This is a genomic window from Aureimonas ureilytica DSM 18598 = NBRC 106430, assembly GCF_000382705.1.
Lineage (GTDB): Bacteria > Pseudomonadota > Alphaproteobacteria > Rhizobiales > Rhizobiaceae > Aureimonas > Aureimonas ureilytica.
The window spans coordinates 225777-339380 of sequence record NZ_ARQE01000001.1; the positions used below are offsets into that span (position 1 = coordinate 225777).

Below are 113604 nucleotides of genomic sequence, written 5' to 3' on the forward strand. Positions count from 1 at the left end.
TGACCATGGAGAGAAGCGCGGTGTAGGAATTGGCGGTCGCGCGCGGGCGCACCTGTGCGCCGACGCGCGCCATCTGGGCATCGAGAATGCGCCGGTTCTGCATGTCGCGGGTCAGGAGGCAGAGCGGCACGGCGGCCGCTTCCGTCCAGGACACGGAGCTGCGGTCCTTGAACGGCCCGTCGGCGGGCGTGGCGAGGAGGTAGCGCTCCTCGTAGAAGGTCCAGCTGATGACCCCCGAAAGCGGCTCGTTCTCTAGATAGGTGATGCCGCCGTCGATATCGTGCGCATGGAGCGCGCGCTCGATCTCGCGCGAGGTCATGGAGAGGATCACCGGCTGCAATTCGGGATGGTCGAGCGCCAGAACCGGCGGCAGGACGCCGGCGGCCGGCATGGCGGCGGGGATGACGCCGAGCCGCAGCCGCCCGGTCAAGGCGAGGCCGGGGCGCCCGGCGGCGTTCAGAAGCCCGTCCCAGTCGTGCAGCACCTGCTGCGCCCAGGGCAGCGCCCCCTCGCCTTCCGCCGTCAGCCCGACGAAGCGCCGGTCGCGGCGCACGAGCTCGACGCCGAGCGAGGTTTCGAGCGAGGCGATGCCGGCCGACAGCGTCGGCTGCGACACGCCGCAGCTTTCGGCGGCGCGCCGGAAATGGCCGACCCGCGCCAGCGTCACGAAATACTGGAGATGGCGAATCTGCATCGGGGCTCCGCTTGGCGCATGGAGCCGAGGCTAGAGCCTGGGACGCCCCGGCGACAAGCGCCGCAACCTCGCAGGGCGCATTCGACGCGTCATGCCGCAAGCTGCGGCGAGCCGGCGGGTTTCGATCGGCTCGACCAGAACGGCGCCGACCTGCTCCTCGCGCATCGGCCTGGCCTAGAAATGGCCCTCGATCGGCGGGCAGCCGATGCCCTGGAGGAAACCGGGCGTCGGGCTCGGCCAGCGGGCGAGGAAGATTTCGACTTCGAAAACCGCCGCTCGCAAGGCCCGCTCGATCGAGCCCGTTTCCTCAGGACGCCCGGACGAGTCGAGCCGGACGGCTCCAACTCTCCGGAAAACGACCTGCCGCTCGGGGATTGGGTGAAAAACGTCAAAGTCCATATTGGGTTAGGTTCAGTAAAATGGCCGTAAGCTTAATGTAAATTAAAGCTGTACGCCTAAGAATTTGGCCAACCGCAATCTCGTCGCCCCATAAGGTGCGGCTCCACCGGAGTGGGTTCATGCGCCTCAGCGTCAAGCTGAAATTGGGAGCAAGTTTCGGAGCAATCCTGATCCTGACGGGAGCGGCCGGCTATTTCGGCGTGTCGTCGTTGTCGCGCACCAACGAGATGTTCCGCGATTTCGCCGAAGGTCCGTTCCGTCAGGTCGACGAAAGCGGCGACATCAAGAATGCGCTGAACGTGGTCCGACGCGATATCCTGGCCTCCGTCGAGTCCAACGATCCCGAAACGCTGCGCAAGCTCGCCTCCGAATACGAGCGGAACTGGCAGTCCATCCAGACCAATCTCGCCGAGATCATGAGCGGCATGACGACCGAAGAACGGCAGTCCTTCGCCGATCTGGAGCCGATGCTCGCCGAACTGAGAACCGTGTCGGACGCGACCCTGGCAGCCGGGCAGCAAGCCAATGTCGCGGCGACCGAAAATGGCATCAGGACGACGGAGGAGCCGGTTGCCGCGCTGGTGACGGCGCTGAGGGCGCTGCAGGACGGCTTGAAGACGACGCGGCTCGACACGCTCGCGGCGCGCGAGGCGATCCAGCGCGTCATGACCTCGATCCTCGACGCGCGCCTGCAGATGGCGCGCGCGCTGGCCCTGTCCGACGATGCCGTGATCGCCAAGGCCAGCGACCGGCTGACTGCGCTCGATGCCGAGATTCGCGGCGATCTCACGTCGCTGGGAACGAGCCTGCCCCTGCTCGCCCCCCAGATCGGCGCGCTCCAGACCGCCTGGGGCCAGACCTTCCAGCAGATGCGCGCGGCGGCCGATATCGGCGTCGCCAACTGGATGGCGCGGGCGCATGTCCTCATCGAAACCCAGCAGCGCCCGAAGGCCGAGGCTGCCGCCCAGCGTTTCGAGGCCCTCGGCAACGAGGCCGCGCGATCGGCCGCAACCTATCTTTCGAACTCGTCGCAGGCCTTCGAGACGACGCGCCTGACGCTGATCGCGCTGGTCAGCGGCGCCGTGGTGCTTGGCGGCTGCGCAGCGGCCTGGATCGCGCTTTCCATCGCGCGCCGGCTGAACGTCGCCGTGCGGCTCGCCAACGCGATCGGCGAGGGCGACCTGACGCAACGCGTGCGGGCCGGACAATCGGACGAGATCGACGACCTTCTGGGCGCGATGAACGCCATGAGCGACAAGCTGTCGGACTATGCTCAGGTCGTCACCGCCTCCTCCGGCAAGGTCGCGGCCGGATCGACCCAATCGGCCGCGACGGCCGAGCGGCTTTCGGCGGGTTCGAGCGAGCAGGCGGCGGCGTCCGAGCAGGCCTCGGCGGCGATCGAAGAAATGAGCGCCAATGTGCGCCAGAATGCCGACAATGCCACGACCACCGAAAAGATCGCCGTGCAGGCCGCCGCGAGCGCGGAAAAGTCCGGCACCGCCGTCACGGCCTCCGTCGAGGCCATGCGCACCATCGCGGAGAAAATCCGCATCGTTCAGGAAATCGCGCGCCAGACCGATCTTCTGGCGCTGAACGCCGCGATCGAAGCCGCGCGCGCCGGCCAGCACGGCAAGGGTTTCGCCGTCGTGGCCTCGGAAGTGCGCAAGCTCGCCGAGCGCAGCCAGGCGGCGGCGAGCGAGATCGGCACCTTGTCCACGCAGTCGCTTCTCACCTCGGAAGAAGCCGGCCAGATGCTGAACGCGCTTCTGCCCGACATTCAGAAGACGGCCGAACTCGTCTCGGAAATCTCGGCCGCCTGCCGCGAGCAGTCGATCGGGATCGAGCAGATCAACCAGGCGATCGGCCAGCTCGATCAGGTGACGCAGTCCAATGCCGGCGCGGCCGGCGAGATGGCCGCGACGGCGGACGAGCTTTCGGCCGAGGTGCGCCGCCTTCAGGACGGCACGCGCTTCTTCCGAACCGGCGCCGCGACCCCGGCGGTGGTACCCGTGCCCGCCCCCAAGGCCGCCGCGCCGAAGGCGGCGGCCGCCGAAGACGTGCGCGCCCTTCAGGCCAAGGCGCAGAGCTTCCAGCCCGCGCCCCGCCCCGCGCGGGACAGCGCCACGCCGGAGAAGGCGCCCGTCCGGGGTCTCGATCTCGACCTCGACGCCGACTTCGAGAAGATGAGCGCCTGAGGCGTCCGACACCGCAGCAATGATCGGGGCCATGCCGAAAGCATGGCCCTTTTTCGTGGAGGGCTGGCCGGTCGAGCCCGCTGCCCTCGCAACGACATCCGGCGCGCGGTCGCGCTCGGCGGAAAGGGAGGCGCGCGGCTTCGGCGGACCGTCCCGAGCGGGCCGAGCGAGGGACAGGAGCGGAATGCGTGCAACCCTCCCCCTCCCCTGTCGTCCCGACGCTTCGAGCCCTCGCGATCCTTTCGATAAACCCGCTCCATCGCCCCTCTCGGCCACGGGTCCGCCGACGCGGCGCCAGCGCCGAGCGCGAGGGAAAGGCAACGCGTGCCGGGCCATGCTCCGGCCATGCCGCGAAGGATCGCGCGCTTCGCTTCGAGCCCAGGTCGAGCGGCACCCGGCAAAGGGTCGGCGAGGGTTTTTCGTCGCGTTCGAGGTGTCAAACGCAACCGACGCCGACAAAGCATCGGCAACGATGATCACGGCGAGAGGGCCCGTCGAGCCGTCTCCGGCGGGCGGTTCGGACGGTCATCAATGCCCGCGAAGAGCGGTTCTCAGCCGCCGTTCGGATATTGGCCGAGCGCCTGGCGCACGGCTTCGAGGCCGCGCGCGCCCTCGCGGTTGCCGGTGCGCGAGACGGCGGAGAACACGCGCTCGGCATCGCCGAAGCGGCGCAGTTCCAGATAGGCGTAGCCGCGCAGCACCATGAGATCGAGCCGCTCGGGCGCAAGGCGCGCGCGCTCGTCCAGCGCCTGGAGCGTTTCCACCGGACGGCGCGCTTCATAGGCACTGGTCGCCCGCGCGCTCAGAATGGCGACGTCGAGTTCAGTGCGGCGGCGGGCCGGCTGCGGCGCGCGGCTGGCCGCCACGGCGGCACGGTCGGACACGCCGATGCGCAGATAGGCGAGGCTTTCGCCATAGGCGGCGTCCTGGCGCGTCTGGCCTTCGCCGCGCCGGGCGGCGCTTTCGAAATAGGCCGCCGCTTCCAGCGAGCGGTCGAGATCGAGAAGACACCAGCCCTGCGCCATCGCCGCGTCGGGCGCGAGCGTTCCGGGGTCGCGGCCCGTCTGGGCGCAGCGACCGGCACGGCCTCGCGCGGCAGGGGCGGCTGAGGCGACCGGCGCGGCGGATGCGACGGTCGCGGCTGGCTCGGCGGCGCGGCGAACCGGCGCGCGCACGCGCTGGACGGGCTCGGCCTCGACAGGCGCGACCATCGCCATCGCCGGCGCGGCCTCGCTCGGCGCCATGGTCTGCACCGGCAAGGGCGCGGCGAGCGAGGGCGCGGCGGCATAGGCGGTGGCGGCAGGTGCGGGCGACGAGGCAACCGAAGGCGCCACCATCATCGGCGCCGTGCCCATGGGCATCATGTTGGAGGGCGTGCCCATCTGCATCGTGCCGGGGGGCATCGGACTCGGAGCCGCCGTGCCGGCGGGCGTAGCCATGCCCGCGACCATCGGCGCGGTGCCGGCGACCAGCGCGGGCGGCGGGCCGCCGCTGCGCTCGCGCGCGGCCTGGGCGGCGGCGACCTCGGCCTGATCCGGGCGACCGATCGCGGCGATGCGCGGCGAGCGCCCGCCCCACTGGCGCTGAAGCGCGGCGAGCCCGGCGCGGTCGCCGACGCGCTGGCGCACGAGGGCGAGCCCATAGGCCGATTGTTCGTCCGAAGGCTTCCAGCCGAGCGCCGTTTCGAACCATTGCGCGGCGGTCGGAAACTGGTTCAGCGCATAGGCGTACCAGCCGAGCTGCTGCGCGCTCGCCGCATCGCGCGCCGCGCCGACCGCCGGCACGATGCGGGCGAGAACGGCGGGGTCCACCGGCTGGCCGCTGAGCGAAGCCAAGAGATTGGCGGCGGCGGCGAGATACACGGCCCGCGCCCCGTCGGACTTGTCCCGCCAGGGGGCCATCGCCTCCTCGGCCTCGCCGTAGCGGCCGAGCGGGATCAGCGACAGGGCGTAGCCCTGCGAAATGCTCTGCGAGTCTTCCTTGGCGCGGGCGCGCCCGAAGAGATCGAGCGCATCGGCCAGATCGCCCCGGCGGAGCGAATACCAGCCCAGAAGCTCCAGATCGGAGGGCTTGCCGTTCGGCCCGGCGAGCGCGCGCATCGTCTCGAGGTCCGAGGGCAGGACGGTGACGCCGGCATCGTTGGCGGCGGCGGCGAAGCTGCGGCGGGCGAGATCGTCGCGCACGGCCTGGAACTCGCCGACGCCCTGCGGGGTCTTGCGCTCGGTCGCCAGAAGCGGGTCGAGATCGGCGCGCGGCAGGAACTGGCTCGCCATCTGGATCGTGGCGAGGCGCTCGCCCGTGTTGTCGCAATTGGTCAGAATATAGAGATAGGCGTCGCGCCCGCGCTCCGGCCGGTCGGTGCCGACGAAGGCGCGCGCGAGGCGCCAGAGCACGTCGACGTCGGAGCAGGTCAGAAGGCTCGGATTGTCCGTGGCGAGACGCACCACCGTGTCGAATTGCTGAAGGTTCGACGCGTTGACGAGGCGCGCGCGGGATTCGGCGAGGTCGAGGCGTGTCAGAAGATCCTGCGGCGGCTGCCAGCCCGCTTCGCTTTCCTGCCGCGCGGCGATCGCCTCGCGCGCTTCGGCATAGCGCCCTTCGGAATAGAGCTTCCAGATGCGGTCGAGCTCGGGGTCGCCCACCGGCTGCACGTCGAGCGGATTCTCCGGCGGGCGCCAGTTCGGGTAGAGGGCGCGAAGGCGCGCGATCTCGGCCTCCACGCGGCGCATGTCGCCCTGCTGGGCGAAATAGCGCAGCGCCGTCAGGTCGATCTCGGGCTGCGCGGCGGCGTCGGCGCTGGCGGCCGAGGCGGAGGCCGCCGGCGCGCTGCCTTGCGTGCGCGGCGCGGGGGCGGCACCGGAGGATGTCGAAGCCGGCGAAGACGCGCCCGACGCACCCGTCGCCCCGGGAGCCTGCGCCGTCAGAAACGGGACGGGAGCGGGTTTCGGCGGAGCGGGCGCGGACGGGCCGGGAAGGCTAGGCGCCATGTCCGCCACGCGCTGGGGCTCGCGCGCGATTTTGTGCGGGCCGTGGGCGACGGGCTGCGAGGCCGCCGGCGCATGGGCGGCGAACAAAGCCGGCCAGTTCGGCGGGAAGCCGCTCTGCGACCCCTGGATGAGCAGGGCAAAGCTGGCCGCGGCGCCCAGAGCCGCCGTGGTCTTCAACGCAAACATTCCGGTCGCTGTTCGGTGAGAAACGCCATAACCAGAAGATGCAGCGTGGATGGATAATAAAGTGTTGACGCATAGGCGCGCAGCGGTTCGGGAACGGGCGTCCGGTCGAGCACGCATTGGACCGCCGCCGGCAGAATCCGGTAGCCGGGGTCGGTCAGGCTCGCCACCGTCGCGCCGGTCTTGAGGTCCACCAGCCGCACCGCGCCGTCCGGCCCGGTCATGCCGGTGACGAAAGGCCGCAGCAGTCCCTCGCCGGTTTCCCCGGCGCGCAGGAGATAAAGCGGAATGCGCAGGGCGTTGTAGCCGAATTCCGGCGCGAAGCCGTCCGCCGGCTTCGGGCGGCGGGCCACCGACAGCCATTCCGGCGGCAGGCTGCCGCCCTCCAGAACCGTGGCGAGAAGCGCGCGGCCGCCCGCATCGAGGCCCGACCAGTCGTAGGACGGGGCGAGGCGCGCCAGAACCGGCAGCGCCTCGTAGACCCAGTAGGACAGATTGACCACCGGGCCGTCCGGCCGGTCCTCGCGCCCATAGCCCGCCGCGCCCGGCCGCAGGAGAACCTGCCCCTCGCTTTCGAACAGGAGCCGGCTGCCGATCGCCTCGGCGATCGTGCGAGCGGCCTGCGTCAGATCGTCCCGGCCCCAGGCCTCGCCGGCCCGGCCGAGCGCATAGGCGATCAGGATGTCGCCATCCGAGGCGTCGTTGAGATCGGTGACATGGGGCGTCTCGCCGGGCGACCAGCGCCAGGCGGCGAGCCCGTCGTCGCGCAGGAGAAGCTCGGTGCGCGTGAAACTCCAGATCCGGTCGAAATTGGCGGGATCGTCGGCGAGCACCGCCAGAAGCAGGCCATAGCCCTGCCCCTCGCTGTGGCTGATGCCGCCATTGCCGGTGTCGATGATGCGCCCCGAGGCGTCGAGAAAGCTGGCGCGGTAGCTCTCCCAGGCGGCGGGCGGCACGAGCGGCGCGGCGGCGCCGGCGCTCGCGAAAGGCAGCGTGGCGGCGAGAACGAGACCCGGCAGGACATGCGTCAGCGCCATCACTTCTGCCCCAGCGAGCGAACGAAGACCGTCGTGGACAGGCCGAGCAAGAGGGCCACGAGCACGATCAGGGTGGCATAGGCGAGGACGTTTTCCGACAACCAATTGGCCACGATCAGGCGCAGGTTGGCGAGCGAGAAGGGCTGCGAGGGCAGGAAGCTCGCTTCGCCCACGCGCTCCACCACGAAGCGCCCGGTGCTGCCGTCGACCGTGGTGGCATGGCCGGCGAGCTGCACCCAGTTCGCCTCGCCGGCGATGTCGGCGACGCCGCGCCGCAGCGCCTCGGTGGTCGGCGCGGAGACCACGGTCCAGACATAGCCGGGGGTCGGGGATTCGCCCTGCCCGATAAGAAGCGTCGCGTCCGGGCCGGGCGCGAGCGGCTCGGTGCTGCCGGGCAGGAAGCGCAGCCCGTCCTGCTCGATGTCGAAGGTCGAGCGCATCCAGTCGCCGATCGGCTGGAGAACCGAGCGCCAGCCACTGTCCTCGCCGAACTGCTCGCGCCAGCGCTCCAGCGAGAGCGTCGCGGGCTGGTCGGGCGCGGGGGCCTGACCGCCCCAGAGCGCGGCGCTCGCGGGGTCGATATTGGCCTTGGCGAGAACGGCGGGCGGCAGTTGGCGCGGCGTGCCGATGAAGATCGCGTTGCCGTTTCTGGGCTGGCCCTGCACGCTGCCGAGATCGATCGGAAAGGGCCGGCCGGCGGCGAAGGTCAGGCGCGACAGGAAGGTCGCGGCCGTATCCAGCTCGGCGATGCGGTCGTCCCCCAGAACCAGCGTCACCGGCTCCTCGGCGCGGTTATAGGGAAAGCCGACGCCCTGCATGGCGGCGAGATCGGGCACGCGGGCAATGCGCGCATAGGTCGGAATCTCGATCCGCGACGTGTCGAACAGGGCAAAGCGCACCGGCCCCCCCGCCGTCGCGCCCGGGGCGCAGACCTCGTCGGCCTCGGTCTGGAGATTGGCCTCGATCGCGATCGTGTTGGCGCCGGGGCGCAGGTGCCGCATCGTGACCTTCAGCGGGAAGGCGTCGAGAATGCCCCGGCCCCCGCCGCCGATCGGCAGCGTGGTGGCGATGTTGCCGTTGACATAGACATTGATCTCGCTGCCCGGCCGGATGTCCGCGCTATAGGCCGCGTCGAGGCGCAAGAGCGCCTCGCCATAGGCTTCGGCGAAGAAGTCGCCGGGAACCGCCACGGCGAATTCGGTGCGGAAGCGCCGGCCGGAAAATTCCTGCGAGGGCACGCCGAGATCGCGGAACGTGACCGTTCCGCCCTCGCGCACCAGCGGCGCGTCGGGCGTGCGCAGCGCGGGGTTGGCGATCGCTGGGCGCGGCGTCAGATCGCTGCCGCCCGCAAAGGCCACGATGCGCTCGGCCCCGGCCATGACGTCCTGCCAGTTGGGCCCGGTGACGACGAGGCGCGGGCGCCCCTCCGGCCCGGGCAGGAAGGCGAGCGTCGTGCCCGCCCCGGCGGAGGCCGGCAGGTCGGGCACGAGCGGCGCAAGCGCGGCGGCCGGTCCGAAGGCGACGTCCAGAACGCCCGGCTCGGCGGGGGGCGCGGTCCCTTGCACGATCTCGACGCGCTGGTTCGGCATGGCCGTCAGGAGCGACAGGCCCTGCGTCAGGCGCAGAAGCGGCTCGGCGGCGTCCGGCGCGTCGCCGTCGGGCGCGAGCACACGAAGCCGCGTCTGCCCGCTCGCGTCGAGCCCCGTGGCGCGCAGGTCGTCGAGCCGGCGCGGGCCGAAGGCGGCGGGCGTGCCGGAAAATTCGAGGACGCTGCGGGCCGAATCGATCTCGGTCCACAGGTCGAAGGTGGAGCGGATCGTGCAGTCCGTGCGGTGGCGCAGGTCGCTTTCCACGGTGATCGTGTTGAGACCCGGCCGCAGGAGCCCCTCGGGCACGCGCACGGCGAGTTCGCGCACCGTGGAGGGCGAGGCGACGGGCTCCTCGATCAGCCTCGTGTCGTTGATGAAAACGCGCAGATGCGAGGCTTCGGGCGCGACGAAAATGGCGTTCTGATAGGCGATCCGCAGCGTCGCCGGCGCGTTCGCCTCCTCGCGCGTGAGCGGGATCGACCAGCGCCGCCGGTCGATCTCGCCCGACAGGGACAGTTCCGGCCCGGCGATCAGATGGCGCTTCCAATTGCCGGCATCCGTGGCGGCGGGCCGGGCCGACGCGCCGGAAGGCGCGCGCTGGGACGCGCTTGGGGGGGCGCTCTGGGGCGCGGCAGTGGCGGCAGCGGGCGCGGCGGGGGATGGCGTGGCCGCTGGCGGAGCGGCGAGCGCGGGCGTCTGGCGCACCGCCGGCGCGGGCTGGGGCGATGGGGCGGCCCCGGCCTGGAAGGGCGGCGGTGGCGCGGTGCGAGCGGCGGGCGCGGCGGAAGGCGCGGCAGAGGGCGTGGGCGAGGCCGCGCTCGGGGCTTCGGCCGGTGCCGGGTTCGCGGAGGACGGCGGCGCGCCGGCATCAAGCCGGCTGGCCGGCGGGTTCCCTGCCGGTGCGGTGATGGCGGGCGCGCTCGCGGGGGGCGCGCTCGAAGGGGCCCCGGTCGAAGGGGACGCCGTGCCGCGCTCCGGGCTCATGTCGAAGGGCGCGGGCTGCTGCGCAGAAGCAGCGGACACGAGCGCGACCGTGCTCAGCGAAGCCAGAAGCGCGAGCGCGCGAGGAAGCGCGCGCAGGGACGGACGGACGGTCATCAATGCGCCTCCTTCGCCGGGCGGCCGGGTTCGGGCCGCCGCCCTGTTCCCCGGACGAGATAACCAAGGCCCCGGAACGTCTGGTAGAAGCAGACCGCGAAGAACCAGAGCGAGCCCATGAACAGGCCGGGATTGCGGCGGCGGCGGCGCTGGAAGAGCTGCCACTGGCCGGAATCGGCGAAGATGAGGTCGGCGACCAGCCGGTGGTGATGGGCGCCCTGCGTGACGAAGGCGCAACCGAGCACGGTGGCGTCGCCCTCGCGCCGGATGCCCTTCACCTTGATCGGGATCGTGTCGCCACCAAGTTCCCGGTCCACCTTCAGGCGCAGCGTCGCCATCGCGTCGCGCCCGAGCCCGGCGGGCGGCGCGCCCGCGATGCGGATCGCCGCGCCGGACACCGACACGTCCTCGATGCCGCCCGCGACCACCGCCTCGCCGAAGGCGACCTCGCAGCGGCGCTTGAGCGAAATGCGCTGCGACAGGCTCGGCGTGCCGCGCTCCGACACGACGCCGAGCGCGCAGCCGGCGATCAGGAGGTTGAGGACGTTCCAGGCGCCGACCACCAGCGTCAGGTCGGCGCGATAGGGCTCGTTGACGACGCGCCAGGCGGTGACGCCGACGCCCACCAGAAGCACCGCGAAGATGACGTAGAAGGGAAAGCCGATCTCCGACACGCGACTCGCGACGATCGACTCGTCCTTGGCGGTGACGTTGAAGGTCGGCTTGCGCGGATGAAGAATGGTCGAGACCACCGCCGGCAGGAGATGGACGCTCTGGACGTATTCGTAGAGCTCGGAAATCCAGGGCCAGCGGAACGAGCCGTACATGTAGTTCTGCATCATCAGGTTCACGGCCATGTAGGTGAGCGTGTAGGCCACGAACTCGCCCGAGGACGCCGTGAAGATCTGCAGGTCGAGGAAGAGGTAGAAGAGCGGCGCGATGAGGAACATCAGGCGCGGAAACGGAAACAGCCAGAACAGCGTCGAGGACATGTAGCAAAGGCGCTGCGGAAACGAGAGGCCGCGCTTCAGGAGCGGGAAGCGGAAGAACAGGATCTGCATCATGCCCTGCGCCCAGCGCGAGCGCTGCCCGATGAAGGAGGCGAAGGTGGCGGGCTGGAGCCCCGCGATCAACGGCTTGTCGACATAAAGGCTGTTCCAGCCTCGGCTGTGCAGCTCCACCGCCGTCTCGCAATCCTCGGTGATGGAAATCCCGGAGAAGCCGCCCGTCTCGTTCAGCGCCTCGCGCCGCAGCAGCGCCGCCGAGCCGCAGAAGAAGGCGGCGTTCCACTTGTCGAGCCCGCGCTGGATGATGCCGTAGAACATCTCGTTCTCGGAGGGCATCTTGGCGAAGGTCTGGAGATTGCGCTCCAGCGGATCGGGGTTGAGGAAGAAATGCGGCGTCTGCACCAGGAACAGGCGCGGGTCGTCCTCGAAATAGCCGACCGTTTCCACGAGGAAGTCGCGCGCCGGGGCGTGGTCGGCGTCGAACACGGCGATCAGCTCGCCGGTGGAATGGGCCATGCCGTTGTTGAGATTGCCGGCCTTGGCCTGAAGGTTGCGCGCGCGGGTGAGATAGCGCGCGCCGAGTTCCTCGCAGAGCCGGTTCAGCTCGTGGAAGCGCTGCTCGGCGGCCTGCGCGCTCGCCACGTCGTCGGACTGGCGCTTCTGGTCCGTGCCGCCGTCGTCCAGCAGCCAGACCGTGAAGCGGTCGCGCGGATAGTTCAGCGACAGCGCGGCGGCGATCGTGTTGGCGAGGAGCTTGGGCGGCTCGTTGTAGGTGGGAATGAAGATGTCGACATGCGGCGGCTCGCGCCCCGCATCCAGCCCGCGCGTCGGCCGCGAGGGCACGGGCTGCGCCACCACGAAGAGGCTGAGCGCCAGCATGAAGACGCTGTACATCTCGGCGATGTAGAGAAGAATGCCGGGAATGAAGTTCTCGAGCTGGTTCACCGGCGGCAGCGTCGAAGTGGTGCGCCAGTAGACGTAGCGCAGGACGATGGACGTGCCGAGCGCCAGGGCCACGAGACGCCAGACGCCGCCGAGATCCAGAACCTTCAGCACCACCATGACGCCGAGCACGAAAAGAACGGCGAAGAGTTGGGCCTGGAGGCTGACCGGCAGGGTGATCACCACGATCGCCAGCGCGGCGGTGACGATCCAGATCAGCGTCATTCCAAGTCTGAGCATTGCACGCAACCCGTCTCTTTCAGGAGACGTGGTTGGCGCGGCACGCCCTCCCGGAGGTCAGGCTGTGCAGCGGGCCCTCGTCTCGGACCGACCGGACGCGAGAGCATCGCGCACGATCGTAAGGATAGAACACGTTTCTCAAGTCTGTTTCACGTGAAACACTACCCAGGGTTAACGCCTCAGCAGCCGGACGTCGACATCAAGCGCCCATCCGCGCAGACGGCGGGCGGTGCGACAGGAGGACGCGTGGCGGCCGGGAGGGTTCCGGCGACGGGAGCCGTGAGTGCCCCGGCAGCGGTGGCAGCGGGAATTCCGGGTGATGCGGCCGACGCGGGCGCGGCTGCGGGCAGGCCGGCGGACGCGGGGAAAGCCGAGGCGGCGGCGGGCGGCGGCGGCACGAGTGGCCCGACCGGGGCGGGAAGCGGCTGGATGACCTGCGGCGGCGGCGCGGCGACCCGCTCGACGCGCGGCGCGGCCGGGCGGGCGCGACGCGGCCGGGGCGGCGCGGCAACCGGCTCCGGCGGGGCGGGCGGCGTGTAGCCGATCGGCGGGCCGGCCGGGGCGACGGGATAGATCGGCGCGCCGGTCTCGCCGAGCGACGCGTCCGGTCCCGGCGGCGCGCCATAGGGCACCCAGGAGAAGTGGTTCAGGAAGGCGTTGATCCCCAGCCCGTACATGACCGACAGGAGCTGCGCTTCGCTGGCGCCCGCCTCGCACAGGCGCAGGCGCAGATTGATGATGCCGCGCGGGCGCAGGATCAGCGTGGCGTCGTCCGTCCCGCTCATGCGCTGCCAGGCGTAGAGGCAGGCCGTCGCGCCGCTGCGCCCGGTGGCGTAGCCGAACGGCCCGTAGCGGTTCTGAACGTAGAGCGGCGAGCGCACCATCGCGACGCCGGGAAATTCCTGCCGCAATTCGCGGCCGATCTCGGTGCGAGCGAGCGAGCGCTCCGACAGGGCGGTGCGGCCGGAGGTGGACTCGTCCACCGGCCCGATGAACTGCACGCGCATCATGTTGGAGGAGGACACGAAGCCGCCGCCCGACAGGACGATCTCCTGCTCGACGCCGTTGTTGTAGCGCCGCTCCAGGACGCCGAGGATGGACGGGCCGCCCGCGCCGGGCATCACGAAGGCCTCGCGCGGGGACACGTCGCGCACCGCCGAGAAGCGGTCGATCTCGCCGCGCGTGGCGCAGCCCGCCAGAAGCGCGAGAGCCAGACCCGCACCGATCCGCGCCGTCGTCGCGCGGCGCGACTTGCGATGCGCCCGTCCGGTGGCGGCTTTGCCCTGGCGCGCCTTCATCTCCAGCACTTGTGCATCCCATCTTCGCAAGGAGCGCGGAATGCGCCGTCCCCCAATCGGGGGAGACGCTAGAAGCCGAGGCTTTCGCGAAACTCATGCGAAGTTACGATCAGCAGGACAGATTGACGCAGGATTTGCACAAGATCGCCTCGGGCTCTTCGGGCCGCCGGATCGCGGCGCCTGCCCTGCCCCGTCGCTCCCCACGTCCCCCCACGTCCGTCAGGCCGCGGGATCGAGACGCTGCTCCTGCTCGACGCTGCGGGCATGGAACGCCCGTTCCATCCGCTCGTCGAACAGGCACAGCCGATTGCGGCCCTGGGCCTTCGCTTCGTAGAGCGCCATGTCGGCCTGATGGCAGAGCGTGGCGAGCGTGGTGCCGTGATCGCGCAGGACGGCGACGCCGACGCTGCTGCCGATGCGGGCGATGCCGCCCTTCACCTCGAAAGGCCGCGACAGGAGCTTCACGATCCGCCCCGCGAGGTCCATCTGGTCGCGCTCGTCCAGCCCGTCGCACAGGACGGCGAACTCGTCGCCGCCGATGCGCGCGAACAGGATGCATTCGGTCTCGAGCGCTTCCAGACGGCGCGCCACCTTGAACAGAACCTCGTCGCCGGCCTGATGGCCGAACGTGTCGTTGACGTTCTTGAACAGGTCGAGATCGAACAAAAGCACGCCCAACCGGCCGACCTGCGCCGTTTGCAGCCGGTGCGCGGCCAGCGTTTCGAAGCGGCACCGGTTCGCCAGCTTGGTCAGGCGGTCGGTCTCGGCCTGGACGCGGAACTGTTCCAGAAGCAGCCGGCGCTCGCTGGTCTGCTCGGCCAGAACCGAGACGGCGGAAAACAAGGTGCGCATCTCGCTGATCGCTTCGGGGGCCTCCGTCTGGTTCTGGATGGTCTGGTTGGCGGCGAGCGAGACGATCATGTCGCGCGCGCTGAGAAGCGGCGTCAGGATCTTGCGACGCACCGAGTTCAGGAGCCAGAAGACCATCGCCAGAAACAGGGCGGCGGCGATGCAGGTCAGGACAACCTGCTGGAAGGCGGCACGGCTTTGGGCCCGGAACTCGTCGACCATGCCGGTGAGGTAAAGCGTGCGCAGGTCCTCCAACGGCTTCAAGGTCGGCACGTAGGTCGCGGTGAGGTCGCTCACGGAGAGCGTATAGTCCCCGCCCGCGCGGCCCTGTTCCACGAGCCGCTTCAGGAGACCGAGCCCCTGCGCGAAGAAGCGACCTCGAACGTCCTCGGAGATCGACCGGAACACCGGCCCCTCGTTGAGCAGGCTCTGCGATTCCAGAAGCCGCTGGAGTTCCCACAGGCGCCCTTCCGCCACATGGAAGCGCTCGATCACCTCAGGGGTCAGCGGCTGCCGGCGCGCGATGGAGGGAACGATGACAGAGGCGATGCGGCCGCCGAACTCGCGCAGGTCGCTCACGCTCTGCGCGGTCAGCGCGGCGCCGCCGATTTGCGAATCCAACCGGCCCAGCATCCGCGCGCTGCTGTTGATCAGCGGCTGGTAACGGTCCACCACCGCGATCATGCCATCCACGGCGTTGCGCACATTGCCTTGCGAGCGCTGCGCGTTGGGAAGCGCGGCGATCCGATCCACTTCGGCGCGCGCCTCGGCCAGATCGTTCTGCGTCGCACGGACGGAAGCGGACAGAATGTCGAAGAAGCGCGCCTCGCCCCAGCTCCGGTCGAGGTCGTACAGGGCGGCGAGCGACCGGTCCGTCCGCTCGCGAAAGGTCTGGAGACGCTCCAGCGCCGCGCCGTCCGATCCGGGTTCGATCGACATCAGGAGGTTGGACGGGCCGCGCTCGGAGGACAGGTTGTTGGCCGCCGTCAGGAGAAGCCCATAGGCCTCCATCCCCCGCAGATTGCGCTCGGCCGCCCGGTAATGCGACACGAGCGGCCAGATGCTCATCGCCACCGCGAGCAGAAGGCTCACGGCAAAGCCGGTGAAGGCGGCCTGCAGCCACCTCTTCAACGAAACCACCCTGGGGGAGGCATCCAGCGGCATCAGACCTTCCCGGCGCTTTGGAAGCTCCTGACTATACGTCAAGGTTGAAGATTGTCTGACCGGATGCCCGAGCCTGAAGACGATCGCCCGGCTCGCTTCTCGCCTCTAAAAGTAACCGACCATGACGATCATAGAGACTGCCGTTCCTGTCGTTTGCGGGTTCGAGCTGGCCCGCGCGGCGGGCGGGGGGCCTTGCCGGCGACGGGCACAGCGCGGGCGTCGCGGCCCTTCCGCCCGCGCGCGCTTGAAATGCGCCCTCCGCGCCGCCATCTCGCGCGGCGAACCCCACAAGGAGGCTCTTGGAACGCGACCATGACAGTTGAAACCGCTGCGCCCGAAACCCGCGCCTTCGAGGCCGATGTCGCCAAGCTCCTGCACCTGATGGTGCACTCGGTCTATTCCGACAAGGACGTCTTCTTTCGCGAGCTGATCTCCAACGCGGCGGATGCCTGCGAGAAGCTGCGTTTCGAGGCCCTGAGCGATGCGTCGCTGATCTCGGGCGAGACGCCGTTCCAGATCACGGTCACGCTCGACCCGGACGCCAGGCAGCTGTCGATCGAGGACAACGGCATCGGCATGAGCGAGGCGGACCTGACCGACGCGCTCGGCACGATCGCGCGCTCGGGCACCAAGGCCTTCATGGAGCGTGTCGCCGGCTCGAAGGAGGCGGAAGGCAGCCATTTCATCGGCCAGTTCGGCGTCGGCTTCTATTCCGCCTTCATGGTGGCGGACGAGGTGGAGGTCGTGACGCGGCGCGCCGGCGCCGATCAGGCGTGGCGCTGGCGCTCGGACGGGCTCGGCACCTACACGATCCAGCCGGTGGAGCTCGGCGAGGCGCCCGCGCGCGGCACCCGCGTCACGCTGCACCTCAAGGAGGACGCCGCGAGCTACGCGGAGGCCTACACGGCCGAATCCACGATCAAGTCGCAGTCCGGCCATGTGCCGGTGCCCATCTGGCTGAAGGAGAAGCCCGATGCCGAGCCGCGCCAGATCGCGGACGGCGCGGCGCTCTGGATGCGCCCGAAATCCGAACTGAAGCCGGAGGACTATACCGACTTCTACCGCTCCTTCGCCGGCCAGTACGACGAACCCGCGCTGACGCTGCATTACCGCGCCGAAGGGCTGCACGAATATTCCGTGCTCGCCTTCGTGCCGGAATCGAAACCCTTCGACCTCTTCGACCCCGACCGCGCCGGGCGCATGAAGCTTTATGTGCGCCGCGTCTTCATCACCGACGAGGCCGAAATCCTGCCGCGCTACCTGCGCTTCGTGCGCGGCCTCGTGGATTCGGCCGACCTGCCGCTCAACGTCTCGCGCGAGATGATCCAGGAAAGCCCGGCGCTCGCGGCGATCAAGAAGGGCGTCACCAACCGCGTCCTGTCCGAGCTGGAAAAGCTCGCCGACAAGGAGCCCGAGCGCTACCTGAAGATCTGGGACGTGTTCGGCCCGGTGCTGAAGGAAGGTCTCTACGAGGATTACGGCCGCCGCGCCGCCCTCCTTTCGCTCGCCCGCTTCAAGACGACGGGCTCGGGCGGCGAATGGCGCTCGCTGAAGGATTACGTCGCCAATCTCAAGGAGGGCCAGGACGCGATCTACTACGCCGTCGGCACCGATCTCGACCGGCTCGCCGCCTCGCCGCAGCTGGAAGGGTTCCGCGCGCGCGGCATCGACGTTCTGCTTCTGCCCGATCATGTCGACAGTTTCTGGGTCACGGGCGGCATCGAGCACGAGGGCAAGCCCTTCCGCTCGGTGACGCAGGGTCTCGCCGATCTCGGCAAGATCAAGCTCCAGGAGGGCGAAAGCGAGACGGCGGATGTTTCCGGCGAGGTCGGCGACTTCATCGCCTTCGCCAAGGGCGTGCTCGGCGACAGCGTGTCGGACGTGCGCGCCTCCGAGCGCCTGCGCGAAAGCGCGGTCTGCCTCGTCGCGCCCGACAACGGCATGGATCGGCAGCTGGAGCGGCTTCTGGCGAGCGCGGGCCGCGCGCCCACCCCGACGAAGCCCGTCTTGGAGATCAACCCGCGCCACGAGCTGGTGGAGCGGCTGAGCCGGCTCGGGGAGGCGGACACGAGCCTTCGCGAGGACGCCGCGCATCTCCTGTTCGACGAGGCGCGCATCGCGGACGGCGAAGCGCCGCTCGACCCGCGCGGCTTCTCGGCGCGCCTTGCCCGCGTCCTGACCCGCGCCGTGGGCTGACGCGCCGCCTCCCGGCTTGCGACGACCAGACCCGCGCGGCGCGTTGGACGCGCCGCGCGGGTCTCGGCTGCCCGTCGCGCTTTTGCACCAGTCTGTGGACCGATCCCGCGATTGGGGCCGAAAGGCGCTTTTCGTAAGGAGATAATATGACTAAAGGAATCATATTATCTCCTTACGGTCGAGTTCCCCGATGCGCCTTCGCCTTGCCCCCCGCCCTCAGCGCTCGCGCCTGGTCGCGACGCTCTCCGGCTCGGCCGCCCTTCTCGCCCTTCTGCCGCTCGGCCAGGCGCTGGCGCAGGACACGGTGGTTCTCGACACGGTGACGGTCGAGGGCAGCGGCGGTGGCGGCCGGACGGGGCCGGGCGGCGTCAACGAGCAGCAGGGTTTCGTCGCGACGCGCAGCGCCGGCGCGACCAAGACCAACACGCCCCTCATCGAAACGCCGCAGTCGATCTCGGTCGTCACCAGCGACCAGATCGAGGAGCAGGAGCTGCGCTCCATCCGCGCCACGACGCGCTACACGGCGGGCGTGACGCCCGAGATCACCGGCGGATCGGACACGCGCTTCGGCGGCTTCAACATTCGCGGCTTCGACGCCACGGCCAATGCGAGCTTCATCGACGGGCTGCGCCTGCCCTCCACCTCGGTGATCAATTTCCTCGGCCTCGATCCCTATGGCGCCGAGCGCATCGAGATCCTGAAAGGCCCCTCCTCCGTTCTCTACGGGCAGAACGGGCCGGGCGGGCTCGTCAACTACGTCACCAAGAAGCCGACCGAGACGCAGCTGCGTCAGGTCGAGGTGCTCGGCGGCTCCTTCGGCCTTCTGGAAGGGCGCTTCGACCTGTCCGGCCCGATCGCGGACGGCAGCCCCTGGAGCTACCGCCTGACATCAGTCGCGCGCACATCGGAGAACCAGGTCGACACGGTGGACGACGACCGGCTCTTCATCGCCCCCGTCCTGCAATGGCAGCCGGACGCCGACACGACGCTGACGCTTCTTGGCAACTACCAGCGCGACCGCGCCGGCTGGGGCCTGCAGTTCATGCCCTATTCCGGCACGGTGGTGGACAATCTCGGCCGTCGCATTCCGCGCAGCCGCTTTCTCGGCGAGCCGGCCTTCGACTATTACGACACGGACATGGGCTCGGTCGGCTGGCAGTTCGACACCAAGCTGAACGACGATCTGACCTTCCGCCAGAACGCGCGCTATTCGCGGCTGACGCATTCTGAAGCCAGCGTCTATGGCGGCGGCTATCAGGACGAGGTGGCCGGCATCCTCAACCGCAATGCCGGATCGGGCGATGTCGCACTCGACACGGCCTCGGTCGACAACCAGCTTCAGGCCGAGTTCGACACGGGGCCGCTCCAGCACACGCTGCTCGGCGGCGTCGACTATCGCTACACCGGCTATGACGATCTGATCGACATCTACAGCGCAGGCCCGCTCAATGTCTTCGCGCCGGTCTATGGCGGCCCGGTCGATTTCCTCTACACCTATACCGACCGCCACGTGCGGCAGGATCAGACGGGCCTCTATATCCAGGACCAGATCAAGCTCGACCGACTGTCCCTCACCCTGTCGGGCCGGCAGGACTTCGCGCGCACGCAGTCCGACAACCGGCTGGCCGATCAGCAGGTCTCGAAGGATTCCAACGCCTTCACCGGCCGCGTCGGGGCGATCTACAATTTCGACAGCGGCGTCGCGCCCTTCCTTTCCTATTCGGAATCCTTCCTGCCGCCGCTCGACACGGATGTGAACGGCAATCTGTTCGAGCCCGAGACGGGGCGCCAGTGGGAAGGCGGCGTGAAGTATCAGCCGCCGGGCTGGAACGCCTTCCTGACGGCCAGCGTGTTCGAGATCGTGCGCGACAACGCCATCCGCTTCGACGCGGTGGGCGGCACGTTCCAGGCGCGCCAGACCGGGCAGATCACCTCGCGCGGCGTCGAACTGGAGGGCACGGCGAGCCTCACCGACAGTCTCGACCTGCGCCTCGCCTATACCTATCTCGACGTCGAGATCACCAGCGACCCGGACGGCGGCAACAAGGGCCGGATGCCGACCACCATTCCGCACAACACGGTGGCGGCCTGGGCCGACTACACGATCCGCGACGGGGGCATGTTCGACGGGCTCGGCGCGGGGCTCGGCATCCGCTATGTCGGCTCCAGCTTCGGCGACGACGCCAACACGTTCAAGGTGCCGGGCGCGACCGTGGTGGACGCGGCGCTCAGCTACGAGCGCGACCAGTTCAAGCTCTCGGTCAACGCCAGCAACCTCTTCGACAAGGACTATGTGGCGTCCTGCGGCAATCGCGACTTCTTCTGCTTCCGCGGCGAGGGGCGGCGCGTGACGGGCAAGCTCAGCGTCAACTGGTAGGGCCTAGCTCGCCCCATCTTGCGCGACGGCACACCGGAGACTTGTGGTCGGTGGTCAGCCATCGTTCGGGAAACGCAACGATCGGACTGCAAAATTGTTAGGAGATCATGAGGTTAGGGATTCAGAAGGAGCCTCGGAACTCATGTCACGAACTGTTCGCATCGTTCACCGTCCGCCCACCGTCTGGGAACGCAACCAGGACCAGGGTGGCATTCGACACCATCAAGTCGCGGCCTATCGCGAAGTAACGCGTGTCTTCGTGCATTCTCGCCGATCGGACGCAGCCCTGCCGAGCGCGGCCGTCGCATCGAAGGCCCTCGAAGCCAATGCCGCCGAACAAGGGGCCTGCGTCACGGCCTGACGGGCATAGACCCCTGTCATGCGAAAGGGCCGGTCCACTCGCGGCGGACCGGCCCTTTCGCATGTCTGAGGATGGGCCGCGCTCCGAGGACGCGGCCTTATAATCTCAGTCGAGCTGACGCACCGCGCCCTTGGCGGCGCTGGTGGTCATCGAGGCATAGGCCTTCAGCGCGGTCGTGACCTTGCGCTTGCGGATTTCGGCGGGCTTCCAGGCGTCGCGGCCCTTGGCCTCCATCTCGGCGCGGCGGCGCGCGAGTTCCGCGTCGTTCACCGCGAGATGGATCGAGCGGTTCGGAATGTCGATCTCGATCCGGTCGCCTTCCTCGGCCAGCGCGATCAAGCCGCCTTCCGCCGCTTCCGGCGAGACGTGGCCGATCGACAGGCCCGAGGAGCCGCCCGAGAAGCGCCCGTCGGTGACGAGGGCGCAGGCCTTTCCGAGGCCCTTCGACTTCAGATAGCTCGTCGGATAGAGCATTTCCTGCATGCCCGGCCCGCCGCGCGGTCCCTCGTAGCGGATCAGGACGACGTCGCCCGGCTCGATCTGGCCGGACAGGATCGCCTTCACCGACGCGTCCTGGCTCTCGAAGACGCGGGCGCGGCCGGTGAACTTGAGGATCGATTCATCGACGCCCGCCGTCTTCACGATGCAGCCGTCCTCGGCGAGATTGCCGTAGAGAACAGCCAAGCCGCCGTCGCGCGAGAAGGCGTGTTCGAGATTGCGGATGACGCCGGCGTCGCGGTCGTCGTCCACATTGTCGAAGCGGCGATCCTGGCTGAAGGCGACCTGCGTCGGCACGCCGCCCGGCGCGGCGCGGAAGAAGTCGCGAACCGTCTGGCTTTCGGTGCGCTTGATGTCCCAGCGCTCCAGCGCGGCGCCGAGATTCTCGGCATGGACCGAGCCGACCGAGGTGTCGAGAAGGCCGGCGCGGTCGAGTTCGCCGAGAATGCCCATGATGCCGCCGGCGCGATGCACGTCCTCCATATGGACATTGGCGATCGAGGGCGCGACCTTGCAGAGCACGGGAACGCGGCGCGACAGGCGGTCGATATCGGCCATGGTGAAATCCACCTCGGCCTCGTGCGCGGCGGCCAGGAGATGCAGCACCGTGTTGGTGGAGCCGCCCATGGCGATGTCGAGCGTCATGGCGTTCTCGAAGGCCGCGAAGCTCGCGATGGAGCGCGGCAGGACGCCCGCGTCCTCCTGCTCGTAATAGCGGCGCGCCAGATCGACGATCAGGTGGCCGGCCTCCACGAAGAGGCGCTTGCGCTCGGCATGGGTCGCGAGCGTCGAGCCGTTGCCGGGCAGCGACAGGCCGAGGGCCTCGGTCAGGCAGTTCATCGAGTTGGCGGTGAACATGCCCGAACACGAGCCGCAGGTCGGGCAGGCCGAACGCTCGATCGTCTTGACGTCCTCGTCCGAGATGCGGTCGTCGGCGGCCGCGATCATCGCGTCCACGAGGTCGAGCTTCTTTTCGGTCTGGTCCGGCCAGATCACCTTGCCCGCTTCCATCGGACCGCCCGAGACGAAGACGGCGGGGATGTTGAGGCGCATGGCGGCCATCAGCATGCCCGGCGTGATCTTGTCGCAGTTGGAGATGCAGACCATGGCGTCGGCGCAGTGCGCGTTGACCATGTACTCGACCGAGTCGGCGATCAGCTCGCGCGAGGGCAGCGAGTAGAGCATGCCGTCATGGCCCATCGCGATGCCGTCGTCGACGGCGATCGTGTTGAACTCCTTGGCGACGCCCCCGGCCGCCTCGATCTCGCGGGCGACGAGCTGGCCGAGGTCCTTCAGATGCACATGGCCCGGCACGAACTGCGTGAAGGAATTGACCACGGCGATGATCGGCTTGCCGAAGTCGGAATCCTTCATTCCCGTGGCGCGCCAGAGGCCGCGGGCCCCGGCCATGTTGCGGCCATGGGTGGTCGTGCGGGAACGATATGCGGGCATGAAAACCTCCTGTGCCCGAGTGGGCGTACCCGCCATTACACCTATTTCCGAATCATTCCAACCACCTGCCGACGGGAGTTTTCGCAAAGCCCATCGCGCGGCAGGCCGGACCCTTTGACCGGGTTTCCAGACGGACCCTTCAGTCCGGCGCCGGCAGGGCGGGCACGAAACGCGGCCGATTGGCCGAAAGATAGGCGAATGTCTGGTCCGTCACCCCGAGATAGGAAAACAGGGGGCGCGACGTCAGCGAGGTCTCCACGAGGAGGATCGAATCCCCGTCCCCGACGACGGGGAGTTTCGCCGCCAGAGGGGCGAGGTCGGTCAGCGGAATCTGGGGCGCCTGCGCGCGGGACCAGTCGATCACCATCTTGTCCTTGACCTTCTTCACGCTGGTGACGCGAAACAGGACGTCGGCGGGCGCATGCCGCGTGATGGCCAGAAACAGGGCGTGGCTGGCCTTGAGATCGGGCTTTGTGGTGCTGCGCGACAGCACGTCCGAGACCGTGTAGGTGGCGCGCTCGGCGGTGCGCGAGTCGCGCACCAGGGTGAACACGGTGGTGCCGCCCAGAAGCAGGAGGAGCAGGATCGGCGCGATCAGCGCGAACTCGATTCCCGACGTGCCCCGGTGCTCGGCCGCGAAACGGCGGGTCGCGCGCCCGAGCGCGTTCTCCCGCGCCCTCGCCCGCCCGATCCGCCAGGTCCGCCAGGTCCGCCCTCTCACGAGCGTGGCTCGTTCATGAAGGCCGAGGCGGACACGAGGCTGTAGCCGCCTTTCGAATCCTTGTTCATCTGCAGGCCGAGGCCCATGAAGGGGGCCAGCGGATCGCTGACGAGACAGGCGCGCACATACATGATCTGCCCTTCGTCGCCGGTGGAGAAGCTGACGACCGGCTGGATCGCGGCGCCCCGGTCGACGCAGGTGGCGCCGGTGGTCGGAAAATCGGCGGCCGACTTCACCGGCGTCATCTCGATCAGGAGCGCCGCTTCGCAGTCGGGCACGATCAGCATCCGACCGCACACCGCCTTCTTCATCTCGACTTGCGACTTCGGCGCGTCCTTGGCCGTGCGCACGGCGCGCACGGCGATGTCGAGCGAGCGGTCCAGCAGCATGGCCTTGGTCATCATCCAGCCCGCCTCCAGGATCGAGAAGGACAAAGCCAGGAGGAGCGGCGCGACGATGGCGAATTCCAGCGCCGTCGCGCCGGAGCGGTCCGTGCGCAGAGACCGTTCATGCCTTCGAGCGCTCCTCGCGGCGTCCACCCGGCTCATTCGGTGATCCGGATCTTCTGCATCGTGGCGGCGATGGACTTGAACGCCTGGCCCATGTCGAGCCCGTCCACCTTGTAGGCATAGGCCGGCTTGGAGGCGCAGCGCGCGATCGTGGCGGCTGTGTCGTCCGACACTTTGAAGGCGATCGTGAAGATCGTGATGCCCTCGGATTTCGCGTAGCTGCAGACCTGCTCGTAGTGGCTCTTGGCCTGCCCTTCGGAATAGGCCGGCGCGGGAGAGGTCACGTACATGCCCCAACCGCTGATATTGTCGCCGGTGACGACATAGGACTCCCTCTTGTTGGGGAATTTCGGCAGAATCTCACTATAGGCCTTGTCGGTCGGGCGCGGCTGGAAGCCGATCTGCCCGTCGGTCATCAGGACGATGAACTTCAGCGTGTCCTTGTCGTCGAAGGCGACGGGCCGGGCGCGGAAGCTCGCGGGGATGGACACGTCCGCCTTGTTGGCCACAGCCGAGAGGATCGGCCGCATGGATGGATTGAGCAGGAGCTCGGCCCATTTCATGCCGTAGGCGGTGCCCGTGCCGTCATAGGGATAGAGCGCGTCCACACCCGCCTTCAGCTTGGCGATGTCATTGGTCATGTAGGTGATGGGCGCGCCGTCCGCGCACCACCAGGGCTTCTTGGCGGAAGCGTTGATATTGTAATAGCTGAAATGCGGGGTCTGCTCCCGGTCCACGAAGCTCGGCAAGCCGGCGGCGAAATCCTGGGGCAGAAGGTCGAAGCAGTAGGAATAGTCGTGCCGCTTGGGATAGGGCAGCGGGCGCCGTGTGTATTCCTGACTGACGACGTGTTCGAACAGGCTCTTGCCGACATTCACCTGCCCCGCGAAGGGCACGATGCTGATCGAGGTCGTGTCCTTGGTGTCCTTGGTCAGAACCGTGTCGAGAAAGTCCTTCGCCGCCGGGCGAAGCTGCCCGATGCCGCCATTGTCCTGCATGGAGCCCGAGATATCGAGCACCATGGAAATCTCGAAGCTCCGGCGCTGGTCCTCGGCGGTGGACTTGGCCTTGAGGTCGAGATTGCTCGAGCCGATCAGCCCGAGAAACACGGTGCTGTAGGGAAGGCTCGCCGTGGCCGTCACCTTGCGCGAGTTGAGCGTGCGCGTTTCCTGAACGTCCAGCGTCACCTTCTCGCCATTGGGAATGGTCTTCAGGTAGCTCTTGACGACGGCGGTGGCGTCCTCCGTCTGCTTCATGGCGGCGGCCGCGAGAACGCCCCGGTCCAGCGCGTCCTGCAAGGCGATCCGGCCGTGCTCGTAGAGGCCGAGATCGACCGCGCCGCCCACGGTCAGAAGCATGGGAACGATGAGGGCGGCCGTCATGATCGGCACGCTGCCACTCCTTTCGGACCGCAAACGCGCGCGCGCAGGCCGCAGGATCATCGTTTTCTCTCCCGAATGAACGGGACATTCGTACCATTGCCGGCCTTAACGAATGCAGAACCGCAGCATCCCTTCTTTGGGACTGATGAACAAATGGCAAACGCCACATGGGCAAACTGTGCACACCGATCACGCTGGCGTGAAAGTCATCCGCGTGTCATGGACCCCGCCTATGCGCCGGGGCAAACTCGAATGGTGCGCCGCCCTTACGGCGCACGGCCTGTTGGGAGTCTGTCGATGCTGCGTTTCTGGGGCCTTGCGGCCAGCCTGTCCGTCCTCGCCCTCGCGCTGCCCGCCGGCGCGGCGGAGAAGATCACGCTCTACACGAGCCAGCCCAACGAGGACGCGCAGGCGACCGTCGACGCCTTCAAGGCCAAGCATCCGGACGTCGAGGTCGAGTGGGTCCGCGAGGGCACGACCAAGATCATGGCCAAGCTCCAGGCCGAGTTCACCGCCGGCAGCCCGCAGCCCGACGTGCTTCTGATCGCCGACAGCGTGACCATGGAAGGCCTGAAGCGCGACGACCGGCTCATGCCCTTCCCCGAAGCCAAGACCGAGGGCTTCGATAAGGCGCTGATCGACAAGGACCACACCTATTTCTCGACCAAGCTCATCACCACGGGTCTGGTGGGCAACACGCAGGCCGGCGAAGCGCCGCGCGCCTGGAAGGATCTCCTGAAGCCCGACATGGCGGCGCGCACCACCATGCCGAGCCCGCTCACCTCGGGCGCGGCGCTGGTGCATGTGGCGACGCTCGCGCAGAACCCGGATTTCGGCTGGGCCTATTGGGACGCGCTCGCCAAGGGCGGCATGACGGCGACCGGCGGCAACGGCGCGGTGATGAAGTCCGTCGCCGGCGGCGAGAAGGCCTATGGCATGGTGGTGGACTATCTGCCGATCCGCGAAGCGGCCAAGGGCTCGCCGGTCGGCTTCCAGTTCCCGACGGAGGGCGTGTCCGCCGTCACCGAGCCGGTCGCGATCCTGAAGACCGCCAAGAACCCGGAGGGCGCCAAGCTCTTCGTCGATTTCCTCCTGAGCGAAGACGGGCAGAGGCTCGCGGCCAGCCAAGGCTACCTGCCGGCGCGCGACGGCGTCGCCGGCCCCGCCGGCTTCCCCAAGCGCGAAGACATCAAGCTCCTGCCCTTCGACGCGGCCAAGGCGCTGGCCGACGAGACGGAGAACAAGAAGCGCTTCTCCGAGCTCTTCGGCGGTTGATCGGCACGACGTGAAGCTGGCCGGTTCCGAACGCCTGACCGTCGCGGCGCTGGCCGCGCTGGTCGCCCTTTTCTGCGTCCTGCCCGTCGCGCGGCTGGCCTTCGAGGCCGTGCTGCCCGGCGGGCGCCTCGACCCCAGGCTCGCGCTCGGCGTCCTGCAGGCGCGCTCCACCTGGGTCGCGACGCTCCACACGCTGGAAAGCGCGGCGGTGGGCACGCTGATCGCGGTGGCGCTCGGCCTCGTTCTGGCCCTTCTCGTCGGCCTCACCGACATTCGCGGCAAGACGGCGCTGGTGTTCTTCGCGCTTCTGCCGGCGATGATCCCGCCGCAGGTGACGGCGCTCGCCTGGGCGCAGCTCTTCGGCCCCTCCAGCCCGCTCCTGCGCACGCTCGGCCTCGCCCCGCCGATCGGCACGCCCAATCCGCTCTACAGCGCCGGCGGCATCATGCTGCTGCTCGGCGTCCAGCACGCCCCGCTCGTGTTCCTGTCGGTGCGCGCGGGCCTGCGCGCCCTGCCGCGCGATCTCGTGGAAGCGGCGCGCGCCTGCGGGGCGAGCCGGCGCCGCGTGCTTCTCACCGTCATCCTGCCGGTCATGACGCCGCCGCTGGTGGCCGGCGCGGCGATCGCCTTCGTGTCGGCGGTCGGCAATTTCGGCATTCCCGCGCTTCTCGGCATTCCCGCCGGCTACACCGTCCTGCCGACGCTCATCTACCAGCGCCTCGCCGGCTTCGGCCCGGCGATCATCGGCGAAACGGCGGTGCTGTCGATTCTCGTCGGCCTCGTCGCCTTTGCCGGCTTCGCGGTCCAGGGGCTCGCGCTGCGGGGGCGCGATTATCGCCTGAGCGGCACCGGCGCGCCGCTCGAGCCCTTCGCGCTCGGCCGCTGGCGTCCCCTCGCCGAGGCCCTGGTGGTGGGTCTCATGCTGGTGATCGTCGCGGCCCCCCTTCTCGGCCTCCTCGCGACCTCGCTCGTGCCGGCCTATGGCGTGCCGCTCGGCCCCGGCACGGCGACCCTCGGCAATTATGCGGAGGTCCTGTTCCGGCAGGACGTGACGGTGCGCGCCTTCCGCAACTCGGCCGCCCTGTCGCTCGGGGCGGCGCTGGTTCTGGCGCTCATCGCCGTGCCGCTCGGCATGCTTCTCGTCTGGCGGGGAAGCCGGCTCCTGCGCGCGCTGTCGGCGGCGGCCGACATTCCCTATGCGCTGCCCGGCATCGTGCTCGGCATCGCCTCCATTCTCCTGTTCCTGAAGCCGCTGCCCCTTTTCGGCTTCAGCCTCTACAACACGATCTGGATCATCTTCTTCGCCTATCTCGCGCGCTTCCTGGTTCTGGAACTGCGCCCGATCGTGGCGGGCCTGCGCCAGCTCGACCCGGCGCTGGACGAGGCCGCGCGCATGACGGGCGCGGGCTTCCTTTTTCGCCTGCGCACCGTGATCCTGCCGCTCGTCTCGCCCATGGCGGCCGCCGGCGCGATCCTCGTCTTCATGACCGCCTTCAACGAGCTGACGGTCTCGGCGCTTCTCTGGTCGGCGGGCAACGAGACGCTCGGCGTCGCCGTGTTCAATCTGGACGATTCCGGCAACGCGCCGCTCGCCTCCGCGCTCGCCAGCGTGACGGTGGTGGTGATTCTGGCCCTGATGGCGCTCGGCTCGGCCCTCGCCCCGCTTCTGCCGCGCGGCGCCCTGCCCTGGACGAAATAACCCGCGCTCAGGCCGGCACGGGCTCGCAGGCTGTCGCCGCCACGGCCGCGCCGTCCGGCAGGAGCCAGCCATCGCGCAGGGCGACCCGCACGGTTTCGCCCTCCGCGCGCCTGTGTGGCGCGTTGAGCGCAAGGCGCGTGCCGGGCGCGGCCAGAGGCTCCACGACGAGCCGCACATGCGAGCCCTTGAAGGTCGAGGACAGGACGCGCGCCGCAAAGCCCTCGGGACCGTCGATTTCCAGATCCTCCGCCCGCAGGCAGACCCGCCCCATCCGGCCCGCGAGCGGACGCGCCCCGGCCGCGCAGCGGATGTCGGCCTGCGTGCCGAACAGGCGCACGCGCGCATGGCCATCGCCCGGAGCGAGGAGGATCTCGGCATCCGCGATCGCGCCATGGCCGACGAAGCGGGCGACCGCCTCGCTCGCGGGCTCGGCATAAAGGGTCGCCGGCGCGCTCGCCTGGAGAATGCGCCCACGCTCCATCACCGCGATCCGGTCGGCCAGCGCCATGGCCTCGCCCTGGTCGTGCGTGACATAGACGAGCGTCGCGCCCGTGCGCTTGTGGAAGGCGCGGAAGGTTTCCTCCATGGAGGCGCGCAAATGCACGTCGAGATTGGCGAGCGGCTCGTCCAGGAGCACGATGCCGGGCTCCATGGCGAGGCAGCGGGCGAGCGCGACGCGCTGGCGCTGGCCGCCCGACAGATCGGCCGGACGCCGCGCCTCGAAACCCGAAAGGTCCACCGCCGCCAGCGCTTCGGCCACCTTCTGCGCCTGGCTCGCGCCGCGCACGCCCTTCACCCGCAGGGGATAGCCGACATTCTCGCCAACGGTCATATGCGGCCAGAGCGCGTAGGACTGGAAGACGATCGCGACGTTGCGCGCCTCGGGCTGCACGAAGCAGCCCGGCCCGGCGATCAGCCTGTCGTCGAAGCGAAGCCGCCCGGCGCTCGGCGTCTCGAAACCGGCGATCAGGCGCAGAAGCGTCGTCTTGCCGCAACCGGACGGGCCGAGCAGGGCCAGGAACTCGCCCGCCCTGATCTCCAGCGACACGTCGTCCAGCGCCGCCGGCCCCCGGTCGAAGCGCCGCGTCAGTCCTTCGAGATGGATGGATACGGCCATGACCTGTTCCGAACGCGTGTGAAGACTGTTTGACATGAGGGGCAGCGGCTGGCCGGCCGGACGGTTTTCAGCCGTCCCGTCCCGCCGGATGCCGAGCCGGTAGCTTCGAGGAGAATGAGAGAAGCGCGGCCGGCCCGGCCGAGTGGTCGAAGAGCCCCTTGGGTTTTCGTCGATTTTCCAGGGGCCTGACATGACGCGATGACATCCCGATGACAAGCGCTGCGACGGCTTTCCGCCCCTCCCTCAAACGTGAAGGGAAAACAGCTCGGGGCCGCACAAAAAGCTTGTGCACGTCGGAACATTCGATCGGGTCGCGCGCTTCTGCTCCCGAATGATGTGTCGATCGGATGACGAGACACACGAAAGATTGGAGCCCACGATGAAGACCCTTGCCATCACCCTCTCCGCCTTCGCTCTCATGGGCGGCGTCGCCGTGGCGCAGACCCTCCCCGCCCCGACGTCGGGCACCAAGGAGTCCATGAGCACCGTTCCGGTTCCGGGCAACACTTCGGGCATCGACAGCACGATGCCGGCCGATGCCGCCTCCACCGTGACGACCACGATGGACGCGCCGGTCGTGACCGACCAGACGAGCACCAGCTCCGTCCCGGTTCCGGGCAATGACTCGGGCATCGACAGCACCATGCCGGCCGACGCCGCCTCGCGCGTGATTGTGCCGACCGATGCGGTTCCCGCCGACACGCAGGCCGGCCGCTCCTCGGTTCCGGTCCCGGGCAACACGTCGGGCATCGACTCGACCGCGCCGGTCCGCTGAACCGACAGGCGTTCCAGCCAAGCTGAAAGAGGGGGTGCATCCGTCAGGATGCGCCCTTTTTTTGCGCGGGATGCGCAAGCGCCTCCCGGCGAGGAGGCGGGTTTGCAGGCAGACCGGACGAGGGTTGGCCCGTCGCCCCGGCTCGTTTCACTCGCAGTCCATGACGCCCAGGCGCGGCCTCCGGCCGTCAAGATTTCCCCCTTGCGCCTCAAGCTGGAGCCGGCGCGCTCCCGGCTCCAGCGCGCCGCGGCTTCCCGGGTGTCGGTCCGACGCACCTTCGGCACGACACGAAAGAAGGGGCGCCCTTCGGGCGCCCCTTCTTTCAAACCAGAAAGCGGATGCCGCCCGGACGGCGCCTCGGCTCAGGCGGCGCGGGCCAGCGGGCCTGAGCCGCTCCGGCCGGTCTCGCTCGCGCGGTCCGTCCCCGACGCCGCTTGGCGGCTGTTCGCGTATTCGACCGCGAGCGCTTGCAGGGCCTTGATGTCCTGATTGGCGTCGATCGCTCGCGAGATGATCTCGGCCTCGTTCCGCTCCAGATGGAAGGTCGCCATGCGTTCGCTGACCCGCTCGGCTTCGGCCGCGAGCTGTTCGGCGGTGGCCGTCATCTCGCCGGCCGCGCTGGCATTGGCCTGCGTGACCTGATCGAGCTGCTGGATCGCCTGGTTGATCTGCTCGACGCCGATCGACTGCTCGCGGCAGGCAGCCGAGATTTCGGACACGAGTTCCGCCGTCTTGCGGATGTCGGGCACCAGACGCTCCAGACGCGAGCCCGCATCCTCGGCGACGCCGAGCGTGCGCACCGAGAGATCGCCGATCTCGCTCGCCGCCGTCTGGCAGCGCTCGGCGAGCTTGCGCACTTCGGAGGCGACGACGGCAAAGCCCTTGCCATGGCTTCCGGCGCGGGCGGCTTCGATGGCGGCGTTCAGGGCGAGGAGGTCGGTCTGGCGGGCGATTTCCTGTACCACCGCAATCTTCTCGGCGATTGCGCGCATCGCCTTGGTCGACTGCGCCACGGCCTCGCCCGTCGTGCCCGCATGGTCGGCGGCCTGAGCCGCGATTTTCTCGGTCGTGGACGCGTTGTCGGCGTTCTGTCGGATATTGGCCGACATCTCCTCGATGGCGGCGGAGGCCTGCTCGGACGCGGCGGCCTGCTCGGTCGAGCCCGACGACAGGCGCTCGGCGGTGGAAGCCGAGAGCGCCGAGCCGGAGGCGACACGGGCGGAGGCGGTTTGAACCGCGAAGACCGTGCCGGCCAGACGAAGCCGGGTCTGGCACAGGCGGGTCAGAAGGTCGCCGAGTTCGTCGCGGCGCGAATGAACGATGCGATGCGACAGGTCGCCGAGCGCGATGCGATCGACATTCTCCTCGATCTGCCGCAGGCCCCGCACCAGGGACAGAGCCATCCAGAAGGCCAGCCCGGCGCCGAGCGCGACGGCAAGGCCGATCGCCGCCACGAGCCAGAGACGCGTGGTGCCATAAGCGGCATGGGCTTCGGTGAGGAGAGCATCCATCCGCCGGTCGGCCCGCTCGGTCAGCTGGTCGATGCGCTCGCTCGCCTGGCGCGCGAGCGGCAATTGGCGTGCGGCGACAAACGTCAGAAAGGCGTCCCGTATTTCGTCCTCGACCCCCGGCGCCGCGCCGACAGCCCGGTCCATGACAGTCAAGGCCTCGTCGGAGACCGCCTTCAGTGCCGCGATCTGATCCGGAAAGTCGGCGATCTCGCGGCGTCCCTCCTCGCTCATCACGGCCTGCCGATAGGTGGCGAGCGCCGCGTCGGCGTCCTCCCAGGTCCTCGCATAGTCCGTGCGCAAGGAGGCGAGATCGGACGCTGGGACGGTCGCGGCGGTCCGCAGGAGGCGGCGGACCCGTTCCAGATCCAGCGTCAGCTTGCCGAGGCTTCGGGTCTGCATGAGGGAGCGAGCCGAGAACTGCTCGAACCGGGCGACGCTGGACGAGAGCGCGAAGAGCCCAACGGCGCCGACACCGATGGTGACGAGAAGAACGAGTCCGAAACTGAAGGCAAGGCGTGTTTTTAGGGATAGGCGCATACGGCAGCGATCCGACAATGTGCGAGAAATCATCTAGCCGTACACATAGTTCGAATATCGGGCATTGCGTCTAGGGCCGAAGGTTCCAGGCTCGAAAGTTACCGAACTTGGTGTCCACGCTGTGAATCCTTTCCCCGAATTCGCGCCTTTTCTTTCACTCTTCTTTCACCCATTCCCGGACTGCTTGCGCTTTCGGAAAATCGACCCGCCTGGGTTGAGAAGAGAACTGCGGAGCGGAGACGACGAGCCCGATCGGATTCGAATCGGCTTTGGCGACGGGATGCGTCACGTGCCCCCGGCGCGCTGCGCGAGGGAGCCCAACATGCCCTCGGACGCGCGCCCCCCGGAGCCCGCGCGCGCCCGAGGGCTTGGGCGGTGCCGGCTGAGCGGACAAACCGAACCGGCATCCAGACCGGGAACGCGCACCGCCGGAGACGCCGGCTTTCCGAAGGCGACCGATCGAACGCTCGCCGACCGAAAGTCCCGTTGAGTCCTGCAACAGTTCTGGCGGCCGATAACCCGCCGCCGGGGCGTCAGCCGCTCGAGCTCACGCGCAAGGGATCGCCGGGCGTTCTTGCCGGGAGGATGCAGATCGAAATGGATCCGGGGAGAAGAACCGCCAAACGCGGCGGAAACCCACGCTTTGGCGCGGGTTGTGTCAGATGCGATTTTGAGGGGATGGTGGAGCCAATCGGGATCGAACCGACGACCTCTTGAATGCCATTCAAGCGCTCTCCCAGCTGAGCTATGGCCCCAGTGCCACCGAAGTGGCAACCTCGTCAGGGCCGTTGGGCCGGCCCCGCATCTGGTGTGAGCGCTTTCTAGGAGAAGGCCCTTCGGAACGCAAGCGAAAAAGCGGGCGGACCGACATGAAAATGAAATCCGCTTGCCAACCTCCTGTCATGAAAGGGTTTTCGAGGAATTCGCGCCCTGCCGGACGGGCGATGGCCGGCCGGAAACTCGCCCGTGCGGCCCGCTCTTGGCCGCGCAAGGCGGACGAATCATCGAATCGTCGCCTTGGCGAAGCGTGCCTTCGTCCTAGCGAAACGCGGCTTCGCCCTGGCGAAACGCGCTTTCGCCACGACTCACCCGAAAAAGCGCGCATGAAAAAAGGGAGAAGACCGATCCGGTCTCCTCCCTTCACATCATGGGCCTTCGCTGGACCGGCGGCGGGTCGTCCGCAGCCGGCGGGGCGGATGCCTCAGGCGTCGTCCTCGTCGTCGCGACCGCCGCCGATAATGTCGGTCATGTCGTCGTCTTCGTCCTCGTCGTCGGCAAGGAACGTGTCGTCGTCATCGGAATCGTCGTCCACCACGTCGTCGTCTTCGTCGCCGTCGACATTGGGCAGGTCGTTCTTGACCGGACCGCTCGTCGTATCATCCTCTTCGACGTCGTTGATCGACACGGTCTCCTCGTCGGTCTCGGCGACCTCCGTGACCTCGACCTCCTCCGTCTCGTCCTCTTCCACGACGCGCGAGGCGCGCGTTGCCTTCACGGTCTCGAAGAAGGACAGCGGATAGGACTTGCCCGTGTAGGGCGAGACGATCGGGTCCTTGTTCAGGTCGTAGAACTTGCGGCCCGTTTCCGGGTCGACGCGTTTCGTGCCGAGTTCAGATTTCGCCATGGGTTCGCCTTTCGAAAGGGAGCGGATGCCTGCATGGAGCAGGCGCCGACCGGGCCGGTTGATCCAGATATCGCCGCAAAGCCGGCCGGTCGAGGGGCGGGAAAAAGCGGATGGTCCCTTACGGCGTCCCCGGAGCCTTGTCAAAGCGCATCTGCCCCGCCCCGCCAAGGCTTGAGGCGCGCGGGCCGGCCTTTGCCCCGCCATCGAAACCGCCGGGCCGCCCTATGCGGTCTTTTCAGCTGCGCGGCTCCAGTGATACGCGAACGGCGAACCGAAAGCCGAACGAGGGGCGCCACGCCCCGGCCGTGCGAGAAGGATCACGCCGCCATGACGGGCCAAGCCGCCGCATCCCGCCCCCTCCGGAGCCGTCGCACGGGGGCGCTCGCCGGCCGCGTGCGCGTGCCCGGCGACAAGTCGATCTCGCACCGCGCCTTTCTGTTCGGGGGTCTCGCCTCGGGCCGCACCCGCGTCACCGGCCTCCTGGAGGGCGAGGACGTCCTCGCCACCGGCCGCGCCATGCGCCAGATGGGCGCGCGGATCGAGCGCGAGGGCGAGACCTGGATCGTGGACGGCGTCGGCAACGGCGCGCTCCTGGAGCCCGAAGGCGTTCTCGACTTCGGCAATGCCGGCACCGGCGCGCGCCTCGCCATGGGCCTCGTCGGCGTCTACGACTTCACCGCGACGTTCATCGGCGACGCCTCGCTGTCGCGCCGGCCGATGGGCCGCGTGCTCGAACCCTTGCGCGAGATGGGCGTGCAGGTGCTCGCCCGCTCCAAGGACCGCCTGCCGCTGTCGATCCGGGGGCCGCGCGTCGCAGCCCCCATCGAATACCGCGTACCCATGGCCTCGGCGCAGGTGAAGTCCGCCGTGCTTCTGGCCGGCCTCAACACGCCGGGCACGACCACTTTGATCGAGCCGATCCCGACGCGCGACCACACCGAGCGGATGCTGCAGGGCTTCGGCGCCAGGCTCGAAGTGGAGACCGACAGGGCGGGCGGGCGCACCATCCGCCTTCAGGGCCAAGGCGAACTGACGGGCGTTGCGGATTTCGTGGTGCCGGGCGATCCGTCCTCGGCGGCCTTCCTCGTGGTGGCCGCGCTCGTCGTGCCGGGCTCGGACGTCGTGATCGAGAACGCGCTGATGAACCCGACCCGCACCGGCCTCATCGAGACGCTGCGCGAGATGGGCGGCGCGATCGAGGCGGTCAACCCGCGCCTTTCGGGCGGCGAGGAGGTGGCCGATCTCCATGTGAAGCACTCGGCGCTGCGCGGCGTCGCGGTTCCGCCCGAGCGCGCGCCCTCGATGATCGACGAATATCCGGTTCTGGCCGTCGCCGCCGCCTTCGCGGAGGGCGACACGCTGATGCAGGGGCTGGAGGAGCTGCGCGTCAAGGAATCCGACCGCCTCGCCGCCGTCGCCGCCGGCCTTGCCGCCAACGGCGTCGCGCATGAGGAAGGCGAGGACTGGCTGCGCGTTTCCGGCCGCCCCGACGGCTCCGGGATCGGCGGCGGCACGGTCGAGACCCATCTCGACCACCGCATCGCCATGAGCTTCCTCGTCATGGGCCTCGCCTCGGAAAAGCCGGTGGCGGTGGACGACGCCCGGATGATCGCGACGAGCTTCCCGGATTTCGAGGCGCTGGTGGCCCGGCTCGGCGGCGCGCTGGACGCGGCGGCCCGTTGAGCGCTCCGGCCCGATGAGCCCGACGGATGCGGCCGCGCTCGCCGGCTTTCTCCTGGTCTTCGCGCCGCTCGCCTTCCTCTACGGGCGGCGGGTGGCGGCCCGTGTTCAGGCGCGGGCGCGCCGCGACGGTCGCTCCGCCCTGGCTCTCCTGGCGCCCAAGCTGGTTCTGCCGGCCTTCGTCGCCGCCGCGCTCCTCGTCCGCTTTTCCGGCACGGGTTGGGAAGGCTGGATGCAGGCAACAGCGAGCGGCACGCTCAGCGCCGCGCTCGCGGCCTTCTGGTTCGCCGGCTCGCTCTTCGGCATCCTGTTCTTCCTGTCGATCCCCTTCGTGTTCGGCCGCTTGTTTGCGCTCCTTGCCGTCAGTCTCGGCTGGTTCGCCCAAGGGGCGAGCGAGGCCCCCACCCCAGAGCCCCCCGAGACCCTGTCCTTCCGCGAGCGGGCACGGCGCGCGGCGGGCGAGGACGAGGACGAGGACGAGGCGCCCTGACGCGCTCCCGCTAGGGCGCCAAGCGGCCCTTCCGCCGGGGCTTGAGCCAAGCGCGCATCCAAGCCCAAATGCGCGCGGAACGAGGGAGGGCACCATGATTCGAACCGAGCGCATCGACCGGGTGATCGACGAGGCCATCGCGTCGCGCCGTCTCGTCGGCGCCGTGGTGATGGTCGCCGAAAAGGGCGCGATCACCTATCGCCGCGCGGCGGGGCTCGCCGACCGGGAAGCCGGCGTGCCGATGCGCGAGGACACGCTGTTTCGCGCGGCCTCGCTGACGAAGCCCCTCGTGGCCTCGACGATCCTGGCGCTCGGTGACAAGGGCCGTCTCGACCTGTCCGACCCCGTGACGGTGGCCCTGCCCTTCTTCCGCCCGAAGCTGGCGGATGGGCGCGAGCCCACGATCACGCTGGCCCAGCTCCTGACCCACACGGCGGGCCTCACCTATTCCTATCCGCGCGATCCCTCGATCACCTTCGGGCTGCAGAATGTCGAGGACGCGCTGGAGGACACGCTCCAGCGCATCGCGCGCCAGCCCCTGGCCTTCGAGCCCGGCACCGCCTGGGCCTATTCCATGGCGACCGACGTGCTCGGCGCGGTGGCCGCCCGCGTCAACGGATCGACGCTGGGGCAGGCCGTGCGCGAGCATGTCACCGGGCCGCTTGGGATGAGCGACACGGACTTCCCGCCGGTGCGCACCGAGCGCCTCGCCGTGCCCTATGGCGACGGCGAGGCCGAGCCGGTGCGCATGGGCGAGCCGCATCGGATGACGAGCCCCTGGGGGAGCGAGCTGACCTTCTCGCCCTCGCGCATTCTGAACCCGGCCGCCTTCCAGTCCGGCGGCGCGGGCATGGCGACGACGGCCTCCGATTTCATGCGCTTTCTCCTCGCCGTCGAGGCCGGCGGCGCGCCGATCCTCCAGCGCGAAACGGTGGCCCGGGCGCTCGCCAACCAGACGGGCGCGATCGAACAGGCGCCCGGCAAGCGCTTCGGCTATCTCGGCTCGCTCACGGTCGATCCGGCGGAGGCCGGCCTGCCCTGGCCGGCGGGCACCACGAGCTGGGGCGGCATCTACGGGCATATCTGGTCGATCGACCCTTTGAGCGAGATCAGCATGGTGTCGCTCACCAACACCGCGCTTTACGGCGGCGAAGGCGCGTTTCCCCAGGCCCTGCGCGAGGCGATCTACGCGCCGTGAAAGGCTTAGGCTGTGGCGCGTCGTCCCGCACCCGTGGCAAGGGCCCTCGCGATTTTTCGCGATGCGCGACCGGGAGCCGTTGAGCTCCGGCCGCGTTGGCGGCAAGAACGGGGGATGCACCCGCACGAGGTGCGAGCCAAGCAGGAGAGACCATGGCGCTCGTGATCGCGATCGACGGACCGGCCGCCGCCGGCAAGGGAACGCTCGCCAAGCGCCTCGCGGCTCACTACGCGCTGCCCCATCTCGACACCGGGCTTCTCTACCGGGCCGTCGGGCGGCTGGCGCGCGAGCGCGGCGTCGATCTGGACGACCCGGAGGCCGCAGGCTTTGTCGCGCGCGATCTCGTGCCCTCGCATCTCGACGATGGAAGCCTGCGCGGCCACGAGGCGGGCGAGCTCGCCTCGCGCGTCGCCGCCCATCCCCCCGTGCGCCGGGCGCTCGACGCCTTTCAGCGCAGCTTCGCCGCCCAGCCGGGCGGAGCCGTCCTCGACGGGCGCGACATCGGCACGGTGATCTGCCCGGACGCGCCGGTGAAGCTCTTCGTCACCGCCTCGCCGGAGGTGCGCGCCCGCCGGCGCACGGACGAGCTCCTCGCCAAGGGCCGGCCCGTCGACTACGAGACGATCCTCACCGAGGTGCGCGAGCGCGACCGGCGCGACGCGGGGCGAAGCGTCGCGCCCTTGAAGCCCGCCGAGGACGCGCGCTTGCTGGATACGAGCGAACTCGATATAGAGGAAGCGTTCCGGGCGGCTTGCGCGATCATCGACGCGCTGCCCCGCTAGGGAACACGAACACGTCAAGCTGCCGCTTCCGGCTCTTCGAGGGCTGGAATCGTGCGGCTTTCCCGTGTTTCATAGTGACTGAAACATTGCCGACGGCCGGTCCAACGCGCCGAAACGGGCTTTGCCCGTCAGCCACGATGCCATTCCCAGAGCGGGTCGGCACCGGGGCGGGACCGCCGGACGCATCCGAAACACGAGCCCCCGGCGCCGCTCCTCCCAGGAGGAGCCTCAAGGAGAACGAATGTCCAACGCAGCAGTCTCGCGCGACGATTTCGCCGCGCTTCTCGAAGCCTCGTTCCATGATCACGACGTCGCCGAAGGCGCGGTGGTTCGTGGAACGGTCGTCGCGATCGAGAAGGACATGGCCGTCATCGATGCCGGCCTGAAGGTCGAGGGCCGCGTCGCCCTCAAGGAATTCGGCGGCAAGAACGGCCCCGAGCTGAAGGTCGGCGACACGGTCGAAGTCTATGTCGAGCGCATCGAGAACGCGCTCGGCGAAGCCGTCCTGTCGCGCGACAAGGCTCGCCGCGAGGAGAGCTGGGTCAAGCTCGAACTCAAGTTCAACGCCGGCGAGAAGGTCGAAGGCCAGATCTTCAACCAGGTCAAGGGCGGCTTCACGGTCGACCTCGACGGCGCCGTGGCCTTCCTGCCGCGCTCCCAGGTCGACATCCGTCCGATCCGCGACGTTGGCCCGCTGATGAACACGCCGCAGCCGTTCCAGATCCTCAAGATGGACAAGCGTCGCGGCAACATCGTCGTCTCGCGCCGCACCGTCCTCGAAGAGTCGCGTGCGGAACAGCGCTCCGAGATCGTCCAGAACCTCGAAGAGGGTCAGGTCGTCGAGGGCGTGGTCAAGAACATCACCGACTACGGTGCGTTCGTCGACCTCGGTGGCATCGACGGTCTGCTCCATGTCACGGACATGGCGTGGCGCCGCGTGAACCACCCGACCGAAATCCTGCAGATCGGCCAGACCGTCAAGGTCCAGATCATCCGCATCAACCAGGAAACCCACCGCATCTCGCTCGGCATGAAGCAGCTCGAGGCGGACCCCTGGGAAGGCATCGGCGTCAAGTATCCGATGGGCGTGAAGGTCTCCGGCCGCGTCACGAACATCACGGACTACGGCGCCTTCGTCGAGCTGGAGCCGGGCATCGAAGGCCTGATCCACGTGTCCGAGATGTCCTGGACCAAGAAGAACGTCCATCCGGGCAAGATCCTCTCGACCTCGCAGGAAGTCGAAGTGGTCGTCCTGGAAGTCGATCCGGTCAAGCGCCGCATCTCGCTCGGCCTCAAGCAGACGCTCCAGAACCCCTGGGAAGCGTTCCGCGACCAGTTCCCGGTCGGCACGATCGTCGAGGGCGAGGTCAAGAACAAGACCGAGTTCGGTCTGTTCATCGGTCTCGACGGCGACGTCGACGGCATGGTTCACCTGTCCGACCTCGACTGGTCGCGTCCGGGCGAGCAGGTCATCGACGAGTACAACAAGGGTGACATGGTCAAGGCGCAGGTTCTCGACGTCGACGTCGAGAAGGAGCGTATCTCGCTCGGCATCAAGCAGGTCGGTGGCGACACCTTCACCGCTGCCGCCGAAAGCGGCGAGATGCGTCGCGGCTCGGTCGTCACCTGTGAAGTGACCGCCGTGAACGAAGGCGGCATCGAGGTGCAGATCGCCGAGACCGACCTCACGGCCTTCATCCGCCGTGGCGACCTCGGTCGCGATCGCGACGACCAGCGCCCCGAGAAGTTCTCGGTCGGCCAGAAGGTCGATGCGCGCATCACCCAGTTCGACAAGAAGGCGCGTCGCGTCGGCCTGTCGATCAAGGCGATGCAGATCGCCGAGGAAAAGGAAGCGGTCGCTCAGTACGGCTCGACCGACTCGGGCGCCTCGCTCGGCGACATTCTCGCCGCCGCGATGAACAAGCGCGACGAGCAGTAAGACCCGTTCGGAGCGGCCTTCGGGCCGCTCCCTGCGATACACCTAAGAGGCCCGTGCCGAGCGATCGGCGCGGGCCTTTTTCGTGCCGGCACCCGAATCCGCCGGGCTCGGTCTCGAAGCTCGTGAAGGCTCGTCCATCTCCGCGACCGGCATGAAAGCCGCCCGATTCCGGATCTGCGGCCCCAAAATAGTACATCGCCGCATGACTTAGCGTCACGTCACAGAAAAAGTTTGCCACCTAACAGCCTCAAGCCGTTGGGTTTCCTGATGTTGCGGCCGACTATCACCCGAATGGGTGACGACGCCTTCGGGTCCCGCGTGCAGAGAATGCTTAAGCAAATAGGCCGCATTGTCAGGTTCGAGGCAGACTTCATGGATTTGCAGACGCAGGAACGGCGCCCAACCCCGGTCATCAGAAGAAGACCGCAATACAATTTGACGTTTACGTCACTTGGAATCGACGAAGAGACTGCACGAAAGCTTCAGGCCTTCGGCGAGCGCTACCAATTGACGATGGCGGAGCTTCGCTTGGTGATCGTGTTGCGCGAGGGCAAGGGGCTGAAGGCGGCCGCGCGGCGGATCGGCGTCGGCTACGAGACCGTCCGCACCCAGGTCAAGTCCGTGTTCCAGAAGACCGGAACCAAGCGGCAGGCCGAAGTGATCACGCTTCTGGTCGCCTTTCAGGACGACGACGCCTCCCTTCGCTGACCGGCTCTCGGCCGACCAGCGCCCGCTGGCCGGCCTGCGATCCGGGCGGTGTCCGCCCTCGCCGGTTCCGTTCGACGGGAAGTCCGCTGGCCGCGCGGAGGGTGTGTCAGGCCGCCGCCGCAGCCAAGTCCGTCGACATGGGGGCTTTCGTTATTGCACCTATGTACGAGGGCCCGGATCGAATCCGCTCCCCCCCGCGTCCTGGCACGAGCGATCGACACGAGCCTGCACCGGAACACCATCCGGTCACTGCGCCTCGAGCAGGCTCATGCGTTTCCGCCTCGTCGCTCCCCGACAGGTCCGTCGTTCTCCCATGGGATCGTCCTCCCACAGGGACGACGATCCTTGCCTTCGCGGGCCGCGTTCCTCACGCACGCGCCATCAGGCGCTTCGACCGGCTGCGGACACGACCATGTCGCGGCACAGGCGGACCCCCCGCAACATGGCACTCGCTGCGGGACGCCCTTCGACAGCGCCGAATCCGGATCGAACGGACAGGCTCAGCCCCAGGGGCCGCGCCGGCCCTGGCCCGGCCGTCCCCGGCCGCGCGGCGGCACCGAGGAGCCGCCCCAAGGCCCCGGCCGGGCGGGGGCTTGCGGCGCCGCGCGGGGCGCCAAGAAGGAGCCACCGAAGCCGCCTTCGGCTTCCATGGACAGAAGCGCGTCGATGCGGTTCTGCGTGTCGGGATGGGTGGAGAAGAGACCGTCCATCCGCTGCCCGTTCAGCGGGTTGATGATGAACATATGGGCGGTCGCGGGATTGCGCTCGGCGTCCAGGTTCACCGTATGGCCGGACGTGCCGGCGATCTTGGCGAGGGCCGAGGCGAGCGCGCGCGGGTTGCCGCAGATTTCCGCTCCGCGCCGGTCGGCCGAATATTCGCGCGTTCGCGAGATCGCCATCTGCACGATCATCGCCGCGAAGGGCGCGACGAGGGTGGCGACCAGCACGCCGATCAGCCCGAGCGGATTTCGGTTCTCCCCATGGCCGCCGAAGAAGAAGGCGAAATTGCCGAGCATGGAGATCGCGCCGGCAAGCGTCGCGGTGACGGTCATGGTCAGCGTGTCACGGTTCTGCACATGGGCGAGTTCGTGCGCCATGACGCCGGCCACCTCGTCCGGCGTCAGGCGCGCGAGCAGCCCCGTGGTGGCCGCGACGGCCGCGTTCTGGGGGTTGCGGCCGGTGGCGAAGGCGTTCGGCTGGTCGTTCTCGACGATATAGACGCGCGGCATGGGCAGCTCGGCGCGGGCCGCCAGCGCCGCCACCATGCGGTAGAAATCGGGCGCCGTGCGCTCGTCCACCTCCCGCGCATTGTAGGCGCGCAGCACGAGCTTGTCGGCGTTCCAGTAGGAGAAGAGATTGGTGCCGAGCGCGATGAGAAAGGCGATCATCATGCCGCCGCGCCCGCCGATCAGAAAGCCGACGCCCATGAAAAGGGCGGTCATACCGGCCAGCAGCATGGCCGTCTTGATCTGGTTCATAGGTCGATCGATCCTCGCCCCGGCGCGGGTCTGACGTCGCGACCGTTCGGAAATCGGCCGGGGGCCGTCTCGAACCGTCCGTGAGAGCCGTGGACGGAACCTCCGGGCGGAGGTTCCGTCCACGGCTCTTGGGGGCTTGCGGTCGGCGCCGTTTCGACCGATCTGCCGAGGCAGGATGTGGGGCCGGCAAGACGGCCCGTCAACGAAGCGGAGGCGGGCCCTGCCCTCCCCGAACCAAGGAGCCGATTCATGAGCGACCCGATCGACCGCCCGTCCGAGCGTGTCCTGCCTCCCGCCGCCCAGCGTGCGCTGGCCGAAGCCGAGGCCCGCCGCGCGGCGGGCGAAGCCGAAAAGCTGAAAGCCGCCGAGCGCCCGCCGGAGGTCAACGGACGCGGCGGAGCCGAGCCCGCGCGCTACGGCGACTGGGAAAGGAACGGCATCATCTCGGATTTTTGACCGGAACCGCCGGGCGGAAGAGGGTCGCGGGCGTATCACGCGCGCGCAAGACGGAAAGCGCAGGCGATGCGAGGTCAGCATCGGCGATGCTTCGCGACAGTCTGAAGGCTGGGCGAGACACGCGGCTCGCCCTTGGCTGGCGCAACGAGCCGACCAACCGACCCCGCGAAGGTTCGTCCCGCCTTCATGAGCCCGTTCGCAAAGCCGGCGGCGCGGGATCGCGGAGGGCGGTTCGGTCTCGTGCGGCGCCCGGCGCCGGCTCCGGCGATGCTGGGCCGGGCCGGGGCGAGGCCTAGCAAGAAGACGGTGCCGGGAAGGACCCGGCGGCCCGTCCCGGCCCTTCATCCAAACGGGCGTCGAGGCCGCTTCGTCGTCAGCGGACCGAACGATCGCGCGGGGCGAAGGGCGGTCACTTTTCGGCCCTTTGCGCGTTGTCTCCTGCGAGACCTTCGGTTCGGCGCCGAACGACCGGCATTTCCATCGACTTCCCTCGTTTGCGGACCGAAATAGGAATTTAATCACTGAAGGCGTAGAAGCAGTCCCATGCGATCCCTGTGCTTCCTTCTCCTTCTCGGCCTCACTCCCGCCTTCGCGGCGGACGAATCCTTGCCGCCGCGCGAAATCGACGGCCCGATCACGGCGCGCGTCATCAAGGTGCGCGACGGCGATACGGTGGAGGTCGAGGCCTATATCTGGCCGCTTCAGGCCGTGACCGTCGCGGTGCGGCTTCGCGGCGTCGACGCACCGGAACTGAAGGGCCAGTGCGAGGCCGAGCGCGCCACCGCCCGCGAGGCCCGCGATCGGCTGAAGGCGCTGATCGGCGACGGGCCGGTGCATCTTCGCCGCGTGTCGGGTGACAAATATTTCGGCCGCGTCCTCGCCGATCTCGGCACCGACACCGAACCCGATCTCGGCCAGCGTCTTCTGCGCGAAGGGCTGGTCGATGCCTATGACGGCGGGCGCCGCCGCAACTGGTGCGCGACGGTCGGCTCGCTTCCCCACACGCCGCGCGCCAAGGGCTGATCTCTCCGGTTCCGGTCGCTCGCCTCTTGCCAAGCCGGCGCCGATCGCTATCTCAGACGCGTAGAAGGGACGACCCTTCGCGCCCTGACGCCTGTCCGGCGAACGCCCCTTCGGCCTCGCGCCCGGACAAGGCGATTCATCGGATGTCAGGGCGTCGTCTTCCGCACGGGACGACCCGGCTCCTTTGCATCGGGGTCCTCCCATGGCCTATCTTCTCCTTCTCGTCGCCGGCCTTCTCGAAGTCGGCTGGGCTTTCTCGATGAAGCTGTCGCACGGCTTCACGCGGCTCGGGCCGACGCTCTTCACCTTCGCGCTGATGGCGGCGAGCTTCGCGCTTCTGTCGGTCGCCATGCGGTCGCTGCCGCTCGGCACGGCCTATGCGATCTGGACCGGAATCGGTGCGCTCGGCGCGTTTCTGGTCGGCATTCTGGCCCTCGGCGAAAGCGCCAGCCCGATGCGCCTCCTTGCCGCCGCGCTGATCCTCGGCGGTCTCGTCCTGATGAAGGTCTCGTCTCCTTCATAAGGATAGGGAAGGACTGGCTCCGGCCTCGTCACGGGACTAGAAGGTTTCACGTGAAACACCGGGAGTCCCCATGACCTCTTCCTCCACCCGAACGGCCGCGGCCGAGCGCAAACTGGCCGAGGTCGTGGCGGATGCGGTGCGCGCGCTCGCCCCCGGCTTTGCCGTCCGCCTGTGGACGGGCGAGCGCATCGGCCCGGTGGACGGCCCGGTCCTGACGATCCGCAGCGCCACCACGCTGGCGCGCCTCGTGTTCCGTCCGCGCATCGACACGCTCGTCGCGCTCTGGATGGACAAGAGCCTCGATGTCGAGAACGGCACGATCTTCGACATTGCGGAAGGGCGCTCGAAAACCTCCTCGCGCGGCCTCCTGAAGCGGCTCGACAAGTGGCGCCTCGCCAAGGCGCTGCCCTCGCTCCTGGCGCTGCGAAAGGCGGCGAAGGCGGAGGCCGACGAGGCGAAGGTCGGCGCGGATGCCGGGGCCAGCGGCTCCACCAAGGCCGCGATCCAGTTCCACTACGACGTGTCGAACCAGTTCTACGGCCTCTTCCTGGACGAGCGCATGGTCTATTCCTGCGCCTATTTCACGGAATGGCACGACGATATCGACCGCGCCCAGCGCGACAAGCTCGACATGATCTGCCGCAAGCTGCGCCTTCAGCCGGGCGAGCGGATGCTCGATATCGGCTGCGGCTGGGGTGCGCTCCTGATCCACGCGGCCAAGACCTACGGCGTCACGGGCCATGGCGTGACGCTGAGCCAGGCGCAGTTCGACTTGGCCACCGCGCGCGTGCGCGCCGCCGGGCTGGAAGACCGGATCACGATCGAGCTGAAGCCCTTTCAGGACCTGACCGGCACGTTCGACAAGATCTCCTCGATCGGCATGTTCGAGCATGTCGGCTTTGCCAATCACGACAGCTATTTCGGCGCGGTAAAGCGCCTTCTCCGCCCGCGCGGGCTCTACCTGCACCACACGATCGCCCGCCCCGCCAAGAAGGATGCCAAGACCTTCATGAAGGGTTCGCGCGAGTACCGTGCGTTGACCCGCTACATCTTCCCCGGCGGCGAACTCGACTGGATCGGCCATTCGCTCCAGAAGCTCGAAGCCAACCGCTTCGAGGTCCACGACGTCGAGAACTGGCGCGAGCATTACGGGCGCACCTGCCGGCTCTGGGCGCTGCGGCTCCAGGCGCGGATGGACGAGGCCGTGGCCGAGGTCGGCGAGCCGCAAGCGCGGCTCTGGCTCCTGTATCTCGCGGGCTGCGCGCTGGCCTTCGAGCGCGGCACGGTGATGATCAACCAGACGCTGGCGTCGAAACGCGACAAGGGTCCCTCCGGCCTGCCCCCGAGCCGCGCCGATCTCTATCGCTGAGAGCGGCCGAAACGTCGCTGCATTGCGGAACATGCAACCTCCCAAACAGTTGATCGCTTCGTGAACGCGAGACACTGACGGGTCGGAGTTGCATCATGCTGGACGAGGACAACGCGTCTCCGAGGGTGAACCCGGACGGCAGGCCGACCCTTCGCGACCCGACCCTTCGTGACGGTGAGCGGCCGGGCGAAACGGCGCAGCCTTCGGATCGGTCCGGCTCCTCCGCCGACGGCCTGGCGACCCGGCCGGGCGAGACGGCCAATCCGCTAGAAGAGAAGCGCCCTTCCCTCCTCAAGCGCCACCCGTTCGCCATCCTGCTCGGCCTCGTCCTCGTCGCCCTCGCCTGCGCCGGGGGCTACTGGTACTGGCTGACCTATTCCTATCCTTTCGAGACCACCGACGACGCCTTCGTCGATTCCCGCCAGTTCGCCATCGCGCCGCAGGTGTCGGGCGCGATCGCCGACGTGCCGGTCGAGGACAACCGGCATGTGAACAAAGGCGACGTTCTCTTCCGCATCGATCCGCGCGACTACGAGGCGGCGCTGGAAGAGGCCAAGGCGCGCGTCGCCAGCGCCCAGGCCGCCATCAACGGAGCCGACGCGCAGATCGCCGCGCAGCAGGCGCAGATCGAGGAAGCGCGCTCGCGCGTCACCCAGGCCGAGGCGAGCCTCGGCTTCGCCCAACAGCAGGCCCAGCGCGCCCAGGAACTGGTGCGGTCGGGCGCGGGCACCGTGCAGACGGCGCAGCAGCAGACCTCCGCCCTGCAGCAGCAGGAAGCGGAACTCGCCAGTGCCCGCGCCGGCGTCGTGTCGGCGCAGAAGCAGGTCGGCTCGCTCCAGGCGCAGAAGGCGACCGCGATCGCCGATCTCCGGCAGGCCGAGGCGCAGCAGTCGCAGGCCGAGCTGAACCTGTCCTATGTCACGGTGACGGCCGCGCAGCCCGGCCGCGTCGTGCGGCTGACCGGCGCCGTCGGGCAATATGTCCAGGCGGGGCAGGCGCTCGCCATGTTCGTGCCCGACGACATCTGGGTCACCGCCAATTTCAAGGAAACGCAGATCACCGACATCCGGCCCGGCCAGAGCGTCGACATCCGCATCGACGCCTATCCCGACCACAAGATCACCGGCCATGTGGATTCGATCCAGCCGGGCTCGGGCACGGCCTTCTCGCTCCTGCCGGCCGAGAACGCGACGGGCAATTACGTGAAGGTGGTGCAGCGCGTGCCCGTGAAGATCGTCGCCGATAACTGGCCGACCGACGTCTCGATCGGCCCCGGCATGTCCGTCGTGCCGACCGTCACCGTGCATCCGCAGGACTGACCGGCCATGAGCGCGGTTTCGTCCGTCGCCTCGGCCGGGCGGCCGAGCAATCCGTGGATCATCGCGGTGGTGGTGTCGATCGCCACCTTCATGGAAGTGCTCGACACGACCATCGCCAATGTCGCCCTGCGCTACATCTCGGGCGGGCTCGGCGTCTCCTCGGACGAGGCGTCCTGGGTGGTCACGACCTATCTCGTGTCCAACGCCATCGTGCTGACGGCCTCGAGCTTCATCGCCAAGCGCTATGGGCGCAAGCGCTTCTATCTCGGCTGCCTCGCGCTCTTCACGATCTCCTCGGTGCTCTGCGGCCTCGCCTGGAACATCGAGTCGCTGCTCTTCTTCCGCATCCTGCAGGGCTTTGCCGGCGGCGGCATGGTGCCGATCTCGCAATCGATCCTTGCCGACAGTTTCCCGCCCGAAAAGCGCGGACAGGCCTTCGCCCTGTTCGGCGTCGCGGTGGTCGTCGCGCCGGTGATCGGCCCGACGCTCGGCGGCTGGCTGTCCGACAACTATTCCTGGCACTGGTGCTTCCTGATCAACGGCCCGGTCGGCATCCTCGCCTTCGCGCTGGTCTGGTTTCTCGTCACCGAATCCGACGAAACGCGGCGCGAGCGGGCCGAATTGAAGCAGAAGGGCATCCGCTTCGATCTCGTCGGCTTTCTGGCGGTCGCGACCTTCCTCGGCGCGCTGGAACTCGTCCTCGATCGCGGTCAGACGGAGGACTGGTACGGCTCCAGCTTCATCATCGTCTCGACGCTGGTCTGCGTCCTCGCCTTCCTGTTCATGATCCCCTGGGAGCTGCGCCACGACAATCCGGTGGTGGACCTTCGCATGATCTTCAGCCGGCAGTTCGGCTCCTGCTTCCTCGTGATGATGGCGACCGGCGCGATCCTGATCGCCACCACGCAGTTCCTGCCCGAACTGCTCCAGACCTATTACGGCTACACCGCGACCTGGGCGGGCCTCGCGCTCTCGCCGGGCGGCGTCGTCACCATGACGATGATGTTCGTGGTCGGACGCCTGACGAACGCGGTGCAGCCGAAATATCTGATCGCGCTCGGCGCGGCGATCGTGGCCGGCGCCATGTACGATCTGACGCGGCTCGTGCCCGATCTGAATTTCGGCTTCTTCGTCTGGTCGCGCGTTTACATCGGCCTCGGCCTGCCCCTGATCTTCATCCCGATCACCACGGCCTCCTATGACGGGATTCCGCCCGACAAGACGGACCAGGCCTCGGCGCTGATCAACGTGGCGCGCAATGTCGGCGGCTCGATCGGCGTGTCCATCGCGCAGAACACGCTGGCCTTCCGCGAGCAGTTCCACCAGAGCCGGCTGGTGGAGCACCTCGTGCCGAGCGAGCCGGCCTATCAGCAGACCCTGCAGACGATGAGCCACTATCTGCAGACCAAGGGCTTCTCGGCCGCCGACGCTCAGTCCGGCGCGATCGCGCTGATCGGCCAGACGCTGCAACGCCAGGTCGGCACCCTCGCCTATATCGACGTGTTCCACGTCCTCATGCTGATCTCGGCCGCCGCCGTGCCGCTCGCCCTGATCCTGCGCAACGTCAAGCGCGGGCAAGGCGCCCCGGTGGGCGGGCATTAGGCGTCAGACGGCATTCCCGATACGAAAAAGCCCCGCTCGGGCGGGGCTCTTTTGGGGTGAGATGTGTGTTGCCTGAAGCGTCGTTGGGCTCAGGCGTGGATCGGATGGCCAAGCGGGGCGAGATCGTCCGTGTCCTCGTCGTCCAGCCCGCTCTGCGCCATGCGCCGGGTTTCGGCGGCGACCAGAAAGCGGATCTGCTCCTGCAGGATCGCGATTTCCTCGCCGAGCTGGGTGATCTGCGCTTCCGCGCGCAGATTGGTCTCGTAGTCCAGACGCACCTCCAGCCGGTCCTTCGCCGCCTGCCGGTTCTGGCTCATCATGATGACGGGCGCCTGGAGCGCGGCCACCATGGACAGAACCAGATTCAGGAAGATGATGGGAAACGGGTCGAAGGCGTTGGCGGCGAGCACCAAAGTATTGAGAAGGGCCCAACCGACCAGAAAGGCGGTGAAGCCGATGATGAAGCTCCAGGAGCCGCCGACGCTCGCGACGCGATCGGCCAGACGTTCGCCGAAGGTCATGCCGTCGTTGAACATCTCGTTGGGGTCGCGCGTGCGGGAGGCGCGGCGGAGCTGATGGGCGATGAGGCGGATGGCCGTGTTCATGGCTCACTCTCTTGTCACGACGGGCCGCAGGCCTCGTCGCGGGAGCGAACCGAGAGGATCAGCTCAGCGACAGGCTCTGCGGCACGCGCGATCGACTGGGGTCGTTGCTGGGCATGATCCTTGGGGACCGATCGATGAAGGGGAGCGCCGCGCCGCGAAGGCGGGGTGCAAGGGGGGAAATGAACCTCGCGGGCGTTTTGGTCAAGTCCGCGTGAGCGAAAAAGGCCGGTCTTGCGCAAACGCGAGAAAAGCTGCCACCACGGCGCCTCGGGAAAGGCCGCCAGTTCAGCGAAGACGGCAGGACAACGGAAAAGGCCGCCCCTTTCGGGACGGCCTTCCGTGATTTTCGGTGATGCCGGCAGGTCGTCAAACCCTTTGCCGGATCGACATATCGCTTACGCGTTCGAAAGAGGCTGCTCCACCGAACCCGCGAGATACAAAGACCCAACCGGCTTCAGACAATCACTCGACATTGGATCACCTCCTTTCGTCTCGTTGAACATGACAAGAGAATGGGGGTGCGGGGCCGGTCCTGCAAGGGCGAGGCCTGCGTCATTGCGCCCCGGTGGATTGAGCAGAGGTTTCAATCGCTTGCCGCGCGTCGACCAGGCGTCCCGCGCGTCGGTCCCTCCGATGTGGAGCGTTCGGCCTGAAGCGGCGTTGGCCACGGACGATGGGAGGCCGTAGAGACGCTTTCGGCCTCTGGAGAAGGAGCTGCCCGAGGGCAGAGCGACGATGGACATGATCGAAACCGACCGACTGCGCCTTCGAAACTTTCGCGCCGACGACGCGGCCGGGCTTCTGGCCTATCTGCGCGCGCCGGGCGCGCGCTGCTTCCTGTCCTCCCGCCTTGCGGACCTTGCGGCCGCCGAAGCCGAGGCGATCCGCCGCGCCTCGAGCGACGAGCACGTCGCCATCGCCCTTCGCGGCTCCGACCGGCTGATCGGCGACCTGTTCGCCATGTTCGAGGCGCCCGACACCTATTCGGTCGGATGGAATCTCGACCCCGAGTTCGCCGGGGCGGGTTTCGCGCACGAGGCCGCCCATGCGCTCGTCTCGCATCTCTTCTCCAGCCGGGGCGCCCGGCGGCTCTACGCCTATGTCGAGACCGACAACACGCCGTCCCGCCGCCTGTGCGAGAAGCTCGGAATGCGCGTCGAGGGCACGTTCATCGAGTTCGTCACCTTCACCGACAAGCCGGACGGCACCCCGCTCTTCGAGGACACGATGCAATACGCGATCCTGCGAAAGGAATGGACAGATTGAGGGCCGCTTTCGCGCTTTGACGGCCTGGAGAGATGCGGGCCGGCCTTCGGCGGTCGCTTGCGGACACCGATCGACCGTCGTGGACGGTTTTCGGACGGTCCGGTTCGGGCGGGCGTCAACTTCCCACTTGCTCCCCGTCCGGCCTTTGGAGTTCGCCGCCTTGACGGTATCTCGTCGGGAGTTCCGCGACGGGCAAATCGTCGGCCTCGAACGGCTTACCGCTGGACCATGGAAGCATGTTCAAGACGACACCGAGCGCCATGCTGACGACCCCGAACATGAGCTTGCCGAGCGGCTTTTTCCCGCCAGAAAGAAGCGCACCGAGCGGTTTGAAGATCAGAAGCGGGATGAAAAGGAGCGGTAGGAGCAAGGTCGTCAGGATCAGCGGGGCCGCGCCCTCCATCAAAGGATCGCCGCCCTTTCGCAAGCGAAGACCCGAGTTTCGGGCAGCGGCCAGCGGGATCAGCTCTTCCATGAAGCGAACGTAGTCGGCGGACCGATCGAGGCCTTTCTCTCCCTGCCAATCCAGAGAGGATATTTCTCTTGATCCGAAGAGCGTCCTCAGACGCGCGCTATAGACGGGAAAGCCCGTGGTGCCGACCCCGCTCGTGACATGGAGATGCAGGAACCGCAACGAAGTCCACCGGACGACTTTGACGGACCGTCCTTGCCGCACCGAAAGGCCCTCGGCCTCGATTGCGTAGGTCGTTTCGACCCCTATCGAGCTCCCGTGATGCGGGACGACTTTGGCGGTGAAGCGGTGGGTCGGAGGGTCGTCCATCTGCAATCGAGTTCTCCCATACAGTCCGACGATCGAAATGCGGCGGGGACCGCGGATGACGGCAGGCAGGAGGATGGAGATCCGCCCTGACCGTCGCCTATGGCGCGTTTCACTCCATTCCAGCGAGATCGAAAACCGTTACCCCCGAACGCCGCCAGCGGTTCGATATGCTGCCTGTTCCCGATGCTGCCTGTTCCCGATGCCGACGCAAGGCCGTGCGGCTTCGCCACCGCTGCGATCGCCACATCCGCAAAGCGTGGATTCCGCCAGATTCCAACGGCTAAGTCGGCCAGTTCACTGGCCTCGTTCGCCTCGATGGGTCCGAGAGACGAAAAAAGGGGGCCGCAGCCCCCTTCCCTCATGCCCAGTCCTGATGCATCCGGCTCAGGCCGTCGCCGCCTTGCGGTTCTGGCGGTTGTCGATGAGATCGTCCACCACAGCCGGGTCGGCCAGCGTCGAGGTGTCGCCGAGCGCGCCGAAATCGTCTTCCGCGATCTTGCGCAGGATGCGGCGCATGATCTTGCCCGAGCGCGTCTTGGGCAGGCCCGGCGAGAACTGGATCTTGTCGGGCGAGGCGATCGGGCCGATCTCGCCGCGCACATGGGCGACGAGCTCCTTCTTCAGCTCGTCCGTGGGCGTTTCGCCTTCCATGAGCGTGACATAGCAGTAGATGCCCTGCCCCTTCACGTCGTGGGGATAGCCGACCACGGCCGCTTCCGAGACCTTGGGGTGCGAGACCAGCGCGGATTCCACCTCGGCCGTGCCCATGCGATGGCCCGAGACGTTGATGACGTCGTCGACGCGGCCGGTGATCCACCAGTAGCCGTCCGCATCCCGCCGCGCGCCGTCGCCGGTGAAATACTTGTTCGGATAGGTCGAGAAATAGGTCTGCTCGAAGCGCTCGTGATCGCCGAACACGGTGCGCATCTGTCCGGGCCATGAGTCCGTGATGCAGAGATTGCCCTCGGTCGCGCCCTCCAGCACCTTGCCCTCGCCGTCCACCAGTTCGGGCTTCACGCCGAAGAAGGGGCGCGTCGCCGAGCCCGGCTTCAGGTCGATCGCGCCCGGCAGCGGGGTGATGAGGATGCCGCCGGTCTCGGTCTGCCACCAGGTGTCGACGATCGGGCAGCGCTCTTCGCCCACCACGCGGTAATACCAGTTCCAGGCTTCCGGGTTGATCGGCTCGCCGACCGAGCCGAGAAGCCGCAGCGAGCGGCGCGAGGATTTGGTGACGAACTCGTCGCCCGCGCCCATCAAGGCGCGGATGGCCGTCGGCGCGGTGTAGATGACGTTGACGGAATGCTTGTCCACGACCTGCCAGAAGCGCCCGGCATCGGGATAGTTCGGCACGCCCTCGAACATCAGCGTCGTGCCGCCATTGGCGAGCGGGCCGTAGACCGTGTAGCTGTGGCCGGTGACCCAGCCGACATCGGCCGTGCACCAGAAGACCTCGCCCGCGCGCATGTCGAAGACATATTGCTGCGTCATCGAGGCCCAGACGAGATAACCGCCCGTCGTGTGGAGGACGCCCTTGGGCTTGCCGGTGGAGCCCGACGTGTAGAGGATGAAGAGCGGGTCCTCGGCGTTCATCTCCTCGGGCGCGCACTCGGCCGACACGCGCTCGCGCGCCTCGTGCCACCAGTGGTCGCGCCCCTCGGCCCAGGCGATCTCGCCGCCGGTGCGCTTCACCACCAGAACCGTCTCGACCGTGTGGCCGGCCTTGGCCGCGATCTCCACCGCCTTGTCGGCATTGGCCTTGAGCGGCACCTTGCGGCCCGCGCGCAGGCCCTCGTCGGCGGTGACGAGCACCCTGGAGCCCGCGCCCTCCATGCGGCCCGCCAGCGCGTCCGGCGAGAAGCCGCCGAAGATCACCGAATGCACCGCGCCGATGCGCGCGCAGGCGAGCATGGCGACCGCCGCTTCCGGGATCATCGGCATGTAGATGGACACGCGGTCGCCGCGCTGGACGCCCAGATCCTTCAGGACATTGGCCATCCGGCTGACGTCGCCGTGCAGCTCCTTGTAGGAGATGGCGCGCGACTCTTCCGGGTTGTCGCCTTCCCAGAGGATCGCGGTCTGATCGCCGCGCTCGTTCAGATGCCGGTCGAGGCAATTGGCCGAGAGGTTGAGCGTGCCGTCCTCGAACCATCGGATGGAGACGTTGCCCGGCGCGAAGGAGGTGTTCTTGACCTTCGTGTAGGGCTTGATCCAGTCGAGCCGCTGGCCGTGCTCGCGCCAGAACCCCTCGGGGTCGTTCACGCTCGCCTCGTACCAGCTGTTGTAATCGGCGAGCGTCAGCTGCGTGCCGGCCTTCCACTCGTCCTTGACGGCCACCGTGGTCATCGTCTCGTCTCCTCCCAGTCGCGCGGTGGCGCGCGAAACGGGCGCGACTCACCTGGGGCCGGAGTCTAGAGCGGTTGCGGGCGGGAGGAAATACGCGACCTCACCGGCTCAATCGGCGCGTTCCACCGGCCCGCCGAGCACGTCGTCGATATAGAGCTCGCGAACCAGGGTGCGCACCACGGCGACCACCGGCACGGCGAGGACGAAGCCCAGAAGCCCGAACAGAAGGCCGAAGATCACCTGCGCGCCGAGCGTGAGGGCGGGCGGCAGCGAGGTCGTGTAGCGCTGGGCGACGGGCTGGGCGACATTGCTCTCGATTCCCTGGATCACGAGGTAGAGGCCGAGCGCCCAGAGCGCCATGTCGACGCCCTGCGCCAGGGCCGCAAGAACGATGATCGCGCCCGCCACGAAGGCGCCCACCGTCGGCACGAAGGCGAGGAGCCCCGCCTGGAGCGCCAGGAGGAAGGCGTTGTTGACGCCGATCAGGAGAAGGCCCGCCCAGGACACGGTGAAGATCAGCGCCATGGAAATGGCGTCGCCCGCCACCCACAGGATCAGCGAATGGGCGGCCTTCTCCAGGACCTCCGACATCCGCGCGCGCTTTTCCCGCGGAAACAGCGACACCAGCCCGTCGCGGTAGAGGCCGGGCTGCCAGGACACGAAGATCGCCAGAAACAGGACCACGAAGAAATTGCCGATGGCGCCCAGCGCGCCGAACAGCGCCTGCCCCGCCTGCGTGGCGAGGCCCGAGGGCACGAGATCCTGGACCGATTGCGGACCGGCATTCGGGTCGATCGGCAGGCCCATGGACTGCAGGGATTGCAGAAGCTTGTCGGCCTGCTCCCGGACGCCGGTCAGCAGCGTGTTGAACTCCTGCACGAAGGCAAAGCCGCCCCAGGCGACGGGCGCGAGGATCAGGACGAAGGTCAGGAGATAGACCAGAAGCAGGCTTGCCCAGCGCGGCAGGCCGAGCCGCTGGAAGAGGCGCGCGATGCCGCAGAAGATGGCCGCCAGGAGAAGCGCGGCGAAGATCAGGAAGAAGCCCGTCGCGGCATAGGTGAAGACCACCACGGCGAGGATCATGCCGAGCACGATGGCCGCGATCGTGACCGCGCGATAGGCGACCGGCTGCGGCGTCGCGGGCGCGCTGGACGAGCCGCTGGAAAAGGGATTCTGCACGAAAAAGCACTCCTGACTAACGCGCGGCCGAAGCGCGCGACCGGACAAGAGCCGGCACGCGCGGGAATATTGACCGCCCGGCGCCGAAATCGAGAGTTGGCCCGCCTATGAGGCCGGCGCGGCCCAGCGCGCCGGACGACCGGGCAGGGTCCGGGGGCGTCCGGGGGCGGGTTCGGGGGTAAGCGTTCGGGCGCTGGCCGGGCCTCGCCCGCCATCCCCCGACCGGCCCTGCCCGGCCCGGTCATGGGCGATGCCGGGGTGAAGGATGCCGGAAGGCTTGTGCGGTCTCAGCCTGCCGGGACGCGCCTTCGAGCGGCTTACCCCGTCCGGCCCGTCGCCGTCGCGCGTCCGATCCCCGGCGCCGATCGGCGCTTCGAAGCACGGGTTCTCAACGTCCGCATCCGAAAGCGCTGGGGGCGCGGTGGTTTCCCCGATCGGGGGGGATCGGCGAGGCGGTCGACCTCCGCCATGCCGTCACGCATCCCTTCGAAGCCGCAGTTCGAGGGATGCGCAGCGCCCGGTCTCGCACGGGCGGCCGGCGGAGCCCTGTTCGAACGATCGCCGCAATCGTCCCCGATGAGCGCGCCGGCGCGCGCATCCTCTGCCGGCGCCAAACACGTCGCCGGGGGCGAAGGCGGGTTCCGCGCCGGACACGGGGCCTTCGGCGGTTCGGGCGGCGCCCGAGCGCCCTCACCCGATTTTCGGCCTCTTTGCGATTGCGGTGTCCCCTTGATCTGCTACTCGCCTCGCCATCTGGTCCAACGGGTTCCCGCGTCATGAAGCCGATGTCCGCCGCGAGCCGCGCCCGACCCTTCGCCCGTGATGCCGTCCGGCCGGTGCCGCAGGCCGCGCTTCTCGGCACGCTCCTGGCCTTCGCGCTGCTTCTGCCGCTTCTCTTCCTCGCCAATCGCGCCATGCCGTTCTTCGCGGATGATTTCTGCCGCGCGCTCGGCCTCGGCGCGGCGGACGCGATGCGCGAGACGCTGGCCGAGTACCGGCACTGGACGGGCCGCCTCGCGGTGACCTTCACGACCTACCTGCTCCTGGGCGACCCACGCGCGCCGACGCCGCTCTTCGATCTCCTGAACAGCGGCGCCTTCCTGGCGCTGACGGGCCTTCTCGGCTTCACCGTCCGCCGCTTCCTGACCGGGCCGGCGGCCGAGCCCGACGCAAGGAGCGGTCTCGCCCGCTTCAACGAGACGCTGTTTCTGGCGCTCGCGATCTGGTGGCTGCCCTGGAGCATCGGGGAAACCGCGCTCTGGACCACCGGCTCGATCGGCTATCTCTGGAGCGCGGTTCTCGAACTCCTCGTGATCGTTCTCGTGCTTCTGGCGCGGGGGCCGGGCACGCTTCTGCTGCTTGCTCCCGTCGCCTTTTTGGCCGGCGGCTTTCTGGAAACGCTGGGGCTCGCGGTGACGCTGTTCCTGGCCGGGCTCTGCCTCCTGCGCTGGCGCGCCGGCCGGACGATCCCCTGGGCGCCGCTCCTCGCCCATGCGCTCGGCCTCCTCTCGACGCTCGCCGCTCCCGGCAATCGCGCGCGCGCCGCCACGCTTCCCGAGAGCGATGTATGGGACCGGATAGCGGCCGTTTTCGATCTGGCGGGACGCTTGTTCCATCCCGGCTGGGCGATCCCGCTTCTGCTTCTCGCCCTGCCCGCGCTTCTCGCGCGCGTGCCGCTCGGCGCAGCCCTGTCCCCCTTGCGCCCTTCCTCGTCCTCGAGCCCGCCTTTCGCGAGCCGCGCTTCCGTCTGGGTCCTGCCCCTCGCCGCGCTCGCCTATCTGCTCCTGCATCTCGCCCTGCCGCCCGCCGCCGTCACGGCGCGGCTGAGCTTTCCGGCGAGCCTTCTTCTGGCAGGCTTCCTGTTTCTCCTGTTCCATCGGCGCCCACGGACGCGCGGCTCCGAGCGAGGGCTCGCGGTCGGCGCGATCCTGGCTCTCCTCGCCACCGTGGCGAGCGCGGCGCCCGCCCTCGAAAACCTCCGCTCCATTGGGGAAAGCTGGCACGAGGCGGCCCTTCGCCAGACCGGCGGAGAGGCTCGCGTCCCCTATGCGCTGTTCCACGATCAGCCCGTCTGGGCGCGAGGCGGCGCCCTGTTCGTGGCGCTCAGCCGCGACGCGAGGGCACCCTACAATCGCTGTTTCGCCCGCAGCTACGGCCTGTCCTCGGTGACGGCCGAGCCCTGAGCGCTTGCGCCGATCCGCGCCCCCTCGACATGCCTTCGCGCCTCTGGCACGGCGTGTCGTGCCCTGGCACAGCCCGTCATGCCCGGGCACAGCCCGTCGTGCCCGGGCATGTCCGTCGTGCCCGGGCACGACACATCGTGCCATCGCCTCACATTCCTGTTACGAGCCTCGCGAGACATCTGAAGGACGTTCCATGGAAGCCCTCCTCGCCCCGCTCGTCGCCGGCCTCGTCGCGGTTCTGTCCGCCGGCGGGCTCGGAGGCGTCGCCCTTCTCATGGGGCTGGAATCGGCCTGCGTGCCGCTGCCCTCCGAGATCATCATGCCCTTTGCCGGCTATCTCGCGTCCACCGGCCAGTTCAGCCTCGTCGCGGCGGCGCTCGCGGGGGCGATCGGCTGCAATCTCGGCTCGCATCTGGCCTACGAGGTCGGCGCGCGCGGCGGGCGGCCGCTGGTGGAGCGGCTGATCGCTCGGGCGCGCTGGGGCGGAAAGGAACTGGCGCTGTCGGATCGCTTCTTCGCGCGCTACGGCTCGCTCGCCATCTTCATCGGCCGCCTCCTGCCCGTGGTGCGCACCTTCCTGTCGCTGCCCGCCGGCATGGCGCGCATGAACCTCTGGCGCTTCCACCTCTACACGTTCACCGGTTCGTTTCTCTGGTGCTACGCGCTCGCCTGGCTCGGCGCGCGCCTCGGCGAACACTGGAACGACACGCCCTGGGTGAAGACCGCCTTCCATGTCGCGGACGCGCTGGTGATCCTCGCCGCGCTGGCCGGCGCCATCTGGTTCTGGCGCAGCCGCCGCAGCAGCCGCGCCTGAGAGGTCAAGCCTTCGAGCCCCGGCTCAACTCCTTGAGCCCCGGCTCAGCTCCTTGAGCCGAAGATCGCCGAGCCGACGCGCACGCTGGTCGCGCCGAAGGGAATGGCCCGCTCGAAATCGCCGGACATGCCCATGGACAGCTTCTCGACGCCCGCCTCGCCCGCGATCTTCTGAAGAAGCGCGAAATGGGGGCCGGGATGCTCCTCGGCGGGCGGAATGCACATGAGGCCTTCGATCGTCAGGCCATGCGCCTCGCGGCAATGCGTCACGAAGGCCACGGCCTCGCGCGGCGGGATGCCGGCCTTTTGCGGCTCCTCGCCGATATTGACCTGAACATAGAGGCGGAGCGCCCGGCCCTGCTTGTGCATTTCCTTGGCGATCTCGGCGGCGATCTTCTCGCGGTCCACCGTCTCGATCACGTCGAACAGCGCCACGGCTTCCGCCGTCTTGTTGGACTGGAGCGGGCCGATGAGATGCAGGTCCAGATCGGGGAAGCTGTCGCGCAAAAGCGGCCACTTGCCCTGCGCTTCCTGCACCCGGTTCTCTCCGAAGACGCGCTGCCCGGCCTCGATCACCGGGCGGATCTCCTCGGCCTCGAAGGTCTTGGACACCGCGACGAGCTGGACGCTGCCGGCGGCGCGCCCCGCTTCGGCTTCGGTGGCGCGGATGCGGGCCTCGATGGCGTGAAGGCGGCTGACGGCGGTCTCGCTCATGGCATTCCTTGAAGAAAAGGCCGATTTGCATTAGGTTTCGGAGTGAGTGTCGGAGCGCGAACTCCGACACTCGTCGCCTTAGATAATCACGCGGACCCGGAGGATGACTTGCCAGCCTCTCCGGGTCCGTTTCATCTCAAGCGTGATGCTTAGTGGTATCAGCCACATCGCTTATCACTCCGAAAGAAGACAAAGCCGATGCCACGGCTGCGGGGGCTCATCCTCCGCAGCGGCGCGGGCTGGCGTCGCGCGTCTGCTTCTGCCTTCTTCGCCGCGCTTTATGCGGCTTGCCCGACGGCTTGTGAAGAGAGGGCGGCGCGCTTGTCGCGAGCGGCATAAGGCAATATTGACGGGTCTATCCTTCGCCTCTGGAGGATATATCAGTCACCATCCGTCGCCATTCCTTGGCGACCCCCGCCCGCACCACCCGCACGAGACCGCTTCCGAAATGGCCATCGAACGCTACAATCCCCGCGCCGCCGAACCCCGCTGGCAGGAGCGCTGGGCTTCCGAAAAGCTTTTCGAGACCGACACCGACGCGCCGGGCGAGAAATACTACGTCCTAGAAATGTTCCCCTATCCGTCGGGGCGCATCCATATGGGCCATGTGCGCAACTACGCGATGGGTGACGTCGTCGCCCGCTACAAGCGCGCCAAGGGGTTCAACGTCCTGCACCCGATGGGCTGGGACGCGTTCGGCATGCCCGCCGAAAACGCCGCGATGCAGAACAAGGTCCACCCCGCCAAGTGGACCTACGAGAACATCGCGACCATGCGCGGGCAGCTCAAAAGCATGGGCCTGTCGCTCGACTGGTCCAGAGAGTTCGCGACCTGCGACGTCGAATATTACCAGCGCCAGCAGATGCTGTTCCTCGACCTTCTGGACAAGGGGCTCGCCTATCGCCGCAAGTCCAAGGTCAATTGGGACCCGGTCGACAACACCGTGCTCGCCAACGAGCAGGTGATCGACGGGCGCGGCTGGCGCTCGGGCGCCCTCGTCGAGCAGCGCGAGCTGACTCAATGGTTCTTCCGCATCACCGACTATGCCGACGATCTGCTCGCCGCGCTGGACCACCTGCCCGGCTGGCCGGAAAAGGTGCGCACCATGCAGCGCAACTGGATCGGCAAGTCGGAAGGCCTTCTCGTGCGCTGGGCGCTGGCCGAGGGCTCGGCGAAGCCTGAGCTGAACGAAGTCGAGGTCTTCACCACGCGGCCCGACACGCTGTTCGGCGCGAGCTTCCTCGCGGTCGCGGCCGACCATCCGCTCGCCAAGGCCGCCGCCGCAACCAACCCCGAGCTCGCCACCTTCATCGAGGACGTGAAGCGCGGCGGCACCTCGGCCGCCGAGATCGAGACGGCCGAGAAGCGCGGCTTCGACACGGGTCTGCGCGTCACCCATCCGTTCGATCCCGAATGGGTGCTGCCGGTCTATGTCGCCAATTTCGTGCTCATGGAATACGGCACGGGCGCCATCTTCGGCTGCCCCGCGCATGATCAGCGCGACCTCGACTTCGCCCGCAAATACGCCCTGCCGGTCAATCCCGTCGTCCTGCCCGAGGGCGGCGACGCCGCGAGCTTCGCGGTCGAGAACACGGCCTATGACGGCGAGGGTCGCCTGTTCCATTCGCGCTTCCTCGACGGGATGACGCCTGCGGAAGGCTTTGCCGAAGTCGCCAAGCGCCTGGAAGCGACGACGCTCAACGGCCACCCGCAGGCGGAGCGCAAGGTGAACTTCCGCCTGCGCGACTGGGGCGTGTCGCGCCAGCGCTATTGGGGCTGCCCGATCCCGGTTCTCCATTGCGAGAGCTGCGGCGTGGTGCCCGAGAAGCGCGAGAACCTGCCCGTTCGCCTGCCCGACGATATCGACTTCGACAAGCCCGGCAATCCGCTCGACCGCCATCCGACCTGGCGCCAGACCACCTGCCCGCATTGCGGCGGCCCGGCCTTGCGCGAGACCGACACGATGGACACGTTCGTGGACTCGTCCTGGTATTTCGCGCGCTTCACGAGCCCGCGCGCCGACGAGCCGACCGTGCCCGATATCGCCAATGCCTGGCTGCCGGTCGATCAGTATATCGGCGGCATCGAGCACGCGATCCTGCATCTTCTCTATTCGCGCTTCTTCACGCGGGCGATGCGCGTCACCGGCCATGTCGGCATGGACGAGCCCTTCAAGGGCCTGTTCACGCAAGGCATGGTGGTTCACGAGACCTATCGCGAGGGCAGGGAGTGGGTGCCGCCCTCCGACGTCCTGATCGAGGAAGTGGACGGCCAGCGCCGCGCCAAGCGCCTGTCCACCGGGGCCGAGATCGAGATCGGCTCGATCGAGAAGATGTCGAAGTCCAAGAAGAATGTCGTGGACCCCGACGACATCATCGCCTCGCTCGGCGCGGATACCGCGCGCTGGTTCATGCTCTCGGACTCGCCGCCCGAGCGCGACGTGATCTGGACGGAAGCGGGCGCGGAAGGCGCGCATCGCTTCGTGCAGCGCGTCTGGCGCCTCGTGGCGGAGACGGCCGAACACCTGACGGCAAGCGCCGGTGAAACGACGGGCGAGCCGAGCGACGCCGCCAAGCTCGTGCGTCGCGCGGCCCATCGCACGGCGGCGGGCGTCGGCGACGACATCGAGCGCCTCGCCTTCAACAAGGGCGTCGCGCGGCTCTACGAGCTGGTCAACACGCTGTCCTCGGCCTTCACGCCGGACGCGCTGAAGGGCGACGCGAGCCTGCGCCAAGCTGCGCGCGAGAGCCTTTCCATCCTCGTGCGCCTCGTCGCCCCCATGATGCCGCATCTGGCGGAGGAATGCTGGACGGCCTTGGGCGAGGATGGCCTTTGCGCCGCGCAGGGCTGGCCCGTCGCCGACCCCGCGCTGCTGGTGGACGACGAGATCGTCCTGCCCGTGCAGGTCAACGGCAAGAAGCGCGGCGACATCACCGTCTCCGCCAAGGCCGAGAAGGGCGAGATCGAGGCCGCCACGCTGGCGCTCGACTTCATCAAGGAAGCCCTTGGGGGCGCGGCTCCCAAGCGCGTCGTCGTGGTTCCCGGAAGGATCGTGAATGTCGTCGTCTAGGCTCCGCCTCCCGCTTCGCCTTCTGCCGCTGGCAGCCGCCGCGATCCTTCTCGCCGGCTGCACCGCCGGCCCGCTCTACGGCGCCAAGGGCATCGACCCGGCGACGGGCGCGTCCGCCAGCGCGCTCACCGCCATGCGCGGGCGCGTGTCCATGCCGATCGCGCCGACCCGCACCTCGCAGGTCTTCCGCAACGCCATGCTCTACGCGCTGAACGGCGCCGAAGGCGCGCGCGATCCGATCTACGAGCTGCGCTACAGCGTGACGGCGAGCGATCAGGTCTCCTCGCTGGAAGCGGGCACCGGCATTCCCTCGGCCAGCCTCTACCGCATGACCGTCGATTTCGAGCTGGTGCGCCTGCAGGACGGGCGCCCGATCACCAAGGGCCAGCGCTTCGCCATGGTGCCCTATGACCGCACGCAGCAGCTCTATGCCGCCGAGCGCGCCGTGATCGACGCGCGCGATCAGGCCGGCAAGGCGGTGGCCGAGCGCGTCCTGTCGGCGATCGCGCCGGTTCTGAAGCGCGAGGCGGAAAACCCCGCGCCCGTCACCCCTTCGAAATAGGCGCCGACGCCGGAGGCGAGGGATGGCTCAGAAGAAAGCCGGCGAGGTCGAGGCGTTCCTGTCGCGCCCCGACACGTCCTTTCCCGTGGTTCTCCTCTACGGCCCCGATCCCGGCCTCGTGTCGGAGCGCGCGGCGGTGGTCGCCCGGCTCTCCGGCGCCGATCTCGCCGATCCGTTCAGCACGGTGACGCTGAATGCCGACGAGCTGGAGCGCGACATCGGCCGCCTGTTCGACGAGGCGCGCACCCTGTCGCTCTTCGGCGGGCGCCGGCTGATCCGCGTGCGCGGCGCGGGCAACGGCAAGAATCTCGCGGACGCCGTGGCCGATCTCGCGGCCGACCCGCCGGCGGGTGCGACGATCGTGATCGAGGCGGGCGATCTGAAGAAGACCGCCGCGCTCCGCCAGCAGGTCGAGCGCGGACGCGCCGCCATGGCGCTGCCCTGCTATCAGGACGAGGCGCGCGCGCTCGATCGTATGATCGACGAGGAAATGGCCGCGTCCAACCTCACGATCGACCGGCAGGCCCGCGAAGCCCTGCGCGAGCGCCTCGGCGCCAACCGTCTGGCCTCGCGCGGCGAGGTGCAGAAGCTCTGCCTCTATGCGCTCGGCAAGGGGCAGGTGACGGAAGAGGACGTCGAGACCATCGTCGGCGATGTCTCGGCCGATACGGTAGACGAGACGATCGACGCCGCCGCGACGGGCGAGGTGAAGAAGCTGCCCGAGCTGATCGAGCGGCTTCTCGCCTCGGGCAGTTCGACCTTCCAGCTCCATTCGGCGCTTCTGCGCCATTTCCAGGGCCTCCAGCTGATGCGCGCCGAGGTGGAGGAGGGGGGCGCGACGGTCGGCTCCGCCGTCGAGCGCCGCCGCCCGCATTTCCGGCGCAAGCCCGCCTTCGAGGCCGCGCTCGGCGCCTGGACGGGCGAGGCCATCATCCGCACGCTCCAGCGCATCGAAGCCGACATTCTCCTGTCGCGCCGCGAAAGCGCGCTCGCCGTCACGATCATGCGCCGCACGCTCACCGATATCAGCGTCGAAGCCGCCAAGCTCCGCACGCGGGGGCAGCGCTGATGTCGTCGCGCCAAGGGCAGGGGACCGGAGCTATGAATCGAACATCTCTTTCGCAGCATATGGGCGGCGCTCTGGTGCTCGCCCTCGCGCTTCTGTCCTCCGTTCCGGCAGCGCACGCGCTGGACTGCGAAGGCGCCGCCGACCAGACGAGCCTCAATCTCTGCGCGGGGCGCGCCTATAGCGAGGCGGATCGGCGGCTCAACGAGCTGTATCGGGACCTGAAGGCGCGGCTGAAGGGCGATCCGAACCGGCTCGGGCATCTCACCAGCGCGCAGCGGGCCTGGATCGGCTTTCGCGATCTCGAATGCGAGTTCCGTGCCTCGGCGGTGCAGGGCGGCAGCGCCCAGCCCATGGTGAAGGCCGATTGCCTGCGCGATCAGACCGAGCGGCGCATCGAGGCGTTGAACGACTATGCCAACTGCCCGGAAGGCGATCTCGGCTGCCCCGTTCCACCGCCCATGAATCAATCGAATTAGCCGGCTTATTCTGGAGGGTCCGGATGGCGAAATGGCCGAGCCTTCCGCAATTTCGAAGCTTTCTCGCCGTGGTGGAAACCGGCAACCTGTCGCTGGCCGCCCGCCGCCTTCACCTGACCCAGCCTGCCGTGTCGCAGCAATTGCAGGAGCTGGAGCGCATTCTGGACGTGCGGCTGCTGGACCGTGCAGCGGGCAGGGCGCAGCCGACACCGGCGGGCGAGGCGCTTCTGGAACCCGCGCGCCGCGCGCTGGCCGCGATGGAAGACGCGGTGGAAACCGTGTCGCGCTATCGCGGCGAGGAAACCGGGCGGCTTCGCATCGGCACCGGCGCCACGGCCTGCGCCTTTGTTCTTCCCTCCGTGCTGGCGACTGTGAAACGCGACATGCCGGGGCTGGAGATCAGCGTCAGCATCGGCAACACGGTGGACATTCTGCCCCGGATCGAAGCGGGCGAGATCGATGTCGGCCTCGTCACCCTGCCGGTCCCGGCGAGCCGCGCGCTGGAGACCACGCTTCTGATGCGCGAGCCGCTGCTGGCGCTGTTTCCAGACGGCAAAACCCAGCCCGACCGGGCGACGCCGGAGGCCATGGCGGCCGAGCCCCTGATCCTCTACGAGTCCGGCGGCCACACGCGCGGCGGGCTCGATCGCTGGTTCGACGCCGCCGGCCTCACCGCCCAACCGATCATGGAACTCGGCAGCGTCGAGACGATCAAGCGGATGGTGGCCGGCGGGCTCGGCGTGTCGATTCTGCCGGGGCTGGCCTTGGGCGAGCCGATCGCCGGCACGATTTCCCGCCCGCTCGACCCGCCGCTCTGGCGCGAACTCGGGCTCACCTTGCGCGCCAACAAGATGCGCGATCGGGGCCTGCGCCTGTTCCTGCGCGAACTGGAAGAGGCCGTGCGTGGCGAGACGGCGAGCCGCGGAACGGCCGCGTCATCGACCTGACAAAGCAGCGACGGCAGGGGACCTGACGGGGCAGGGCAAGCCGCAAGAGCCTCCGGAGCGTCCGTCCAACCGGGAAGATAGGAGATGATACTCGTTCACGACACGAGGCCTGGGCGCGGCTGGTCAGGGGACCAACGGGCCGCCATGAGTGGATTGGGCGTGCGGAAAAGACAGCGCGGCGGGAATGGCCGCTCGGCCAGCCCCGAAACCATCGAAGGCTCTCGCTGTCCTCTTCGATGGTCGATCTCCCGCAACGCAGGGAGATCAAGGTCATGCCCCTTTCCCTTCCGCCGCAAGGCCATCCGAAGAGGCTCCGGCCCCAGCGATGGTTCGCCGGAACAGACGCTCCGCCATTTGGCGGGCTCCATGCGACGATCTTGTCCGGGCCCGACGCGTCTCAACCCTCTGACCACGCCCCCACAGCCCAGGGGTCCGATGGCCCGTCTCGGCCCTCATGGGGAGCGGGCGAAACCCGCTTCCCCCTGGCAACATTTACAGGCTGCGGATGCGCGGCTCGCTTTCGCCCGCAACCCGCGTCTGGAGCAGGCGGCAGAGATGGTCGAGCTGGTCGAGATGGCGGAAGTCGAGGCGCAGCGAGCCGCCTTCGCCGCGAAGCTCGATGGCGACGGGAAGGCCGAGCGTGTCCGACAGGAGCTTTTCCAGAGCCTGCGTGTCGCTCTCGCGCACTTCGGCGACGGAGGGCGGGGCAGGGGGCATGCGGCGCTTCGGGGCGGCGCCGCGCGGCGGGGCAGGGGGCGCCAGCGGCTCGCCGCGCGCCAGCGTCTCGGCCTCGCGCACGCTGAGGCCGCCTTCGACGATCTGCCGCGCGAAGCCTTCCGGGTCGTCCTGCGAGACGGCGGTGCGCGCCGCGCCCGCCGACAATTCGCCCTTGGCGACCATCTCCTTAACGCTGTCGGGCAGCTTCAGGAGACGCAGCGTGTTGGCGACATGGCTGCGGCTCTTGCCGAGAATGTCGGCGAGGTCGGACTGGGTGTAGTCGTGCTCGTCGATCAGCATCTGGTAGCCCAGCGCTTCCTCGATCGGGTCGAGATCGGCGCGCTGGACGTTCTCGATGATGGCGATTTCGAGCGACTCGCGGTCGCTGATCTCGCGCACCACGACGGGCACCTGAGTGAGGCCGGCTTCCTTGGCGGCGCGCCAGCGGCGCTCGCCGGCCACGATCTCGAACTTGCCGTCCGCCCGCTTGCGCGCCAGGATCGGCTGCACGACGCCATGCTGGCGGATCGAGGCGGTGAGCTCCGACAGGTCGGTCTCGTCGAAGCGGCGGCGCGGATTGCGCGGATTGGCGGTGAGGTCGCCCACCGCGATCTTGCGCTCGCCCGGCTCCTCGACGCGCGCAGCGCCCGGCAGCGGGAAGGGCGTGGCGGCGCGGGAGGGAACGGCGGAGGAGGCCGAGCCGCCGATCAACGAGGCGAGGCCCCGGCCCAGACGCTGGCGTCCCTTGTCTTCGCTCATTCTCGTCGCTCCTTGCGGATGGCTCCGCATCTGTCCTCTGGCGGGCGAGCCCGCGTCTCGTTCGTTTCGCAAGCGGAACGGCCTTCGGTCAGGCCGCCGCCAATTGCCGCTCGCGCTGGATCACTTCGGACGCCAGGCGGATATAGGCCTGACTGCCCGAGCATTTCACGTCGTAGAGGATCGCCGGCTTGCCGAAGCTCGGCGCTTCCGAAATGCGCACATTGCGCGGGATGATCGTCTCGTAGACATGATCGCCCATGAAGGAGCGCACGTCCCGCACCACCTGGGAGGCCAGGTTGTTGCGCCCGTCATACATGGTCAGCACGATGCCGTGCAGCGACAGGGCGGGGTTCAGCGTGTCGCGCACCTGCTCCACCGTCTCCAGAAGCTGGCTGAGACCTTCCAGCGCGAAGAACTCGCATTGCAGCGGCACGAGGATCGCGTCCGCCGCCGCCATGGCGTTGACCGTCAGGAGATTCAGCGAGGGCGGGCAGTCCACCAGGACGAAGTCGAAGAGCGGCGTCGCCTCGGCATGGAAATGCAGCGCGTCGCGCAGGCGATAGGCGCGGCTGGCCGAGCCGGAAATCTCCATCTCGACGCCGAGGAGATCGAGCGTCGAGGGAATGATGGAGAGGTCCGGCACGGCGGTCGGCATGGCCGCCTCGGTGATCGAGGCGCTTTCCACGAGCACGTCGTAGGAGGAGACGGCACGGTCGTCCCGCTCGACGCCGAGCCCGGTCGAGGCATTGCCCTGCGGGTCGAGGTCGATCAGGAGCGTGCGCTTGCCGATCGCGGCGAGCGCGGTGGCAAGGTTGATGGCCGTCGTCGTCTTTCCCACGCCCCCCTTCTGGTTGGCGATGGTGATGACGCGCATGCGCGAAACAGGGAGCGTATCCATACCGTCTCGTTCCTGAGCCCGGGAACCGGCGTCGCCCTCCACGGGCAACGCGTCCGACACCTCGAAAGGCGAGGCTCAGGCTCCCGCCAGAGCCTTCAGCCGCCGGATTTCCAGCACCACCGAGCCGTCCTCGATCTGTGAGGAATGCTTTACCATGTCGAAGCGCCAATGGGCAGAAGCTTCCGCGATTTCCTCCTCGTGGTTTCGCCCCTTGGGAAACCAGAGCACCGCGTCCTCGCTCACATGCGGCGCGACGAGGCCGAAGAGATCGTTCAAGCTCGCCAGCGCGCGAGCGCTCACGGCCTCTGCCGCGCCCAGCGCCTCGCCGCAATCCTCGATCCGCTCGGCGTGAACCTCAGCCGGCAGCGCCAGTTCGCGGATCACCGCGCGCAGGAAGGCCGCCTTCTTGGTGTTGCTTTCGACGAGATGGACCTCGGCCCCCTCGCGCCCGCAAAGCGCGATGGCCAGAACCAGACCCGGAAAGCCCGCGCCGGAGCCGAGATCGACCCAGCGCGTGGAAGCACGCGCCAGATGCGACAGCCAGAGACCGTCCTCCAGATGGCGCGTCCAGATTTCGGGAATCGTCGCGGGCGAGATCAGGTTGATGCGGCTTTGCCACGTGCGAAGGAGTTCGACATAGGCGTCGAGCTTTTCCACTGTTTCACGTGAAACACCATGGCGCGACAGGACGAGCGAGCGCTCCTCGGCGAGCTTGGCATCCGTCGCCGCCTTGCCCATGCGCGGGCGCGAGGCGGGGCGGGCGACCGCCGTGCGGGCGAAGGGTCGGACGGAGCGTTCAGGCTGCTTGCGCACGGTCGGTCTTTCTGAGAGCCACGAGGATGATGGCGAGGGCCGCCGGTGTCATGCCGTCGATCCGTTCCGCTTCCGCAACGGTCGCCGGACGGCGCTCGCGCAGCTTGTGGCGGATTTCGTTGGACAGGCCCTTGAGCGTGTCGAAGTCGAGATCGGCCGGGATCGCCCGTTCCTCCTCGCGCTTCAGGCGGATCTGGTCGCGCCGCTGGCGTTCGAGATAGACGTCGTAGGCCGCTTCGATCTCGATCCGCTCGCGCACCGTGCCTTGGATGGAGGCGAGCTCCGGCCAGACGGGCAGCAGCATTTCGAGCGTCGTGTCGGCGTTGGACAGGAGCGTCCAGGCCGAACGGGTGCGCCCATCCTGGTTGACGGCAAGCCCCTTGCGCGCCGCCTCGGCCGTGGTGATCGTGGCGCCTTCGAGAAGAGCGCGGGCCTGACCCAGCGCCGCTTCGCTCGCCGCGAAGACTTCGGCGCGCCTGGCACCCACCAGCCCCCATTCGAGGCCGAGCGGGGTGAGGCGGCGGTCGGCATTATCGGCGCGCAGCGACAGGCGGAATTCGGCGCGGCTCGTGAACATGCGATAGGGCTCGGTGACGCCGGTGCGCGTCAGATCGTCCACCATGACGCCGAGATAGGCGTCGCCCCGACCGATCACGACCGGCTCGGCGCCGCTGGCGCGCCGCGCGGCGTTGAGCCCGGCGAGCAGCCCCTGCGCGCCGGCTTCCTCGTAGCCGGTCGTGCCGTTGATCTGCCCGGCGAGGAACAGGCCCGTCGTCTTGGCGACTTCCAGCGAGCGCGTCAGCTCGCGCGGATCGACATGGTCGTATTCGATCGCATAGCCGGGTTTGAGGATACGCACCTGCTCCAGGCCCGGCAGCGAGCGCAGGAAGGCTTCCTGCACGTCCTCGGGCAGCGAGGTCGACAGGCCGTTCGGATAGACCGTGTCGTCGTCCAGCCCTTCCGGCTCCAGAAAGACCTGATGGCCATCGCGATCGCCGAACTTGACGATCTTGTCCTCGATCGAGGGGCAATAGCGCGGGCCGACGCCCTCGATCTCGCCGCCATAGAGGGCGGAGCGATGGAGGTTCTCGCGAATGATGCGATGCGTCTCGTCGGTCGTGCGGGTGATGCCGCAGTCGATCTGCGGATTGGTGATCCGCGTCGTGAGATAGGAAAACGCGTAAGGGCTCTCGTCCGGGCCCTGGCGGTCGAGGCTCGCCCAGTCGATCGTGCGCCCGTCGAGCCGCGCGGGCGTGCCCGTCTTCAGCCTTCCAAGCTGAAGACCGAGGCGCGCGAGCGTCACGGAGAGGCCGAGCGAGGGCTTCTCGCCGACGCGCCCCGCCGGGGTCTTCACCGAGCCGATATGGATGAGGCCGTTAAGGAACGTGCCGGATGTGATGACCGCCGCGCCGCAGGCGATGCGCCTGCCGTCTTCGAGGATCACGGCCTCGACGCGGTTGCCGTCCGTGAAGGCGAGGTCGAAGGCGTCGCCCTCGACGATGGCGAGCCCAGCCTGCGCCTGGACGATGTCCTGCACGGCGGCCTTGTAGAGCTTGCGGTCGGCCTGGGTGCGCGGGCCGCGCACGGCCGGGCCCTTGCGCCGGTTGAGAAGCCGGAACTGGATGCCGCCGCGATCGGCGGCCTCGCCCATGACGCCGCCGAGCGCGTCGATCTCGCGCACGAGATGGCCCTTGCCGATGCCGCCGATGGCCGGGTTGCAGCTCATGGCGCCGACGGTCGCGAAGCTGTGGGTGATGAGCACCGTGCGCGCGCCGGCCCGCGCCGATGCGCAAGCCGCCTCGACGCCCGCATGGCCGCCGCCGATCACCACGACGTCGGCGGAAATGTCGCTCAAATTCTGGGTCATGGAGTGGTTAAGCCCCGAGCGGGGGTCGCTGTCAACGGAAGGCGAAGACTTGAGTGAGTCAGCCTGTTTTCCCACTCGGTCGTAGATTACGATCCTGCTCGTTTCGAACCCGCCGGTCTCAGAGCATGAACGAGCCTCGCACCGCCGAACCCTGGAGCCCAACGCGCTTCCTGCGCTGGCAGGAGGGCGAGGACGCGCTTCATGAACTCGTGGACGGATTTCCCCTGAAACTGCCGGAGGACGTGACGCGCCGACACGACCGCCTTGCGGTGGCGCTGATCGGCTGGCTCGGAACGGCGCTGCGCGGAACGCGCTATGTGCCCTTCACCCGACGCTTCGCGGTGGAAACGCGGCCCGGCCAGATCCGCCGCCCGGCGGTCGGCGTGGATGCGGGCGCGACAGCGCCGGAGGCTTGGATCGCGAGCGAGCCGATCGCCGTGTTCGAGATCGTGACGGACCTGCTCCGCGACTTCAATCGCCTGCGCAAGATCGCGGACTACCAGCGGGCACCGTTTCTTCGCCACATCGTCTTCTGCGACGAGGCCTCGCCTCGCGCTGTCCACTGGTCGCGCCTGACCGGGGCGGGTTGGGACGAGGCCTCCGTCGAAGGGCTGGACGCCGTCCTCCCTCTCACCGGTCTCGGTGTCACGCTTCCGCTTCGCGCGCTTTACGCCTCCGCGCTCGTCTGATCCGAAGCCGGGCGCGGCGGGGCGCGCAGGCGGCTCATGGTGAAGGCGTCGACCAGCACGCCATCGCGCAGGATGGACTGGCGCTCGCGCCCTTCGATCTCGAAGCCGGCGCTCTCGTACAGGCGCAGGGCCGGGGTGTTGTCCACGTTGACGGAGAGTTCCAGCCGCGCCAGCCCGAGCCAATTGTCGGCATAGTCGAGAGCGACCTCCAAGAGCCGCCTCCCGATGCCGCGCCCCGTGTGGTCGTCGTGGACGCCCATGCCGATCATGCCCACATGCGAGCGCCGCCCGGTCCAGCGCAGGAGATGGATCGTGCCGACGACCTCGCCTTCCCGAAGGGCGACGAGAAGCGTCGCGTTCGGCCCGCCCTCGAACAGGCGCTTGCGGGCGCTGTCTTCGCTCTCATAGGGCAGGCGCAGCGTGCCCCAGCGATAGCCCGGCAGGTTCATGAGGGCGGCGAGCCCTGCGAGGTCGCGGGGTTCGGCGGCGCGGATGGTCAGGTCCATGGTCATTTCCCGATGCAGAATTCGGAGAAGATGAGGCCGAGAAGGTCTTCGACGCCGACGCGCCCCGTCAAGGCGCCGAGCCGCTCCGAAGCCTGGCGCAGCGTTTCGGCCCCGACTTCCGGCGGCAGGCGGGCGTCGAAGGCCTCCAGGCTCTCGGTGCATTGGCGCAGGAGATCGCGATGGCGCGTGCGCGCCGGCAGAAGCGCGGCGGGATCGCCCGCCGCCTCGCGCGCGAAAGTGGCGATGCGGCGCGTCAGCTCGTCCAGCCCCGCGCCGCTGCGGGCCGAAACCGAGAGATCGAAGTAAGCCGGCAAAGCGGGGTGGAGATCGCCCTTGGTGGCGATGCGGAGAACCGGCGTGTCGCCGGCCTCGACCGGGGTTTCCTCCGGCGCGCCGGGGTCGATCAGATGCAGCACGAGATCGGCCGCCTCGATGCGCTCGCGGGCGCGCGACACGCCGATCCGCTCGATTTCATCCGCCGTTTCGCGCAGGCCCGCCGTGTCCGACAGGAGAACGGGCAGGCCCTCCATGTCGAGCCGGGTTTCGATCACGTCGCGCGTCGTGCCGGGGATCGAGGAGACGATCGCGACCTCGCGCGCGGCGAGCGCGTTGAGAAGGCTCGACTTGCCGGCATTGGGCGCGCCGGCGATCGCCACCCGAAAGCCCTCGCGCAGGATTTCGGCCCGGTGCGCGCCGGTGAGATGCGCGGCGATCTCCGCCCGCAGCGCCGCGACCGCCTCGGCCGTGCCGGCGGACACGTCCTCGTCCACGTCGCCCTCGTCGGAAAAGTCGAACGAGGCTTCCAGAAGCGCGCGGATGCGCGAGAGCTTCATCATCCAGCCCTCGTAGAGCGCGCGCGCCTCGCCGCCCGCCTGGGCGAGGGCCTGCCGGCGCTGCGCCTCGGTTTCGGCCGCCAGGAGATCGGCCAGCCCTTCGGCCTCGGTCAGGTCGATCCGCCCGTTGCCGAAGGCGCGGCGCGTGAATTCGCCGGCCTCCGCCAGACGGAAGCCCGGCAGCGCCAGAAGCGCGGCGGTGAGCGCGGCCACGACGGCGCGCCCGCCATGGAGATGGAACTCGGCGAGATCCTCGCCCGTCGCCGTGTCGGGGCCGGGAAAGAACAGGACCAGCGCCCGGTCGATCTCGACGCCATCGGACCCGCGCAACCGGCGAAGGCTGGCGCGGCGCGGCTCCGGCATCGCCCCGGCCAGCGCCTCCAGCGCCGCGCCCGCGCGCGGCCCGCTGACGCGCACCACGGCGATGCCAGCGGGAAGCGCGCCGGAAGACAGGGCGAGGATCGTGTCGTCGGGCGAGGCGGCGGTCATGGAGGTCCTCGGGTCGGGCAGGCGGATCGCGTTCGCCCCCGTTGGCACATCCGCGGGCCCCATCGTCAAGGGCCGGCATGCGCGCGAGGCCGGGGGGGAGCGTGCGCGGGACGCCCGATCCCGGCACCACCCTCCAACCATCCCTATCTTACGATTGTTTTAGATATATCTTTTTGGCTTGCGTCCGCCCGATCGTGATCGTATCTAAGATATATCTGAAACGATCGGAGGTCTCACGATGAGGCACGAATTCGAAACACACGGCCGCCACGACCGCATGTCTCACCACCAGCGGCATGGGATGTTCGGCATGGGCCGCCCTCCCTTCGGCCGGGGGCCCGGGCGCGGGCCTCGCCATGGCGGGAACGGCGGCATGGGGGGTGGCATGGGCGACGACGGCGAAGGCCGGATCGGCCGCTTTCTCCTCCAGGGCGATCTGCGCCTTCTGGTTCTCTCGCTGATCGAGCAGGAGCCGCGCCACGGCTACGAGCTGATCAAGCATGTCGAGGAGATGACGCAGGGCTTCTACGCGCCCTCGCCGGGCGTCATCTATCCGACGCTGAGCTATCTGGAGGAAGCGGGCTACATCCAGGCCGAAAGCGACGGCAACAAGAAGCGCTATGCGATCACCGACGAGGGCCGCGCCTATCTCGGCGAGAACCGGGACGCGGCCGAGGGCATTCTCGAACGCCTCGCGCATGTCGCCGAACGGCTGCGGGAGCGGCGCGAGCGCAAGGAAGCGCACGAGCGCGGCGGGCGCCCCGAACTGCCGCGCGGCGTGGAGGCGGCCATGCTGAACCTGCGCGAAGTCGCGGCCCGCGTTCTGGCCACCGACGAAAAGCGCTCGGGCGAGGTCATCCGCCTTCTCCTGCAGGCGGCCGACGATCTCGACCGGGACGCCGGCGCGTCTCCCGAAGCCTGATGCCGACAGGCGGCCCGGCCCCCTGCAACGAGCGAAGCGCGGGCGATCCCGCCGCTTCGTTTGGCGGCGGCGGTTTTGCCGGGCCGGTTCCGGGTCGCGTCGATCACCTCACGCCCTACCTCTTCCCCAAAGGCGGAACGGACGAGGACGGGCGATGACCGAAGGCAACCAGTTGGGCGCGGCGATCAGCCCCTATCTCCTGCAGCACCGGGACAATCCGGTTCACTGGCGCGAATGGTCGGCCGAGGCCTTGGCCGAAGCGGCGCGGGAGGACAAGCCGATCCTCCTGTCGATCGGCTATGCCGCCTGCCACTGGTGCCATGTCATGGCGCATGAAAGCTTCGAGAACGAGGCGGTGGCGGCCGTGATGAACCGCCTCTTCGTGAACATCAAGGTGGACCGCGAGGAGCGGCCCGACATCGACCATCTCTACATGACGGCGCTTCAGGCCATGGGCGAGCAGGGCGGCTGGCCGATGACCCTGTTCCTGACGCCGACCGGCGAGCCCTTCTATGGCGGCACCTATTATCCGCCGCAGGCCGCCCATGGCCGGCCCGGCTTCGGGCAGCTTCTGGAAGCGGTGCGCAACGCCTGGGACACCAAGCGCGACAGCCTCCTGCGCTCGGCGAGCCAGATGCGCGCGCATCTCCAGACCCATCTCTCCGGCACGGCGGCGCCGATCGACCTGCCGGAAAGCGCGCTCGCCGAAGCGGCCGAGCGCCTGTCCGGGCTGATCGACAAGGAGTGGGGCGGCATGCGCGGCGCGCCGAAATTTCCCAACGCGCCCTATCTCGAACTTCTCGCCCGCTCCGGTTTCCCGAACGGGCCGGCAGCGCATCGCGAGGCCTTCTTGCTGACGCTGCGCTCGCTCTGCGAGGGCGGCATCTACGATCATGTCGGCGGCGGCCTCCACCGCTACGCCACGGACGCGCGCTGGCTCGTGCCGCATTTCGAGAAGATGCTCCCCGATCAGGCGCAGTTCCTGCGCCATCTCGTCTGGGGTTGGCGCGCGACGGGCGAGCCCCTGTTTCGCCAGCGCGCCGAGGAAACGGTCGCGTTTCTCAGGCGCGAAATGCAGGTCGAGGGCGGCGGCCTTGCCGCCTCGCTCGACGCCGACAGCGCCGACGAGACCGGCCGGATGGTGGAGGGCGCCTTCTATCGCTGGCGCGAGGCGGAGGTGGACGCCGCTTTGCAGGGCCTGCCCGACATCGAGGGTTTCAAGCGCGCCTATAGCGTCACGCCACCCGGCAATTGGGACGGCTGGACGGTGCTGGATCGGCTCGGCGGCTCGGGCGACGCGGCGCCGGCGGCCTTCGGGGAAGCGCGCATCCGCCTGTTCCAGGCGCGGCAGGCGCGGCCCCGGCCGGGGCGCGACGACAAGATCCTCGCCGACTGGAACGGGCTCGCGATCCGCGCGCTGGCGGAAGCGGGCGCCGCCTTCCATCTGCCGGACGCGCTCGGTCTGGCGCGCGAGGCCTTCGACTTCGTCATCGCGCGGATGATGCGCGCGGATCGCCTCCATCATGCCACCCGCGCGGGCCGCCTGTCCGGCCCGGCGCTCGCCTCCGACTACGGCGCGATGATCGCGGCCGCCGCCGCCCTGTTCGTGGCGACGCTCGACGCGCGCTTCCTCGAAACCGGCAACGCCCTGGCCGAGGCCTTGGAGCGCTGGCATGGCGACGGGGAGGGCGGCCATTTCATGACCGCATCGGACGCCGGCGACATGCCGCTTCGCCCGCGCGGCGACCCGGATGACGCCGTGCCGGGCGCGACGGCGCTCGTGGTGGAAGGCTTGGCGCTTCTGGCTCAAGCCGGCGGCGAGGCGCGGTTCGGCGAGCGGGCCGAGCGCGCGGCGCGGCTGGCGCAGGGGCGGATCGGGCCGAGCGGCATGGCCTATCCGGGTCTTCTCGCCGGCTTCGACCGGCTGGCGCGCGGCTCGGAACTCGCCCTGTTCGGCTTCCGCTCCAATCCCGGCTTCGAGGCGATGGAGGACACGGTGCGGCGCGCGGTCGATCTCAACCGGATCGACCTCGTCCTGAACGACCCGGCGCGCCTGCCCGAAACGCTGGCGCTCAGCGCCTTCGCACCAGAGCGCTACCCGGCCGTGACGCTCTGCCGGAACCGGACCTGCCATCCCCCGGTCTTCGAGACCCAGGCCCTCGCGGCCTTGCTCGGGGAGGGGCGGAGCGCTTCATAGGAGCATCGTCAAGCGGAAGGCACCGATGCCCGTCACGATCTATCACAACCCCACCTGCGGCACGTCGCGTACCGTCCTCGCCCTGATCCGCCAATCGGGCGAGGCGCCGGAGGTGATCGAGTATCTGGAAAACCCGCCGACGCGCGAGCGCCTCGTGGACCTCCTGGCGTTGATGGGCACCGGCCCCCGCGCGATCCTGCGCGAAAAGGGCACGCCCTTTGCCGAACTCGGCCTCGATGACCCCACGCTATCAGACGAGGCGCTGATCGAGGCGATGCTCGCGCATCCGATCCTCATCAACCGCCCGATCGTGGTGACGGAGAAGGGCGCCCGGCTCTGCCGCCCTTCGGAGAGGGTGCTGGACCTCCTGGACCATCCGCCGACATCTCTCACTAAAGGGGACGGGACATTCGTCTCGCGCGGCTGAGAGCCCGCCTGAGACGCCCACCGATCGGCTCGACGGGGCGTTTCCTGCCGGTTCGAACGCTCAGCCGTGGACCGCAAGCACCCGCGCGTCGGTCGCCGCCCGCAGATCGTTCGGCGTCGTCTCGAACACATGATAGGGCGTGCCGGCGGCGGCCCAGATGGCCTCGAAGCCAAGCAGGTCCTCGTCCATGAAGACGGGGAGCGGCGAGGTCGCGCCGAGCGGGGCGACGCCGCCGATGGCGAACCCTGTATGCTCGCGCACGAAATCGGCGTCCGGCCGCTCCAGGGCCTCGCCGATCGCCTCGGCCACCGCCGCCTGATCGACGCGGTTGGCGCCCGACACGAGCAGAAGATAGGCCTGCCCCGTCGAGGCCCCCCGGAACACGAGGCTCTTGACGATCTGCCCGACCTCCGCCGACACGGCCTTCGCCGCTTCCTCGGCGGTGCGGGCGATCACCTCGGTCTTCACCACCCGAAACGGCAGCGCCTTGGCAAGCGCCGCGATCTCGACCCGGCGCACGGCATCGGGCAGGTCGGCAGGGTCGGTCATGGATGTCTCCTCAAGCGGCCTCGCGGACCATCTGTTCGAACCGCTTCCAGCGCCGAACGATCTCGATGGAGGGCGAGGATCGATCGCCTTCGGGAACGCGATAAACCCAGTCCGGCTGCACCAGTCGCACGATTTCCGATTCCGGAATTCGGACGGACTGCCCCCGCATCTCGTATTCCTTGCCCTGGATCATCAGAAAGGCGACACCCTCCCTAGAATTCAAGTGCTCGAACGGGTAGCCGGCGATGGCCTTGAAGAAGAGCTGGTTCGGACTGTAGAGGCCGACGAGCCAGGGATCGAACGAACGGGGCGTCTTGGCGCCTTCGTAGGCCTTGAACAGGGCATCGAAAATGGCGCCCGTGCCGATGCGATCGACCAGCGCGCTGAAGAGTGAGAGTTCCAGCGTTTCGGGCTCGTTGGCCCGCACCGACCACATGGCGCCTTCGGGGCGAAAGCCGAGCTCATTGAGCGCGGCGAGATAGGTCCGCCCCGCTTCGATCCGCTCCGCCGTCATAAGCTCTTCAGCCATACGATCACGCCCTTTGGTCCGAAGGTCGCCTCAAACATCTGGCGCGCCTGACGGCGCGGCACACGTTCGGAATGATACTCGTGCTCACGCGACCAAGATAGAACGGTTTTCCAGGCGACCATCCGGTCCCGTGGGATCGCATCGCGGCCCAAGCCTGCCAGAGCCATCAAGCGGACGAGATCATGCGTGTGGATGTCGGGCCGATCGCGTCGGCTCGGCCATCGGTTCCAGCGCTCGCGCTTCAGGATATAGGCCTTCAACGCGAATTCGACGGCCGTGCCGCAGGCGTCCCACGCCTCGACGGCGTGGTGCCTGTCTTCCTTCATGACGAAGGCGACGGCGCGTTTTCCTTCGACGCGCTGCCACCATTCGTCAGGGGTGTCCATTTCGGACGGTTTACGTGTTCATCGAGTCGAAGAAGTCGGCGTTGGACTTCGTCTGCTTGAGCTTGTCGATGAGGAATTCCATCGCGTCCGTCGTGCCCATGGGCGAGAGGATGCGGCGGAGCACGAAGATCTTCTGGAGGTCCTGGCGCGGCACGAGGAGGTCTTCCTTGCGCGTGCCGGACTTGAGAATGTCCATGGCCGGGAAGATGCGCTTGTCCGCCACCTTGCGGTCGAGCACTATTTCCGAGTTGCCGGTGCCCTTGAACTCTTCGAAGATGACTTCGTCCATGCGCGAGCCGGTGTCGATCAGCGCCGTCGCGATGATGGTCAGCGAGCCGCCTTCCTCGATGTTGCGCGCCGCGCCGAAGAAGCGCTTGGGCCGCTGGAGGGCGTTGGCGTCCACACCGCCCGTCAGCACCTTGCCCGAGGACGGAACCACCGTGTTGTAGGCGCGGCCGAGACGGGTGATGGAATCCAGAAGGATCACGACGTCGCGCCCGTGCTCGACGAGGCGCTTGGCCTTCTCGATCACCATTTCGGCGACCTGAACGTGACGCGAGGCCGGCTCGTCGAAGGTGGAGGAGACGACCTCGCCCTTCACCGAGCGCTGCATGTCGGTGACTTCCTCGGGCCGCTCGTCGATGAGGAGCACGATGAGGTAGCACTCGGGATGGTTGGCCGTGATCGAATGGGCGATGTTCTGGAGAAGAACGGTCTTACCCGTGCGCGGCGGGGCGACGATCAGCGCGCGCTGGCCCTTGCCGAGCGGGGCGACGAGATCGATGACCCGGGCGGAAATGTCCTTCTTCGTCGGGTCGGGGTTTTCCATCTTGAACCGCTCGTTCGGGTAGAGCGGCGTCAGATTGTCGAAATGGCTCTTGTGCTTGATCTTCTCGGGGTCGTCGAAATTGATCGTCGTGACCTTGAGAAGCGCGAAATAGCGCTCGCCGTCCTTCGGCCCCCGGATCGTTCCTTCCACCGTGTCGCCGGTCTTCAGCGAGAAGCGGCGCAGCTGCGAGGGAGAGATGTAGATGTCGTCGGGGCCGGGCAGGTAGTTCGCGTCGGGCGAGCGCAGGAAGCCGAAACCGTCCTGCAGCACTTCCACGACGCCTTCGCCGATGATCTCGATCTCCTGCGCGGCGAGGCGCTTGAGAATGGCGAAGAGCAGTTCCTGCTTGCGCAGCGTGGACGCGCTTTCGACCTCGTTCTCCTCGGCGAAGGCGACGAGTTCGGCGGGCGTCTTGTCTTTCAGGTCCTGGAGTTTGATCTCAGGCATGGGCGGGCTCCACCCCATCGGCGCGGGGCCAAGCGAGCCGGACGCCTTGGGGACAGTCATCAGGGGAGGATACTCGGGCCGGTCTGATACGGATGCGTATGGTTCGGCAACGAATGGGCGGGGGCACGGCCGGGCGGCCGTTCCGCGCCGGAGGCGGGATACGGCGCTTCTTATAGTCATTTCGCCGCAGCGGCGCAAGCCGGGTCGCGCGACGCCTTCGCCCACGAAAAAGGGCGGCCACCCCTCCCAGGATGGCCGCCCTTCTCGACGTTCGGTCTCGGACCGATGGGAGTTTAGAACAGGACGAAGAGCAGGCCCGCCAGCGCGAAGCCGATGAGGCCGATCAGGGTTTCCAGAACCGTCCAGGTCTTGAAGGTCGTCTTCACGTCCATCTCGAAGAAGCGGCCGACCAGCCAGAAGCCGGAATCGTTGACATGGCTGAGGACGACCGAGCCCGACGCCAGCGCCAGGACCGTCGCGCAGAGCTGCACTTCGGAATAGCCCGCCGCCGCGACCGCGGGCTGAACGAGGCCCGCCGCGGTGATGAGCGCGACGGTCGCCGAGCCCTGCGCGACGCGCAGCGCGGCGGCGATCACGAAGGCCGCGACGAAGATCGGCATGCCCAGCCCGTCGAGCGTGGTGGCGAGCGCGTCGCCGATGCCGCTGGCGCGCAGGATGCCGCCGAACATGCCGCCCGCGCCCGTGATCAGCGTGATGGCGCAGATCGGCCCGAGGGCGGAATCCAGAATGCCCTCCACCGTCTTGGCGGTGCGCCCGCGCTTGACGCCGAGCACGTAGCTCGCCGCGAGCACCGCGACGAGAAGCGCGATCGGCGTCGCGCCAAAGGCGCGGCCGACCTGATACCAGGTGGCGTTCGGATCGACCCATCCTTGCGCGCGGGAGAAGTCGAGGCCGGTGTTCACGAAGATGATGGCGAGCGGCAGGAGAAGGATGCCGATTACCGTGGAGGGCTTGGGCGGATTGGGGTCATGCTCGACCGGCTTGCCGCCCGACAGGATGTCGGGAACGGGCAGGACGATGCGCTTGCCGACGATCGACCCGAAGAGCGGACCGGAGATCAGCCAGGCGGGAATGGCGACGAGAATGCCGAGAAGGATCAGGAGCCCGACATCGGCCCCCAGAAGCTCGGAGGCCGCGACCGGGCCGGGATGGGGCGGCACGAAGACATGCATGGCCGAGAAGGCCGCCGCGACGGGAATGCCGTAGAGGAGGAGGCCGCCGCCGAGCCGCCGCGCGACCGTGAAGACGATCGGCAGCATGACCACGAGGCCGGCGTCGAAGAAGATCGGGAAGCCGAAGAGAAGCGAGGCGAAGCCGAGCGCGAAGGGCGCGCGCTTCTCGCCGAAGCGCCGGATCAGCGCGTCGGCGAGCGACTGCGCACCGCCCGACACTTCCAGAAGCCGGCCCAGCATGGCGCCGAAGCCGATCAGAAGCGCGACGCCGCCGAGCGTCTGCCCGAAGGCCTCCGTCAGAACCGGCACGATCTTGGCCGGCGGAATGCCCGCGACGAGGCCGGTCACGAGGCTGACCATGGTCAGCGCCAGAAAGGCGTGGATGCGGAAGCGGATGATGAGAAGGAGGAGAAGCAGGACCGCGACCGCCGCGATGGCGAGAAGCGGCCCGGTTCCCCAGACATGGGCGAGCGTCGTGGAGTTCATGGGACTGGATTTCTATGCCGGAAGGAGCCTTGCGCCGCAGCGGCGCCAAGGCCGGGAAGCTCAGAGCGCGCGCAGCGTCTCGGGGCGCAGAAGCTCGAGCTGGCGCAGGGCGTCGGTCGCGACCGCGTCCGGCCCCTGCTCCACGGAAATCTTCACGCCGTCCTCGTCGGCCTCCAGCGGCTCGAAATCGGCATATTGCGAGGCGAGAAGGGAGGGGGGCATGTAATGGCCCCGGCGCTGCGCGAGCCGATCCCCGATCAGGGATTGCGGGGCGTCGAGCTCCACGAAGCGCACGCGCGCCTCGGCGCCGCGCAGGATGTCGCGATAGCGCCGCTTCAGCGCCGAGCAGGTGATCACCGTGCTTTCGCCCATACCCGCCTCGTCGGAGATCCAGTCGCGGATCGAGGCGAGCCAGGGCGCGCGGTCCTCGTCATTCAGGGGAATGCCGGCGGACATCTTGTCGATATTGGCTTTGGGGTGGAACTCGTCGGCCTCGGCGAACTTCCAGCCGAGGCGCTGCGACAGGTTCTTGGCCGTGGTGGTCTTGCCCGTTCCCGAAGGCCCCATCACGACGAGACACAGGGCGGGTTTGGAAGCGCTGGACGGCACGGGCGTTCTCCGGGACACGAGATGGGAAGGCGGAGGAACGAAGCGTCCGCCCCATCGGTGCTAAATCATTCCCGGAGCGAGAAAGGCAAGCTTGGGGTGTCGGTGAAGCCGGCGTTCCGGCCCTCAAGCGCTCAGAACGGCTTGACGATCACCAGGATGACGATCGCGACGAGGAAGAGCGTCGGCACCTCGTTCATGATGCGCCAATGGCGGCTCGTCTTCGTCATCTCGTCGCGGGCGAGCTTCTTGCGCGCCGCCGAGAAATAGCCGTGCAACCCGCTCATCAGGACCACCAGCGTCACCTTGGCGTGGAGCCAGCCGCCCTGGAAGGCGTAGACCTCGATCGCCAGCCAGAGGCCCGTGACCCAGGTGACCACCATGGCCGGGTTGACGATGGCGCGCATCAGGCGGCGCTCCATGACCTTGAACGTCTCGGCCTGGGGGCTGCCGACGCCCGCCTCGGTGTGGTAGACGAAGAGGCGCGGCAGGTAGAGCATGCCGACCATCCACGAGATGACCGCCAGGACGTGCAGGGCCTTCACCCAGAGCATGGCGTCCACCGGCACGAGCGCGAAGAGCAGCACCGCCAGCGCCACGCCGACCCCCAGCGACGCGAGAATCGAGCGATCTTTGCTCTGCGGGGCTGCGCTGTGCGGGGCTGCGGCCATGATGGGTCTCCCTGAACCAGCCGAAGCACCGGCTTTCGAACGGCTCTAATCCGGAAGGGCCGCCGACGGCAAGGCGCGCGACCCGCGCCACAAGCTCGCAAGGCTCCCCATCCCCGAACTCATTCGATGCCGTGCCTTCGCGCGGCACCCCCTTCCTTCGACGAGAAAGGCGACACAGGATGACAGGACCCAACCATTCGATCGTGCTGACCGGCGGCCCCGGCGGCGGCAAGACGAGCGTGATCGAGGCGCTGGCCGAGGCCGGGTTTCGCACCGCGCCGGAAAGCGGCCGGGCGGTGATCCGGCAGGAAATGGCGCGCGGCGGCTCGGCGCTGCCCTGGGGCGACCGCGCGGCCTTCGCAGTGGCCATGGCGGCGCTGGACGAGGCCGCCCATGACGCCGCGCAAGTGGCGGCGCAAACGACCGGCGGCGTCACAATCTTCGACCGGGGCCTGCCGGATGTCATCGGCTATCTCGCGCTCTGCGGCCTGCCCGTGCCGGATAACCTCCAGAGAACCGCCCGTCGCCTGCGCTACCATGGCGAGGTGTTCCTCGCCCCTTTCTGGCCTGACATCTACACGGGCGACGCCGAGCGGCGGCAGGATGCGCGCGAGGCCGCCGAAACGGCCCGCGTCATGCGCCTGACCTATGAAGGGCTCGGCTATGCCGTCACCGACCTGCCACTCGCCCCGGTCGCGGCGCGCGTCCGCTTCCTGCGCGAGCGGCTCGGCCTCTAGGAAGCCCGCTGGCGCACGAGACGCAGCAAGTGCTCCACATGCTGTATTGGAGCGTCCGGCGTGATCCCATGGCCCAGATTGAAGACGAGAGGGCCATTGCCGAGCTGATCGAGGATGGCGTTGACGCCTTCCTCCAGCGCCCGGCCGCCGGCGATCAGGCGGAGCGGGTCGAGATTGCCCTGCACCGCGCCGCCCGCCTGAAGCCGCCGCGCCTGCGCGAAGGGCACGCCCCAGTCGAGGCCGAGCGCGTCGACGCCGGTCTTTTCGCGATAGGTGTCGAGAAAGGCGCCGGCCCCCTTGGGAAAGCCGATGATCCGGGCGTCCGGTACCATGGCGCGCAGGCGCTGCACGAGATGGCGCACCGGGGCGACCGCGAAACGTTCGAAGCTCGTCTCGTCGAGAACGCCCGACCAGCTGTCGAAGATCTGCACGCAGTCGGCCCCGGCCTGGAGCTGGCGGGCGAGATAGTCGGCGCTCATTTCGGCGAGAAGAAGCAGAAGCTCGTCGAGGGCTTCCGGATGCTCGTAGCCGAACAGGCGCGCGGGCGCCTGGGCCGGCGTGCCATGGCCGGCGATCATGTAGGTCGCGACCGTCCAGGGCGCGCCGCAAAAGCCGATCAGCGCGGTTTCCTCAGGCAGCGCCTCGCGCAGCCGCCCGACCGTCGCGATCACCGGGGCGAGATGCGCGTCGGCATGGCTCGGGTCGAGCCCGGCAATCTCGTGGGGCGCGATCGGGTCCATCATCGGCCCTTCTCCCTGCACGAAGCGCACGTTCCGCTTCAGGGCGTCGGGGATCACGAGAATGTCGGAAAACAGGATCGCCGCGTCGAAGCCGAAGCGGCGGATCGGCTGGAGCGTGACTTCCGTGGCGAGCGCCGGATCGTAGCAGAGGTCGAGAAAGCCGCCGGCCTTGGCGCGCACTTCGCGATATTCGGGAAGATAGCGCCCCGCCTGGCGCATCAGCCAGACCGGGGGAGGGGAGACGCTCTCGCCGCCGAGGACGCGCAGAAGCTTTCGCTGTTCCATGAAGGGTCTTCCTCGGGGGCTCGGCGCGAAGGCGCTTTCGCCTTCGCCGGATGGGATCGCTGTTCGGGTCCCGGACATGGCGGGGAAAGGGCGCTTCGTCCAGTCCCTCGCACCCTCTCGAGGCATCAGAGGTCCGCTCGAGGGAGAACGCGCTTTTTCGAAGCGCGAGGCGGGCGGGATCGCAGATCCCCAGCCCGCTCTTCAAACAAAGAAAGTCTTAGAGAAAAGGATTCTGATTCTATGAGTCGGTGGATAAAGGGAATTAACAGGCCGCGCTCGCCCGCCCGTTTCGAACCGTCCCCATGAAACGCGATTCCGCCAGGGAATCCAACGCCCCGCCTGGGGGAGGACGCGCACTGCCCCCGTTCTTCACAAGTTCCCGTCCACAGGGCACCCGATGCGTCGATCTGTGGATGAAGCCGGGGTTTTCCCGGTACGACCGAAGGCCCCCGTCGGCTTTCCCAATCTTGTCCCCGGTTGCTCACAGGGGGCGGAGAATCCCGGGGCTTATGGCGCCCAGGACTTGTTCCCGAAGGCGATCGGAGTCCGTCCGGCCATTATGAGCGATTCTTAACCATAATCGCCCGTCCGCCCCGATCGTTCCCGAACGGACGGCTTGCGCTTGTCCCCGCTCGCCTCCTCGCTCTAGGAAAGGGGAAAATCAGTGGGGAGTGCGCAGCGCATGAGGAAGCCGATCGTCCTGGCCTCGGGCAGCGTCCATCGTCGGATGCTTCTGGACAATGCGGGGATCGCCTTCGCGGTGGACCCCTCGACGCTCGACGAGCGCGCGCTGGAAGCGCCGTTGGCTCAAAGCGGCGCCGCGCCCGAGGATGTCGCGCTGATCCTCGCCGAGGCCAAGGCGGCCGATGTCTCCGCCCGCCATCCGGGGGCCCTCGTGATCGGCGCCGACCAGACCCTGTCGCTCGGCGACGAGCGCTTCCACAAGCCCGCCGACATGGAAGCGGCGCGCCGCGCGCTTCTGGCGCTGTCGGGGCGCACCCATGTCCTGTCGAGCGCCGTCGCCCTCGTCGAGGACGGGGAAACCGTCTGGCGCCATGTCGATCAGGCGCGCATCACCTTGCGCGATCTCTCGCCCGCCACGATCGGCCGCTATCTCGCCGAGATCGGCGACGCCGCGCTCACCAGCGTCGGCTCCTATCAGGTGGAAGGCCGGGGCATTCAGCTGATGGAGCGCATCGAGGGCGACTTCTTCACCATTATCGGCCTGCCCGTCCTGCCGCTTCTGGCCGAGCTCCGCCGCCGGGGAGAGATCGATGCCTGAGCCCAGAGCCTTCGTCACCGGCTGGCCGATCCGCCATTCCCGCTCGCCGCTGATCCACGGCACCTGGCTCGGCGCGTTGGGGCTGGCCGGCTCCTATGAGCGCATCGCGGTGGAGCCCGACGCCTTTCCCGCCTTCCTCGCCAATCTTCGCGACGCCGGCTTCACCGGCGGCAATGTCACGATCCCGCACAAGGAAGCAGCCTTTGCGGGCGTCGCCCGGCGCGACGCGGCGGCCGAGGCGATCGGCGCGGTCAACACGGTCTGGTTCGAGGGCGATCAATTGGTCGGCGGCAACACCGACGCCTACGGCTTCTCGGCCAATCTGGACGAGCGCTTGAGCGGCTGGCGCGACGCCGAGGAAGCCCTGGTGCTCGGCGCCGGCGGCGCGGCGCGCGCCGTGGTTCATGCCCTGGCCGAGGCGGGCGTCCGGCGCATCCGCATCGTCAATCGCACGCGCGAGCGCGCCGAGGCCCTGGCGGCGGCCTTCGCGCGGCCGGGTCTTGAGCTCGAGGGCGCGGGCGAGGAGCGCGAAGCCCTGTTCCTCCAGAGCGCCGATCTCGTCGTCAACACGCGCCCGCCCGTCGCCGAGGCGCCCGAGCCGGACCTTTCGGCTCTTGCCGAAGCGGCTCTCGTGACCGACATCGTGTATGTGCCGCTCGAGACCCCGATCCTCAAGGCGGCGCGGCAGCGCGGGCTTCGCACGGCGGACGGGCTCGGCATGTTGCTCCATCAGGCGGTTCCGGGGTTCGAGCGGTGGTTCGGCCGGCGGCCGAGCGTCGGCGAGGCGCTGCGCGAGGCGCTTCTCGCCGACATCGCGGCCAAGGGCTGAATCCGGCGCCGTCCCGTTCGGGGCGGGCTTGTCCGACCGGGGCGCGAAGGTTTTTTGTCTCGCGCGATGGTTTGGAAAGCCCCCGTCCATCTTTCGGGACGATGCTGACGAGTTCCAAGCGCGTTGGGGAGGGTCCAGCCATGGACGACCGCAGTTCCGCCTTCATCGAAAGGGCCACCGGCGATTACGCGCCCGAGGTCTCGGACGCCGAGGCCGCCATCGAAAGCCTGTTCACGGCCTATGCGGCCGGGTTCGACGATTTCGATGCCGAGGCGATCATCGCCTGTTTCCAGTTTCCCGTGACGATCTGGCAGTCCGGCCGGGGCAATGTCTTCGACGACGAGGACGAGCTGGCCGAGAATGTCGAGGCGCTGCTCGCCGTGTTCGAGCGCGAGGAGATCGTCCAGTCGCGCTTCGAGATCGTGGAAGCGGCCGGTGACGGCGGCGCGGCCTTCGCCGTTCTCGACTGGCGGCAGGAGCGCGAGGACGGCGAGGCGGCGCTGGAGTTCCGCTGCCGCTACGCGCTGGTGCGCGACGAGACCGGCAGCGGCTGGCGCATCGCGCTCGCCGTCAACGACTGAGCGCCGGCTTGATCACTCTCGGCCTCACCGGCTCGATCGGCATGGGCAAGAGCACCACGGCGGCGATGTTCGCCGCCCGTGGCTGCCCGGTTCATTCCGCCGACGAGGCCGTGCATCGCCTTTACAGCGGGCGCGCCGCGCCGCTCGTGGAAGCGCGCTTTCCCGGCACCACGCCGGGCGGCGTGGTGGACCGGGTGCGCCTGTCCGCCGCCGTTCTCGATGACGCCGAGGCGCTGCGCGATCTGGAGCGCATCGTGCATCCTCTCGTGCGCGAGGAGGAAGCGCGGTTTCTGGACGAGGCACGCCAGGCGGGCGCGACGGTCGCCGTTCTCGACATTCCGCTCCTGTTCGAGACGGGCGGCGAGGCGCGCGTCGACCGAACCCTTGTCGTGAGCGCCCCGGCCGACATCCAGCGCGCCCGCGTCCTCGCCCGGCCCGGCATGACGCCCGAGCGCTTCGAGGCGATCCTCGCCAAGCAGATGCCGGATGCCGAAAAGCGCCGGCGCGCCGATTTCATCGTGGACACCGGCGCGGGTCTGGCAGAGGCGCAAGCGCAGGTCGAGGCGATCCTTCGCGAGCTCGCGGCGGGAGCGGACTGAAACGCCTTCCAGGACGAAACCCCTTGCGTCCGGTCCCCATCCGGCCGACATGACACGAGACTGAAGCGGACGGACTTTCATGCGCGAGATCGTGTTCGACACGGAAACCACCGGCCTCGACTTCGAGCAGGACCGGGTGATCGAAATCGGCGGCATCGAGCTCTGGAACCACATTCCGACGGGCCGCGAATATCACTGTTTCATCCGCCCCGAAGGGCGCAAGGTCGATCCCGCCGCCTTCGACATTCACGGCCTTTCCGACGACTTCCTGAAGGACAAGCCGGTCTTCGCCGAGATCGTCGAGGAGTTCGCCGCCTTTTTCGACGGCGCGGCGCTGATCGCCCACAACGCGGCCTTCGACATCCGCTTCCTCAACGCCGAACTCGCGCGCCTCGGCCGCCCCGCCATTCCGCCCGGTCTCGTGATCGACACGCTGCCCATGGCGCGGCGCAAGTTCCCGATGGCCCCCGCGACGCTCGACGCGCTCTGCTCGCGCTTCTCGATCGACACGTCGAAGCGCGACAAGCACGGCGCGCTGGTCGACTCCGAGCTTCTGGCGCAGGTCTATATCGAACTGATTGGTGGCCGGCAGTCGGCGCTGCGGCTCGACATGGACAATGACGGCTTGAGCGACCGGGGCGTCGAACTCGTCCACCGCGCCGCCCAGCGCCCCGTTCCCCTCCCCTCGCGTCTCAGCGCCACCGAGGACGAGGCCCATCGCCGCTTCGTCGCGGGCCTCGGCGAAGGCGCTCTCTGGAACACCCATCTGCCGCCGGTCGCGGAGAGCTGAAGAAACGATTTTCGCTCGGCGTCTGGCCTCGGTCTGCGCGCCCATCCGATCCGGGACCGCCGCCAAGCCCGTCAGGCGCGCGGCGTCGCGCCGGCTTCCACCCGGTTTCGCCCCGCCTCCTTGGCGCGGTAGAGAAGCGCGTCGGCGCGCGCCAGAAGGCTTTGCGCCGTCTCGCGCTCGTTGCCCTCGGTGGACACGACGCCGAGGCTCGCGGTGACGATCCCCCATTCCGGCGACAGGTCGTGGGCGAGGCCGAGCGCGGCGATGCGGGCGCGGATCGTCTCCGCGATCTCCAGGGCTTCCACGAGGGTCGTGGAGGGCAGGATGCAGACGAACTCCTCGCCGCCATAGCGCGCCGCCAGATCGATCGGCTGGCGCATGGCACCGTCGATCACCCCGGCGACGCGGCGCAGGCACGCATCGCCCGCCATATGGCCCTGGTGGTCGTTGAAGCTCTTGAAGTGATCGACGTCGAGAAGGATCAGCGACAGCGGCTCGCCCGAGGCTTCCAACCGTTCGATCTCCTTGGCGAGGCTCCCGTCGAAATGGCGGCGGTTGGAAATGCCGGTCAGCCCGTCCGTGATGCTCAGCCGGTAGATTTCCTCGTGCAGCGCTTCCATCCGCGCCTGCGTCATCTTGCGCTCGGAAATGTCGCGCACGATGGCGCAATTATACTCCCGGCCCCCGAAGCGGACATAATGCGCCGTGATCTCGATCGGAACGGCCTGGCCCTGCTTGTTGGTGTTGGTGCTTTCGATCTTGATGACGCCGACCCGCTTCAGCTCCTCCCAATGGCGGTACCAGAAGGCCTCGTCCACGTCGGGATCGACGTCGCAGACGCGCAGCCGCGAGAACTCCTCCTCGCTATAGCCGAGAAGCCGCGTCGCGGCCTCGTTGACGAAGACGTAGCGCCCGTCCTGATCCACCCAGATCACCATGTCGGCGAGCGCGTTGATGGAATAGAGCGCGAGCGCGGACCGCTCCGCCGCCGCGTCCATGAGGGCGGCGACATCGTCGGCCGGTGCGATGCGATCGTCTGAGCGAGAAGGGTGGTTTGTCATGGCAGCGGTCTGACGGGCAAGCGGGCCTCGCGCCGATCCGGCGAGGTGCCAATCCTTAGGCGACGAAACAAGCGACGAAAAGCGAAATCGGGCGCCTCCCTGAGGGCGCGGTATCGAAAGCGGCTATGAGAAAGGCGCCGCCGGCTTTCGCCGGGGCGCCTCGTGTCGGTTCGGCGTGTCGCCTTCGATCAGCCAGTCTGGGATCAGCCAGTCTGGGATCAGACCGTCTGGACCTGCGAGCGGGCGCGCTCTTCGGCCATGCGCTGCGTGAAGAGCTGCGCGAAGTCGATCGGGTCGATCATCAGCGGCGGGAAGCCGGCATTGCGGGTGACGTCCGCGATGATCTGACGGGCGAAGGGGAAGAGGAGGCGCGGGCACTCGATGAAGAGAACCGGCAGCATGTGCTCCTGCGGGAAGCCGGCGAGGCGGAACACGCCGCCATACTGAAGTTCCACGTGAAACAGCGTGCCGGCGCCTTCGCCGGCCTGCGCGTTCAGCGTCAGCTTGACGTCGTATTCGTTGTCGCCGCCTTCGAGCGGCACCGCGCCGACATTGACGCCGATATTGATGCCGGGGGCGCGCGGCTGGGCGCGCAGGACGCCGGGGGCCTTCGGGCTCTCGAAGGACAGGTCCTTGATGTACTGCGCCAGGATGTTGAGGCTCGGGGCCTCCTCATGCGGCTCGGCACCGTTGACGCCGTTCGGATTGATCTCGGACATGCGGTCCTCACGCAGTTGCAGGATAAAAGAACGCCGGGGTCCGGCGCCGCGGATCGCCGTTGCGCTACCACGGCGCCGGGGGCGAAAACAAGAAGGGGCGCCGGAGCGCCCCTGTCCCGGATCTCTTGCCCTTGCGCCGCCCGGATGCGGCGCCGACCCGCCTCAATGCAGGGTCGGCTTGTCGTCGCGCCCGTTCGACCCGCCGCGAAACGGCTCGTCGCGCTCCAGCCGCACCCAGGGGCTCGCTCCGTCGGCCCCGTCCGGGCGGCGGGCGAACTCGCCGTCGGTGAGATCGACGATGCCCGAGCGCGTCGGGGGACGCGTGCCGTAGCCGGGCGTTCCGACCACGACGATGCGTCGGCGCAGCGCGCGCCAGATGAGATCGCGCACCGGCGGCAGGAACAGGGCGAGGCCGACGATATCGCTGAGGAAACCGGGAATGATCAGGAGAATGCCGGCCAGCGTGATCATCGCGCCATGCACGATCTCCCGCTCGGGCAGGCGGCCGGCGCGCGTTTCGGCCTGCGCGGCGCGCAGCGTCGAAAGCGTCTGGCGCTTCAGGAGGCTGGCGCCGACAACGACCGACAGGATCACCAGGAGAAGGGTCCAGCCGATGCCGATATGGCCCCCGACCCAGATGAAGGCGCCGATCTCCAGAAGCGGCATGGCCAGAAGGACGATCGGAACGAGGATCAGCGGCATGGCGTCGGAAACGCTCCTCCTTGGGATGCGCACCCGGCCCCTCGGGCCGGCGATGCGATACGAACGAACGTTGCACACATAGGACGCGTCTTCGTGAATTTGAATGCGGGGCCGGGTGCCTCTATATGATCTCTCGATCAAGTCTTCTTGCAGGGTAGATCCGCGTTCATGGGTTTCGGGACGATCTTCTTCATCGTAGTGGCGGCCGTGGTGCTGTATCAGCTCCGCAGCGTGCTCGGCCGTCGCACGGGTCACGAGCGCCCGCCCTACGACCCCTATTCTTCCCGCCCGACGGACCTGTCCGCCCCGCGCGAACAGGGCAATGTGGTGACGCTGCCCTCACGCCGCCTGCCCACCGACGAGCCCGCGCCGAGCCGCTACGAGGCGATCGACAAGGCCGCCGCGCCCGGCTCGCCCGCCAATAACGGCCTTCGCCGCATCCAGGACGCCGATCCCGCCTTCGACATCGGCGAGTTCCTGAACGGCGCGCGCGCCGCCTACGAGATGGTGGTGACGGGCTTTGCCGACGGCGACCGCAAGCTTCTGAAGAACCTCCTGTCGCCCGAGGTCTATCAAGGCTTCGAATCCTCGATCGTGGAGCGCGAGGCGCGCGGCGAGCGGATGCAGTCCACCTTCGTCGGCATCGACGATGTCAGCGTGGTGGCGGCCGAGCTGAAGGGCCGTGAGGCCTTCGTGACGCTGCGCATCGTCTCGCAGCTCATCTCCGCGACGCTCGGTGCCAAGGGCGAGGTCGTGGACGGCGATCCCGAGACCGTGGCCGAAGTGCGCGACATCTGGACCTTCGCCCGCGACACGCGCTCGCGCGATCCGAACTGGAAGCTGGTGGAAACCGAGTCCGAGGAATGAGCCCAGCCGGCCGATCGGGCCGGCGCTGAGATCGCATCCATGTCTCAGCCCGCCCCCGCGCCGCTCTGGCGCTCCCTGTCCTTCCAGTCGCTGCCCGATTGGCCGGCCGTCGATCCGACGCCGGCCTTTCTGGCGTTTTCACGCTCCGCTCTGGCGCTTCTGACGGACAGCGCCGGCCCTGACGCCGCGCCGCTGCGCCGCGCCGCCGAGGCCGCGCTGGGGGAGCCTGCGCGTTCGAGCCTCGAAGCCCGGCGCTTTTTCGAGCGCTTCTTCCGCCCGTTTCAACGGGGCGAGGCGCCGGCGGGCTTTCTGACCGGCTATTACGAGCCCGAGCTTCCCGCCTCGCGCACGCGCTCCGTCGCCTTTCCGGTTCCGCTCTTTCGCGCTCCCGCCGATCTCCTGCGCCTTTCCCCCGACGCGCCGCTGCCCGAAGGCTTGGAAGACGCGCAGGGCTTTGCCCGCCGCGATCCCGAAACCGGGCGGCTATCGCCCTATCCCGACCGCGCCGCGATCGAGGCGGGCGCTCTCGAGGGACAGGGGCTCGAACTCGTCTGGCTCGCCGATGCGGTGGACGCCTTCTTCGTGCATGTGCAGGGCTCGGCCCGGCTGCGGCTGAGCGACGGCACGACGATGCGCGTCGGCTATGCCGCCAAGAACGGGCATCGCTTCACCGCGATCGGCCGGGTGTTGGTGGCGGAAGGCGAATTGCCGCTGGAGGCGGCCGACATGACCGGCATCCGCCGCTGGCTGTCCGCCCATCCCGAGCGCGCCCCGGCCCTGATGCGGCGCAACCGCTCCTTCATCTTCTTTCGCGAGGTCGAGGGCGCGGACCCGGACGCCGGGCCGATCGGCGCGCAAGGCGTGGCGCTGACGCCGATGGCCTCGCTCGCCGTGGACCCCGCCTTCACCCCCTATGGCACGCCGATCCTCGTGGATGCGCCGACCCTGCGCGTGGGCGACGCGCCGTTCCGGCAGCTTCTCGTCGCGCAGGACACGGGCTCGGCGATCCGGGGCGAGGAGCGGGGCGATCTCTTCGTCGGCTCCGGCGAGCGGGCCGGCACCCTTGCCGGCGCGATCCGCCATCCGGCGCGCTGGACGGTGCTGCGCCCAGTCGACGAGGAGGCCGCGCGATGAAGCAGCGCCGCACCCGCTCCTTATCGTCTGAAGAAACGCGGCTCTGGGTCTCGATCGCCCGCACCGCCAAACCGCTGAAGGGCAAGGCCGCGCCCGACCTTCCGCCGGACGAGGCGTCGCCCGCGCCGACCCCACCCGCTCCGCCACCCAACCTCGCACCCGCGCCGCGCGGCGATGTGGCGCTGCCCGCCGCCTGGAGCGCCCCGCCCTACGTGCCGGCCGGCAACACCGCCTCGGCCAAGCCGCGCCTGCCGCCGCTTCACCCGATCGAACGCCCGGTGCGACGCAAGATCGGCAAGGGGCGCATCGCGCTGGACGACCGGATCGACCTGCACGGCCAGACCGAGGCGACCGCGCATGGCGTTCTCCTGTTCTTTCTGCGCCAGGCCCAGGCGCGGGGCCTCCGGCATGTCCTCGTCATCACCGGGCGCGGCGCGTCCTTCGGCTCCACCGGCACTTTGAAACGCGCCCTGCCGCATTGGTTCTCGACCGGCGAGTTCCGCGCCCTCGTGGCCGGTTACGAGCCCGCCGAGCGCGGCCATGGCGGCGACGGCGCCTTTTATGTGCGGATGCGCCGGCCATGACGCCCTTTGGCGAGAAGGTGCGCGAGCTGCGTCGCGAGCGCGGCGTCACGCAGGGGCAGATGGCGGCGGCGCTCAACGTCTCCTCGGCCTATCTCTCCGCGCTGGAACACGGTCGGCGCGGGCGGCCGAGCTGGGATCTCCTCCAGCGCATCATCGGCTATCTCAACGTGATCTGGGACGATGCCGAGGAGCTGCAGCGCCTCGCCGCCCTGTCGCATCCCAAGATCACCGTGGACACGGGCGGCCTCAGCCCCGAAGCCACCGCGCTCGCCAATCGCCTCGCCGAGACGATCGCGATCCTCGCGCCCGAGGACATCGCGGCGCTGCTCGCCCAGCTCGAGGACGCCGCGGGGCGGGCCGAGGCGCTGCGACGGGCCAGGCGCCAGCGGCGCTGAACCGACCCTGCGCGGATCGTCGCATCACGGGGATGCGATGCAACTGCCCTTCGCGATCCTCCGTTAGCCACGCTCGGAATGATCCGTCTCGCTCCCTGGCGCTGCGGACTTCGGGCGGGGCATCATCCATGACATCTCACAAGGGCTCTCGGCCCCACGATCCGGCGCGGCTGCGGGCGATGATGCTTCTCGGCGCGCTCGCCCTCACCGCGCCCGCTTTCGCGCAAGGGCAGGGCGGCGAGGGCGGCAAGCCCGCCGAGACCGAGAGCGCCGAGGGCGAGGACGGCCCCGGCATCGACCTGCCGCTGATCGGCCGCGTTCCGCTGCCCGGCTTCATGGCCGGCTGGTTCGGCGGCGAGGAGGAGGGCGATAAGAGCGCCTCCGGCAAGCCGGGCGAGGGCGGCGAGGAGAAGAGCGGCGAGCCGCCCGCCGTGATCGTGCAAGCCGTGGAAACGCGTTCGGTCGGCGACACGTTCGAATTCATCGGCACGATCCAGCCGATCGAGCGGGTCGGCGTGCGCGCCCGCGTCGAGGGCTATATTCAGGACGTCGCCTTCGAGGGCGGCCGGAAGGTGAAACAGGGCGATCTCCTGTTCCAGATCGAGCCCGCGCAATACGAGGCGGCGCTGCGGGCGGCCGAGGCGCAGCTGTCCGGCGCGCAGGCGACCCGCAATCAGGCCCAGCGCAATTTCGACCGGCAGCGCGAGCTCGCCCAGTCCGGCGTGACCGCCCGCGCCACGCTGGAGGACGCCACCGCCAATCTGGAAAACGCGGACGCTCAGCTTCTCCAGGCACAGGCTTCGGTAACGCAGGCGCAGCTGAACCTCTCCTACACGCGCATCACGGCGGCGATCGACGGCGAAATGTCCGCCCCGCTGATCACGCGCGGCAATTACGTTTCCTCCACCAGCGGGGATCTCGCTGTCCTCACCCAGATGAACCCGATCTGGGGCGTGTTCCCGATCGGCGAGGGGCAGCTCGTCACCTGGCAGCGCGTCGGCCCGAAACAGGTCGACGACGCGCCGGTGGCCGACGCCCGGCCGAACGGGCAGGCGACTGGTGGTAGCGGCGGCGGCGAGGCTGGGGGCGAAGCTGAGGACGAGGCTGAGGGCGAGGGGGGCGAGAATCTGGTCGCCTCGGCCGAGATGACCTCCTCCACCGGCGCGGAGGGCGAAGCGCCAATCGCTAGCGCCGAGGGCACGGGAGCCGCCGGCGCGCCGCCTCTGCCGGAGGACGCGCAGACGGTGGATGCCGCCAACGACGCCTCCGACAATGGTCTGGCGAGCGACTACCGGCTTCAGCTTCGCCTGCCCAACGGGGCGCTCTACGAGCCGCCCGGCCGGTTCGACTTCGTCGGCAACACCGTCAATTCCACCACCGGCACGGTGGAAGCGCGCATCCGCTTTCCCAATCCCGGCGACTTCCTGCTCGCCAACCAGAACGTGACGCTGACGGCGAGCGAGCGCGATCCGCCGACCCTGCCGGTCGTGCCGCTCGCCGCGATCCAGTTCTCGCGCGAAGGGCGGGCCGTGCTTCTGGTGAAGCCCGACAACACGATCGAGCGCCGCCCGATCGAGGTCGGCCGGACGATCGAGAACATGAGCGCCGTGACGGCGGGCCTGTCGGGCGGCGAAACGCTGGTGCTTCGCGGCTCGGCCAGCGTGAAGGAAGGCACAGCCGTGCGCCCCGTCACGCAAGAGCAGGCCGAAGCCGAAGCGCAGGCGCGCCGCCAGACCCGCACGCAGGGCGGCGGCGGGGACGACGAGGGCGAAAACGGGGGCGGGGCCGCGCGGACCGGCGAAGGGCAGGGCGGCGCGGGCCATCAGGATGGCGGCTCGGGCACCGCCGCCGGGCAGAATTCGGGATCGCCCGCGCGATGATCTCCGACATCTTCATCCGCCGCCCGCGCCTTGCCGGCGTCATCTCCATCGTGGTCGTGCTGGCGGGCATTCTCGCCATCCTCGTCCTGCCCGTGTCGCAATATCCCGAGATCACGCCGCCGACGGTGAGCGTCTCGGCCAATTATCCCGGCGCCGATTCCACCGTTCTGGCGCAGGCCGTGGGCGATCCCTTGGAGCGCGCCATCAACGGCGTCGAGGACATGATCTACATGTCCTCGACCTCGACGGATTCGGGCACCTATTCGCTGTCCATCACCTTCGCCATCGGCACCGATCCCGACATCGCGCAGGTCAACGTGTCGAACCGCGTGCAGCTCGCCACCGCGCAGCTGCCCGAAGCGGTGACGCGCCAGGGCGTCACCGTGCGCTCGCGCTCGCCCAACTTCCTGATGGCCGCGTCCTTCTTCTCCGAGGGCGGCCAGCTCTCGACCATCGATATCGGCGCCTTCCTGTCCTCCGACGTGGTGACGGCGCTGCAGCGCGTCGAGGGCGTCGGCGACGCCAATGTCCTCGGCAATGCCGATTATTCCATGCGCGTCTGGACCGACCCGGCGCGCATGGCGGCGCTGTCCATCTCGCCCGCCGACATCACGGCGGCGATCGCGGCGGAGAACCTGCCTGCCTCCACCGGCCAGATCGGCGGCTCGCCCGCGCCGGAGGGGCAGGCCCTCGTCTATACGATCACTTCGCAGGGCCAGCTCAACACGGCCGAGCAGTTCCAGAACATCGTGGTGCGCGCCGAGCCCTCCGGCGCCATCGTGCGGCTGAAGGACGTGGCGCGGGTGGAGCTTGGCTCGGAGAGCTACGCCGTCAACACCTATGTCCGCGACAATCCCGGCAAGACGATCCAGATCAACCAGGCGCCCGGCGCCAACGCGCTGCAGACCGTCACCGCCATCCGCGCCGAGCTGGACCGCCTGAAGGGCACGTTCCCGCAGGGGCTCGACTACGAGATCATCTACGATTCCACGCAGTTCGTGGACGCCACGATCCACGAGATCGTGCTGACGCTCGCCATCACCGCCGCGATCATCGTGGTCGTGGTCTTCGTCTTCCTGCAGGACTGGCGCTCGACGCTGATCCCGGCGCTCGCCATTCCCGTGTCGCTGATCGGCACCTTCGCGGTGCTGCTCGCCATCGGCTTCACCATCAACGTCATCACGCTTCTGGCGCTGATCCTCGCCATCGGCCTCGTGGTGGACGACGCCATTCTCGTGGTCGAGAACGTCCAGCGCGTCATGACCGAGCGCAAGATCGACCGCGTGGAAGCGACGCAGATCGCCATGCGCGAGATCACCGGGCCGATCGTCTCGACGACGCTGGTGCTCCTCGCCGTGTTCCTGCCGACCACCTTCCTGCCCGGCCTGTCCGGCCAGCTCTACCGCCAGTTCGGCATCGCGCTGTCGGTCTCGATGCTGCTCTCCTCGATCGTCGCCCTGACGCTGACGCCCGCGCTCACCGCCGCCATGCTGCGCCCGCCCAGCGCCGCCTGGGGGCCGCTGCGGTGGTTCAACGCGGGGCTGGATCGCACGCGCAACGCCTATGCGCGCTCGGTCGGCTTTCTCGTGCGCCGGGTCCTCCTCGCGCTCGGGGTGCTGGCGCTCGGCTTTGCGATCGCCTTCGTCTCCTTCGTCAACCTGCCCGCGACGCTGCTGCCCGACGAGGACCAGGGCGCGATCCTCTTCGACGTGTCGCTGCCCGACGGCGCCTCGCTCCAGCGCACCACCGAGGCCATGCTGGAAATCGGCGAGATTCTCGCCGAGACCGAGGGCGTGAAGGCCTATGTCCTGAACGCCGGCTATTCGCTGCTCCAGTCCTCGCAGCGTTCCTCCGGGGGCCTCGGCATCGTCACGCTGGCGCCCTGGGGCGAGCGGCGCGATCTCTTCACCATTCTCGGCGAGCTGACCGGGCGCTTTGCCGCCATCCCGGGCGTGCAGGTCTCGGCCTTCCCGCCGCCGCCCATTCCCGGCCTCGGCTCGGTCGGCGGCTTCACCTTCGAGCTTCTGGCGCAAGGGGGCCAGGACCCGACCGAAGTGGCGCAGGTCGCCAACGCCTTCGTCGCGGCGGCCAACGAGCGGCCGGAGATCGGCACGGCCCGCACCACCTTCTCGGCCGACGTGCCGCGCCTCTACCTCAAGATCGATCGCGACCGCGCCGAAACGCTCGGCCTCAGCGTCTCCGACATCTACGACACGGTCGGCGGCGCGATGGGCGAGACCTATGTGAACCAGTTCATCTACCAGGGGCAGGTCTTCCAGGTCCGGCTTCAGGCGGAGGCCGACGCGCGCGCCAAGACGGCCGATATCGGCAATCTCTATGCCAAGAACGCCAGCGGCGAGATGGTGCCGCTGCGCTCGGTGGTGACGGTGGACACGAGCTTCGGCCCCTATTCCGTGCCGCGCTTCAACCTCTTCACCGCGCCGCAGATCACCGGCCAGCCGGCGGCGGGCTATTCCTCGGGCGCGGCGCTGACCGCGCTGGAAGAGGTCGCGCGCGACACGCTGCCGCCCGGCTACAGCTACCAGTTCTCCGGCACGTCCTATCAGGAGCGGCAGGCGGGCTCGGTCACGTACCTCGCCTTCGGTCTCGCCTTCGTCTTCGCCTATCTGTTTCTCGTGGCGCAGTACGAAAGCTGGCTCCAGCCGCTCACCGTCATGCTGTCCATCGCCATCGCGGCGGCGGGCGCGGCCGGGGCCCTGGCGCTGTTCGGCCAGACCTCCAATATCTATTCGCAGATCGGCATGGTCATGCTGATCGGCCTCGCCGCCAAGAACGCCATTCTGATCGTGGAATTCGCCAAGGAGCGACGCGAACTCGACCGGATGGAGATTACCGAGGCCGCGATCATGGGCGCGCGCCAGCGCTTCCGCGCCGTGTTGATGACGGCGCTCGCCTTCATTCTCGGCCTTGTGCCGCTGGTCGTGGCGAGCGGGGCGGGCGCGGCGGCGCGCAACTCGATCGGCATCGCGGCGGTCGGCGGCATGCTGGCGGCGACGACGATCGGCATCTTCATCGTGCCGGCCCTCTTCGCCCTGTTCGAGCGGCTCGGCGAAGGGCGCGGCGGCAAGTTCTGGGGCCGCGAGAAGAACCGCGCCAAGGGCCGCCGGAACCCGAGCGAGCGCCTGCCCTGGCATTTCGGCGAGGGCGAGAAGGGCGGGGGCGAGAAAGGCGGGGGCGAGCGCGCCGTGCCCGCCGAATGACCTTATGCCCGAACGACGAGACAGCCCGCACGATCGGACGACCAGAATGACGAGACGGCCCGCACGATCGGACGACCAGAATGACGAGACGGCCCGCATGATCGACCAGCCCGAATGACCTTGGGACGCGCATGAAGGCCCCCGGCTCGTCGCTCCCGCCTTTCCCGCCGCTCCGCCAATCCCCGACACGGCTCCACCTTCGCCTTCGTGGCGAGGTGGAACCTTTGAGCGAGGGGACGGATCGCGCTCGACCGAAAGCCGGGCCGGATCGCCCCGCGCCGCCCGCGCCCCGCCATGTCGCCGTCGTCGGCAACGCGCCGGAGGCCGGCGCGATCGGCGCCGCGGTCGACCGGGCGGACTGGGTGTTCCGCTTCAACAACGCGCAGGGCTTCGGCGGCGCGACGGGGCGGCGGCTGACGCATCTCTTCCTGATGAATTTCGGCGGCCAGACCCGCGAATGGCTGGACATGCCGGGCTTCCACCGCCGCGCCGCGGTCGCCCGCGCGCAGGGCTTCGTCCTGCCGATCGACCCCGGCCTCGAGGAGCGCCGGCGCCCGACCCCGACGATGCGCAAGAAAGCGAGCGGCGAGCACGACTGGACGCCGGAACTCGGCGCCCGGCTTCGCCCGCTCGGCCACCCGGTCTGGCTCTTGCGCGATCCGCTCTTCTGGGCGGCGCAGGCGGCGCTGCGCGACATGGGGGCCGAGGCCGATCCCGTGCCGAGCACGGGCTTTCTGGCTCTCTTCCTCCTCGTTCGTCACCGCCCGGCGAGCCTGGAGCGCATCGACGTTCACGGCTTCGGCTTCGGCGGCTGGGAGGGCCATAGCTGGGCGGCGGAGCGGCTTTGGGTGGAGCGGCAGGCGCGCGACGGGCGGCTCCGCCTCCATCCCTGCGGCGCGCCCCGGCTTGAAGGGGCCTCGCGCTCCGATAGCTAATCCGGTGGAGCGCCCCCGAGCGGCGCGACGGGGAGCCTTCATGAGCGAACGAAACTGGCCGGACGGGCTGTCGCCGCCGCATCTCGAAGGCCCGACGCCGGTTCGCCGCCACGCGAGCCCCGTGTCCTTCGTGCTCCTCGGAAGCCTTCTCCTCGCCGCGCTCTTCGGCGCCTTCGGCGGCGGCGCGCCGCCGATGCTCCAGACACGGGGCGAGGGGGCCGATCTCGCGATCACCGGGCCGCAGCTCCTGCGCAATGGCGAGTTCTTCGAGACCCATGTCACCATGACCCCGGGCGCCGACGCGGCCGACCTGACGCTCGCCCTCGACGCGCCCTTGCTGCGCGATCTCACGCAGAATTCCATGATCCCCGCCGCCTCCGAGGAGGGCTTCGAGGACGGCGCCTTCCGCTTCCGCTACGGGCCGGTGAAGGCGGGCGAGCGTTTCGAGGTGAAGATGGACTTCCAGATCAACCCGGCGCTTCTCGGCGGCACGCGGGGCGACGTCGCCGTTTACGACGGCGCGCGGGAACTGGCGCGGCTGCCCTATCGGATCGAGGTTCGCCCCTGATGGACATCGTGCTGCGCGCCACCGTGATGTTCGCGGTGCTCTATCTTCTCGTCCGGCTCCTGGGAAAACGCGAACTCGGGCAGATGACGCCCTTCGAGCTTCTGGTGATGATCGTCATGGGCGATCTCATCCAGCAGGGCGTCACCCACAACGACTTCTCGCTGACCGGCGCGACGCTCGCCGTCGTCACCTTCGCCTTCTGGGGCCTCGTTCTTTCCTGGGCGAGCTATCTTTCGCCCCGCGCCGAGCGCCTGCTGGAAGGCGTGCCGCGCGTCATCCTGCGCGACGGGAAGCTCCTGGAGGACAATCTGCGCCGCGACCGCATCACGCGGCGCGAGGTGGAATCGGAAATGCGCCTCGCCGGCATCGCGCGCATGGAGGATGTCGCCTGGGCCATTCTGGAGCCGCAGGGCAAGATCAGCTTCATCCGCGCCGAGAAGGGCGGCGAGGCGCCGGACCCCTCGCGCCAGAGCGCCAACGCGGATCTCGCGACCTGACCTCTACTGCGCGGGGAAGATCGCGCGCAGATCGGCCAGCTTGTCGTTCACCAGCCAGCCGTAATAGTTCTCTTCGGGCATGCGCGGCGACTGGCCATTCGCCTGACGGCGGACATTCTCGGCCTTCAGGCGGCGCGCGCGGGTGATCGGGTCGCCGACATTGTAGAGCGTCGCGGTGATGCCCGGGTTACGCGAAATGTCGAAGCCGGCGATCGAGCGGTACTTGTCGATCGAGGAGCGGATCACCGCCGCCATGTAGTGAAGCGACTTGTCGGGGTCCATGATCGCCGCATAGACGCCGCCGGCATCGCGCATGTCGAGATCGGGATAGCCGGACACGCGATGCACGATATCGGACACGGCGAGCGCCGTCATCGGGTTGATCTGCCCGAGGCCGAAGGTCTGGCCGGCATAATAGGGCTGGAAGAAGACCGCGCCGAAGCGGTTGTCCGGGTAGGAGCGCCCGTCCACGCTCTTGCCCCGGAAGCTCTGCTCATAGACCTGCTCGCGGCAGCTCCACAGAAGCTCGTCGTCCCGCGTGAAGCCCTTGCAGCGGTCGAACTCGGGCCGCGCCACGAAGCTCTCGATCGGCTCGCCCTTGTAGGCGAAGTCGATGCCGGAGTTCAGATAGGACATGGCCTTGACGTAATAGGTCTGAAGCCGGTCGAGCGCGTCCACGTTGTAGGTGTGCTCGCCGACCAGCGCGCCGGCGATGTGGATCGGGTCGATCCCGTAGGCGCGGGCCGCCGCGCGCACCTTGCCCTGCAGGTCGCGATTGGTCGCGAGAAGCTGGTGGATCTTGCGATACTTGGCCTCGAAATTGCCGCCCGTCGCCGCCGTGCGCGAATAGGAAAAGCCGGGAATGCCGGGCTGCGAGGCGTTGCGGTTGCCGGGCGGAACATCCGTGACGGACTGCGCCCGCGCGGGCTGGCCAGCGGTCAGCGCAGCGGGGATGGTAATGAGCAGGCCCGCCAGAAGCGCGGCGAGAAGACGGGACATGGAACGACCTTCGAACGGGAAGGCCTCCGCATAGGCCGGAAATTGCGGTGAGCGTGAGGCAGGACGCGTCCTCTTACAGGGCGAAGCCCGGCCGACGTAAGCCGCTCCGACGATTTTTGCGCCCGGCGTGTCACACGTGAAACACTCTAGAGCCGATGCTCTCAGGCGTAGCGGGTCGGAACCGCCGTCAGCGATTTCACCGTTTCCATGGAAATGAAGGCCGACATGTCGGCGAGGCTGACCTTGGAGACCAGGCGCTTGTAGATCGCGTCGTAGTGCTCGACATTGGGCAGCACGATCTTGAGAATGTAATCGACATTGCCGGTCAGCCGGTGGACCTCGACGATTTCGGGGATCGCGCCGACCGCCTGATGGAACTCCTCCAGCCAGCCCTTCTCGTGCCGCGCCGTCTTCACGAGGACGAAGATCGTGGTGGGCAGGTTGATGCGCTTGCGGTCCACCAGCGCCACGCGCCGCGCCAGATAGCCCTCGTCCTTCAGGCGCTGGATACGCCGCGAGCAGGCCGAGGGGGACAGGGACAAGCGCTCGGCAAGGTCCGCCACGGAGCGGTCGGCATCGTCCTGAAGCAGTGTCAGAAGCTGGTGGTCGCGATCATCGAGCATGGCGGATTGATGCACGGCTTCCGATCCACGCGCAATCCTTTCGCGCTCCATGGCAGAAGCGCGCGTCGATCGTGTGCGAAAAGGGGTGGTACGAGCGCGAAAACGCATCCCGCATTCGGCGCCTCGCCGCCATCATGGGAGCGCATCGAACGGGAGACACGAGATGAAGCGCATCGGGCTGATCGGCGGCATGAGCTGGGAATCCACCGCCACCTATTATCGCCTTGCCAACGAGGCGGTGCGCGCGGCGCGCGGCTCGCTCGCTTCGGCCGACATCCTGCTTCACTCGCTCGACTTCTCCGCCGTGGTGGCGCTTCAGAAGGCGGGCCGCTGGGATCTGGCGGCCGAGATGCTGGCCGACAGCGCCCGGCGTCTGGAGCGGGCCGGCGCGGATTGCGTGCTGATCTGCACCAACACGATGCATCTCGTCTCGGCCGAGGTTCAGGCCGCCGTGTCGATCCCGCTCATCGACATCATCCATGAGACCGGCGCGACGCTGAGCCGGGCCGGCTTCTCGCGCCCGCTGCTTCTCGCCACGGCCTACACGATGGAACACGGCTTCTATGCCGACCGGATGGAAGCGGCGACCGGCTTCCGCCCGCTCGTGCCGGACGCGGCCGACCGCGCCTTCGTTCACCGCGTCATCTTCGAGGAGCTTTGCGCCGGCCATGTCGATCCGGCCTCGCGGCGCGGCTTCGAGGCGGTGGTGGAGCGCGGCCGCGCGGCGGGCGCCGACAGCGTGATCCTCGGCTGCACCGAGATCGGGCTTCTGGTGCGCCCCGACGCGCTGGCCCTGCCGGGCGTCTGCTCGACGGAAATCCACGCGGCGGCGGCGGTGCGCTTCGCGCTCGGCGAGGCGGCTCGCGAAACCGTCACATGGACCGACAATGCCAAGCTTCGCGAACGCGTTGCGGCCTAGGCTGAACTGTCGCTGACGGCGCGGGCGGCGGGAGCGTCAGGCTCTCCACCCCGCGCCCTTGGCGATCGGGACGGCCGGGCCTCCGGCTCGGCCCGACATCTGCCGCATTCGCCTTGGATTGCCAGCCCATGTGCCGCCTTCTCGCCTATGCCGGGACGCCGCTCTTTCTGGAAGATCTCCTGATCCGCCCGGAAGGCTCCCTCGTGTCGCAATCCATGGCCGCGCGCGAGGCGCGCACCGTGGTGAACGGGGATGGCTGCGGCCTCGGCTGGTATGGCGAGCGCTTGGAGCCGGGCCTTTATCGCGGCATCCTGCCGGCCTGGTCGGACGCCAATCTCACCTCGCTCTGCCGCCAGATCCGCTCCGGCCTGTTTCTGGCCCATGTACGGGCGGCCACCAGCGGCGGCGTCTCCACCAGCAATTGCCACCCTTTCGCCCATGGCCAGCAGCTCTTTATGCACAATGGCCAGATCGGCGGCTATGCGGGCCTGCGCCGGCGGGTCGAGGGCATGATTTCCGACGCGCTTTACCCTTCGCGCAAGGGCACCTGCGATTCCGAGGCGATCTTCCTGGCCGCGCTGAGCCGCGGTCTCGAAAACGATCCGGTCGCCGCCTTTCGCGATACGCTGGGCGAGATCGAGGCGATGCGCCGTGCCGCGTCGTCGGATGAGCCGGTGCGCTTTGCCGCCGTGCATTCCGATGGCGAGCGGCTCTTCGCCTTTCGCTGGGCGAGCGACGACAAGCCGCCCTCGCTCTATGCCCGCAGCGAGGGGACGAGCGTGCTCGTCGCCTCCGAGCCCTGCGGCACGGGCATGGCCGGCTGGCAGGTCATCCCGCCCGGCAGCGTTCTGGAGGCCGACCGCACGGGACGCCTGTTCCTGCGCCCCTTCGGGGTGGACGCGCCCCGCGCCGAGGCGATCCGGGCCGCCTGAGCGGCCCGGCGATCCTGTTTATCCTCGTCAGGCGAGCGCGCGGTTGCGCGTCTCGACGCCGATCCGCGTCACCGCGAAGGCCGCCACCAGAAGCAGCGCGGCATAGAGCGCGAGCGCGCCGGCAAAGCTCGCCGCCATCACGGGCGCCAGCAGCGAAGGGGCGAGAAGCCCACCGAGCCGCGCCATGGCCCCGGCGCTGCCCATGCCCGTCGCGCGAAGCTCGGTCGGGTAGAGTTCCGGCGTGATGACGTAGAGCGCGCCCCAGGTGCCGAGCAGCGCGAAGCTCATGAGAAGCGTCGCCGTGGTCACGAGAGCGGCATTGAGGCCCAGCGCGTAGAGGCCGCAGCCGAGCGCGCTGAGGACGAGGAAGCCGATCAGCGTCGGCTTGCGGCCCCAGCGCTCCACGCCATAGGCGGCGAGCGCATAGCCGGGAATCTGCGCCAGCGCCACCAGCACCAGGAAGAGATGCCCGCGCACGAAGCCGAAGCCCTGGCCGGCGAGCTGCACCGGGAGCCAGACGAAGACGCCGTAATAGCTCATGGACACGAGCAGCCAGACCACGAGGATCGGCAGGGTGACGCCGCGCAGCGCGGCCGAGAAGATCGAGCCGCCCTGGCGCTCGGCGGGCAGGACCAGCTCGCCCTCCGGCAGCGTGGTGCCGTTGCGCGCGGCCATCGTGTCGAGGATCGCGCGCGCTTCCGCCGTCCGGCCCTGGCGCAGGAGATACATCGGGGATTCGGGCACCCAGAGGCGGATGAACAGGCCGATCACGGCCGGCAGGCCGGTGATCAGGAACAGGACGCGCCAGGGCTCGGCCGCGCCGCTCTGCTGCACGGCGAGGGCGGCCAGCGCCACCAGAACCGTGCCGGGCGCCCAGGCGCCTTCCAGCATGACCAGCCAGCGCCCGCGCTTTTTCGGCGGCAGGAACTCGGCCATCATCGCGTAATCCACCGGCAGCGTGCCGCCGACGCCGAGCCCGGTGAGGAAGCGCAGCGCGAGCAGCCAGGTGAAGTCCGGCGCGAAGGCCGAGGCGATGCCGAACACGGCGTCGAGGAGAATGGTGATGATCAGGACGTTGCGCCGCCCGATCCGGTCCGCCAACCGCCCGAAGACGAAGGCGCCGACCAGCATGCCCAGAAAGAACAGCGTCCCGGTCTGAAGCGCCTGCGGCACGGACAGGCCGAAGCTCGCGGCGATCGAGACGACCGTGAAGCCGATCGCCAGCACCTGCATGGCGTCGGCGGCCCAGACGAGGCCGAAGGTCAGAAGCAGCCGTTTCTGGAAGGGGCCGGTGCCCACGGTCTCCAGAGCGGTTTCGAAAGGCAGGGTGCGGGGCATGGGATCGGACCAAAAAGGCGCCAGGGAAGGCGCGGGGGGCCGATTTGTGTCAGGCTAAAGGCCTGCGTCAAGCCGTTGCACTGCGGGAAAATCGGCAGGGCAACGCGGGTGGCCGGGGGCGGTCCGTCTCATGAGAATCGTTGTGGCACCGTTCAGGCGCGGCGGGTCCACCGCTTTGCGATGGCGCATCAGAGCCTTCGGGCGAACCGCCTCGACGCATCGTCCGGCGCCCCCGGCTTGCCGCGCCATCTCCCCGGCCCCGATTTGAACGCGCTCTCAAAGGCAAAAAACCGACACGAAAAAGCCGCGCCCTTTCGGACGCGGCTTCGGTTGTCGGAGGGGACGCGGCGCTTAGAGCTCCTAACAAAAATCTCGCGGGGTCGGCTGGTCGGATCTTTTCGCCATGGTCTTTGTCGCGAATGCTCGCCGATGCCGCCGGCATCGACTGCGCTTCGCTCCTTGCCCACGGACGAAAATCTCTCGACCATCCTCCGCCCGGAGATTTTGTTAGGCGCTCAGAGAATGAAGCGCGACAGGTCCACATTGCCGGCGATGCCGTCCAGCGCCTTGCGCACATAGGTGGCGTCGACGCGATAGCTCTGGCCACCCTTGTCCGGCGCCTCGAAGGAAATGTCGTCGAGAACGCGCTCCATCACCGTCTGCAGCCGGCGCGCGCCGATATTCTCGACCGTGCCGTTCAGCGACACGGCAAGATCGGCGATGGCGTCGATCGCGTCGTCGGTGATCTCCAGCTCGACATTCTCGGTCTTCATCAGCGCGACATACTGCTTGATGAGCGAGGCTTCGGTCTCCGTCAGGATGCGCCGGAAATCGTCCTTGGTGAGCGCGCGCAGCTCGACGCGGATCGGCAGACGGCCCTGAAGCTCGGGCAGGAGGTCGGAAGGCTTGGCGACGTGGAAGGCGCCCGACGCGATGAAGAGGATATGATCGGTCTTCACCGGCCCGTGCTTGGTGGCGACGGTCGTGCCTTCCACGAGCGGCAGGAGATCGCGCTGCACGCCCTCGCGGCTGACGCCCGCGCCGCCGCCCATGCCGTCCTTGTTGGCGATCTTGTCGATCTCGTCGAGGAAGACGATGCCGTTGTTCTCGACCGCCGCGATGGCGTCGGCAACGAGCGCCTCGTTGTCGAGGAGCTTGTCGGATTCCTCGCCGATCAGAAGCTCGTAGCTTTCCTTGACCGTGGTGCGCCGCGTCTTGGTGCGCCCGCCCATCGCCTTGCCGAACATCTCGGAGAGGTTGAGCACGCCGATATTGGCGCCCGGCATGCCGGGAATGTCCATGCCGCCGAGCGGGTTGGACGTGTCGGCCACCTCGATGTCGATTTCCTTGTCGTCCAGCTCGCCGGCGCGCAGGCGCTTGCGGAAACTGTCGCGCGTGGCGGGCGAAGCGGTCTTGCCGACGAGCGCGTCGAGCACGCGCTCTTCCGAGCCCGCATGGGCCTTGGCGCGGACCTCGGCGCGCTTCTTCTCGCGCACGAGGCCGATGCCGATCTCCACGAGATCGCGGATGATCTGCTCCACGTCGCGGCCGACATAGCCGACCTCGGTGAACTTCGTCGCCTCGACCTTGAGGAAGGGCGCCCCGGCGAGCTTGGCGAGGCGGCGCGAGATCTCGGTCTTGCCGACGCCGGTCGGCCCGATCATCAGGATGTTCTTCGGGCTCACCTCCTCGCGGAGCGAACCCTGGAGCTGCTGACGGCGCCAGCGGTTGCGCAGGGCCACAGCCACCGCGCGCTTGGCTTCGCGCTGCCCGATGATATGCCGGTCGAGTTCGGAAACGATCTCGCGGGGGGAAAAGTCGGTCATGCTCGTTCGAAATCTCGTGCTGGTCGCCGGATCGGTTCCGGGCGGAAGGACGCAAGGCAGGAGATGGGGAGCCCGAAGGCGTCGTGCCAGAGGCGATCTGGGGGATGGCGTCGCCCGAGCCTTGCCGGCCCGGCGTCCGGTTGGCCAGGCCGGTCGCATCGCCGAGCCGCCCAGGTCGGACCGATCCGTGGCAAAGGTTAAAACGACGCTTAACTAAAGCGGAAGTGACCACAGAGTTTATGGCGTTTCGGGGGTCGAACCGCGTCAAATTTGCAGATAAGTAAGACTAACTTGCCGAGATGGCCGAGCTTCGGCGCGGCGGGACAAGGTCGAACGAGACGAAGGTCTTCGGAAGGGATCGAGATGGCTTGCACTTCCTCTGCCCCGCACCGTTCGAGCGGAGACGCGCGCCCGGAATGAAGACGACGCTCGAACCGCTCTCACAGACCATTTCCCGCCCCTGGACAGCAGACGGTCTGATGGCCGGCCTCGAAAAGGTGGCCGGCCTCTACGGCTTTTCGCATTTCGCGCTTCTGACCATCCCGTCCACCGACGAGGCGGGCGCGGAAATGCGCCTTCTCCTGTCGAACTGGAGCGAGGATTTCCGGCGCGGCTTCGAGCGCAACGGGCTGCATCGCTATTCTCCGGTCCTGCGCGCCCTGCGGGGCGGCGTCCTGCCCCTCGTCTGGGACGCCGAGACGCTCTACGGCTACGATCCCGACGACGCCGACATGAGCGCTCCGGCGCGCTTCCTGGGCGCCAGCGGCACGCTGTCGGGCGTGTATTGCCCCGTCCACGGGCTGACCGGCTTCAACGGCGTCCTGTGCTTCTTCGGGGCGGGGCCGCCGATCGACGAGGACGCCGCCGACGCGCTGCATCTCGTCGCCTTCAGCGCCTTCGGGATGCTGAGCTGCATCCGCTTCGAGGAGAACCGGCGCAACAACCCCCTGACGGGGCGCGAGCGCGACTGCCTGAAGCTCGCCATGCTCGGCAAGACCTCCTCCGAGATCGGCACGATCCTGAAGCTCTCCGAGCACACGATCTCGCAATATCTGACCTCCGCCACGCGCAAGCTCGACGCGTCGAACCGCACCCATGCCGTGGCGCTCGCCGCGCAGCTCGGCTACCTCTCGTAGGCCAGCATAGGGTCTGCCCGCCGCCACGCTCTGCCTCTTGAGCCGCTCGGGCTTTCCGGGTGGCGGAGCGTCGGCTCGGCGCCTATGTCCTCCGGGATGATAGAGGGCAGACCGATGATGGAGCTTCAGCCGGGCGTGCACTTTTGGCCGGGCTTCTTCGGGCGCGCGGCGCAGGAAGAGCTGGTGGAGGCCATCCGTGCCGTCGTCGCCGAGGCCCCGCTTTATCGCCCCGCCATGCCCCGCACGGGAAAGCCCTTCTCGGTGCGCATGACCAATTGCGGGCCGCTCGGCTGGGTGTCGGACCGTGCGGGCTACCGCTACCAGCCGGACCATCCCGAAACCGGCGCGCCCTGGCCGACCATCCCGCCCGTGCTTTTGCAGCTTTGGAACGAGGTGTCCGGCTCGCCCGCGCCGCCGGAAGCCTGTCTCGTGAACTTCTACGACGGATCAGCCAAGCTCGGCCTGCATCAGGACAAGGACGAGGCGGACCTCGCCGCGCCTGTCGTCTCCGTCTCGCTTGGCGACGAGGCGCTGTTTCGGCTGGGCGGGCTGGAGCGCAGCGATCCGACGCGCTCGTTTCGTCTGAAGTCCGGCGACGTGCTGGTGCTCGGCGGCGAGAGCCGCCTCGCGTTTCATGGCGTGGACCGTGTGTACCCCGGCACATCCACGCTGCTGCCCAAGGGCGGGCGGATCAATCTCACGCTGCGGCGGGTGCGCCCGAGCTGACGCGTCCCTCCCCGCGCCAGAGCGAGGCGACGGGCTCAAGGGCAAGATCGGGCTTGGCGTCGCCGATGAAGACGAGAACCGGGCCGGGATGGGGATTGGCCGGGTCGTAGAAGTCGAGAAGGCCGGGATGGCGCGCCTGGAAGAAATCGGGGCGAAGGCCCCGCTCGCGCAGGAGATGGTCGATCACCACCTGATCGCCATGCACGGCGTTCGGCACCGCGCCGCAGGAGCCCGGCCGCATCCAGCGCTCAGGGTCCGCGCGGAACGTGTCGTGGATGAAGCCGAGCTGATCGCCCTCCCAGCGCAGAAGCGCGCTCGACACGCGGGTCTTGTGGAAATGGTCCTCCATGGCGCAGAGACCCGGCTCCGTCAGCGCCGAGGCGTCGCCCGAGATCACCGTGTCGAGATCGCACAGAACCGCCGTGCCCTCCACCAGCCCGCCGCGCAGCGCTTCCATCTTGGACCACCAGACCGGCCAGTCCTCCCGCAGCGGGATGCGCTCGACGCCCTCGATCGCAAAGGCCATGTCGGTGAGGCAGAGACAGCGCTTGAAGCCCGGCGCGTGGCGCCGCGCGCCCGCCCAGAGGCGCTCCACCCAGAGCGGCGTGTAGCGGCCGCCGCCGCGCAGCACCGTGACGAGCGTCGTCATCGGTGCCCGTCCCTTCGGTTTCGATCCCGTCCGCTCATGCGCATTCCCGTCTCCCATGCCGAAGCCCGACGGACGCGAGATAGGGCCGCGCGGCGCGGCGGGCCTGCGACAAAGCGTCGGGCAGGGGGCGCCGGGCAGGGGCGCCGGGCGGGGCGTCAGGCGAGGGCGGCGGGCTCGCGCTCCAGCGGGACGATCCGGTCACGGCCCGTGCGCTTGGCTTCGTAGAGCGCGCGGTCGACGCGCGAATACACCGCCTCCATCGGCTCGCCCGGATGGATCGTGGTGAAACCGGCCGAGCAGGTGACGCGATAGGTCGGATCGTCGGGCACGAAGCGGCTTTCGCGCAGGTGGTCGAGCACCCGGCCGAGGATCGCCAGCCCCTCTTGGGCCGTGACATGGGGCAGGATCAGCATGAACTCCTCGCCGCCCATGCGCCCGAACGCGTCGCAGGTGCGCAGGAGCGAGGGGATGCGCCGGGCGATCTCCACCAGCACGTCGTCGCCCACCTGATGGCCGAAGCGGTCGTTGATCTGCTTGAAGAAGTCGATGTCGAGAAGCGCCACGCAGCCGAGCGCTTCGCCGACCCCCCGCCCGCGCTCCACCAGCGCGGCGAAGGTCGTGTGGACGTGCCGCCGGTTGGAAATGCCGGTCAGCTCGTCCGTATGGGCGAATTTCCAGGCGATGTCGCGTTCCTGACGAAGCAGGCGGTCGGTCTGGCGCTGCCGGGTCACGTCGCAGCCGACGAACAGCATCCAGCCGTCCGGCATGGTGGATTCGGTGATCGACAGCCAGCGCCCGTCCAGAAGGTCGGTTTCCATGGAAAGGCTCGGCATGGTGCCGCGGCGCGACAGGCAGGACGAGAGCCAGAACTCGAAGTCGGGATGCGACACGCGCGGACCGCGACCGGCGGCATGGTTGCGGCGCATGAGATCGACCCAGAGCGGCGTCTCGTCCGGCTCCAGGAAGAAGGCCTCGCGAAACGCCTCGTTCGCGTAGGCGATGCGTCCGCCCGGATCGTAGATCGCGATCAACGCACCCGTATGCGCGGCCAAGGCGGCCAGCCGATCGTTCAACTGCACCAACGGAAACCCTGTGCCAATGCCGGACGCGAGGGTTACGTGCAAAGCGCGATCATTTCAATGCTCGCCTAAATTCGCCGCGAAGCGGTTCGGGCGCGTGAACGGCCTTCCAATCCGCGCCGAACCTCAAGGGCACAGGGATGCGGGGGACGAGGCTCGCGCCCCACCCCCCTCGCAGCGTCAGCTCCGGGGCGCGGGAAGCGGCAGGAACTGGTAAGCCCAGGTTTCGGTCAGGATCGTGTCGCCCTGGCGCAGGAACAGGCGCAGCTCCACCGGATCGCCGCCTTCGGCCGTGACGTCGAAGGTCACGCGCCAGGCGGTGCCGACCTTGATCGAATAGGCGTCGATATTGCTGAGCGTGCCGCGCGAGGCGGTGACCACCGGCTTCACGCCCTTGGCGAAGCGGTCGAGCCCGGCGACGAGGCCGCCGTCGAAATCCACCACGATCTTGGTGACGCCCGCCGGGCGGGCCTGACCGGCCACGCCGCCGCGCCCGAGGCGCGTCGCCACGACCTTGCCGACATCGCCCGGGAAGGGCTCGGCATTGGCCCAGTAGAGATCGTAGTCGATGCTGATCGCATCGCCCTTCTTCACCGGCTTCTCGGACAGCCAGTAGGCGGCGATGTTGTCGTGGATCTCGTCGTCGGTCGGGATTTCCACGAGCTGCACGGCGCCCGGCCCCCAGTCGCCCTTGGGCTGGACCCAGACGCTGGCGCGGCGCTCGTAGAACACGCCGTCATCCTCGTAGTTCTTGAAGTCGCGGTCCCGCTGCAGAAGGCCGAAGCCCTTGGGATTGTTGGACGTGAAGGTCGAGGTCATGACAGAGTTGGGGTTGTTGAGCGGGCGCCAGATGCGCTCGCCCGCCCCGGTCCAGAGCGCCAGACCGTCGGAATCGTGGACCTCCGGCCGCCAGTCGATGCGGCGCTGCTTGTCGGTCTCGGAATACCAGTACATCGAGGTCAGGGCCGCGATGCCGAAGCGGGCGATGTCGTCGCGCGCGAAATAGCGGGCCTGGATGTCCATGACGATCGGCCCGCCCTTCTTGACGTCCATGCGCAGGACGCCGGCGACGCGGGGGCTGTTGAGCGCGCAGGTGATGACGAGGCGCCCGTCCGCCGAGGGCTCCAGATAGAAATCCGTGAAGCGCGGAAACTCCTCGGGCGTCGGCATGGCGACGTCGATGGCGAGCGCGCGGGCGGACATGCCGAACTGGTTGTCCTCGCCGGACGTGCGGAAATAGGCGGCGCCCAGAAAGGCCAGCCAGTCCGCTTCCGAACCCGGCTCCAGAACGCGGAAGCCGGCAAAGCCGATATCGCCGGGGAGTTCCTTGGCGGGGCTGTCGTCGGGAATCTGGAAGAGGTTCGGGTCGTAGCGCAGCGTGCGCGCCTGTCCGTTCTCCACGACATGGATGCCGACCGGCAGCTTGAAGTAGCGGCCCAGATGGAAGAAGCGGATCGGCGCCTTGCCGTCGTTCAGCTGGAGGGTGTTCTCCGCCTTGTACTTGATGCGCCAATGCTGGTCGAAATCGATCCGCTCCAACACGTCGGCGGCGCGCGGCACTTCGGGCACATAGGCCTGAGCGGCGAGCTGGCGCTGCTCCTCGACCAGCCGGTCGAAGGAGAAGGGGCGCGGCGCGTCGAAGGTGAGGCCGCTGTCCTGCGCCAGGGCCAGCTTGGTCTTGCCCGCCAGGCCGAGCGCGGCAAGACCCATCATGAGGTCCCGTCGGTTGAGGTCGATCGTCATGCGCGGTCAGGTCCCTTTCGCGAAGTCGGGCGGCAGTAGGGCGAAGGTCGGGTCATGTCAACACGGAGCCAAGGTTTGCCGCGACGAGAAAATGGGGCGGCGGGCCGTGGTGGAAAGATCGAACGGGACCCTGCCGCCGCGCGCGCCGTTCGGTGGCGCTCATCGGTGCAACCCGAGCGCCTCCTTCCTCGTCTCCTTCGCGGACACGAGGATCGCCCCCATGACGCCGTTCGAGATCGACTGGACGCCCGAAGCCTTCGAAACCGTGCGCGAGCGCGTGCGGGCCTTTGAGTTCGCCCCCGCGCCGCCCGGCGAGGGCTGGGCCATGGGCTGCGACCCCGCCTTCCTGCGCGAGATGCGCGATCACTGGCTGGCGCATTACAGGCGCGAAGAGGCGCTGGCGCGGCTCAACCGCTATTCGCAGTTCCGCGCCACGATCGACGGGGTGGGCCTGCATTTCGTGCATCTGCTCGGCGAAAGCGGCGGGCGGCGCCCGCTTCTCCTGACGCATGGCTGGCCGGGCTCGTTTCGCGAGTTCTGGCGCGTGGCCGAGCCGCTCGCCTATCCCTCGCGCTTCGGCGGCCGGTCCGAGGACGCCTTCGATCTGGTGATCCCGAGCCTGCCGAATTTCGGCTATTCCGACCATCCGACTGAGACCGTGGACCAGGCCCGCACGGCCGATCTCCTCGACCGGCTGATGCGCGAGGTTCTCGGCTACCGGACCTATCGCGCCCATGGCGGCGACTGGGGCGCGCTCGTCACCTCGCTTCTGGCGCTGCGCCACCCCGAAAGCCTCGAGGCGATCCATCTCACCATGGTCTTCCCGCAGCCCGAAGGCGAGCCGGCGAGCGAGGGCGAGCGCGACTGGGCGGCGCGGATGCGGGAGATCGAGCGCGAGATGGGCGCCTATCGCCACCTTCAGGGCTCCAGGCCGCAAAGCCTGTCCTGGCTGGTCGGCGAGGACCCGATGCGGCAGGCGAGCTGGATCTGGGAGCGCTACCACGACTGGTCGGACCAGCGAACGCGGCCCTTCGAGGCGGTGTTCACGCCGGACGAGCTGATCGACACGGCGATGATCTATCATCTGACCGGGGCGCTCCATTCCTCGATCCGCTATTACAGCGAGGCGGCGCGCAAGGGGCTTCGGCAGTTGAGGCCGGGCGAGCGGATCGAGGTGCCGACCGCCTTCGCCTGCTTCCCCGGCGATCCCCTCCATCCCTGGCCGCCGCGCTCCTATGCGGAGCGGGGCTTTGCCGTATCGCGCTGGACCGAGATGCCCTATGGCGGCCATTTCGCGGCGCTGGAAGCGCCCGGCCTTCTGGTGACGGACCTGCGCGAATGGGCGCGGGGATGAGGGGTTAAAAGGAAGCGCGGCGCCACCTCTCGAAACCCGCGCCGCCCGCCGCTTCGCCGGCCTCGTCGCCGGGATGCCGAAAGCGCAGGCCGTAGATTTCCATCGCGCGCCAGACCACCTCGGCGTCGTAGAGGCGGTTCGTGCGGTCGACGCGCAGGGCGATCCGGCGGCCGGGCAGGGCGCCTTCGGGCAGGCGCACCTGCGCACCGGTTTCCGACAGGTCCCGGATATGGACGCTCAAGACCGGGTCGCTGAAACCGGCGGTGACCGAGCCCTGGTAGCACACGCGCCGCCGCGCCTTGGCCCTGCGTTCCAGCATCCCGCCTTTCCTTTCGTCCCTCGGTTGGAGTTCTGAACGAGAACACAACCAAGGAATGAAAGATCGGAGCCCGCCTTCGCAATCTTAAATCTTGGTTATGGTTAAGGGAGAGGCAGGACCTCGCCGCATCCGCCCCCGCCGCGGCGCTCAGATGTTGCGCAGCGCCACTTCCTCCACGAGATGGTCGCCGCCCTTGCGCAGGATCAGGTCGGCGCGCGGCCGGGTCGGCAGGATGTTCTCGTAGAGATTCCGCTCGTTGATCGTCGTCCAGAGCCGGTTGGCGACCTCGAGCGCTTCGTCTTCCGAGATTTTCGAATAGCGATGGAAGAACGAGGCTTCCTCGCGGAAGGCGGTTTCGCGCAGGCGCATGAAGCGCGCGACATACCAGCGGTGCAGGTCCTCGATATCGGCGTCGATATAGATCGAATAGTCGAAGAAGTCCGACACGAAG

General features: G+C 68.6%; 96 protein-coding genes and 1 tRNA gene (2 of these 97 running past the window's edge). 50 read left to right on the top strand and 47 right to left on the bottom strand.

What is annotated here, in order from left to right:
* Window positions 1-694, bottom strand: the 5' portion of a protein-coding gene (locus B146_RS0101100) for a LysR family transcriptional regulator (RefSeq protein WP_019994559.1). It extends 233 nt beyond the left edge of the window; 694 of the gene's 927 nt are visible here — the first part of the coding sequence; it begins with the start codon at window positions 692-694; the stop codon falls past the left edge of the window.
* Between the two features lie 518 nt (window positions 695-1212).
* Between B146_RS0101100 and B146_RS27475 the strand changes: the two genes are divergently transcribed.
* Window positions 1213-3288: a HAMP domain-containing methyl-accepting chemotaxis protein gene (locus tag B146_RS27475; RefSeq protein ID WP_019994561.1), complete on the top strand. Its 2076-nt coding sequence runs from the start codon at window positions 1213-1215 to the stop codon at window positions 3286-3288.
* Window positions 3289-3839: 551 nt separating this feature from the next.
* On the opposite strand, the gene B146_RS24645 is transcribed toward B146_RS27475, so the two are convergent.
* The 6 genes from B146_RS24645 to B146_RS24655 form a co-directional block, all read right to left on the bottom strand.
* The gene (locus tag B146_RS24645) at window positions 3840-6461 is read right to left on the bottom strand and encodes a hypothetical protein (protein ID WP_019994562.1); all 2622 of its coding nucleotides are present in this window, start codon (window positions 6459-6461) and stop codon (window positions 3840-3842) included.
* A complete protein-coding gene (locus B146_RS0101120) occupies window positions 6449-7495 on the bottom strand; it encodes a glycosyl hydrolase family 8 (RefSeq protein WP_019994563.1) in 1047 nt (348 codons plus the stop codon). The genes B146_RS24645 and B146_RS0101120 overlap by 13 nt, the downstream gene beginning before the upstream one ends.
* Window positions 7495-10182, bottom strand: coding sequence for a cellulose biosynthesis cyclic di-GMP-binding regulatory protein BcsB (locus B146_RS0101125; RefSeq protein WP_019994564.1), 2688 nt, complete (start codon window positions 10180-10182; stop codon window positions 7495-7497). Before B146_RS0101125 ends, B146_RS0101120 begins: the two co-directional genes overlap by 1 nt.
* On the bottom strand, window positions 10182-12371 hold the full coding sequence (gene bcsA, locus B146_RS0101130) for a UDP-forming cellulose synthase catalytic subunit (RefSeq protein WP_051091480.1): 2190 nt from the start codon (window positions 12369-12371) through the stop codon (window positions 10182-10184). Before bcsA ends, B146_RS0101125 begins: the two co-directional genes overlap by 1 nt.
* Before the next feature lie 179 nt (window positions 12372-12550).
* A complete protein-coding gene (gene bcsN, locus B146_RS24650; RefSeq protein ID WP_244498142.1) occupies window positions 12551-13669 on the bottom strand; it encodes a cellulose biosynthesis protein BcsN in 1119 nt (372 codons plus the stop codon).
* Window positions 13670-13888: 219 nt separating this feature from the next.
* Entirely contained in the window at window positions 13889-15649 is a 1761-nt protein-coding gene (locus tag B146_RS24655; RefSeq protein WP_162141920.1) for a GGDEF domain-containing protein, read from the bottom strand.
* A 345-nt stretch (window positions 15650-15994) separates the two neighbouring features.
* Here B146_RS24655 and htpG point away from each other — a divergent pair, with 345 nt between their 5' ends.
* Both htpG and B146_RS0101150 read left to right on the top strand, forming a co-directional pair.
* Window positions 15995-17878, top strand: a complete 1884-nt coding sequence (htpG, locus tag B146_RS0101145; protein WP_019994568.1) for a molecular chaperone HtpG — start codon at window positions 15995-15997, stop codon at window positions 17876-17878.
* A 190-nt stretch (window positions 17879-18068) separates the two neighbouring features.
* Entirely contained in the window at window positions 18069-20255 is a 2187-nt protein-coding gene (locus tag B146_RS0101150) for a TonB-dependent siderophore receptor (RefSeq protein WP_019994569.1), read from the top strand.
* A gap of 466 nt (window positions 20256-20721) precedes the next feature.
* Here B146_RS0101150 and ilvD read toward each other — a convergent pair whose 3' ends face one another.
* The 4 genes from ilvD to B146_RS0101170 all read right to left on the bottom strand — a co-directional run bounded on the left by ilvD (window position 20722) and on the right by B146_RS0101170 (window position 25187).
* Window positions 20722-22566 (bottom strand): dihydroxy-acid dehydratase, encoded by a 1845-nt coding sequence (gene ilvD / locus B146_RS0101155; protein WP_019994571.1) that lies wholly within the window; start codon window positions 22564-22566, stop codon window positions 20722-20724.
* A gap of 139 nt (window positions 22567-22705) precedes the next feature.
* Window positions 22706-23287: a TadE/TadG family type IV pilus assembly protein gene (locus B146_RS29335; protein ID WP_019994572.1), complete on the bottom strand. Its 582-nt coding sequence runs from the start codon at window positions 23285-23287 to the stop codon at window positions 22706-22708.
* Window positions 23284-23835 carry a TadE/TadG family type IV pilus assembly protein gene (locus B146_RS29340; protein ID WP_019994573.1) on the bottom strand — a complete coding sequence of 184 codons (552 nt, stop codon included), beginning with the start codon at window positions 23833-23835 and terminating at the stop codon, window positions 23284-23286. The genes B146_RS29335 and B146_RS29340 overlap by 4 nt, the downstream gene beginning before the upstream one ends.
* The gene (locus B146_RS0101170) at window positions 23832-25187 is read right to left on the bottom strand and encodes a TadE/TadG family type IV pilus assembly protein (protein ID WP_019994574.1); all 1356 of its coding nucleotides are present in this window, start codon (window positions 25185-25187) and stop codon (window positions 23832-23834) included. The genes B146_RS29340 and B146_RS0101170 overlap by 4 nt, the downstream gene beginning before the upstream one ends.
* A 288-nt stretch (window positions 25188-25475) precedes the next feature.
* Between B146_RS0101170 and B146_RS0101175 the strand changes: the two genes are divergently transcribed.
* Both B146_RS0101175 and B146_RS0101180 read left to right on the top strand, forming a co-directional pair.
* Window positions 25476-26453: an ABC transporter substrate-binding protein gene (locus tag B146_RS0101175; protein WP_019994575.1), complete on the top strand. Its 978-nt coding sequence runs from the start codon at window positions 25476-25478 to the stop codon at window positions 26451-26453.
* Between the two features lie 10 nt (window positions 26454-26463).
* Window positions 26464-28152 (top strand): ABC transporter permease, encoded by a 1689-nt coding sequence (locus tag B146_RS0101180; protein ID WP_019994576.1) that lies wholly within the window; start codon window positions 26464-26466, stop codon window positions 28150-28152.
* Window positions 28153-28159: 7 nt separating this feature from the next.
* Here the strand turns inward: B146_RS0101180 and B146_RS0101185 are convergent, their stop codons facing one another.
* Window positions 28160-29269 (bottom strand): ABC transporter ATP-binding protein, encoded by a 1110-nt coding sequence (locus B146_RS0101185; protein WP_019994577.1) that lies wholly within the window; start codon window positions 29267-29269, stop codon window positions 28160-28162.
* A 379-nt stretch (window positions 29270-29648) separates the two neighbouring features.
* Here B146_RS0101185 and B146_RS0101190 point away from each other — a divergent pair, with 379 nt between their 5' ends.
* A complete protein-coding gene (locus tag B146_RS0101190; RefSeq protein WP_019994578.1) occupies window positions 29649-30044 on the top strand; it encodes a hypothetical protein in 396 nt (131 codons plus the stop codon).
* A 362-nt stretch (window positions 30045-30406) separates the two neighbouring features.
* On the opposite strand, the gene B146_RS24665 is transcribed toward B146_RS0101190, so the two are convergent.
* The 3 genes from B146_RS24665 to B146_RS0101205 form a co-directional block, all read right to left on the bottom strand.
* Window positions 30407-32092 carry a methyl-accepting chemotaxis protein gene (locus B146_RS24665; RefSeq protein WP_019994579.1) on the bottom strand — a complete coding sequence of 562 codons (1686 nt, stop codon included), beginning with the start codon at window positions 32090-32092 and terminating at the stop codon, window positions 30407-30409.
* A gap of 679 nt (window positions 32093-32771) precedes the next feature.
* Window positions 32772-32847: transfer RNA gene (locus B146_RS0101200), tRNA-Ala, on the bottom strand.
* Window positions 32848-33293: 446 nt separating this feature from the next.
* Window positions 33294-33716 (bottom strand): TIGR02300 family protein, encoded by a 423-nt coding sequence (locus tag B146_RS0101205; RefSeq protein ID WP_019994580.1) that lies wholly within the window; start codon window positions 33714-33716, stop codon window positions 33294-33296.
* Between the two features lie 327 nt (window positions 33717-34043).
* Here B146_RS0101205 and aroA point away from each other — a divergent pair, with 327 nt between their 5' ends.
* The 6 genes from aroA (at window position 34044) to B146_RS28840 (ending at window position 40513) form a co-directional block, all read left to right on the top strand.
* Window positions 34044-35399 (top strand): 3-phosphoshikimate 1-carboxyvinyltransferase, encoded by a 1356-nt coding sequence (aroA, locus tag B146_RS0101210; protein WP_019994581.1) that lies wholly within the window; start codon window positions 34044-34046, stop codon window positions 35397-35399.
* A gap of 13 nt (window positions 35400-35412) precedes the next feature.
* The gene (locus tag B146_RS0101215) at window positions 35413-35886 is read left to right on the top strand and encodes a hypothetical protein (RefSeq protein ID WP_019994582.1); all 474 of its coding nucleotides are present in this window, start codon (window positions 35413-35415) and stop codon (window positions 35884-35886) included.
* Window positions 35887-35980: 94 nt separating this feature from the next.
* Window positions 35981-37084 (top strand): serine hydrolase domain-containing protein, encoded by a 1104-nt coding sequence (locus B146_RS0101220; RefSeq protein WP_019994583.1) that lies wholly within the window; start codon window positions 35981-35983, stop codon window positions 37082-37084.
* A gap of 152 nt (window positions 37085-37236) precedes the next feature.
* A complete protein-coding gene (locus B146_RS0101225) occupies window positions 37237-37866 on the top strand; it encodes a (d)CMP kinase (RefSeq protein ID WP_019994584.1) in 630 nt (209 codons plus the stop codon).
* 184 nt (window positions 37867-38050) lie between these two features.
* Entirely contained in the window at window positions 38051-39805 is a 1755-nt protein-coding gene (gene rpsA / locus B146_RS0101230) for a 30S ribosomal protein S1 (RefSeq protein ID WP_274532736.1), read from the top strand.
* Window positions 39806-40096: 291 nt separating this feature from the next.
* Entirely contained in the window at window positions 40097-40513 is a 417-nt protein-coding gene (locus B146_RS28840; protein ID WP_155897295.1) for a helix-turn-helix transcriptional regulator, read from the top strand.
* 500 nt (window positions 40514-41013) lie between these two features.
* On the opposite strand, the gene htpX is transcribed toward B146_RS28840, so the two are convergent.
* Window positions 41014-41991, bottom strand: coding sequence for a zinc metalloprotease HtpX (gene htpX, locus B146_RS0101240; RefSeq protein WP_019994587.1), 978 nt, complete (start codon window positions 41989-41991; stop codon window positions 41014-41016).
* 249 nt (window positions 41992-42240) lie between these two features.
* Between htpX and B146_RS0101245 the strand changes: the two genes are divergently transcribed.
* The 6 genes from B146_RS0101245 (at window position 42241) to B146_RS0101270 (ending at window position 48283) form a co-directional block, all read left to right on the top strand.
* Entirely contained in the window at window positions 42241-42447 is a 207-nt protein-coding gene (locus B146_RS0101245) for a DUF1674 domain-containing protein (protein ID WP_019994588.1), read from the top strand.
* Between the two features lie 543 nt (window positions 42448-42990).
* Window positions 42991-43470, top strand: coding sequence for a thermonuclease family protein (locus B146_RS24670; protein WP_019994589.1), 480 nt, complete (start codon window positions 42991-42993; stop codon window positions 43468-43470).
* Window positions 43471-43672: 202 nt separating this feature from the next.
* Window positions 43673-43993 carry a DMT family transporter gene (locus B146_RS0101255; RefSeq protein ID WP_019994590.1) on the top strand — a complete coding sequence of 107 codons (321 nt, stop codon included), beginning with the start codon at window positions 43673-43675 and terminating at the stop codon, window positions 43991-43993.
* A gap of 70 nt (window positions 43994-44063) precedes the next feature.
* Window positions 44064-45362: an SAM-dependent methyltransferase gene (locus B146_RS0101260; protein WP_019994591.1), complete on the top strand. Its 1299-nt coding sequence runs from the start codon at window positions 44064-44066 to the stop codon at window positions 45360-45362.
* Between the two features lie 95 nt (window positions 45363-45457).
* A complete protein-coding gene (locus tag B146_RS0101265; RefSeq protein WP_019994592.1) occupies window positions 45458-46681 on the top strand; it encodes an HlyD family secretion protein in 1224 nt (407 codons plus the stop codon).
* Window positions 46682-46687: 6 nt separating this feature from the next.
* Window positions 46688-48283 (top strand): DHA2 family efflux MFS transporter permease subunit, encoded by a 1596-nt coding sequence (locus B146_RS0101270; RefSeq protein WP_019994593.1) that lies wholly within the window; start codon window positions 46688-46690, stop codon window positions 48281-48283.
* An 89-nt stretch (window positions 48284-48372) separates the two neighbouring features.
* Here B146_RS0101270 and B146_RS0101275 read toward each other — a convergent pair whose 3' ends face one another.
* Window positions 48373-48888, bottom strand: a complete 516-nt coding sequence (locus B146_RS0101275; RefSeq protein WP_019994594.1) for a DUF1003 domain-containing protein — start codon at window positions 48886-48888, stop codon at window positions 48373-48375.
* A 741-nt stretch (window positions 48889-49629) separates the two neighbouring features.
* On the opposite strand from B146_RS0101275, the gene B146_RS0101280 reads away from it, so the two are divergent.
* Window positions 49630-50154 (top strand): GNAT family N-acetyltransferase, encoded by a 525-nt coding sequence (locus B146_RS0101280; protein WP_322786356.1) that lies wholly within the window; start codon window positions 49630-49632, stop codon window positions 50152-50154.
* Window positions 50155-50269: 115 nt separating this feature from the next.
* Here the strand turns inward: B146_RS0101280 and B146_RS0101285 are convergent, their stop codons facing one another.
* From B146_RS0101285 to B146_RS0101295, 3 genes are all read right to left on the bottom strand, one after another.
* On the bottom strand, window positions 50270-50935 hold the full coding sequence (locus B146_RS0101285) for a hypothetical protein (RefSeq protein ID WP_244498140.1): 666 nt from the start codon (window positions 50933-50935) through the stop codon (window positions 50270-50272).
* Between the two features lie 384 nt (window positions 50936-51319).
* Complete coding sequence (gene acs, locus B146_RS0101290; RefSeq protein WP_019994597.1) at window positions 51320-53278, bottom strand: acetate--CoA ligase; 1959 nt, start codon at window positions 53276-53278, stop codon at window positions 51320-51322.
* Between the two features lie 108 nt (window positions 53279-53386).
* Window positions 53387-54457 (bottom strand): AI-2E family transporter, encoded by a 1071-nt coding sequence (locus B146_RS0101295; protein WP_019994598.1) that lies wholly within the window; start codon window positions 54455-54457, stop codon window positions 53387-53389.
* Window positions 54458-55233: 776 nt separating this feature from the next.
* Between B146_RS0101295 and B146_RS0101300 the strand changes: the two genes are divergently transcribed.
* Both B146_RS0101300 and B146_RS0101305 read left to right on the top strand, forming a co-directional pair.
* Complete coding sequence (locus tag B146_RS0101300; protein ID WP_019994599.1) at window positions 55234-56640, top strand: DUF6056 family protein; 1407 nt, start codon at window positions 55234-55236, stop codon at window positions 56638-56640.
* Window positions 56641-56833: 193 nt separating this feature from the next.
* Window positions 56834-57454 (top strand): DedA family protein, encoded by a 621-nt coding sequence (locus tag B146_RS0101305; RefSeq protein WP_019994600.1) that lies wholly within the window; start codon window positions 56834-56836, stop codon window positions 57452-57454.
* Window positions 57455-57498: 44 nt separating this feature from the next.
* Here B146_RS0101305 and B146_RS0101310 read toward each other — a convergent pair whose 3' ends face one another.
* Window positions 57499-58167, bottom strand: coding sequence for a YggS family pyridoxal phosphate-dependent enzyme (locus B146_RS0101310; RefSeq protein WP_019994601.1), 669 nt, complete (start codon window positions 58165-58167; stop codon window positions 57499-57501).
* A 448-nt stretch (window positions 58168-58615) separates the two neighbouring features.
* On the opposite strand from B146_RS0101310, the gene leuS reads away from it, so the two are divergent.
* The 5 genes from leuS to B146_RS24675 are packed head-to-tail and all read left to right on the top strand — an operon-like array spanning window position 58616 to window position 64291.
* Window positions 58616-61237 (top strand): leucine--tRNA ligase, encoded by a 2622-nt coding sequence (leuS, locus tag B146_RS0101315; protein WP_019994602.1) that lies wholly within the window; start codon window positions 58616-58618, stop codon window positions 61235-61237.
* Window positions 61224-61799, top strand: coding sequence for a hypothetical protein (locus B146_RS0101320; protein ID WP_019994603.1), 576 nt, complete (start codon window positions 61224-61226; stop codon window positions 61797-61799). Before leuS ends, B146_RS0101320 begins: the two co-directional genes overlap by 14 nt.
* A gap of 22 nt (window positions 61800-61821) precedes the next feature.
* Window positions 61822-62868 (top strand): DNA polymerase III subunit delta, encoded by a 1047-nt coding sequence (holA, locus tag B146_RS0101325; RefSeq protein ID WP_019994604.1) that lies wholly within the window; start codon window positions 61822-61824, stop codon window positions 62866-62868.
* Window positions 62869-62900: 32 nt separating this feature from the next.
* Window positions 62901-63344, top strand: a complete 444-nt coding sequence (locus tag B146_RS0101330; RefSeq protein ID WP_202814975.1) for a lysozyme inhibitor LprI family protein — start codon at window positions 62901-62903, stop codon at window positions 63342-63344.
* Window positions 63345-63367: 23 nt separating this feature from the next.
* Window positions 63368-64291, top strand: coding sequence for a LysR family transcriptional regulator (locus B146_RS24675; RefSeq protein WP_019994606.1), 924 nt, complete (start codon window positions 63368-63370; stop codon window positions 64289-64291).
* A 492-nt stretch (window positions 64292-64783) separates the two neighbouring features.
* Here B146_RS24675 and B146_RS0101340 read toward each other — a convergent pair whose 3' ends face one another.
* The 4 genes from B146_RS0101340 to mnmG all read right to left on the bottom strand — a co-directional run bounded on the left by B146_RS0101340 (window position 64784) and on the right by mnmG (window position 69345).
* Window positions 64784-65767: a ParB/RepB/Spo0J family partition protein gene (locus B146_RS0101340; protein ID WP_019994607.1), complete on the bottom strand. Its 984-nt coding sequence runs from the start codon at window positions 65765-65767 to the stop codon at window positions 64784-64786.
* 88 nt (window positions 65768-65855) lie between these two features.
* The gene (locus tag B146_RS0101345) at window positions 65856-66641 is read right to left on the bottom strand and encodes a ParA family protein (protein ID WP_155897348.1); all 786 of its coding nucleotides are present in this window, start codon (window positions 66639-66641) and stop codon (window positions 65856-65858) included.
* Window positions 66642-66740: 99 nt separating this feature from the next.
* Window positions 66741-67478, bottom strand: a complete 738-nt coding sequence (rsmG, locus tag B146_RS0101350) for a 16S rRNA (guanine(527)-N(7))-methyltransferase RsmG (protein WP_019994609.1) — start codon at window positions 67476-67478, stop codon at window positions 66741-66743.
* A complete protein-coding gene (mnmG, locus tag B146_RS0101355; RefSeq protein ID WP_019994610.1) occupies window positions 67462-69345 on the bottom strand; it encodes a tRNA uridine-5-carboxymethylaminomethyl(34) synthesis enzyme MnmG in 1884 nt (627 codons plus the stop codon). Before mnmG ends, rsmG begins: the two co-directional genes overlap by 17 nt.
* Window positions 69346-69470: 125 nt before the next feature.
* On the opposite strand from mnmG, the gene B146_RS0101360 reads away from it, so the two are divergent.
* Complete coding sequence (locus B146_RS0101360; RefSeq protein WP_019994611.1) at window positions 69471-70034, top strand: Uma2 family endonuclease; 564 nt, start codon at window positions 69471-69473, stop codon at window positions 70032-70034.
* Here B146_RS0101360 and B146_RS0101365 read toward each other — a convergent pair.
* Both B146_RS0101365 and mnmE read right to left on the bottom strand, forming a co-directional pair.
* Complete coding sequence (locus B146_RS0101365) at window positions 70013-70540, bottom strand: GNAT family N-acetyltransferase (RefSeq protein WP_019994612.1); 528 nt, start codon at window positions 70538-70540, stop codon at window positions 70013-70015. The genes B146_RS0101360 and B146_RS0101365 overlap by 22 nt on opposite strands.
* 2 nt (window positions 70541-70542) lie before the next feature.
* On the bottom strand, window positions 70543-71862 hold the full coding sequence (gene mnmE, locus B146_RS0101370) for a tRNA uridine-5-carboxymethylaminomethyl(34) synthesis GTPase MnmE (RefSeq protein WP_019994613.1): 1320 nt from the start codon (window positions 71860-71862) through the stop codon (window positions 70543-70545).
* A 385-nt stretch (window positions 71863-72247) separates the two neighbouring features.
* On the opposite strand from mnmE, the gene B146_RS0101375 reads away from it, so the two are divergent.
* From B146_RS0101375 to arsC, 3 genes are all read left to right on the top strand, one after another.
* A complete protein-coding gene (locus B146_RS0101375; RefSeq protein WP_019994614.1) occupies window positions 72248-72784 on the top strand; it encodes a PadR family transcriptional regulator in 537 nt (178 codons plus the stop codon).
* A gap of 154 nt (window positions 72785-72938) precedes the next feature.
* Window positions 72939-74981, top strand: coding sequence for a thioredoxin domain-containing protein (locus tag B146_RS0101380; RefSeq protein WP_019994615.1), 2043 nt, complete (start codon window positions 72939-72941; stop codon window positions 74979-74981).
* A 25-nt stretch (window positions 74982-75006) separates the two neighbouring features.
* A complete protein-coding gene (arsC, locus tag B146_RS0101385; RefSeq protein ID WP_019994616.1) occupies window positions 75007-75408 on the top strand; it encodes an arsenate reductase (glutaredoxin) in 402 nt (133 codons plus the stop codon).
* A gap of 60 nt (window positions 75409-75468) precedes the next feature.
* On the opposite strand, the gene B146_RS0101390 is transcribed toward arsC, so the two are convergent.
* The 7 genes from B146_RS0101390 to hemJ all read right to left on the bottom strand — a co-directional run bounded on the left by B146_RS0101390 (window position 75469) and on the right by hemJ (window position 81104).
* A complete protein-coding gene (locus B146_RS0101390; RefSeq protein ID WP_019994617.1) occupies window positions 75469-75957 on the bottom strand; it encodes a YbaK/EbsC family protein in 489 nt (162 codons plus the stop codon).
* A 10-nt stretch (window positions 75958-75967) separates the two neighbouring features.
* The gene (locus B146_RS0101395; RefSeq protein ID WP_155897299.1) at window positions 75968-76486 is read right to left on the bottom strand and encodes a hypothetical protein; all 519 of its coding nucleotides are present in this window, start codon (window positions 76484-76486) and stop codon (window positions 75968-75970) included.
* On the bottom strand, window positions 76468-76872 hold the full coding sequence (locus tag B146_RS0101400; protein WP_019994619.1) for a hypothetical protein: 405 nt from the start codon (window positions 76870-76872) through the stop codon (window positions 76468-76470). The genes B146_RS0101395 and B146_RS0101400 overlap by 19 nt, the downstream gene beginning before the upstream one ends.
* A 10-nt stretch (window positions 76873-76882) precedes the next feature.
* The gene (gene rho, locus B146_RS0101405; RefSeq protein WP_019994620.1) at window positions 76883-78148 is read right to left on the bottom strand and encodes a transcription termination factor Rho; all 1266 of its coding nucleotides are present in this window, start codon (window positions 78146-78148) and stop codon (window positions 76883-76885) included.
* A 293-nt stretch (window positions 78149-78441) separates the two neighbouring features.
* Window positions 78442-79827 (bottom strand): GntP family permease, encoded by a 1386-nt coding sequence (locus tag B146_RS0101410; RefSeq protein WP_019994621.1) that lies wholly within the window; start codon window positions 79825-79827, stop codon window positions 78442-78444.
* A 60-nt stretch (window positions 79828-79887) separates the two neighbouring features.
* Complete coding sequence (locus tag B146_RS0101415; RefSeq protein ID WP_244498135.1) at window positions 79888-80436, bottom strand: gluconokinase; 549 nt, start codon at window positions 80434-80436, stop codon at window positions 79888-79890.
* Window positions 80437-80567: 131 nt separating this feature from the next.
* Complete coding sequence (gene hemJ, locus B146_RS0101420) at window positions 80568-81104, bottom strand: protoporphyrinogen oxidase HemJ (RefSeq protein ID WP_019994623.1); 537 nt, start codon at window positions 81102-81104, stop codon at window positions 80568-80570.
* A 179-nt stretch (window positions 81105-81283) separates the two neighbouring features.
* Between hemJ and B146_RS0101425 the strand changes: the two genes are divergently transcribed.
* Window positions 81284-81841, top strand: a complete 558-nt coding sequence (locus B146_RS0101425; RefSeq protein ID WP_019994624.1) for an AAA family ATPase — start codon at window positions 81284-81286, stop codon at window positions 81839-81841.
* Here B146_RS0101425 and hemE read toward each other — a convergent pair.
* Window positions 81838-82866, bottom strand: coding sequence for a uroporphyrinogen decarboxylase (gene hemE, locus B146_RS0101430; RefSeq protein ID WP_019994625.1), 1029 nt, complete (start codon window positions 82864-82866; stop codon window positions 81838-81840). The two genes, B146_RS0101425 and hemE, sit on opposite strands and share 4 nt — an antisense overlap.
* A gap of 682 nt (window positions 82867-83548) precedes the next feature.
* Here hemE and B146_RS0101435 point away from each other — a divergent pair.
* The 5 genes from B146_RS0101435 (at window position 83549) to dnaQ (ending at window position 86947) form a co-directional block, all read left to right on the top strand.
* Window positions 83549-84148, top strand: coding sequence for a Maf-like protein (locus B146_RS0101435; protein WP_019994626.1), 600 nt, complete (start codon window positions 83549-83551; stop codon window positions 84146-84148).
* Window positions 84141-84977, top strand: coding sequence for a shikimate dehydrogenase (locus B146_RS0101440; RefSeq protein WP_019994627.1), 837 nt, complete (start codon window positions 84141-84143; stop codon window positions 84975-84977). Before B146_RS0101435 ends, B146_RS0101440 begins: the two co-directional genes overlap by 8 nt.
* Window positions 84978-85117: 140 nt before the next feature.
* A complete protein-coding gene (locus tag B146_RS0101445) occupies window positions 85118-85558 on the top strand; it encodes a nuclear transport factor 2 family protein (RefSeq protein WP_019994628.1) in 441 nt (146 codons plus the stop codon).
* An 8-nt stretch (window positions 85559-85566) separates the two neighbouring features.
* Window positions 85567-86157, top strand: coding sequence for a dephospho-CoA kinase (gene coaE / locus B146_RS0101450; RefSeq protein WP_019994629.1), 591 nt, complete (start codon window positions 85567-85569; stop codon window positions 86155-86157).
* A gap of 79 nt (window positions 86158-86236) precedes the next feature.
* Window positions 86237-86947, top strand: a complete 711-nt coding sequence (gene dnaQ, locus B146_RS0101455) for a DNA polymerase III subunit epsilon (RefSeq protein ID WP_019994630.1) — start codon at window positions 86237-86239, stop codon at window positions 86945-86947.
* Window positions 86948-87018: 71 nt separating this feature from the next.
* Here dnaQ and B146_RS0101460 read toward each other — a convergent pair whose 3' ends face one another.
* The 3 genes from B146_RS0101460 to B146_RS0101470 form a co-directional block, all read right to left on the bottom strand.
* Window positions 87019-88008 (bottom strand): GGDEF domain-containing protein, encoded by a 990-nt coding sequence (locus tag B146_RS0101460; RefSeq protein WP_202814974.1) that lies wholly within the window; start codon window positions 88006-88008, stop codon window positions 87019-87021.
* A 218-nt stretch (window positions 88009-88226) separates the two neighbouring features.
* Window positions 88227-88727, bottom strand: coding sequence for a protein-export chaperone SecB (gene secB, locus B146_RS0101465; RefSeq protein WP_019994632.1), 501 nt, complete (start codon window positions 88725-88727; stop codon window positions 88227-88229).
* Window positions 88728-88889: 162 nt separating this feature from the next.
* A complete protein-coding gene (locus tag B146_RS0101470) occupies window positions 88890-89429 on the bottom strand; it encodes an FxsA family protein (RefSeq protein ID WP_019994633.1) in 540 nt (179 codons plus the stop codon).
* 168 nt (window positions 89430-89597) lie between these two features.
* On the opposite strand from B146_RS0101470, the gene B146_RS0101475 reads away from it, so the two are divergent.
* From B146_RS0101475 to B146_RS24695, 9 genes are all read left to right on the top strand, one after another.
* Window positions 89598-90296, top strand: a complete 699-nt coding sequence (locus B146_RS0101475) for a Tim44/TimA family putative adaptor protein (RefSeq protein ID WP_019994634.1) — start codon at window positions 89598-89600, stop codon at window positions 90294-90296.
* Between the two features lie 39 nt (window positions 90297-90335).
* Window positions 90336-91430 (top strand): murein transglycosylase A, encoded by a 1095-nt coding sequence (gene mltA, locus B146_RS0101480; protein ID WP_019994635.1) that lies wholly within the window; start codon window positions 90336-90338, stop codon window positions 91428-91430.
* Window positions 91427-92014, top strand: coding sequence for a Smr/MutS family protein (locus B146_RS0101485; protein WP_019994636.1), 588 nt, complete (start codon window positions 91427-91429; stop codon window positions 92012-92014). The genes mltA and B146_RS0101485 overlap by 4 nt, the downstream gene beginning before the upstream one ends.
* Complete coding sequence (locus B146_RS0101490; RefSeq protein ID WP_019994637.1) at window positions 92011-92409, top strand: helix-turn-helix domain-containing protein; 399 nt, start codon at window positions 92011-92013, stop codon at window positions 92407-92409. The genes B146_RS0101485 and B146_RS0101490 overlap by 4 nt, the downstream gene beginning before the upstream one ends.
* A gap of 128 nt (window positions 92410-92537) precedes the next feature.
* Window positions 92538-94289 carry an efflux RND transporter periplasmic adaptor subunit gene (locus B146_RS27485; protein WP_155897301.1) on the top strand — a complete coding sequence of 584 codons (1752 nt, stop codon included), beginning with the start codon at window positions 92538-92540 and terminating at the stop codon, window positions 94287-94289.
* A complete protein-coding gene (locus tag B146_RS0101500) occupies window positions 94286-97510 on the top strand; it encodes an efflux RND transporter permease subunit (RefSeq protein ID WP_019994639.1) in 3225 nt (1074 codons plus the stop codon). Before B146_RS27485 ends, B146_RS0101500 begins: the two co-directional genes overlap by 4 nt.
* 224 nt (window positions 97511-97734) lie before the next feature.
* On the top strand, window positions 97735-98445 hold the full coding sequence (locus B146_RS24690) for a hypothetical protein (protein WP_019994640.1): 711 nt from the start codon (window positions 97735-97737) through the stop codon (window positions 98443-98445).
* Window positions 98446-98485: 40 nt separating this feature from the next.
* Window positions 98486-99013, top strand: coding sequence for a hypothetical protein (locus B146_RS0101510; RefSeq protein ID WP_019994641.1), 528 nt, complete (start codon window positions 98486-98488; stop codon window positions 99011-99013).
* Window positions 99013-99510, top strand: a complete 498-nt coding sequence (locus B146_RS24695) for a DUF421 domain-containing protein (protein WP_019994642.1) — start codon at window positions 99013-99015, stop codon at window positions 99508-99510. The genes B146_RS0101510 and B146_RS24695 overlap by 1 nt, the downstream gene beginning before the upstream one ends.
* 3 nt (window positions 99511-99513) lie before the next feature.
* On the opposite strand, the gene B146_RS0101520 is transcribed toward B146_RS24695, so the two are convergent.
* Both B146_RS0101520 and B146_RS0101525 read right to left on the bottom strand, forming a co-directional pair.
* Window positions 99514-100509, bottom strand: a complete 996-nt coding sequence (locus tag B146_RS0101520; protein ID WP_019994643.1) for a DUF1402 family protein — start codon at window positions 100507-100509, stop codon at window positions 99514-99516.
* Between the two features lie 161 nt (window positions 100510-100670).
* Window positions 100671-101132, bottom strand: a complete 462-nt coding sequence (locus B146_RS0101525) for an Lrp/AsnC family transcriptional regulator (protein WP_019994644.1) — start codon at window positions 101130-101132, stop codon at window positions 100671-100673.
* 163 nt (window positions 101133-101295) lie between these two features.
* On the opposite strand from B146_RS0101525, the gene B146_RS0101530 reads away from it, so the two are divergent.
* Window positions 101296-102051 (top strand): aspartate/glutamate racemase family protein, encoded by a 756-nt coding sequence (locus tag B146_RS0101530; protein WP_019994645.1) that lies wholly within the window; start codon window positions 101296-101298, stop codon window positions 102049-102051.
* A 128-nt stretch (window positions 102052-102179) separates the two neighbouring features.
* The gene (locus tag B146_RS0101535; RefSeq protein ID WP_019994646.1) at window positions 102180-102983 is read left to right on the top strand and encodes a class II glutamine amidotransferase; all 804 of its coding nucleotides are present in this window, start codon (window positions 102180-102182) and stop codon (window positions 102981-102983) included.
* 27 nt (window positions 102984-103010) lie between these two features.
* Here B146_RS0101535 and B146_RS0101540 read toward each other — a convergent pair whose 3' ends face one another.
* Entirely contained in the window at window positions 103011-104321 is a 1311-nt protein-coding gene (locus B146_RS0101540; protein WP_019994647.1) for an MFS transporter, read from the bottom strand.
* A 515-nt stretch (window positions 104322-104836) separates the two neighbouring features.
* A complete protein-coding gene (gene hslU / locus B146_RS0101545) occupies window positions 104837-106147 on the bottom strand; it encodes an ATP-dependent protease ATPase subunit HslU (protein ID WP_019994648.1) in 1311 nt (436 codons plus the stop codon).
* A gap of 416 nt (window positions 106148-106563) precedes the next feature.
* On the opposite strand from hslU, the gene B146_RS0101550 reads away from it, so the two are divergent.
* Both B146_RS0101550 and B146_RS0101555 read left to right on the top strand, forming a co-directional pair.
* Window positions 106564-107283, top strand: a complete 720-nt coding sequence (locus B146_RS0101550) for a helix-turn-helix transcriptional regulator (RefSeq protein WP_019994649.1) — start codon at window positions 106564-106566, stop codon at window positions 107281-107283.
* A 114-nt stretch (window positions 107284-107397) separates the two neighbouring features.
* Window positions 107398-108009 (top strand): alpha-ketoglutarate-dependent dioxygenase AlkB family protein, encoded by a 612-nt coding sequence (locus tag B146_RS0101555; protein ID WP_019994650.1) that lies wholly within the window; start codon window positions 107398-107400, stop codon window positions 108007-108009.
* Here the strand turns inward: B146_RS0101555 and B146_RS0101560 are convergent.
* The 3 genes from B146_RS0101560 to B146_RS0101570 all read right to left on the bottom strand — a co-directional run bounded on the left by B146_RS0101560 (window position 107981) and on the right by B146_RS0101570 (window position 111480).
* Window positions 107981-108658 carry a hypothetical protein gene (locus tag B146_RS0101560; RefSeq protein WP_019994651.1) on the bottom strand — a complete coding sequence of 226 codons (678 nt, stop codon included), beginning with the start codon at window positions 108656-108658 and terminating at the stop codon, window positions 107981-107983. The two genes, B146_RS0101555 and B146_RS0101560, sit on opposite strands and share 29 nt — an antisense overlap.
* A gap of 155 nt (window positions 108659-108813) precedes the next feature.
* On the bottom strand, window positions 108814-109737 hold the full coding sequence (locus tag B146_RS0101565) for a GGDEF domain-containing protein (RefSeq protein WP_244498134.1): 924 nt from the start codon (window positions 109735-109737) through the stop codon (window positions 108814-108816).
* 180 nt (window positions 109738-109917) lie between these two features.
* Window positions 109918-111480, bottom strand: a complete 1563-nt coding sequence (locus B146_RS0101570) for a glucan biosynthesis protein (RefSeq protein ID WP_019994653.1) — start codon at window positions 111478-111480, stop codon at window positions 109918-109920.
* 220 nt (window positions 111481-111700) lie between these two features.
* On the opposite strand from B146_RS0101570, the gene B146_RS0101575 reads away from it, so the two are divergent.
* Window positions 111701-112834, top strand: coding sequence for an epoxide hydrolase family protein (locus B146_RS0101575; protein ID WP_040408176.1), 1134 nt, complete (start codon window positions 111701-111703; stop codon window positions 112832-112834).
* A 4-nt stretch (window positions 112835-112838) separates the two neighbouring features.
* Here B146_RS0101575 and B146_RS0101580 read toward each other — a convergent pair whose 3' ends face one another.
* Window positions 112839-113153 (bottom strand): PilZ domain-containing protein, encoded by a 315-nt coding sequence (locus B146_RS0101580; RefSeq protein ID WP_019994655.1) that lies wholly within the window; start codon window positions 113151-113153, stop codon window positions 112839-112841.
* 147 nt (window positions 113154-113300) lie between these two features.
* On the bottom strand, window positions 113301-113604 hold the final stretch of the coding sequence (coaA, locus tag B146_RS0101585) for a type I pantothenate kinase (RefSeq protein ID WP_019994656.1). 656 nt of this gene lie beyond the right edge of the window; only the last 304 of its 960 coding nucleotides appear in the window; the start codon falls outside the window, past its right edge; it ends in the stop codon at window positions 113301-113303.

Coding starts and splice junctions, on each gene's coding strand:
- B146_RS0101300 (WP_019994599.1), top strand. CDS start 55,234: ATGAAGCCGATGTCCGCCGCGAGCCGCGCCCGACCCTTCGCCCGTGAT.
- B146_RS0101270 (WP_019994593.1), top strand. CDS start 46,688: ATGAGCGCGGTTTCGTCCGTCGCCTCGGCCGGGCGGCCGAGCAATCCG.
- B146_RS0101555 (WP_019994650.1), top strand. CDS start 107,398: ATGATGGAGCTTCAGCCGGGCGTGCACTTTTGGCCGGGCTTCTTCGGG.
- B146_RS0101280 (WP_322786356.1), top strand. CDS start 49,630: ATGATCGAAACCGACCGACTGCGCCTTCGAAACTTTCGCGCCGACGAC.
- B146_RS24675 (WP_019994606.1), top strand. CDS start 63,368: ATGGCGAAATGGCCGAGCCTTCCGCAATTTCGAAGCTTTCTCGCCGTG.
- B146_RS0101490 (WP_019994637.1), top strand. CDS start 92,011: ATGACGCCCTTTGGCGAGAAGGTGCGCGAGCTGCGTCGCGAGCGCGGC.
- B146_RS0101260 (WP_019994591.1), top strand. CDS start 44,064: ATGACCTCTTCCTCCACCCGAACGGCCGCGGCCGAGCGCAAACTGGCC.
- B146_RS0101320 (WP_019994603.1), top strand. CDS start 61,224: ATGTCGTCGTCTAGGCTCCGCCTCCCGCTTCGCCTTCTGCCGCTGGCA.
- B146_RS0101570 (WP_019994653.1), bottom strand. CDS start 111,480: ATGACGATCGACCTCAACCGACGGGACCTCATGATGGGTCTTGCCGCG.
- leuS (WP_019994602.1), top strand. CDS start 58,616: ATGGCCATCGAACGCTACAATCCCCGCGCCGCCGAACCCCGCTGGCAG.
- mnmG (WP_019994610.1), bottom strand. CDS start 69,345: ATGACCCAGAATTTGAGCGACATTTCCGCCGACGTCGTGGTGATCGGC.
- B146_RS0101185 (WP_019994577.1), bottom strand. CDS start 29,269: ATGGCCGTATCCATCCATCTCGAAGGACTGACGCGGCGCTTCGACCGG.
- B146_RS0101255 (WP_019994590.1), top strand. CDS start 43,673: ATGGCCTATCTTCTCCTTCTCGTCGCCGGCCTTCTCGAAGTCGGCTGG.
- mnmE (WP_019994613.1), bottom strand. CDS start 71,862: ATGACCGCCGCCTCGCCCGACGACACGATCCTCGCCCTGTCTTCCGGC.
- B146_RS0101510 (WP_019994641.1), top strand. CDS start 98,486: ATGAGCGAACGAAACTGGCCGGACGGGCTGTCGCCGCCGCATCTCGAA.
- bcsA (WP_051091480.1), bottom strand. CDS start 12,371: ATGCTCAGACTTGGAATGACGCTGATCTGGATCGTCACCGCCGCGCTG.
- B146_RS0101365 (WP_019994612.1), bottom strand. CDS start 70,540: ATGGACCTGACCATCCGCGCCGCCGAACCCCGCGACCTCGCAGGGCTC.
- B146_RS0101310 (WP_019994601.1), bottom strand. CDS start 58,167: ATGAGCGAGACCGCCGTCAGCCGCCTTCACGCCATCGAGGCCCGCATC.
- B146_RS24645 (WP_019994562.1), bottom strand. CDS start 6,461: ATGTTTGCGTTGAAGACCACGGCGGCTCTGGGCGCCGCGGCCAGCTTT.
- B146_RS0101460 (WP_202814974.1), bottom strand. CDS start 88,008: ATGACAAACCACCCTTCTCGCTCAGACGATCGCATCGCACCGGCCGAC.
- B146_RS0101215 (WP_019994582.1), top strand. CDS start 35,413: ATGAGCCCGACGGATGCGGCCGCGCTCGCCGGCTTTCTCCTGGTCTTC.
- arsC (WP_019994616.1), top strand. CDS start 75,007: ATGCCCGTCACGATCTATCACAACCCCACCTGCGGCACGTCGCGTACC.
- B146_RS0101225 (WP_019994584.1), top strand. CDS start 37,237: ATGGCGCTCGTGATCGCGATCGACGGACCGGCCGCCGCCGGCAAGGGA.
- B146_RS0101360 (WP_019994611.1), top strand. CDS start 69,471: ATGAACGAGCCTCGCACCGCCGAACCCTGGAGCCCAACGCGCTTCCTG.
- aroA (WP_019994581.1), top strand. CDS start 34,044: ATGACGGGCCAAGCCGCCGCATCCCGCCCCCTCCGGAGCCGTCGCACG.
- B146_RS0101535 (WP_019994646.1), top strand. CDS start 102,180: ATGTGCCGCCTTCTCGCCTATGCCGGGACGCCGCTCTTTCTGGAAGAT.
- secB (WP_019994632.1), bottom strand. CDS start 88,727: ATGTCCGAGATCAATCCGAACGGCGTCAACGGTGCCGAGCCGCATGAG.
- B146_RS0101500 (WP_019994639.1), top strand. CDS start 94,286: ATGATCTCCGACATCTTCATCCGCCGCCCGCGCCTTGCCGGCGTCATC.
- B146_RS0101305 (WP_019994600.1), top strand. CDS start 56,834: ATGGAAGCCCTCCTCGCCCCGCTCGTCGCCGGCCTCGTCGCGGTTCTG.
- B146_RS27475 (WP_019994561.1), top strand. CDS start 1,213: ATGCGCCTCAGCGTCAAGCTGAAATTGGGAGCAAGTTTCGGAGCAATC.
- B146_RS0101330 (WP_202814975.1), top strand. CDS start 62,901: ATGAATCGAACATCTCTTTCGCAGCATATGGGCGGCGCTCTGGTGCTC.
- B146_RS0101530 (WP_019994645.1), top strand. CDS start 101,296: ATGAAGCGCATCGGGCTGATCGGCGGCATGAGCTGGGAATCCACCGCC.
- bcsN (WP_244498142.1), bottom strand. CDS start 13,669: ATGAAGGCGCGCCAGGGCAAAGCCGCCACCGGACGGGCGCATCGCAAG.
- hemE (WP_019994625.1), bottom strand. CDS start 82,866: ATGGAACAGCGAAAGCTTCTGCGCGTCCTCGGCGGCGAGAGCGTCTCC.
- B146_RS0101470 (WP_019994633.1), bottom strand. CDS start 89,429: ATGCCGCTGATCCTCGTTCCGATCGTCCTTCTGGCCATGCCGCTTCTG.
- B146_RS0101120 (WP_019994563.1), bottom strand. CDS start 7,495: ATGGCGCTGACGCATGTCCTGCCGGGTCTCGTTCTCGCCGCCACGCTG.
- B146_RS27485 (WP_155897301.1), top strand. CDS start 92,538: ATGACATCTCACAAGGGCTCTCGGCCCCACGATCCGGCGCGGCTGCGG.
- B146_RS0101520 (WP_019994643.1), bottom strand. CDS start 100,509: ATGTCCCGTCTTCTCGCCGCGCTTCTGGCGGGCCTGCTCATTACCATC.
- B146_RS0101150 (WP_019994569.1), top strand. CDS start 18,069: ATGCGCCTTCGCCTTGCCCCCCGCCCTCAGCGCTCGCGCCTGGTCGCG.
- B146_RS0101340 (WP_019994607.1), bottom strand. CDS start 65,767: ATGAGCGAAGACAAGGGACGCCAGCGTCTGGGCCGGGGCCTCGCCTCG.
- B146_RS0101345 (WP_155897348.1), bottom strand. CDS start 66,641: ATGCGCGTCATCACCATCGCCAACCAGAAGGGGGGCGTGGGAAAGACG.
- B146_RS0101275 (WP_019994594.1), bottom strand. CDS start 48,888: ATGAACACGGCCATCCGCCTCATCGCCCATCAGCTCCGCCGCGCCTCC.
- hslU (WP_019994648.1), bottom strand. CDS start 106,147: ATGACCGACTTTTCCCCCCGCGAGATCGTTTCCGAACTCGACCGGCAT.
- B146_RS0101375 (WP_019994614.1), top strand. CDS start 72,248: ATGGGCGACGACGGCGAAGGCCGGATCGGCCGCTTTCTCCTCCAGGGC.
- rho (WP_019994620.1), bottom strand. CDS start 78,148: ATGCCTGAGATCAAACTCCAGGACCTGAAAGACAAGACGCCCGCCGAA.
- B146_RS0101265 (WP_019994592.1), top strand. CDS start 45,458: ATGCTGGACGAGGACAACGCGTCTCCGAGGGTGAACCCGGACGGCAGG.
- B146_RS0101205 (WP_019994580.1), bottom strand. CDS start 33,716: ATGGCGAAATCTGAACTCGGCACGAAACGCGTCGACCCGGAAACGGGC.
- B146_RS0101190 (WP_019994578.1), top strand. CDS start 29,649: ATGAAGACCCTTGCCATCACCCTCTCCGCCTTCGCTCTCATGGGCGGC.
- htpG (WP_019994568.1), top strand. CDS start 15,995: ATGACAGTTGAAACCGCTGCGCCCGAAACCCGCGCCTTCGAGGCCGAT.
- B146_RS0101400 (WP_019994619.1), bottom strand. CDS start 76,872: ATGGACACCCCTGACGAATGGTGGCAGCGCGTCGAAGGAAAACGCGCC.
- B146_RS24665 (WP_019994579.1), bottom strand. CDS start 32,092: ATGCGCCTATCCCTAAAAACACGCCTTGCCTTCAGTTTCGGACTCGTT.
- B146_RS0101285 (WP_244498140.1), bottom strand. CDS start 50,935: ATGGACGACCCTCCGACCCACCGCTTCACCGCCAAAGTCGTCCCGCAT.
- B146_RS0101410 (WP_019994621.1), bottom strand. CDS start 79,827: ATGAACTCCACGACGCTCGCCCATGTCTGGGGAACCGGGCCGCTTCTC.
- holA (WP_019994604.1), top strand. CDS start 61,822: ATGGCTCAGAAGAAAGCCGGCGAGGTCGAGGCGTTCCTGTCGCGCCCC.
- B146_RS0101475 (WP_019994634.1), top strand. CDS start 89,598: ATGGGTTTCGGGACGATCTTCTTCATCGTAGTGGCGGCCGTGGTGCTG.
- htpX (WP_019994587.1), bottom strand. CDS start 41,991: ATGAACCAGATCAAGACGGCCATGCTGCTGGCCGGTATGACCGCCCTT.
- B146_RS0101540 (WP_019994647.1), bottom strand. CDS start 104,321: ATGCCCCGCACCCTGCCTTTCGAAACCGCTCTGGAGACCGTGGGCACC.
- hemJ (WP_019994623.1), bottom strand. CDS start 81,104: ATGGCCGCAGCCCCGCACAGCGCAGCCCCGCAGAGCAAAGATCGCTCG.
- B146_RS0101435 (WP_019994626.1), top strand. CDS start 83,549: ATGAGGAAGCCGATCGTCCTGGCCTCGGGCAGCGTCCATCGTCGGATG.
- B146_RS0101125 (WP_019994564.1), bottom strand. CDS start 10,182: ATGACCGTCCGTCCGTCCCTGCGCGCGCTTCCTCGCGCGCTCGCGCTT.
- ilvD (WP_019994571.1), bottom strand. CDS start 22,566: ATGCCCGCATATCGTTCCCGCACGACCACCCATGGCCGCAACATGGCC.
- B146_RS0101175 (WP_019994575.1), top strand. CDS start 25,476: ATGCTGCGTTTCTGGGGCCTTGCGGCCAGCCTGTCCGTCCTCGCCCTC.
- B146_RS0101560 (WP_019994651.1), bottom strand. CDS start 108,658: ATGACGACGCTCGTCACGGTGCTGCGCGGCGGCGGCCGCTACACGCCG.
- mltA (WP_019994635.1), top strand. CDS start 90,336: ATGTCTCAGCCCGCCCCCGCGCCGCTCTGGCGCTCCCTGTCCTTCCAG.
- B146_RS0101395 (WP_155897299.1), bottom strand. CDS start 76,486: ATGGCTGAAGAGCTTATGACGGCGGAGCGGATCGAAGCGGGGCGGACC.
- B146_RS0101575 (WP_040408176.1), top strand. CDS start 111,701: ATGACGCCGTTCGAGATCGACTGGACGCCCGAAGCCTTCGAAACCGTG.
- B146_RS0101245 (WP_019994588.1), top strand. CDS start 42,241: ATGAGCGACCCGATCGACCGCCCGTCCGAGCGTGTCCTGCCTCCCGCC.
- B146_RS0101580 (WP_019994655.1), bottom strand. CDS start 113,153: ATGCTGGAACGCAGGGCCAAGGCGCGGCGGCGCGTGTGCTACCAGGGC.
- B146_RS29340 (WP_019994573.1), bottom strand. CDS start 23,835: ATGAGCCGGGTGGACGCCGCGAGGAGCGCTCGAAGGCATGAACGGTCT.
- B146_RS0101485 (WP_019994636.1), top strand. CDS start 91,427: ATGAAGCAGCGCCGCACCCGCTCCTTATCGTCTGAAGAAACGCGGCTC.
- B146_RS0101525 (WP_019994644.1), bottom strand. CDS start 101,132: ATGCTCGATGATCGCGACCACCAGCTTCTGACACTGCTTCAGGACGAT.
- B146_RS24670 (WP_019994589.1), top strand. CDS start 42,991: ATGCGATCCCTGTGCTTCCTTCTCCTTCTCGGCCTCACTCCCGCCTTC.
- B146_RS0101440 (WP_019994627.1), top strand. CDS start 84,141: ATGCCTGAGCCCAGAGCCTTCGTCACCGGCTGGCCGATCCGCCATTCC.
- B146_RS24695 (WP_019994642.1), top strand. CDS start 99,013: ATGGACATCGTGCTGCGCGCCACCGTGATGTTCGCGGTGCTCTATCTT.
- B146_RS0101390 (WP_019994617.1), bottom strand. CDS start 75,957: ATGACCGACCCTGCCGACCTGCCCGATGCCGTGCGCCGGGTCGAGATC.
- B146_RS0101550 (WP_019994649.1), top strand. CDS start 106,564: ATGAAGACGACGCTCGAACCGCTCTCACAGACCATTTCCCGCCCCTGG.
- acs (WP_019994597.1), bottom strand. CDS start 53,278: ATGACCACGGTGGCCGTCAAGGACGAGTGGAAGGCCGGCACGCAGCTG.
- B146_RS0101425 (WP_019994624.1), top strand. CDS start 81,284: ATGACAGGACCCAACCATTCGATCGTGCTGACCGGCGGCCCCGGCGGC.
- B146_RS0101445 (WP_019994628.1), top strand. CDS start 85,118: ATGGACGACCGCAGTTCCGCCTTCATCGAAAGGGCCACCGGCGATTAC.
- dnaQ (WP_019994630.1), top strand. CDS start 86,237: ATGCGCGAGATCGTGTTCGACACGGAAACCACCGGCCTCGACTTCGAG.
- B146_RS0101380 (WP_019994615.1), top strand. CDS start 72,939: ATGACCGAAGGCAACCAGTTGGGCGCGGCGATCAGCCCCTATCTCCTG.
- B146_RS0101220 (WP_019994583.1), top strand. CDS start 35,981: ATGATTCGAACCGAGCGCATCGACCGGGTGATCGACGAGGCCATCGCG.
- B146_RS28840 (WP_155897295.1), top strand. CDS start 40,097: ATGGGTGACGACGCCTTCGGGTCCCGCGTGCAGAGAATGCTTAAGCAA.